102 protein-coding genes, 1 riboswitch and 1 other annotated feature (2 of these 104 only partly in view) are annotated in these 115,343 nt (G+C 37.5%); of the genes, 27 read left to right on the top strand and 75 right to left on the bottom strand.

The genetic code is table 11. From position 1 onward, the window contains the following. The 3 genes from NP781_RS01275 to thiW form a co-directional block, all read left to right on the top strand. Positions 1 to 597: the 3' portion of an ABC transporter substrate-binding protein gene (locus NP781_RS01275; RefSeq protein WP_221679615.1), read on the top strand. The gene continues 477 nt to the left of window position 1, outside the view; 597 of the gene's 1,074 nt are visible here — the last part of the coding sequence; its start codon lies beyond the left edge, outside the window; it ends in the stop codon at positions 595 to 597. Positions 598 to 1,166: 569 nt separating this feature from the next. Continuing rightward, entirely contained in the window at positions 1,167 to 2,363 is a 1,197-nt protein-coding gene (locus NP781_RS01270; RefSeq protein WP_221679608.1) for an MFS transporter, read from the top strand. A 66-nt stretch (positions 2,364 to 2,429) separates the two neighbouring features. Continuing rightward, a riboswitch (TPP riboswitch) is annotated at positions 2,430 to 2,537 on the top strand. Positions 2,538 to 2,630: 93 nt separating this feature from the next. Beyond that, positions 2,631 to 3,131 carry an energy coupling factor transporter S component ThiW gene (thiW, locus tag NP781_RS01265; protein ID WP_257521237.1) on the top strand — a complete coding sequence of 167 codons (501 nt, stop codon included), beginning with the start codon at positions 2,631 to 2,633 and terminating at the stop codon, positions 3,129 to 3,131. Between the two features lie 317 nt (positions 3,132 to 3,448). Here the strand turns inward: thiW and NP781_RS01260 are convergent, their stop codons facing one another. The 17 genes from NP781_RS01260 to NP781_RS01180 all read right to left on the bottom strand — a co-directional run bounded on the left by NP781_RS01260 (position 3,449) and on the right by NP781_RS01180 (position 24,056). Continuing rightward, positions 3,449 to 6,046, bottom strand: a complete 2,598-nt coding sequence (locus tag NP781_RS01260; RefSeq protein WP_257521236.1) for a VWA domain-containing protein — start codon at positions 6,044 to 6,046, stop codon at positions 3,449 to 3,451. Then, a complete protein-coding gene (locus NP781_RS01255) occupies positions 6,030 to 7,775 on the bottom strand; it encodes a vWA domain-containing protein (RefSeq protein ID WP_257521235.1) in 1,746 nt (581 codons plus the stop codon). Before NP781_RS01255 ends, NP781_RS01260 begins: the two co-directional genes overlap by 17 nt. An 11-nt stretch (positions 7,776 to 7,786) precedes the next feature. Beyond that, positions 7,787 to 8,662 carry a DUF58 domain-containing protein gene (locus tag NP781_RS01250; protein WP_221679601.1) on the bottom strand — a complete coding sequence of 292 codons (876 nt, stop codon included), beginning with the start codon at positions 8,660 to 8,662 and terminating at the stop codon, positions 7,787 to 7,789. After that, positions 8,659 to 9,654, bottom strand: coding sequence for an AAA family ATPase (locus NP781_RS01245; RefSeq protein WP_048391973.1), 996 nt, complete (start codon positions 9,652 to 9,654; stop codon positions 8,659 to 8,661). Before NP781_RS01245 ends, NP781_RS01250 begins: the two co-directional genes overlap by 4 nt. Positions 9,655 to 9,665: 11 nt before the next feature. Then, entirely contained in the window at positions 9,666 to 11,111 is a 1,446-nt protein-coding gene (locus NP781_RS01240; RefSeq protein ID WP_257521234.1) for a DUF8809 domain-containing protein, read from the bottom strand. A 12-nt stretch (positions 11,112 to 11,123) separates the two neighbouring features. Beyond that, positions 11,124 to 11,969 (bottom strand): ABC transporter permease, encoded by an 846-nt coding sequence (locus NP781_RS01235; RefSeq protein WP_221679598.1) that lies wholly within the window; start codon positions 11,967 to 11,969, stop codon positions 11,124 to 11,126. Then, on the bottom strand, positions 11,966 to 12,901 hold the full coding sequence (locus NP781_RS01230; protein WP_221679597.1) for an ABC transporter ATP-binding protein: 936 nt from the start codon (positions 12,899 to 12,901) through the stop codon (positions 11,966 to 11,968). Before NP781_RS01230 ends, NP781_RS01235 begins: the two co-directional genes overlap by 4 nt. Next, complete coding sequence (locus NP781_RS01225; protein WP_257521233.1) at positions 12,901 to 15,294, bottom strand: DUF8725 domain-containing protein; 2,394 nt, start codon at positions 15,292 to 15,294, stop codon at positions 12,901 to 12,903. Before NP781_RS01225 ends, NP781_RS01230 begins: the two co-directional genes overlap by 1 nt. Before the next feature lie 161 nt (positions 15,295 to 15,455). Continuing rightward, positions 15,456 to 16,343 (bottom strand): transcriptional regulator CcpC, encoded by an 888-nt coding sequence (locus NP781_RS01220; RefSeq protein WP_221679822.1) that lies wholly within the window; start codon positions 16,341 to 16,343, stop codon positions 15,456 to 15,458. Between the two features lie 68 nt (positions 16,344 to 16,411). Continuing rightward, positions 16,412 to 16,852 carry a cyclic-di-AMP-binding protein CbpB gene (cbpB, locus tag NP781_RS01215; RefSeq protein WP_004224640.1) on the bottom strand — a complete coding sequence of 147 codons (441 nt, stop codon included), beginning with the start codon at positions 16,850 to 16,852 and terminating at the stop codon, positions 16,412 to 16,414. Positions 16,853 to 17,049: 197 nt separating this feature from the next. Beyond that, positions 17,050 to 17,289 (bottom strand): short-chain dehydrogenase, encoded by a 240-nt coding sequence (locus tag NP781_RS01210; RefSeq protein ID WP_257521232.1) that lies wholly within the window; start codon positions 17,287 to 17,289, stop codon positions 17,050 to 17,052. A gap of 63 nt (positions 17,290 to 17,352) precedes the next feature. After that, positions 17,353 to 18,120: a 2,4-dienoyl-CoA reductase gene (gene fadH / locus NP781_RS01205; protein WP_257521231.1), complete on the bottom strand. Its 768-nt coding sequence runs from the start codon at positions 18,118 to 18,120 to the stop codon at positions 17,353 to 17,355. Between the two features lie 152 nt (positions 18,121 to 18,272). Then, on the bottom strand, positions 18,273 to 19,457 hold the full coding sequence (locus NP781_RS01200) for an iron-containing alcohol dehydrogenase (RefSeq protein ID WP_257521230.1): 1,185 nt from the start codon (positions 19,455 to 19,457) through the stop codon (positions 18,273 to 18,275). A 15-nt stretch (positions 19,458 to 19,472) separates the two neighbouring features. Beyond that, positions 19,473 to 20,234: a 3-hydroxybutyrate dehydrogenase gene (locus tag NP781_RS01195; protein ID WP_221679590.1), complete on the bottom strand. Its 762-nt coding sequence runs from the start codon at positions 20,232 to 20,234 to the stop codon at positions 19,473 to 19,475. 12 nt (positions 20,235 to 20,246) lie between these two features. Then, a complete protein-coding gene (locus tag NP781_RS01190; protein WP_257521229.1) occupies positions 20,247 to 21,563 on the bottom strand; it encodes a GntP family permease in 1,317 nt (438 codons plus the stop codon). 63 nt (positions 21,564 to 21,626) lie between these two features. Beyond that, a complete protein-coding gene (locus NP781_RS01185) occupies positions 21,627 to 23,147 on the bottom strand; it encodes a CoA-acylating methylmalonate-semialdehyde dehydrogenase (protein ID WP_257521228.1) in 1,521 nt (506 codons plus the stop codon). Between the two features lie 15 nt (positions 23,148 to 23,162). Next, positions 23,163 to 24,056 (bottom strand): NAD(P)-dependent oxidoreductase, encoded by an 894-nt coding sequence (locus NP781_RS01180; protein ID WP_257521227.1) that lies wholly within the window; start codon positions 24,054 to 24,056, stop codon positions 23,163 to 23,165. Between the two features lie 235 nt (positions 24,057 to 24,291). Between NP781_RS01180 and NP781_RS01175 the strand changes: the two genes are divergently transcribed. After that, entirely contained in the window at positions 24,292 to 24,903 is a 612-nt protein-coding gene (locus NP781_RS01175; protein WP_257521226.1) for a TetR/AcrR family transcriptional regulator, read from the top strand. 46 nt (positions 24,904 to 24,949) lie between these two features. Here NP781_RS01175 and NP781_RS01170 read toward each other — a convergent pair whose 3' ends face one another. The 6 genes from NP781_RS01170 to NP781_RS01145 form a co-directional block, all read right to left on the bottom strand. Beyond that, the gene (locus NP781_RS01170; RefSeq protein WP_257521225.1) at positions 24,950 to 26,956 is read right to left on the bottom strand and encodes a GGDEF and EAL domain-containing protein; all 2,007 of its coding nucleotides are present in this window, start codon (positions 26,954 to 26,956) and stop codon (positions 24,950 to 24,952) included. A 29-nt stretch (positions 26,957 to 26,985) separates the two neighbouring features. Then, complete coding sequence (locus NP781_RS01165) at positions 26,986 to 29,142, bottom strand: RNA degradosome polyphosphate kinase (protein ID WP_221679578.1); 2,157 nt, start codon at positions 29,140 to 29,142, stop codon at positions 26,986 to 26,988. Next, positions 29,139 to 30,686: a Ppx/GppA phosphatase family protein gene (locus NP781_RS01160; protein WP_257521224.1), complete on the bottom strand. Its 1,548-nt coding sequence runs from the start codon at positions 30,684 to 30,686 to the stop codon at positions 29,139 to 29,141. Before NP781_RS01160 ends, NP781_RS01165 begins: the two co-directional genes overlap by 4 nt. Before the next feature lie 165 nt (positions 30,687 to 30,851). Continuing rightward, positions 30,852 to 31,754, bottom strand: coding sequence for a chemotaxis protein (locus tag NP781_RS01155; protein ID WP_257521223.1), 903 nt, complete (start codon positions 31,752 to 31,754; stop codon positions 30,852 to 30,854). A 65-nt stretch (positions 31,755 to 31,819) separates the two neighbouring features. Then, complete coding sequence (locus NP781_RS01150) at positions 31,820 to 33,142, bottom strand: MFS transporter (RefSeq protein ID WP_221679574.1); 1,323 nt, start codon at positions 33,140 to 33,142, stop codon at positions 31,820 to 31,822. Positions 33,143 to 33,346: 204 nt separating this feature from the next. Continuing rightward, a complete protein-coding gene (locus tag NP781_RS01145) occupies positions 33,347 to 33,667 on the bottom strand; it encodes a winged helix-turn-helix transcriptional regulator (protein WP_257521222.1) in 321 nt (106 codons plus the stop codon). A gap of 155 nt (positions 33,668 to 33,822) precedes the next feature. Between NP781_RS01145 and NP781_RS01140 the strand changes: the two genes are divergently transcribed. Then, a complete protein-coding gene (locus tag NP781_RS01140) occupies positions 33,823 to 34,215 on the top strand; it encodes a DoxX family protein (protein ID WP_221679571.1) in 393 nt (130 codons plus the stop codon). A gap of 67 nt (positions 34,216 to 34,282) precedes the next feature. Here the strand turns inward: NP781_RS01140 and NP781_RS01135 are convergent, their stop codons facing one another. The 3 genes from NP781_RS01135 to NP781_RS01125 all read right to left on the bottom strand — a co-directional run bounded on the left by NP781_RS01135 (position 34,283) and on the right by NP781_RS01125 (position 35,912). Beyond that, positions 34,283 to 35,149 carry an NAD(P)-dependent oxidoreductase gene (locus tag NP781_RS01135; RefSeq protein ID WP_257521221.1) on the bottom strand — a complete coding sequence of 289 codons (867 nt, stop codon included), beginning with the start codon at positions 35,147 to 35,149 and terminating at the stop codon, positions 34,283 to 34,285. A gap of 305 nt (positions 35,150 to 35,454) precedes the next feature. Next, positions 35,455 to 35,631: an aspartyl-phosphate phosphatase Spo0E family protein gene (locus NP781_RS01130; RefSeq protein WP_004224595.1), complete on the bottom strand. Its 177-nt coding sequence runs from the start codon at positions 35,629 to 35,631 to the stop codon at positions 35,455 to 35,457. Positions 35,632 to 35,723: 92 nt separating this feature from the next. Continuing rightward, a complete protein-coding gene (locus NP781_RS01125; protein ID WP_257521220.1) occupies positions 35,724 to 35,912 on the bottom strand; it encodes a hypothetical protein in 189 nt (62 codons plus the stop codon). Between the two features lie 123 nt (positions 35,913 to 36,035). Here NP781_RS01125 and NP781_RS01120 point away from each other — a divergent pair, with 123 nt between their 5' ends. From NP781_RS01120 to NP781_RS01110, 3 genes are all read left to right on the top strand, one after another. After that, the gene (locus NP781_RS01120; RefSeq protein ID WP_004224583.1) at positions 36,036 to 36,224 is read left to right on the top strand and encodes a YkvS family protein; all 189 of its coding nucleotides are present in this window, start codon (positions 36,036 to 36,038) and stop codon (positions 36,222 to 36,224) included. Positions 36,225 to 36,303: 79 nt separating this feature from the next. Beyond that, positions 36,304 to 36,921 (top strand): CPBP family intramembrane glutamic endopeptidase, encoded by a 618-nt coding sequence (locus NP781_RS01115; RefSeq protein WP_221679565.1) that lies wholly within the window; start codon positions 36,304 to 36,306, stop codon positions 36,919 to 36,921. Positions 36,922 to 36,982: 61 nt separating this feature from the next. Further along, positions 36,983 to 37,675: a DUF8580 domain-containing lipoprotein gene (locus tag NP781_RS01110; protein ID WP_048391996.1), complete on the top strand. Its 693-nt coding sequence runs from the start codon at positions 36,983 to 36,985 to the stop codon at positions 37,673 to 37,675. A gap of 84 nt (positions 37,676 to 37,759) precedes the next feature. Here the strand turns inward: NP781_RS01110 and NP781_RS01105 are convergent, their stop codons facing one another. Next, positions 37,760 to 38,206, bottom strand: a complete 447-nt coding sequence (locus NP781_RS01105; RefSeq protein WP_004224579.1) for a MarR family winged helix-turn-helix transcriptional regulator — start codon at positions 38,204 to 38,206, stop codon at positions 37,760 to 37,762. Between the two features lie 122 nt (positions 38,207 to 38,328). Beyond that, a complete protein-coding gene (locus NP781_RS01100) occupies positions 38,329 to 39,696 on the bottom strand; it encodes an ATP-binding protein (protein ID WP_255600428.1) in 1,368 nt (455 codons plus the stop codon). A 311-nt stretch (positions 39,697 to 40,007) separates the two neighbouring features. On the opposite strand from NP781_RS01100, the gene NP781_RS01095 reads away from it, so the two are divergent. Further along, positions 40,008 to 41,747, top strand: a complete 1,740-nt coding sequence (locus tag NP781_RS01095) for a B12-binding domain-containing radical SAM protein (RefSeq protein WP_221679562.1) — start codon at positions 40,008 to 40,010, stop codon at positions 41,745 to 41,747. Between the two features lie 341 nt (positions 41,748 to 42,088). On the opposite strand, the gene NP781_RS01090 is transcribed toward NP781_RS01095, so the two are convergent. From NP781_RS01090 to NP781_RS01060, 7 genes are all read right to left on the bottom strand, one after another. Further along, the gene (locus NP781_RS01090) at positions 42,089 to 43,444 is read right to left on the bottom strand and encodes a TrkH family potassium uptake protein (RefSeq protein ID WP_257521219.1); all 1,356 of its coding nucleotides are present in this window, start codon (positions 43,442 to 43,444) and stop codon (positions 42,089 to 42,091) included. A 111-nt stretch (positions 43,445 to 43,555) separates the two neighbouring features. Then, positions 43,556 to 44,308: a TerC family protein gene (locus NP781_RS01085; RefSeq protein ID WP_004224572.1), complete on the bottom strand. Its 753-nt coding sequence runs from the start codon at positions 44,306 to 44,308 to the stop codon at positions 43,556 to 43,558. Positions 44,309 to 44,632: 324 nt separating this feature from the next. Next, positions 44,633 to 45,718, bottom strand: a complete 1,086-nt coding sequence (locus NP781_RS01080; protein WP_221679558.1) for an SDR family oxidoreductase — start codon at positions 45,716 to 45,718, stop codon at positions 44,633 to 44,635. 19 nt (positions 45,719 to 45,737) lie between these two features. After that, positions 45,738 to 48,791, bottom strand: coding sequence for an efflux RND transporter permease subunit (locus NP781_RS01075; protein WP_257521218.1), 3,054 nt, complete (start codon positions 48,789 to 48,791; stop codon positions 45,738 to 45,740). Between the two features lie 195 nt (positions 48,792 to 48,986). After that, complete coding sequence (locus tag NP781_RS01070) at positions 48,987 to 50,564, bottom strand: peptide chain release factor 3 (RefSeq protein WP_004224564.1); 1,578 nt, start codon at positions 50,562 to 50,564, stop codon at positions 48,987 to 48,989. A gap of 135 nt (positions 50,565 to 50,699) precedes the next feature. Further along, positions 50,700 to 52,166: a UDP-N-acetylmuramoyl-L-alanyl-D-glutamate--2,6-diaminopimelate ligase gene (locus tag NP781_RS01065; protein WP_257521217.1), complete on the bottom strand. Its 1,467-nt coding sequence runs from the start codon at positions 52,164 to 52,166 to the stop codon at positions 50,700 to 50,702. 317 nt (positions 52,167 to 52,483) lie between these two features. Continuing rightward, the gene (locus tag NP781_RS01060; protein WP_257521216.1) at positions 52,484 to 53,872 is read right to left on the bottom strand and encodes an aldehyde dehydrogenase; all 1,389 of its coding nucleotides are present in this window, start codon (positions 53,870 to 53,872) and stop codon (positions 52,484 to 52,486) included. Between the two features lie 210 nt (positions 53,873 to 54,082). Between NP781_RS01060 and NP781_RS01055 the strand changes: the two genes are divergently transcribed. Next, a complete protein-coding gene (locus NP781_RS01055; protein ID WP_004224556.1) occupies positions 54,083 to 54,238 on the top strand; it encodes a hypothetical protein in 156 nt (51 codons plus the stop codon). A 46-nt stretch (positions 54,239 to 54,284) separates the two neighbouring features. On the opposite strand, the gene ssuE is transcribed toward NP781_RS01055, so the two are convergent. The 8 genes from ssuE to NP781_RS01015 form a co-directional block, all read right to left on the bottom strand. Next, on the bottom strand, positions 54,285 to 54,818 hold the full coding sequence (gene ssuE, locus NP781_RS01050) for an NADPH-dependent FMN reductase (protein WP_257521215.1): 534 nt from the start codon (positions 54,816 to 54,818) through the stop codon (positions 54,285 to 54,287). 162 nt (positions 54,819 to 54,980) lie between these two features. Beyond that, positions 54,981 to 56,318, bottom strand: coding sequence for a dihydrolipoyl dehydrogenase (lpdA, locus tag NP781_RS01045; RefSeq protein WP_257521214.1), 1,338 nt, complete (start codon positions 56,316 to 56,318; stop codon positions 54,981 to 54,983). Positions 56,319 to 56,475: 157 nt separating this feature from the next. Then, complete coding sequence (locus tag NP781_RS01040; RefSeq protein ID WP_051145739.1) at positions 56,476 to 58,557, bottom strand: catalase; 2,082 nt, start codon at positions 58,555 to 58,557, stop codon at positions 56,476 to 56,478. A gap of 124 nt (positions 58,558 to 58,681) precedes the next feature. Beyond that, positions 58,682 to 59,257, bottom strand: a complete 576-nt coding sequence (locus tag NP781_RS01035) for an RloB family protein (RefSeq protein WP_016993453.1) — start codon at positions 59,255 to 59,257, stop codon at positions 58,682 to 58,684. Further along, on the bottom strand, positions 59,254 to 60,531 hold the full coding sequence (locus NP781_RS01030; RefSeq protein ID WP_255600426.1) for an AAA family ATPase: 1,278 nt from the start codon (positions 60,529 to 60,531) through the stop codon (positions 59,254 to 59,256). Before NP781_RS01030 ends, NP781_RS01035 begins: the two co-directional genes overlap by 4 nt. A 106-nt stretch (positions 60,532 to 60,637) precedes the next feature. Then, positions 60,638 to 61,579 carry an NAD-dependent epimerase/dehydratase family protein gene (locus NP781_RS01025; protein WP_048392010.1) on the bottom strand — a complete coding sequence of 314 codons (942 nt, stop codon included), beginning with the start codon at positions 61,577 to 61,579 and terminating at the stop codon, positions 60,638 to 60,640. 186 nt (positions 61,580 to 61,765) lie between these two features. Beyond that, positions 61,766 to 62,293: a YceI family protein gene (locus NP781_RS01020; RefSeq protein WP_221679550.1), complete on the bottom strand. Its 528-nt coding sequence runs from the start codon at positions 62,291 to 62,293 to the stop codon at positions 61,766 to 61,768. 315 nt (positions 62,294 to 62,608) lie between these two features. Continuing rightward, entirely contained in the window at positions 62,609 to 63,181 is a 573-nt protein-coding gene (locus tag NP781_RS01015; protein ID WP_221679548.1) for a manganese efflux pump, read from the bottom strand. 219 nt (positions 63,182 to 63,400) lie between these two features. Here NP781_RS01015 and NP781_RS01010 point away from each other — a divergent pair, with 219 nt between their 5' ends. Further along, positions 63,401 to 64,276, top strand: a complete 876-nt coding sequence (locus NP781_RS01010) for a glycine betaine ABC transporter substrate-binding protein (protein WP_221679545.1) — start codon at positions 63,401 to 63,403, stop codon at positions 64,274 to 64,276. A gap of 555 nt (positions 64,277 to 64,831) precedes the next feature. Here the strand turns inward: NP781_RS01010 and NP781_RS01005 are convergent. After that, positions 64,832 to 65,452 carry a thermonuclease family protein gene (locus NP781_RS01005; RefSeq protein ID WP_221679543.1) on the bottom strand — a complete coding sequence of 207 codons (621 nt, stop codon included), beginning with the start codon at positions 65,450 to 65,452 and terminating at the stop codon, positions 64,832 to 64,834. Between the two features lie 133 nt (positions 65,453 to 65,585). Then, the gene (locus tag NP781_RS25480) at positions 65,586 to 67,325 is read right to left on the bottom strand and encodes an ABC transporter ATP-binding protein (RefSeq protein WP_306829485.1); all 1,740 of its coding nucleotides are present in this window, start codon (positions 67,323 to 67,325) and stop codon (positions 65,586 to 65,588) included. Between the two features lie 121 nt (positions 67,326 to 67,446). Here NP781_RS25480 and NP781_RS00990 point away from each other — a divergent pair, with 121 nt between their 5' ends. The 3 genes from NP781_RS00990 to NP781_RS00980 are packed head-to-tail and all read left to right on the top strand — an operon-like array spanning position 67,447 to position 72,211. Then, positions 67,447 to 68,877 carry an ABC transporter permease gene (locus NP781_RS00990; RefSeq protein ID WP_257521213.1) on the top strand — a complete coding sequence of 477 codons (1,431 nt, stop codon included), beginning with the start codon at positions 67,447 to 67,449 and terminating at the stop codon, positions 68,875 to 68,877. Between the two features lie 13 nt (positions 68,878 to 68,890). Next, positions 68,891 to 70,387, top strand: coding sequence for an ABC transporter permease (locus tag NP781_RS00985; protein ID WP_221679539.1), 1,497 nt, complete (start codon positions 68,891 to 68,893; stop codon positions 70,385 to 70,387). A gap of 12 nt (positions 70,388 to 70,399) precedes the next feature. Continuing rightward, positions 70,400 to 72,211 (top strand): ABC transporter substrate-binding protein, encoded by a 1,812-nt coding sequence (locus tag NP781_RS00980; RefSeq protein WP_257521212.1) that lies wholly within the window; start codon positions 70,400 to 70,402, stop codon positions 72,209 to 72,211. A gap of 59 nt (positions 72,212 to 72,270) precedes the next feature. On the opposite strand, the gene NP781_RS00975 is transcribed toward NP781_RS00980, so the two are convergent. Beyond that, positions 72,271 to 72,852 carry a phosphatidylglycerophosphatase A family protein gene (locus NP781_RS00975; RefSeq protein ID WP_054549790.1) on the bottom strand — a complete coding sequence of 194 codons (582 nt, stop codon included), beginning with the start codon at positions 72,850 to 72,852 and terminating at the stop codon, positions 72,271 to 72,273. A gap of 113 nt (positions 72,853 to 72,965) precedes the next feature. Here NP781_RS00975 and NP781_RS00970 point away from each other — a divergent pair, with 113 nt between their 5' ends. The 3 genes from NP781_RS00970 (at position 72,966) to NP781_RS00960 (ending at position 74,716) form a co-directional block, all read left to right on the top strand. After that, the gene (locus NP781_RS00970; protein WP_054549789.1) at positions 72,966 to 73,685 is read left to right on the top strand and encodes an alpha/beta hydrolase; all 720 of its coding nucleotides are present in this window, start codon (positions 72,966 to 72,968) and stop codon (positions 73,683 to 73,685) included. Positions 73,686 to 73,768: 83 nt separating this feature from the next. Further along, complete coding sequence (locus tag NP781_RS00965) at positions 73,769 to 74,284, top strand: YjcG family protein (protein WP_216487062.1); 516 nt, start codon at positions 73,769 to 73,771, stop codon at positions 74,282 to 74,284. Between the two features lie 3 nt (positions 74,285 to 74,287). Then, positions 74,288 to 74,716, top strand: a complete 429-nt coding sequence (locus tag NP781_RS00960; RefSeq protein ID WP_221679535.1) for a GNAT family N-acetyltransferase — start codon at positions 74,288 to 74,290, stop codon at positions 74,714 to 74,716. Between the two features lie 120 nt (positions 74,717 to 74,836). Here the strand turns inward: NP781_RS00960 and NP781_RS00955 are convergent, their stop codons facing one another. The 6 genes from NP781_RS00955 to NP781_RS00930 form a co-directional block, all read right to left on the bottom strand. Further along, entirely contained in the window at positions 74,837 to 75,085 is a 249-nt protein-coding gene (locus tag NP781_RS00955) for a stage VI sporulation protein F (RefSeq protein WP_004230969.1), read from the bottom strand. Positions 75,086 to 75,215: 130 nt separating this feature from the next. Continuing rightward, entirely contained in the window at positions 75,216 to 75,389 is a 174-nt protein-coding gene (locus tag NP781_RS00950; protein WP_004230967.1) for a YjcZ family sporulation protein, read from the bottom strand. Positions 75,390 to 75,454: 65 nt separating this feature from the next. Then, positions 75,455 to 75,814 (bottom strand): stage V sporulation protein AE, encoded by a 360-nt coding sequence (gene spoVAE, locus NP781_RS00945; RefSeq protein WP_370635293.1) that lies wholly within the window; start codon positions 75,812 to 75,814, stop codon positions 75,455 to 75,457. A 16-nt stretch (positions 75,815 to 75,830) separates the two neighbouring features. Continuing rightward, positions 75,831 to 76,826 (bottom strand): stage V sporulation protein AD, encoded by a 996-nt coding sequence (locus NP781_RS00940; protein ID WP_257521211.1) that lies wholly within the window; start codon positions 76,824 to 76,826, stop codon positions 75,831 to 75,833. Continuing rightward, positions 76,820 to 77,275, bottom strand: a complete 456-nt coding sequence (gene spoVAC, locus NP781_RS00935) for a stage V sporulation protein AC (RefSeq protein WP_016994343.1) — start codon at positions 77,273 to 77,275, stop codon at positions 76,820 to 76,822. The genes NP781_RS00940 and spoVAC overlap by 7 nt, the downstream gene beginning before the upstream one ends. Then, the gene (locus tag NP781_RS00930; RefSeq protein ID WP_257521210.1) at positions 77,276 to 77,680 is read right to left on the bottom strand and encodes a YhcN/YlaJ family sporulation lipoprotein; all 405 of its coding nucleotides are present in this window, start codon (positions 77,678 to 77,680) and stop codon (positions 77,276 to 77,278) included. A 133-nt stretch (positions 77,681 to 77,813) separates the two neighbouring features. Here NP781_RS00930 and NP781_RS00925 point away from each other — a divergent pair, with 133 nt between their 5' ends. Then, positions 77,814 to 78,338 (top strand): CotY/CotZ family spore coat protein, encoded by a 525-nt coding sequence (locus NP781_RS00925; RefSeq protein WP_004230953.1) that lies wholly within the window; start codon positions 77,814 to 77,816, stop codon positions 78,336 to 78,338. A 64-nt stretch (positions 78,339 to 78,402) separates the two neighbouring features. Here NP781_RS00925 and NP781_RS00920 read toward each other — a convergent pair whose 3' ends face one another. The 6 genes from NP781_RS00920 to NP781_RS00895 form a co-directional block, all read right to left on the bottom strand. Further along, the gene (locus NP781_RS00920; protein WP_257521209.1) at positions 78,403 to 78,804 is read right to left on the bottom strand and encodes a hypothetical protein; all 402 of its coding nucleotides are present in this window, start codon (positions 78,802 to 78,804) and stop codon (positions 78,403 to 78,405) included. 53 nt (positions 78,805 to 78,857) lie between these two features. Continuing rightward, on the bottom strand, positions 78,858 to 80,234 hold the full coding sequence (gene mgtE / locus NP781_RS00915) for a magnesium transporter (RefSeq protein ID WP_004227432.1): 1,377 nt from the start codon (positions 80,232 to 80,234) through the stop codon (positions 78,858 to 78,860). A 310-nt stretch (positions 80,235 to 80,544) separates the two neighbouring features. Continuing rightward, positions 80,545 to 81,480 carry an RluA family pseudouridine synthase gene (locus NP781_RS00910; protein ID WP_257521208.1) on the bottom strand — a complete coding sequence of 312 codons (936 nt, stop codon included), beginning with the start codon at positions 81,478 to 81,480 and terminating at the stop codon, positions 80,545 to 80,547. Next, a complete protein-coding gene (locus NP781_RS00905) occupies positions 81,455 to 82,249 on the bottom strand; it encodes an NAD kinase (protein WP_004227435.1) in 795 nt (264 codons plus the stop codon). The genes NP781_RS00910 and NP781_RS00905 overlap by 26 nt, the downstream gene beginning before the upstream one ends. Continuing rightward, complete coding sequence (locus NP781_RS00900) at positions 82,246 to 82,917, bottom strand: GTP diphosphokinase (protein WP_004227437.1); 672 nt, start codon at positions 82,915 to 82,917, stop codon at positions 82,246 to 82,248. Before NP781_RS00900 ends, NP781_RS00905 begins: the two co-directional genes overlap by 4 nt. 56 nt (positions 82,918 to 82,973) lie before the next feature. Then, on the bottom strand, positions 82,974 to 83,357 hold the full coding sequence (locus tag NP781_RS00895) for a UPF0738 family protein (RefSeq protein ID WP_004227440.1): 384 nt from the start codon (positions 83,355 to 83,357) through the stop codon (positions 82,974 to 82,976). Between the two features lie 126 nt (positions 83,358 to 83,483). On the opposite strand from NP781_RS00895, the gene NP781_RS00890 reads away from it, so the two are divergent. The 4 genes from NP781_RS00890 to NP781_RS00875 all read left to right on the top strand — a co-directional run bounded on the left by NP781_RS00890 (position 83,484) and on the right by NP781_RS00875 (position 86,288). Continuing rightward, the gene (locus tag NP781_RS00890) at positions 83,484 to 84,071 is read left to right on the top strand and encodes a CYTH domain-containing protein (RefSeq protein WP_221679525.1); all 588 of its coding nucleotides are present in this window, start codon (positions 83,484 to 83,486) and stop codon (positions 84,069 to 84,071) included. A gap of 28 nt (positions 84,072 to 84,099) precedes the next feature. Beyond that, the gene (locus NP781_RS25475) at positions 84,100 to 84,858 is read left to right on the top strand and encodes a lytic transglycosylase domain-containing protein (protein ID WP_221679523.1); all 759 of its coding nucleotides are present in this window, start codon (positions 84,100 to 84,102) and stop codon (positions 84,856 to 84,858) included. A gap of 220 nt (positions 84,859 to 85,078) precedes the next feature. Continuing rightward, a complete protein-coding gene (locus NP781_RS00880) occupies positions 85,079 to 85,486 on the top strand; it encodes a globin domain-containing protein (RefSeq protein WP_004227447.1) in 408 nt (135 codons plus the stop codon). Next, positions 85,479 to 86,288, top strand: a complete 810-nt coding sequence (locus tag NP781_RS00875; RefSeq protein ID WP_221679521.1) for a DsbA family protein — start codon at positions 85,479 to 85,481, stop codon at positions 86,286 to 86,288. Before NP781_RS00880 ends, NP781_RS00875 begins: the two co-directional genes overlap by 8 nt. 387 nt (positions 86,289 to 86,675) lie before the next feature. Here NP781_RS00875 and pepF read toward each other — a convergent pair whose 3' ends face one another. From pepF to spxA, 4 genes are all read right to left on the bottom strand, one after another. Further along, positions 86,676 to 88,493, bottom strand: a complete 1,818-nt coding sequence (pepF, locus tag NP781_RS00870) for an oligoendopeptidase F (RefSeq protein WP_221679518.1) — start codon at positions 88,491 to 88,493, stop codon at positions 86,676 to 86,678. Positions 88,494 to 88,544: 51 nt separating this feature from the next. Further along, positions 88,545 to 89,663 (bottom strand): competence protein CoiA, encoded by a 1,119-nt coding sequence (locus tag NP781_RS00865; protein ID WP_257521207.1) that lies wholly within the window; start codon positions 89,661 to 89,663, stop codon positions 88,545 to 88,547. 194 nt (positions 89,664 to 89,857) lie between these two features. Further along, positions 89,858 to 90,526, bottom strand: coding sequence for an adaptor protein MecA (gene mecA, locus NP781_RS00860; protein ID WP_004227456.1), 669 nt, complete (start codon positions 90,524 to 90,526; stop codon positions 89,858 to 89,860). 433 nt (positions 90,527 to 90,959) lie between these two features. Continuing rightward, on the bottom strand, positions 90,960 to 91,355 hold the full coding sequence (gene spxA / locus NP781_RS00855) for a transcriptional regulator SpxA (protein ID WP_025116803.1): 396 nt from the start codon (positions 91,353 to 91,355) through the stop codon (positions 90,960 to 90,962). 490 nt (positions 91,356 to 91,845) lie between these two features. Beyond that, positions 91,846 to 92,067, top strand: a binding site (T-box leader). Positions 92,068 to 92,182: 115 nt separating this feature from the next. On the opposite strand from spxA, the gene trpS reads away from it, so the two are divergent. Next, positions 92,183 to 93,172: a tryptophan--tRNA ligase gene (gene trpS / locus NP781_RS00850; protein ID WP_221679514.1), complete on the top strand. Its 990-nt coding sequence runs from the start codon at positions 92,183 to 92,185 to the stop codon at positions 93,170 to 93,172. Positions 93,173 to 93,174: 2 nt separating this feature from the next. Here trpS and NP781_RS00845 read toward each other — a convergent pair whose 3' ends face one another. The 3 genes from NP781_RS00845 to NP781_RS00835 form a co-directional block, all read right to left on the bottom strand. Further along, positions 93,175 to 93,396, bottom strand: a complete 222-nt coding sequence (locus NP781_RS00845) for a YuzI family membrane protein (RefSeq protein ID WP_004227464.1) — start codon at positions 93,394 to 93,396, stop codon at positions 93,175 to 93,177. A 105-nt stretch (positions 93,397 to 93,501) separates the two neighbouring features. Continuing rightward, positions 93,502 to 94,743 (bottom strand): beta-ketoacyl-ACP synthase II, encoded by a 1,242-nt coding sequence (gene fabF / locus NP781_RS00840; RefSeq protein ID WP_048392031.1) that lies wholly within the window; start codon positions 94,741 to 94,743, stop codon positions 93,502 to 93,504. Positions 94,744 to 94,773: 30 nt separating this feature from the next. Next, entirely contained in the window at positions 94,774 to 95,712 is a 939-nt protein-coding gene (locus NP781_RS00835) for a beta-ketoacyl-ACP synthase III (RefSeq protein ID WP_221679511.1), read from the bottom strand. Between the two features lie 452 nt (positions 95,713 to 96,164). Between NP781_RS00835 and NP781_RS00830 the strand changes: the two genes are divergently transcribed. Continuing rightward, on the top strand, positions 96,165 to 96,359 hold the full coding sequence (locus tag NP781_RS00830; RefSeq protein ID WP_004227469.1) for a YjzD family protein: 195 nt from the start codon (positions 96,165 to 96,167) through the stop codon (positions 96,357 to 96,359). Between the two features lie 49 nt (positions 96,360 to 96,408). Here NP781_RS00830 and NP781_RS00825 read toward each other — a convergent pair whose 3' ends face one another. Then, positions 96,409 to 98,535 (bottom strand): ATP-dependent Clp protease ATP-binding subunit, encoded by a 2,127-nt coding sequence (locus NP781_RS00825; protein WP_257521206.1) that lies wholly within the window; start codon positions 98,533 to 98,535, stop codon positions 96,409 to 96,411. 269 nt (positions 98,536 to 98,804) lie between these two features. Here NP781_RS00825 and NP781_RS00820 point away from each other — a divergent pair, with 269 nt between their 5' ends. Continuing rightward, on the top strand, positions 98,805 to 99,491 hold the full coding sequence (locus NP781_RS00820; RefSeq protein WP_004227475.1) for a Crp/Fnr family transcriptional regulator: 687 nt from the start codon (positions 98,805 to 98,807) through the stop codon (positions 99,489 to 99,491). Between the two features lie 65 nt (positions 99,492 to 99,556). Here NP781_RS00820 and NP781_RS00815 read toward each other — a convergent pair whose 3' ends face one another. Next, positions 99,557 to 99,865, bottom strand: coding sequence for a metal-sulfur cluster assembly factor (locus NP781_RS00815; RefSeq protein WP_004227477.1), 309 nt, complete (start codon positions 99,863 to 99,865; stop codon positions 99,557 to 99,559). A gap of 53 nt (positions 99,866 to 99,918) precedes the next feature. After that, complete coding sequence (locus NP781_RS00810; protein WP_221679505.1) at positions 99,919 to 100,683, bottom strand: prolyl oligopeptidase family serine peptidase; 765 nt, start codon at positions 100,681 to 100,683, stop codon at positions 99,919 to 99,921. A 121-nt stretch (positions 100,684 to 100,804) separates the two neighbouring features. Between NP781_RS00810 and NP781_RS00805 the strand changes: the two genes are divergently transcribed. Then, positions 100,805 to 101,614, top strand: a complete 810-nt coding sequence (locus tag NP781_RS00805; protein WP_205441354.1) for a Cof-type HAD-IIB family hydrolase — start codon at positions 100,805 to 100,807, stop codon at positions 101,612 to 101,614. Positions 101,615 to 101,752: 138 nt separating this feature from the next. Next, a complete protein-coding gene (locus NP781_RS00800; RefSeq protein ID WP_221679501.1) occupies positions 101,753 to 102,610 on the top strand; it encodes a DegV family protein in 858 nt (285 codons plus the stop codon). 50 nt (positions 102,611 to 102,660) lie between these two features. Here the strand turns inward: NP781_RS00800 and NP781_RS00795 are convergent, their stop codons facing one another. The 7 genes from NP781_RS00795 to NP781_RS00765 all read right to left on the bottom strand — a co-directional run. After that, positions 102,661 to 104,124: an alpha-amylase family glycosyl hydrolase gene (locus NP781_RS00795; RefSeq protein WP_257521205.1), complete on the bottom strand. Its 1,464-nt coding sequence runs from the start codon at positions 104,122 to 104,124 to the stop codon at positions 102,661 to 102,663. Positions 104,125 to 104,308: 184 nt separating this feature from the next. Further along, positions 104,309 to 104,677, bottom strand: coding sequence for a YisL family protein (locus NP781_RS00790; protein ID WP_004227486.1), 369 nt, complete (start codon positions 104,675 to 104,677; stop codon positions 104,309 to 104,311). 198 nt (positions 104,678 to 104,875) lie between these two features. After that, on the bottom strand, positions 104,876 to 105,778 hold the full coding sequence (locus NP781_RS00785) for a fumarylacetoacetate hydrolase family protein (protein ID WP_257521204.1): 903 nt from the start codon (positions 105,776 to 105,778) through the stop codon (positions 104,876 to 104,878). 124 nt (positions 105,779 to 105,902) lie between these two features. Continuing rightward, on the bottom strand, positions 105,903 to 107,069 hold the full coding sequence (locus tag NP781_RS00780; RefSeq protein ID WP_257521203.1) for a DUF418 domain-containing protein: 1,167 nt from the start codon (positions 107,067 to 107,069) through the stop codon (positions 105,903 to 105,905). An 82-nt stretch (positions 107,070 to 107,151) separates the two neighbouring features. After that, complete coding sequence (addA, locus tag NP781_RS00775; RefSeq protein WP_257521202.1) at positions 107,152 to 110,868, bottom strand: helicase-exonuclease AddAB subunit AddA; 3,717 nt, start codon at positions 110,866 to 110,868, stop codon at positions 107,152 to 107,154. A 1-nt stretch (position 110,869) separates the two neighbouring features. Beyond that, positions 110,870 to 114,379 carry a helicase-exonuclease AddAB subunit AddB gene (gene addB, locus NP781_RS00770; RefSeq protein WP_257521201.1) on the bottom strand — a complete coding sequence of 1,170 codons (3,510 nt, stop codon included), beginning with the start codon at positions 114,377 to 114,379 and terminating at the stop codon, positions 110,870 to 110,872. 374 nt (positions 114,380 to 114,753) lie between these two features. Continuing rightward, a protein-coding gene (locus tag NP781_RS00765; RefSeq protein ID WP_004227497.1) for a TVP38/TMEM64 family protein crosses the window boundary here: on the bottom strand, positions 114,754 to 115,343 show its 3' portion. Its footprint extends 49 nt past the window's final position; 590 of the gene's 639 nt are visible here — the last part of the coding sequence; its start codon lies beyond the right edge, outside the window; its stop codon occupies positions 114,754 to 114,756.

Here is a 115,343-nt window from a genome sequence, read left to right as displayed (position 1 = left end):
GATTTATGGGACCCTTCTTTAAAGCGAAAAGTCTTTTTAGTAGATGGTGCGCGTGAAGTCATTGGCATGGGCTTAAACAGTCTTGGCTATTCTCTGAATTCACTAGATGATCAGGAACTTCGTGAAGCTACTGATAAATTAATCACACTCGCACCAAATGTAAAAGCGATCATTGGAGATGAAATTACACCGTTAATGATCAATAATGAGGCAACCGTTGCCCTTACATGGTCTGGCCAAGCAGCTGACATGATGTATGAAAATGAAGAGTTAGACTTTGCTGTACCTGAGGAAGGCTCAAACTTATGGTTTGATAATATGGTCATCCCAAAAACATCGAAAAATATTGATGGTGCCCACGCCTTTATTAACTTCATGCTAAGTGCTGAATCAGGTGCTCAAAATGCCGATTTTGTAGGCTACTCTACTCCTAATATTGCAGCGATGGACTTGATGGACGCAGAAGTTGTTTCTGACGAACGCTACTATCCTTCTGAAGAACAACGCGATACATTAGAGGTCTACAAAAATTTGGGACCTGATTATTTAGGGAAATACAACGAATTATTTTTAGAATTTAAAATGAGTATCCGGTAATTAAACTAGCGAATTGGTTTTCACACCAATTCGCTAGTTTTTTCTCTGCCTATCTAACTTTCTATTAAATATGAACATTTTCAATCGACTGTTTGTATTATTATATTTAGAAAATATTTTATCTAAATTTTAATAGATGCTCACATCATCTGTTATGGAAAAGCTTTACCTATATATTTTTTCATCGAACCTGCATAAATTTATATTTTCTTTATCCATTGTATTAACAATAAATAAGTCATAAGTGTATTTTTTGTATTCCATAATTTTGATGCCACTACTATAACAGTCGCTACAATTTATAGACCATTACAGACAGACTCACAAATTTTTTAATTCTCCTTTTATAAGAGAAATCCATCGATTGTTGTTGCTCGATTCTATAGTGCTTCTCCCTCAATTTTTATGACTAACATGTATTCTTTCATCATCCTTAGGTACGCAGATGAAAACTTTTGTGGAAAACCATTCTAAATATAGAACCAGTACGATAATCTTAACTATTAGCCAAGCAATAATTCTTTATGATAGACTGTACTATATTTGATTACAAAAAGGGGGTTCATTCGATGACCCAGCAAAAGTCCAATAAGGCGGCTTTGTATATTTTAATGTTTAATATGTTTATCGCAATGGGGAGTATTGGCATTATTATTCCTGTCATGCCAGAGTATTTAAAAATATTTGGTGCAGCAGGACAAGTTCTAGGTATGCTAATCGCAACGTTCGCCTTAGCTCAATTCGTATTTTCTCCTATTGCTGGGAATCTTTCAGATCAGTACGGTCGAAAAAATTTAATTATTTTCGGTCTTATCGTAACAGGTCTTGCACAAATCGGATTTGGCCTTGCTACAGATGTATGGATGCTCTTTTTAGCAAGATTTTTAGGTGGTCTAGGTTCCGCATTTGTTGCACCTCCTATTATGGCTTTTGTCGCTGACGTCACAACCTATGAAGAACGCGGGAAAGGTATGGGGATGTTGGGTGCCGCCATGTCTCTTGGCTTTATGATCGGACCTGGTATTGGAGGCTTTTTAGCAAAGGTAAGCTTACATTTCCCATTTTTCACAGCTGGAGCTGCAGCCATTGTAGCATCTATTTTATCTTACTTTTTATTACCTTCTACCAAACCAAACACTGCGCAACAGAAACAAAAGCAAGACAATCTGGCGAAGCAAATGGCTCGTTCCATACATATGCCTTATTTTGTTATGCTCATAATTATGCTGGTGTTCTCGTTTGGAATTGCAAATTTCCAAACGACATTGTCATTATTTGTGACAGAAAAGTTTAATTACACACCTGTAGATATAGCGATTATATTAGTTGTTGGTGGTGCTTTTGGAGTAGTAGTACAAATGTTTATTATTACACCACTGTTCAATCGTTATGGTGAAATGAAAGTAGTACTAGTTAATTTGTTTATTGCATCCGTTGCTATTTTCTTAATATTATTTGTTTCTGGCTTTGCCCTTATATTAGTTGTAGCAACAATTTTCTCTACAGCAACGACATTAATTCGTCCAGCTGTTAATACACTCATCTCAAAACTTGCAGAAAAAGAGCAGGGATTTGCTGCGGGCTTGAATAATGCCTATATGAGCCTTGGGAATATGATTGGACCCGCTTTGGCAGGTTTATTATTTGATTGGAATATGAATAGCCCCTATATTTTTGGTTCTATCATATTATTAGCTTGTTTCTTCCTTGCGCTCATCTGGACAGTGAAAAAAGCACCTCATTTAATGCATCCCGATCCAAAATAGTCTGAAAAATCATTGACTATTTTTAACAGTATGTTACATTATTGTTGATTCACTAAATTGAATAATCTTAACCACTAGGGGAGTCTTTAAAAGGCTGAGACGTATATGGTAATATACGGACCCTTTGAACCTGATCTAGTTCACACTAGCGGAGGGAAGTGGCGCTACTTGCTGTTGTCACTATATACATGCAAGGCCGCTTCCTATTGTTTAAAGGGGTGGCCTTTTTATTTTTCCTCACCAACTTTACCAAAAGGAGTGAACTTTATGTCAATTCGTAAATTAACAGTCATGGCTTTATTAGTAGCCATTGCTGTTGCAGGCTCTACTTTCGTATCCATCCCAACAGGAATCGCACGTGCTTACCCCGTTCAGCATGCTATTAATGTGATAGGAGCGATTATACTTGGACCCGTACCAACAGTTATAGTTGCCTTTGTCACTGCCATCATTCGTATTTTTACTGGAACAGGCTCTCTACTAGCTATCCCTGGTAGTATCATCGGTGCGTTCTGTGCTGCCCTTGCCTATAAATATAGCAATAAGATGTGGTTAGCTGGTATCGGAGAAGTTATCGGAACTGGCATTCTGGCTTCACTTATTGCCGTCCCTTACGCAAAATTATTCATGGGAACATCTGTAGCAGCATTCTTCTTCCTACCAGCCTTTTTAACATCAAGTACAATCGGCGCCATTTTAGGTGTAATGGTTGCGAGTAGCATGCGTAAAACAGAGCTAGTAAAGAGGTTTAATTCTTCTCTTTATTGAGAGGGATTGGAGGGTTTTATCTCTCTTTATGATCGGTGATGACTTTAGTTAGAGCGCTTTTCTTCCCTTTATGAGCGAGAATACCTCTACTTAGAGCGCCTTTTTCCACTTTATGAGCGGCAATGGCTCTACTTGGAGCGCTTTTCTACTCTTTATGAGCGGCAATGACTCAACTTAGAGCGCCTTTCTCTCCTTATGAGCAAAGAGCCCACTTTTTAGATCATCTTACCCGCTCTAACAAAGGGGACAACTCTCTATTCAAACAATATAAAAAAGCAGTGCAAAACTATTAAGTTTGCACTGCTGCTTCCTCTATTTTAAGATCGTTTTTTCATGCCTTTTAACAAATGTGCTACATTTGTGTCTTCTGCCTGTAGAGTTTTTTCCTCAACCAGCGGCTCTTTTTTCTTCGTATTCGTTAGGAAATTCCAACCAAAACGTCTTATGGTAATATCAATAAAGAAAAGAAGCATACTCGCTAAGAGTAGCCATGTGGCAATATTTTGCCGATCTGCTCCTTTTGTCGTAAAGTCACGGAAGACATCTTGTGGTTCCTTTAAAACAGTGCCTCCTGTTCGCTGAGTTAACTCTTCTATCAGTTGGTTATTTACAGGGAGTAGTTCGTATTCAGCACTATAAGGAACACTTAGCCCTGCCTGATAGATGGCCTGCTTTTCATCTGCTACACGGAAGAAAATTAATCCAGGTTCAGCTTGTACTACAGCTCGAACTTGGGATGCGGAAATGGTTTCAAGTTGTGTTTCTAGCTCCTCCCCTGCTTCATTTACTGCAACAATGTCTAAAAATGCAGCTTCATTTGTAGGGTCTGTAATCATAAAGGAACCATCTGCTTCCAATCTTACATCATAGGCTACATCATTGTAGCTTGGTAGCATTTGAGAAATAAGTGTTTGCCAAAATACTCCCCAATTTCGCCATCTTGCCCAATCTCCTGTCCATTTACCCGTTGAATCAGATGTAAAGGCAAATGTTTTACCAAGACCATATTGCCACTGCGCTAACACAGGATCTTCCTTTTCGCTTTCTGCTACGACAGTAGCCCCCTGTTTTGCCGTTGTCCCAATGTATGCATTCATTTGTGGGACACCATTAGCAAACAGTACGTTCCATCCTGCTGCATTATAAATTGCAGGGTAAAATGGATTGTCCTCAATATAGGTGCGGGAAATCATAGCAGTTTCACGAGATAAAATAGAAGGAATGGTTTGCTCATCTATGACATCATAGAAACGTCCACTGCCCATGTCACTAAGCGCTTCTAATAAGTTCGCATCGGCATCTTGTCCAATCGCTACTGTCGATAAGGTTATACCATCTTCTTTTCCTTCAGTAATTAAATCCTCATAGTTCCCTGCCTGTGACTGCCCATCTGTTAAGAGAATAATATGCTTACGTTGGAGCTTTAAATCAGCAAGGTTCTCGTAGGCTTTAGCTAATGAACTATAGATTTCTGTTCCCCCACCAGGTGTTACTGATAAAATAGTATCCACAGCCTCTTCTTTACTGCTAAGAGGCCCTGTCTCTATAATCTCCCATGGACGATCATCAAAGGCGATGAATCCTAATGTATCCTCGTCTCGCAACATCTCAACAGAACGTGCCGCTGCTTCCTTAGCAAGCTCAAGCTTCGAGCCTTGCATACTGCCAGATCGGTCAAGTACAATCACTAATCCTAAGGAAGGTAATTGCTCTTTGCCCTTAATTTCCATTTCCACTGGCAATAAGGTTTCGATCGGTGTTTTAAAGTAGCCGCCTAGACCAAAACTATTTTCTCCACCAACCATTGTAAAACCAACTCCAAAGTTTTTGACTGCTTGCTCAATAACACTCATTTTTGCTTCACCCACTAAATGACCTGGTACATTGTCGAAAATAATAGCATTATATTGCAAATAGCTGGATAGTTCATTTGGTAGACTGTTAGGCGCTACAACATCATAGGCAATGGATTGACTACCAAGTGCTGCTGCGATGGGTGAAGCTGTTTCATAACCATTAACGATTAATAAATGTGGTTCACTTTGAACCATTGTGACACTAGTTAACTTATTGTTTTCAAAAATAGCATCCTGACCAACTTGAACAACGGCTTCATATTTTACAAGTCCTTCAGCTGTTGCTGCATGTTTATAGGTAAACACATTCGTGCCTTCTGTCAGCTCAACTGCCTCTCGATGAATAAGCTCATCATTTTCATATAATAACAGCTCACCTTGGCCTGCTGAGGTTGCATGTATGTCTGTCACTAATTGTTGTTGCTCTCCAACATAAGCCACTTGAGGGGATACAAAGCTTTTTAGTGATACATCATTGACAACTGGTTGACTAAAAGGCTTAATATCAACACTAATATTGGAACCTTTCAACTTCGTAGCAAATTCTAAAGCATCTCCCTTTGTCTCATTACCATCTGTTAATAGCACAAGACGAGTTGCTTTTTTAGGATCTATAATCCCTGAAGCAAGCTGTAAACTTTGTTCTATATTCGTTTGATCGGTAGCTTTGATTTCAGTTAGTTTTGGTACTTCCTTTAATGTTTTAGACAAAATAGCTTCTGTTTGTAAAGTAGAGGAAAATGAATAAATGCCCGCAAGTTGTGGTTCTTTTTTTGATTGTAGGCTCTCCTGTATAAACTGAACCATCTCATCTTCCGTACCATTCATAGAAGCAGAACGATCTACTAAATAAACAATTTGTTCTTCTTTTATTGGTAATAATAGATAGGGACCTGCGAGTGCAAAAACTAAACAGCCTGCTGCCACTATGCGAATAGTAAGTACAACAATATGACTTCTTTTGAGTCGCTGCCGCTCATGAAAGTATGTCCATCCAAAATACAAAAATAAAGGAAGGAGTAACAACAATACTAACGGCATATCAATTCGTAAATCCACGACGTCGTTGCACCTCCCACTCTGAAACAAGCAATAGTAAAATAATCACAATTAGCCAAGGCACGAAAGAGGTCATCGAAACTTCTTCCTTTCCGTTGTCTGAGATATCACCTATTGTAAAGCTTGTTCCTTGTTCAATAACACGTTCTTGGGCTTGCAATTGCACAATCAATTGTTTTTCCTCATTATTTGAGCGTACCATATAAATGCCTGGCTGTTTGGGCGCAGTTAGCATACCCTTGGTAACAGACGAAAGAAATTCGTCTTCCTGCGAATAAACATTCCAGTCTCCTTGCGCTAAAGCAACTGCACGTTGTTCATTGGGTGAAAAAATCCCAAGTGACCCAACTGATTCTGTTAGCTGCTGTTCTGTACTCCATAAAAATAGTGGGAATGATGGATGTAAGGGCCAATCTGTATCAGCAATATCCGCTAAAACAACGATATCTCCTTTAGGGGAGCGTTGGATGAATGGCTCTTCTCCAACAGAAGCAATCGTTTCATAGTCCGCAAAGCCAGGATAAACAGCACTAACATAAACATCCTTTAGTTCACTAAATGCAAATAATGCATCACTTCTAGTGCTTACCGTCCCATTCGCATCTACTTTTTCTGCATCATCACGACCAAATAATACGAGGGGGTTGTCCATCTTTTCCAATAAGGCTGATTGGTTTGTGATTATTGTAGCATCTTGATTGTCAGCTACTTGCAAGGAAGGGACGATTTTTACGCCACTACTAACTGTTTGAAAACCTTTTTGTATCAGTTGATGCAAGCCTTGATCAACAATAATTTTTGACGTAGTCGTTTGTAGTAATACTGTTTGTTGATTGTCTATGTCATAATCATCTTTTGCATCAATAATAGCTGTCATGGATTTTGCTAAAGGCAAATCTTTAAATGTTTTCGTAATGGCTTCATTTGGAGGCACAACGACACTTTCTGCTACTAGCTCCTCACCCTCTGCATTATTCAATGCGAGTGTTACCTTTTGCTCGGTATTTGTATCATTATGGAGTTGTACAAGTGCCAGCGTAGCTTGTCCATCTGTCGTAGCAGCAAAGCGTGTAATAGCGATATTTGTTAAGTCTTTTGTAGCACCTCTTACTAGCCATTTCACAGAATCCTTGTCCATCGGTAATTGCTTTTTATCAAGTGTATCTGTAAAAACATAGATAGAAGTTGGTGTATCGCTCACAAATGCCTGTGCTACATCCAGCGCCTTATTCATTTCAGCAGTTTCATAGGTTACTTGTAAATCTTGAATAGCTTTTTTTATTTCACTCGTGTTGGTTTCTTGCTGTAAAACAGCTTTTGGTGTAGCGCCAGTTGTAATTAATGTGACAGGTCGACCATTCAATTCATCCATCAAGTTCAGCATTTCCTGTTTATGAGCGTCAAAGGTTGATTGCTCTTTGCCTGCCAGCATTGTGGCTGAAGTATCTACAATAAATATGGTTTGTGCACCTACAATGGTTGATTTTTTTATATAAGGATTCATTAATGCCAAAACAAGTAGCAGTAAAGCAAGCAGCTGTAAATATAGTAGGGCATTTTTTTGTAAATGCTTTAAATAAGGCGATACTCGAGTTTCCTGCATAATCTCCGACCAAAAAAGTGTCGAAGAAACAGTTTGTTCTGTATATTTTTTTCGAAAGAAATAATAAAGTAGGACAATGACCGGGATGATGGCCGTCCAGCTAAATATAATTTGACTAAAGCCCAATACGGCTCACCTCACCTAATCCAATGTGCTTTTAATAATTGCTGGAAAATCGCATGTTGCAATCCATCTTCGACTTTCAATTGTAATTTTTGAACACCAAAGCGACGGCAAATGGCTTCAAATTCTTCTTCATGTAGTATGCGTCTTGCATGGTAGGACTCCAGTACTTTAGAGGACATCGTCACATTCACATCATTACCTGTTTCACGATCAAGGAGACGTACATCACCCGAATAATTTGGTGACAGTTCTTCTTGCGTTACAATTTGCAAAATACGAACATCTCCAGCGTAGCGTGGTAGCCTTTTTAATAGCTGTTCCCATTCCTCAATTGGCTCTAATCCATCTGTAACAATGAATAATACGGTACTATCTTTAGGTAAAGCTTTAAGTGCATCCTTGGCAAAACGATTAGAGTAATTAGCTTCCTCTATATCTGTTACTAGCTGTAAAAAAGCTCGGCGATACATGGTACCCTTCCGTCGAAATGGTGGCTTCACTTCATCTTGGACAAAAGAAAAGGATAGACGATCATCTCGACCTAATACCATTAGACCGAGGGAGGCCACAATTTGACGAGCAAATAACCACTTAGCATGTTGCCCCATTGATTTGGTAGCATCAAGTAGAATATGTACACGCATCTCTTGCTCATCTAAAAACCTTTTAATAAAGTATTTATCTGTACGAGCAAAGACGTTCCAATCCACTTGGCGTACATCATCACCTAAATGGTATTCTCGAAAATCCGAGAAATCAAGGGATGCCCCGAAGCGTTGAGAACGGTGCGAGCCCTTATGTTGTCCGCGTAATTTGGAGGCCGTCGCTACTTGGAAGCGACTGATTTTCGCTAACCAGTCTTGGGGCAATAAGTATTTTGCTGTCACTTGCTAATACCTTGCTGAACTTTTTCTAAAATAACATCAATCACATCGTCTGCTGTTTTTCCTGAAGCCTCCCCTTCATAATTCAACAGCATGCGATGACGTAAAACAGGCTTAGCAACAGATTTAATATCCGCTACAGAAACATGAAAACGACCATTCATTAAAGCTCTTGCCTTTGCCAATTTGATTAAGCTCTGCAAACCACGTGGACCACTGCCATACATAGCATATTGTTTAACCTCATCAAGCGCATCGGTTCTTTCAGGATGCGTAGCCACCACTAGATCAGTTGCATACTCTAGCATTTCATCAGCAACCATCACTTCCTTTACCATTTGCTGAGCTTGAATGAGAGCATCCGTATCCATCTGCTTCTGTAAACCAATTTCCTGGGCACCTGTCGTTCGCTTCATAATTTCCATAAGTTCGCTTTTTTCAGGATAGGGTACAAGAATTTTACAAAGGAAACGGTCCATCTGTGCTTCTGGTAATGGGTATGTTCCTTCCATTTCAATAGGGTTTTGAGTTGCCAACACGAAAAATGGTCTCGCCATTTTTTTTGTATCCCCTAATATTGTTACCGTTTTTTCACCCATTGCTTCCAACAAGGCACTTTGGGTTTTAGGTGTTGCGCGATTTATCTCATCAGCCAATACCATTTGACTAAAGATTGGCCCAGGTTGAAAGGTAAATTGCTGCTTCCCATCGGGTGTACGTTCAATCATGCTCGTTCCTGTTATATCTGCTGGCATAAGATCTGGTGTAAATTGAATACGTGAAAACGACAGATCCAGTACCTCTGAAATGGTACGAATTAACATCGTTTTTCCTAAGCCAGGTAAACCTTCTAACAATGCATGACCATCCGCTAATACTGCATACAGGGTATAATCAATTGCTTCTTCCTGTCCAACAATGAAGCGATGAATTTCTTCTTTAACTTGTTGTAATTTCGTACTCATATCTACATACTGTTGCTCTGTAAAGGCCATTTCTTTTCCTCCTACTGCGACTCAATTGACGTGAAATAAGATTGCACGACATTTTGTAAATCCTTCGGTAATTGTAAACGCTCTGAACTCTCTAAATAGCTGTCTTTATATGAGCCAATTACTTCTTCATATGGTCGAATAGAACCTTTTGTTATCGGACCATTTCCTTGTTGCTCAGATACATGGGAACCATCTCCTAAATTGCCACCATCTACTGATGTCTCACTTGCCCCACCAATTCGATTCGGTGTCGTTAACAAATTCCGACCGCCTTGGCCACTTCCTGCTCCTTGACCACCTTGTCCTTGTCCTTGTCCTTGTCCCTGTCCCTGTCCCTGTCCTTGACCTTGACCCTGTCCCTGTCCTTGACCTTGACCCTGTCCTTGACCTTGGCCTTGACCCTGTCCTTGACCTTGGCCCTGTCCTTGGCCTTGACCATTGCTCTGGCTACTACCCTTTTGCTGTTGGGAACCACTTTGCGCATTATTTTGACTAGACTGGCCTTGTTGATTACTAGGTTGGGAATTACCAGATGACTGTTGACTGTTTTGATTGTGACTGCTTGCATTATTGGCACTCGCAATTGCATTTTGTAAGGAGTTACTTGCTGGTTTACCAAGTTTACTCATAGCAGTTTGTGTGGCATTTGCATTTTCTGTGAGCCCTTGCTGCATGTGGGCAAGCTCTTTTAGCTGCTCAACCTCTTCCTTCGTTAAACCTTTGCCTTCTGTTGTGCCATCTTGACTAGCCGTTTGTTTATCCTTTAATTGCTGCTCCTTTAATGCTAACTCCTTTTGCTTTTTGACAACTTCTCGTAAAGCTTCTTCTGCTGTTTCAGCCTCTTTTAAAGTATTTTGAAGTTCTTGCAATTGCTCCTTTACTTCTTTTGTTTCCGCCTTTTTCTCTAATTTAGCGATTTCCTTCTTCATATCTTCGATAACTGCCTGCTCCTTTTCAACCTCTATTGCTTCAATTTGCGTAGCTGCTGGGAACATATAAAGAATAGCTAGAACAACTGTTGTAATAAACAATCCGATAAACGCCTTTGGACGAAATAGATTTTTCTTTCGAGCCTTAAAGTCTGCGAAAGCTTTTTCAGCATTTTGCATCGCTTTCGATAATAATGATTGAACAAGAGGATCCTGATCATCTTTAAATGATAAAGCTGTCACTAATTCATTATGTGAGAAATAATGATCCAGTTTATGCAATGCCTCTTTCTCTTTGACCCGCTTCCACCAAATATAAGCTATAGTTGCAATAATAACGGTAATAAAGGCACCTAATGCTATTTGGCGATAATATGGCCAGATAAATAGTCGGGAAATAAGTACGAGAGAAGCACTCGAAAGCAATGCCAAAAACAAACCGTATTGTGCAATGGGAATGCTTCTTTCAAGAGTTAATCTCGATTTTGCACGCTGAATATATTTTCGTAATTGCTTACGACGCTCCATACCAATTCCTCCTCATCGGTTACTTTTCATGTTGGCACGTAATTTTTTAATCGCAATGGTTAAACAAAGTACAATGATGAATACATAGGCAATTAAATAAGTAATCCATACAGGTAGTTCTACACCCGAAAGCTCTGCTAACGTATCTCCCATCTCTGGAGAAATAAGGGTCAGCATCAAGGCACCTGGATTAATAGATGCCCAGAAATAGGTCATAAAGGAGGTACCTGTTCCAATGGCATTACCCATTTGATGAAAGGCCATTGTTAAAAAGAAGAAGAATGCTGTAATACCTCCTAAGAAAATGATTGAGCCATATGTGGCAATCATGGCAACAATAGTTCTCTTAGTAATCGTAGAAAACATCACACCTATACTACCTATTGCTACTACAGTGACTAAATAAAATAAAAATATAGAAATAAGCTGTGAAGGCGACACACCACCGAATAGAAACACTAGACTGTATAGTGGTAATCCCGCTACCAGCATCAATACTAGAAATGCTACGGAGGATAGTAATTTTCCAATAACAATTTGTGTAGAACTTTGTGTCGTTGTTAATAAAATATTTAATGTTTGCTTTTCACGCTCACTACTGATAGCACCTGCAGTCAAACTTGGTGTAATGAAAAGAACTAATGCCATTTGCAAGATGGTTAGCACAGCAAACATCATAAAGCTTGTCTCTGGTTTAAAGAAGCCTCTGCCAGTAAATTCAGTTGTAAGCAATAAAAACCCTGCAATGAAAATACACAGTACCGCTAAATAAAACATTAAACCTGAAAAGCTTTTAAAAGAACGGAAGCGTAACTTCAATTCTTTAACAAGTACTGGATTGTGAAATCTTTCCATCATTGATTGTCCGCTCCCTTCGTAATCGCCATAAAGACATCCTCTAAATCCTTCTCTTCTTCACTTAATGCGTAGATTGGTAAATCTGTAAGCATAGCTTTTTTTAGCAATGCCACCTGCTCAGCATTTGTTCCTCGATAGTTAAAGGCTATTTCTAAACGATTTTCAATGACATCAATTGATGAAATATGCGGATCTTCCTCTAAAAACGCTCGTACTACATCCAATTGATCTGTCACTTTCAACACAATACGCTTTTCTCCTTGTAGCTGGGCCTGAATCGCGGCTACATTTCCATGTGCAATTAATTTACCATTATCAATAACACCGATTTCATCACACATCTCAGCAAGCTCAGGCAAAATATGCGACGAAATTAAAATTGTTTTTCCCATAGACTTTAAGTTCCGTAAAATATCTCTCATTTCCACACGAGCACGTGGATCTAGTCCTGATGCAGGTTCATCTAGAATCAGTACCTTTGGATCATGGATAAGTGCACGAGCTAAACATAAGCGTTGCTTCATACCACGTGATAATAAATCAACATATTCATAGCGTTTACTTGTTAAATTCACTAGTTCTAATAGTTGTGGAATTAACACTTGACGCTCTGCTAATTGGAGACCGTAGCTCGCTCCATAAAAATCTAAATATTCGTCTACTTTTAACTGATCATATACACCAAAGAAATCGGGCATATAACCAATTTGCTTTCGAACTTCTTTTGGTTCCTTCACAACACTTTTGCCATTTATCAGAGCATCTCCTGAAGTCGGTGACAATAGTGTAGCTAAAATAGAGAATGTCGTTGATTTCCCTGCTCCATTTGCGCCAACAAATCCAAATACAACGCCTTCTTCTAAAGATAAGTTTAAATGATCTAATGCTGTAAAGGAGCCATATCGTTTCGTTAAATCACGAATTTCAATCATTATTTTGCCACTCCTTTCAGCTCTATGTCTGGTAACTTCGTTTGTTCTCCTGATGGGTCGGGACCATATTTGATTTCAATTCGAAGCTCTCCATCTTGATTAAAGTATGTTGAAACCTTGTCTGTAAACACTTGCTTTGTATCGACTAAAGGCTCATATATATTCGTTTCATTATTCCAAATGGATAGCTGCATACGTGAGACATCCTTATTAGAAATTGTCAGCTCATTGAGTGATTCAACGGCATCCATAAATTGATCTGGCATGGTCATCGTTACTTCGTACAATCCTTCAGATAGGTACCATTTATTCAATTCTTCCTCGATCTTTTCATAATATCCATTAGCTGATAGTGGCTCTACTGAATACGAGAAGTTATTACGCTTCATTGTAAATGGTCCTGTTAGTTCAACTTTTCCTTTAAATGGTTGAACAAGCATCGTAATTGGTGACATATTGGCACTTGTTTCTAATTCAACACCTACCACAGCTTGATCTGTCCAAGCTGTAAGTATTGGCTGGTTATCCTTTTCGATAAGCGGCAATGCTAAAGTTTTCATTCGCTCAATCCGCATTGGGTTTACCTCATCCTTTTTCGATGGGTAACTATAATTATAATTATTGAAAATAGATGGTTTTTGAAGAACTGTTGTTTTCAGTTCCTTATTTACCTGTAATGTTCCGTTTGCTTCAATATCACCTAGTTTTACTTCTTTCACACCAGAGATTAATGTGACATCTTTTAATGCGAACGGGAAATTATTTTTAACTGTTCCTGTTAGATGTTCATTTTTCAGTGTTATATCTATATCCATCTTTCCGATATTTTGTGCTGATGTTTTTCCACCAAAGGATTGCACAGACCAGTAGCTTAAATCACGTAATGTTAGTGTTGAACCGCTAGCATTTTCTTTTACATAAGAAGATTCATGTAATGGTCCCATCGTGCCTGTGAAGTTATTATAATTTCTTAATGCAACGGCAGTTGTATTTTGGTCAGCATTGACCACAAAATCCCCACTGCGATTCGTTAAAATGGATTCTACATAATAGCCATTTACACTATTGTCTTCATTTACTTTATAGAATGCAGATTGCTGAACTTGTGGCTGAACAATACGATCCTTCGCTCCGACAATAAAAAGAACAATGGAAAGAACAACAGAGATAGAAGGTATTATCCACCATGCATGCTCACGCTTGTCCGCTTTTTTCAAGACAAAATAAAGAATTGGCCCGATTATTAAAATATAAAGAATAATGACAATAAGCATATAGCTTACTGATACTTCGAAAGATGGAAATAGTTCATTAATGGTACGAAGTTCATAAGATATTTGATCAAGAGGAGATTGTCCCTGTCTCATCATTCCTTGCTGGGAAATACTTTGAATATTCATCACTTTGGCTAAAAGTGCTCCGTAGCCGTCCATAGAAGCAAGTGGTTGATCACCTAAAGAGAAAGTTGTTTGAATCACTTCCCCGCTACCCACTTTTTTCTTTGCTGCTAACACTGCATTATTTTCTGTTAGTACAGGTAAACTTCCTTCACTACTAGTAGCTGCGTAAACTGAAATCGGCTGTGTAAAAATGCCGCCTCCTGACAATTTAGTTAAAGCTTCTGCAGAAATCGCAGTCATTTCATGTGATAATGACAAAGGTAAATACTCTTTAAAAATCCCTGCTGTAGCATTGATTTGGTCAGCAGCCCCTAGAAGCAAGGTACCACCATCCTGTACCCATTTTAGTAATGCTTCTTGTTGTTTCTGTGTTAAATCAGCAATAGCCACTTCATCTACAACAATGACATTGGCCATCGCAAGTCCCTGCGAGTCTTCTGGAAGTGTATAATCTTTTAATTGATTGATATTAAATACTTCCACATTACTTTGAGCTACAAATGTTGATAAACGTAATAGTGCTGAAAGTCGATCACTTTTATCTGTTAATGTATAAATGAATGTTGATGAGGGGTCTAAAAAATTTGATTGCAGACGTTTAGTTCCCTTATAGGCAATCTTTTTTCCTTTTTCAATGTTTCCCTCATAAAAGGCAAATAAATCTGTGTCCGAATAACTATAGTCAGCTAAACCATCAAGATAGAAAGAAAATGTCTTTTCCTCTCCTGCTGCTATATCAATTGGAACGACAAGTGCTGAAGCTGCCTCATAAGAATTTGATGAATTAATCGCCATATCTCCTGAGAAGTCAGCTCCATTATTTTTCACTGTAACTTGGAGTGGTACTACTGATTGATATTTCGCTTTACCAGAAACACCAGCTGTTGCTTTCACCTCTAGCGTAGCAGCAGCACTCGCCTGAGTTGTAGGCAAGATAAAGCTCATTACAAGCATGACTAGTAAGGTCAGTGCCGTCCATTTTGTCTTTTTCAAAAGCTCAACCCCTTTTTATGTAAATAGATGGTTACATAATTATACGATTTATATTGCATTTTGTTCCATTTCTTATGTTATCTTCATTAATATTCATAAACTCTTAAGAATTCTACAATGCAAAAAGGCAACTCCAAAACACCCTAGAGCTGCCTGATATTCTATTTAGTATAATCAAACAAACACCGTGCATGATCCTGCACTACTTCAACAAACGCCTCTACTTGTCTTAATTCAAAAGAGGATTCATAACCAATTAGCCAAGTATCGCGTGTAAGACCAAACTCTTTTTCATCATTTGATAGAGGGATTTTATGAATGGCATCGTGGTCATTTAACGTAATAGAAGGTAAGATCGCATAACCGATACCATTTAAAGCCATTTGCTTACAAATTTCAATTTGATCCACTAAAATTTGTTTTCTTGGATTTGAAGCAAAATGCTGCTGCCACCATTGTTGAATTTCTTGATAATAGTTGGAATCACTCTTATATTGAATAAATGGACGGTCTGTCTTTAACACATCTTCAATTGTTTTAACCTCTTTGTCCACCAAATAAAGAGTATCTCTGAAAAGGTGGATCTTTTCTCCTTTCCAGTCAACTTGGCCTCGTACAATACCTACATGTGCCTCGCCCTCATAAAGAGCTTTCACAATTTCAGAACTCCAGCCCGTCATCAGTGATATTTTAGCCTCTGGATATTTTGACACAAAATCCTTCAAAATTTTTGGTAGCCAGTTCTGACCAACAATGGATGCACAGGCAATTTTCAATGTCCCATTTACCTTTGTCGTTAAGGATTGAATCGTTTCAAATATTTCTTCCTTTTTGGCTAGCATTTCCTTTGCATAAGCAATAACTTGTTCACCAGCAGGTGTTGCTGTTAAACCTTTTTGTGAACGAATAAATAATTGGGCACCCCAGTCTTTCTCAATTGTTTGTAATCGTTGTGAAAGAGCTGGTTGGGATAAAAATAGACGCTCTGCTGCTTTCCGCATATTGCGTTCTTCAGCTAAGATTTTTAAAATTTCTGCCTCTGTTGCCATCAATCTGTAAACCTCCAATACAAGCAAAGAGGGCCTCATGATTTTCATCTGAGTTCCCTCTTAAGCTACTACTCTTTTTGATAAATATATTTTTTCAATTGCTTTAAAATAACACGTCTTGTTAATATCCCTGCGAATGTACCATCTTCGTCCACTACACATAAAAAGGCGTGGTTAATAACTAAATCCAAAGCACGCTGGAAAGTATCCGTCAGCTTCAATACAGCGATCTCTTTTTCCATAATAGAGTCAACCTTAATATCAGGTAGCTTTTCATATTCAATATGCTCAAGTCCAAGAATCGATTCGGTAATCATTTTCATGCTAAGTAAACCTTGAAGTCGATATTTCAAATCTAATACAGGTATGGACGAGTACCCTGTACGTGTTAGTACAAGGAGTGCATGTTCCGCACTATTTCCACTTTGTACATGCGCAACTTTTTCAGAGGAAATGATAAAATCACTAATTGGCATTGCTAATAAGTCTTTGCTGTTAGTTGAAATCATGAACTTCTTCTCCTTTTCTGTCCTCACTGTGTAGAACAGTCCTTCCCTTTCATCATATCACAACTTTTCTATGTATGACCATGACCAGGCCGAGAAGAGTTTTTCATGAACAATGAATTATTTTAGCCTTTACAGCAAAAACTTAGAATATCTTCATCCAGTCAAGTTTTTCGTGACCGAATGAAGATGGTTCTTAACTAATAGCCAGCCTTACTCCAGTAGTAAAAAATCATGATCCCTAAAAAAAGCAAAAAAATTGCATAGACCCAAACAATTGGGTTCAAAATCGTTGCATACTCTTCAACCGTTTCTGAAATCGGAGTATCCTTTTCAGACTTCCGTTCAGAAGTCATCTTTGCAATTTTCAACGTGTATACAAAGGAAATTACACAAATAATTATCATAGCAATTAGAGCTGGTATTAACCACATACCCATCGGCAAAACTCCTTTCTTTACCCTTAGTATGCGTCAACCCAGCTATTCGTTATGCAAACTTTTTTAGAATGGATATTGATTGAGCCACTGCCCACCATCCAAAGTTACACATTCGCCATTCATATAACTTGCTTTGTTAGACATCATAAATGTAGCTAAATCAGCAATTTCTTCTGGTGTTCCTATTCGGCCTAGTGGAACAGAATCTAGTGTACGAGCTGCCGCTGCTTCTGATTCCCAAAGCTTATCGGCTCCACCAGTACGCTCGATTGGACCTGGTGCAATAGCATTAACCCGAATCCCATACTGTTTCCCCCACTCAACAGCTAGCGTTCTCGTCAATGATAGTACCCCTGCTTTTGCTGCAGCAGAATGGATCACACCTGCTCCTGCATTCCAAGCATACGTCGCTACCATATTTAATATAGACCCTTTGATCTTATGTTCAATCCAATACTTGCCTACTACTGAAGAACAGTAGAATGTACCATTTAATACAATATCTACGACAGCCTTCCAGCCATTCGGTGATAAATCCTCTGCACGTACAATAAAATTACCTGCTGCATTATTCACAAGCCCATCCACTTGACCAAATTTTTCAATAGCAAATGCGAGCATAGCCTCAGCATGCTCAGGTACACGTACATCCATTTGGAATGTCTCAATAGAGGGACCAGCCTCAGCTATAAATTTCTTTGCCTCTGCTAATCGTTCTTCATTACGACCTGTTATGACAACATTAGCTCCCTCAGTCACGAACTGCTTTGCCATATACAGCCCCATGCCACTTGATCCACCCGTAATAATAATCGTCTTCCTTTGCAACATTCCATTTCCCCCTTTGTTAAAAATGAATGATGATTCACTAAAAGTTTACTATATATTCTCGAATATGTCATATTAATTCTATAGAATGTGAGTTTATTTTCTAAAAAAATATAAAAGAGCCATTCATCCGAATGAATAGCTCTCCAATATAATTAAAACTCATACGTATAGGCAATTTTATATAGCTCCATTAACTCTTCTAAAGTTGGTATCTTCGGATTGTTGTCAGGGCTTCCACTTGCAAGTGCATCCTCAGCCATTTTAGGAATGGCCTGATAATAAGCTTGCTCATCTATTCCCCACTGTTTTAAATTGCAAATTTTCATATACTTACACATGTCTTTAATGGACGTAATAGCAAGCTGAGCAAGCTCCTCTTGTGATAGACATTCTTTTGTTTTATTAAAAAATTGTCCCAAATCTGCCAATCGATCTATACAAGCATCTTTTGAATAGTCTAGTACAGCTGGTAAAAGCATCGCATTGGAGATGCCATGTGGTACGTGAAAAAGTGCACCAATGGGACGCGACATTCCATGTACGAGGGCAACAGAAGCATTTGAAAATGACAGCCCTGCCTGCATCGAACCCAATGACATCGCTTCCCTAGCATCAACATCATCTCCATGTTCAAAAACCTTTATGATGTTATTCACAATTAATTCCATAGCAGATAAGGCGAGCACATTCGAATAAGGATGAGCTAAACGCGATAAATAGCTCTCAATGGCATGGCTCAATGCATCTATTCCTGTTGCTGCGGTAATTGCTGGAGGTGAAGTAATGGTTAAAATAGGATCAACAACCGCCATAGTTGGCATAAAAGCTGGTTGCTTAATCATCATTTTTACATCACTTTTTGTATTGGTAATAACAGTTGCATCTGTGGCTTCAGAGCCTGTACCTGCTGTTGTTGGTATTGCAATGTGTGGAATTGGTGCAACAGCTGCAACTTTTGCCATTTTCATATAATCTCCTATGTAGCCGCCATTTGTAGCCACTACTGCAATCGCCTTCGCCGTATCAATACAGCTACCCCCACCAACAGATATAATGACATCACAGTTTTCCTTCTGCAAAAGCTGTAATCCCTCTGCTACATACGTATCATCCGGCTCAGTTATCACCCCTATATATGAAACGACTTCTATCCCTTGGGTCTTTAACAGTGTATGGCATTTATTCACAAATCCTAAACTATCCATCATTGGATCACTAATAATTAATGCCTTAGAACCTAGTTTTTTCGCATACTCTCCTACTTCTTCAAATGAATCACGACCATATACAATCGTCCCTGGTGAATGAACAGTAAAAATGGTTTTTGTTTGAATCATATTTTCCCTCCTAAGCTACTGAGCTGTATAGCCACCATCTAATAGAATGGCCTGACCGGTTAACCCCTTTGCTATATCACTTGCTAAATATAATGCAAGTCCTGTAATTTCCGAGACATCAAGTAAACGTTTTTGCGGTACAAGTGGATATAACACTTGTTCAAGTACTTCCTCCACTTGAATACCCCGTGTCTGTGCTAAATCCATAAACTGATTACGTACTAATTCCGTGTCAACATACCCTGGACAAATAGCATTTACCGTAATTCCATCTGTCGCCACCTCTAGTGCCGTTACCTTAGTAAGCCCAATCACACCATGCTTTGCTGCATTATAGCCTGCCTTCCCAGCAAACCCAATGACGCCATTGATGGAGGCCATATTGATAATACGACCAAATTGATTTTTCTTCATATGTGGTAACGCATACTTCATCGCTACAAAGGGAGCAACGACCATCACTTTTTGCATTGACTCAAAAATTTCTGTCTTAAAATCCTCAATAAGCGACACATGTTGAAATCCTGCATTATTGATTAAAATATCTAATGTTGAGAATTTATTAATCGTAAAATCGATGGCTTCTCTTATGGCTTGTTCTTCTGTCACATCACATATATAGGAAGTTAAAGAGGGGTATTGTGCGACGGCTTCCTCTAGAAGCTGTTCATTTTTATCTGTTATCACAACATTAGCCCCTTGCTCAGCAAATGCTTGTGCTATGGCAAGACCAATACCACGAGCTGCCCCTGTAATAAAAACCGTTTTCCCTTGCATACTTCATCCCTCCTACATCCCTAATGAGAATAATATGATTGCAAGTATTGTACCTATGATAGGGATAATAACCGTCAAAGCTCCAAATGGCATATATGCATCCTTATGCTTTTCATTACATACTGAATTGATGGTTGTCACAACATATCCTCCGTGTGGCAATGAATCTAGGGAACCAGATGCTATAGCGATTGTCCGATGCAATGCCTCTGTATCTACACCCATCTCGATATAATGCGGTGCTAGTAAGGGCATTGCAATTGTTTGTCCCCCTGATGCTGAACCTGTTAAACCAGCAATAACCGCAATGGCTAAGGCTCCTCCAATCAGCGGACTGCCAGGGATATTGGTCATTACATCAACAGTTGCAACAAAGGATGGTGTTGCTTTTACTACCCCACCAAAGCCGACAACAGCCGCCGTATTTGCAATGGCAATAATAGCACCCATCGCACCTGCTGCTAATGTTGCGCCAACTGACTTTGCATATTTGTAACTCACTAAATAAGCCACGATACAGCCACTAGTTAAGGCTACAATTAAAGCAGAGGTTCCAAGTGAATTATGGAAAATATAAGAAATGACTAAAACAACTAATAATGGTACGAGACTCAAAAGGGGACTCGGTAGCTTACGTGTTTTATCAGTAACTGGATCAGTGGAGCGCTCAATGAAAATCTCCCCATTGTTTACAGCGCGTTTAATCATCCAATTCAGCCAAAGCGAGCCACCAACGGCCATAAAAATAGCCACGACAATACTAACTTGCCAACCAGCATATGGAGTTGTACCAAGATATGGAATCGGTATCCAATTTTGAATCTCAGGTGAGCCTGCTGATGTCATCGTAAATGTGACAGAACCTAGGCCCAGTGCAGCAGGAATAAAACGTCTTGGAAAGTTTGCTTGTTTAAATAAACTAATAGCCATTGGATAAACAGAAAAGGCTACGATAAAAACTGAAACACCACCATATGTGAGTACTGCTGCAGCTAAGACTACAGCATATGTGGCATATTTCACCCCTATTTTTTCTACAATCCATTTAGAGACACTATCTGCAGCGCCTGTGTCCTCCATGACTTTACCGAAAATGGCGCCCGCCATGAACATTAAGTACCAAGAACCAACAAATCCTGTGAACCCATCCATATAGCTCGTTAGAAAGTTGGGCTGATCTTTATCAGCTGTTTGAGGAAAAAATGCAAGACCGTTTGTTAAAGCTGCTAACAGCGCCGTTAACGGTGCTGAAATAAGTAGATTTACACCCTTCATTGTTAAATAAACTAATAATGCTAAACTACCAAAAAGACCAATATACTCTAACATTTACACCCCACCCATCCCCTTTTTTAGAAAAAGAGCTGTATAGCTCTACAGCTCTAGGTTTTATTAGTCGTTATTGCTTGGGAATGCAAATGTGGATGCTGGGGAGGCATTACCAGCCATCCAACGCTCTGAAATTGTCTTAGTTTTTGTAAAGAATCGTGCTTGATCTGGGCCAAACATATGCCCCTCACCAAAACGAGAGCCTTTAAAGCCTGCGAAGTTATGGTAGCCAACAGGAATTGGAATTGGTACATTGACACCAACCATGCCAACATCAATTTCTGTTGTAAATTTTCGAGCTGCTAATCCATCATTCGTAAAGATTGTGACACCATTGCCTAGCTCATGCTTATTTATAAGTGTAATAGCTTCCTCTAAGGAATCTACACGAACAACATTGCGAGCTGGACCAAATATTTCTTGCTCGTAAACTTCCATTCCTGGTTTTACATGATCTAATAATGTAGGTCCTACATAAAACCCTTTAGACTCTTTGACAATGTCAAGCTCTCGTCCGTCACAAATTACTGAAGCTCCTTCGGCTTCCCCTCGATCAATTGCAGTAAGAATTGCTTCTTTCGATTGTTGAGAAATAACAGGGCCAAAATCTGAATCAGGATTTGTATAAGGGCCAACCTTCAGATTGGCGATTTTATCCTTCAGAATCTCCACTAGACGATCTGCAGTATCCTTTCCTACAGGCATAATGGTAGATATCGCCATACAGCGTTGTGAGGCTGCCCCATACGCTGCTCCAATAAAGGCATTAGCTACCTGTTCAAGATCCGCATCAGGCATTACAACCATATTATTTTTACCCCCACCAAGTGCAGTAACACGCTTTCCATATTTTGACCCAGTTTCATAAATATACTTCGCAACTGGTGTTGATCCAACGAATGAAATCGCTTGCACAGCAGGGTTTTCTAAAAGTTCATTGACAGCATCTTTATCACCATTGATTACTGTCCAAATACCATCAGGCAATCCCGCCTTCTTCCAAAGCTCACTAACATACAATGCAGTCATTGGCACACGCTCGGATGCTTTTAAAATAACCGCATTTCCTACAGCAATGGCCATACTCGTTTGTGCTAGAGGCACCATGATGGGGAAGTTAAATGGAGAAATTGCTGCCACAACCCCTAATGGATACTTTGCAGAATAAGCATTTATTTGACCTCCAACATTTACAGAGTATTCTCCTTTCATTAAGTGTGGCGCACCAATGGCTAAGTCAACAGATTCAAGTCCTCGTGTAATTTCACCTTTGGCATCTTCAATCGTTTTACCGCTTTCAGTACAAATGATTTGTAATAGCTCTTCCATATTTTCAGTGATAAGGTTACGGAACTTTAGTACAATTTCTGCACGCTTAGCCACTGACGTATCACGCCAAGCTGGAAATGCTGCTTGAGCTTGCTCGATTGCATCTTGTGTTTCCTCTACTGTTGCAAGGGGTACCTTAGCAATGACTTCACCTGTTGTTGGGTTAAATACCGAACCGAATCGTCCACTTTTTCCTTCAACCAATTTGCCACCAATAAAATGTGTTAATGTTTTAACATCTTGTGCTGTTGTCATATCCATTTCCTCCTCTTAAAATTGTTCTAGTTTACATTTTTCTTTTAAGCTTAAATAAGCTGCAGACATATCTTTTTCTCCATAGCCCTGCTGAGCAATTTCACTATAAAGATCCACTAACTTTTCGCCGATTCGCAGCGATACGCCTGCTTCATCAGCCATTTCCTTAGCTAACTTCAAATCTTTTAATAGTAGATTTGTCGAAAAGCCCGGCTCATAATTATCATTTTTCATATATTCCAAATAATTACGTTCATAAATACGGCTTTGCCCATAACTATTACTTAATACTTCATAGAGCGTGTCTGCCTGAATACCCATTTTTTCACCAAGTACAATCGTTTCAGCGACTGCCTCTGTGTAAAAGCCAATCATTAAGTTATTAAGTAATTTAATCCGCGTCCCTATACTTGCAGATGTACCCAAATGATAAATATTTTTACCGATTATTCCGAATATTTCACTGGCACTTTTATAATCTTCTGTGTCACCACCAACCATAATAGTTAATGTCGCATTGATAGCCCCAATGACACCCCCACTGACAGGAGCTCCCAAATAACGTAATCCCAAAGCTATAGCTTCTGTATGTAACGTATCATTCAATTCGGGATTAACAGTACTAAAATCAATCAGTAGGCATCCTTTCTTTGCATGTTGTAAAATTCCTTGCTCTGACTGATAAACCAATTCTACAACCTGAGGGGTAGGCAAGCTTGTCATAATAACATCACATTGTTTCGCAATATCCATAGCTGTCTCAAGGCCGAAACCACCTGCTGCTGCGAATTGATCCATTGCTTTCACATTCGTATCGAAACCATACACCTGATAATCTGCCCTTAATAAGTTAATAGCCATCGGTAAACCCATATTCCCTAAGCCAATAAAACCTAATTTTCCCTTCATTGTGACCTCCCCATTCCTTGAAAATACAACGGAAAACTTGATGATATACTAGCCAACTTTCATTTTTTAAAGTAACATTAATAACGAGATAACCTCATTGACCACAGTCATTGACTTCGGTCATTTAAATCATAATCAATCAAAATCCATCTCGTCAATTAAAAATTTAATATTTTCAGAATATTTTTCACAAAAGATATTTTACAATATTTTAAACAGGAGGTATTAGCTACCGATGGAAACACTCACAAGCAGACAGAAAAAGGCATTAGAAACACGTGAAAAATTATTAAAAGCTTCTTTAGATTTATTTAACAAGCATGGTTATGAACATGTTTCTGTTGAACAAATTACGAAGGCATGTAATGTTTCAAAGGGTACATTTTATACACATTTCCCATCTAAATATGATGTTATTTTAGAAAAATTTAAGGAGCTTGATAATTTTTATAGTACAGTTGAAAAAAATATTGATCCCTCATTACCAGCAAGTGAAAAAATTCTTTTAGTATATCAAGAGCAAATGAAATATTTAACAAATATTGTGGGGAAGGATTTATTACGTACAGTGTATACGGCTGCTATGACAAACCAAGTAAAACAGGATCATTATTTAATCAATCCACAACGTAAGATTTTTCAGATAATGAATACATATATCGAGGAAGGAATTCAACATAGGGAATTTAGACAAGATGTTTCTGCTGCTACCATACAAACACTTATTCAGCGCTGTATGCGTGCCAATGTCTATGATTGGTTGATACATAGTGAAGACTTTGACCTAGCCTCTGAGATGGCGCAATTTACAGCAATTGTCTTAAACGGTCTTAAAAACGGCAAATAAAAAAGTAGCACTTCATCTATTTTATGATGAAAGTGCTACCCGTTTTCTAGCTTACAAAATATTGTTGTACAATCGTTTCTACTGGTAATGGTTTATTATACAAATAGCCTTGCCCTTTTTGACAACGATGGCGTTTGAGAAAATCGACTTGTATTGGTTCTTCAATTCCCTCAGCAATGACCTCTAATCCTAAATTATGAGACATCGAAATAATGGCTTTTATAATGGCTTCATTTTTGTCATCCTTTGCTATATCTGCAATAAATGACTGATCAATTTTAATAATATCAATCGGATAACGCTTGAGATAACTTAATGAGGAATAGCCTGTCCCAAAGTCATCCACAGACACATAAACACCTAATTGCTTCAGTTCTGTAAGAATCGAAAATGTTTCATGAACATTTGTCATAGAGCTTTCGGTAATTTCTACTTCTAATAATTCAGGTGGTACACCATATTTCTTTAAAGCTGTTTTAATTTTTCGGGCAAAATTTTCTTTTCGAAACTGTTTTGGAGATATATTGACTGCAATCCGTACAGGACGATATCCCTTCGATTGCCATTCTTTTTGGTAACGACATACCTCATCAATAATCCAATCACCAATTTCAATAATCAACCCTGAGGCTTCTGCAATAGGAATAAATTGTGCTGGTGATACAAAACCAAATTTACGGTTATTCCATCGTAATAATGCTTCAAAGCTATTGATGCTATTATTTGCTAAATCCATTTGCGGTTGTAAATGGAGACTTAGCTCATTAAATTCGATTGCACGACGTAAATGTGCCTCCATCAATGCTTCGTTTGGAAAAATAGCCGTCATATCTTCACGGTAGTAGCGGTAATGTGAACGACCATGTTCTTTAACAGAAAATAAAGCTTTATCTGCTTTCCGTACAAGTGTCTCGATATCTTTACCATCTGCTGGGCTAAGTGAAATCCCAATCGATACACTTATAAAATATTCCTGTCCATCTATCATAAATGGCTGTTTTAATACGTCCATAATCAAGTTTGCAGTTCGTTCAATTTTTTGGATGGTTGCATCTTTGAGCACAAAAATAAACTCGTCACTATTATATCGATATAGCGAACACTTTGAGTAGCAAAGCTCCCGTAACCTATGACTAAACATACGCATCAAATCATCTCCCTTGCTCTCGCCAAGGGATTCATTAAACTTTTTAAAACGGTCAATGTCAACTAAAATAAGAGCGGCTTGCTTATGCTCTTGCTTTTTATCATTTAAATGCTGTAGCCAATGCTCCTTAAAAGCTTTTCGATTCCAAATACCTGTTAATTCATCCATTAGTGCTAGGTAATAGAATGCTTCATGATCATTCATAAATGAATTCGCATCTTTAACAAATAGGTGAACACCCACAACTTCACCATTATAATAGGTTGGATGCGTTCTTAAATAAAAGGGCTCTTTACTTAGTAAATCACCTTTCAATAAGCATTTAGGCATGCCAAACGCTGAACCTTCGATTGTTTTGGTAAATAATAATTTAAATTCATTGAGGTATTTACTTTCTAGTAATGAAAAAATATCTAGTCCAATTAGACTGTGCTGCTCTCTCGATAGTGTAGCAGTAGCAGCAATATTTTGATGAATTATTCGACCTTGTAAATCTGTCGTTAACACTGGACTTATGTGTTGTTCAATGAACTGTAAATAGGGATTTTCTTCAAATGTTATCGCTCGAAGAATAATGGCAACGATTGATTCAGAAAAGTGCTGAACATGAAGCACAAATGTTTTCTCTTGAAGACCGTTACCTAATTTTAGAGTATGCTGTTTATTGATTTCCTCAATTAGAAATCCCGACAATTGCAGCCAGCATTGCTTAGTAAAAAAGTTCTCAGCGTTTTTGGCTGTTATATCCTCCAGCTCAATCATTGAAGATAGCTTTTCATTAAATTCAACGACCTCAAACACTGTGTTATCAACTTGTCTCAAACAAATAATTGCATCAAATGGATTTAGTTGCATGAGCTGTTGATATTCTGCAAATGGCGCTACATTTTCTCTACATTTTTTCATTCTATCCCTCACTAAGTAGCGTGTTTGCTCTATTCTTCGTCTAGCGTAGGCTTTAATGCATCCTTCAAGAAAATTTCCTGGCTATTTAATGGATCTTCGCTACGATCAAACTCTTTATAATGATACTTACCATTAGAGTCTTGAATACGGGCTTTCGCAGTATCCATTAATTGTGCATTCATTATGTCAATAATACGAGTTTTTGCTTCACTTGCATATACAGGGAATAAAATTTCTACACGTTTAATCATATTACGTGTCATCATATCTGCAGAGGATAAATAAACTTTATTTTCCCCATTATGATGGAACCAATAAATACGAGAGTGTTCAAGGAAACGACCAACAATACTTGTTACGGTAATGTTTTCACTAATACCTGGGATTCCTGGTCTAATACAGCATATACCACGAATAATAAGTTCGACCTTTACACCCGCAATGGATGCCTCATAAAGCTTCATCATTAAATCTTTGTCTGTCAATGAATTCATTTTTGCACGGATAAAACCATTTCCATATTTTTTATGACAGGCAATTTCCTCATCCATTAAACGAATAAACTCATCTCGTATATCAAATGGTGCAACGACTAAATGATTAAAGGTAGGTTTTTCTGTATAGCCACTTAAGTAGTTAAAGAAATTTGTCGCATCAATGCCAAACTCTTTATCTGTCGTTATTATGCCCATATCCGTATAAATTTTTGCAGTAGCATCATTATAATTTCCGGTACCCAAATGGACAAAACGTTCTATTTTGCCGTTACGACGACTAACGACTAGCGTAATTTTTGAGTGTGTTTTTAAATTATTCATCCCATAAATTACAAGACAACCTGCTTGTTCTAATTGTTTTGCCCAGTGTACATTATTTTCTTCATCGAAACGTGCCTTTAGTTCCACTAATACCGTTACTTGTTTACCGTTTTCAGCGGCAAGTTTTAACGCTTGAATAATAGGGGAATTCCCGCTTACTCGATATAATGTCTGTTTTATAGCCAACACATTCGGGTTGACAGCGGCCTCAGAAATAAAATCAACAATAGGGGCAAAAGATTCATATGGATGATGGAAAAATATATCCTGTTGAAGTGCTTTTTCGAAAATATTTTCGTCAGACTGTAAATCTAAAGGTGGCTGTGGGATAAAGCTTTCATATTCTAAATGCTCACGACCTACTGAAATACCTTTCACAAAAGAGAACATAAACGTTAAATCCAAAGGACCATCAATATGGAATACATCGGATTCTTCTATTTCGAATTCATCTAGTAAGTATTGCAGCACTTCCTCGTTCATTTCTCCCACTCGAACTTCTAAACGGCTTCCTACTCCCCACTTTCGCTTTTTCAGCTCTTTTTCGATCTCCACGAGAAGATCTCGAGCCCCTTCTTCATGGATAGTTAAATCTGCATTTCTTGTTAAGCGGAAGGCTTGTGCTGATTTTACGCTATAGCCATAAAACAGCTTTTCAATATGTGCTACTATCACATCCTCCAATAAAACTACAACTGTCTTTCCTTCTTCGGACGGTACTTTTATATAGCGATCTAGCACAGATGGAACCTGGACAATCGCCACTCTTTCACGACTTTCAAGATCTGACTCATCCTGTTCTAACAGCACTAGTAAATTCAAAGTTTTACCAAGCAAAGTTGGGAAAGGACGATACGCATCCACTGCAACAGGTGTTAAAACAGGGAAGATAGTTTCTGCAAACATTTCATTGATAAATGATTTTTGCTTGCTATTTAAATCTTTCATGTCCGCAATATGTACATTATGTTGAGGCAGTAAATCATAGATTAAATGTCTATATACCTCAGTTTGTCGACGCACTAATGCTTGTGTGCGTTCTGCTATTTTGGCCAACTGTTCCTTCGGCGTTAAGCCAGATTTGTTTTCGGGCTTATGAAAACCTGCACGAACCTGGTCCTGTAAGCCTGCAACACGTACCATAAAAAATTCATCTAAATTGGAACTAAATATAGCTAAAAATTTTAAACGTTCAAGCAGAGGATTATTAATATCCTCTGCTTCCTCTAGCACTCGCTCATTAAAGGCAAGCCAGCTTAATTCGCGATTATTATAATATTGAGGCTTTGCAATTTCCTCTAACAATAGATTGTAGTTTTCGGAAAATTCTTCCCCATGTAGCTCGTTTTTCGTTACTTCAGTTGTCATCCATTGTTCCACCCTTCTTCAATAAAATTGATCTTCATTGGGATTTTTAATGCACGTTCTAAATGCTTTCTATGTCGATTGGCTTGATATTTTTCAGCCGCAGCATTCTTTTTTACATAAATATTAAGCTGAACATGATCTTCTTCTGTGTGCATTTCAATAGCATGTACTATATTGCGTTTTGAAACATTTAATGCATAGACAAATTTTAATAACGCTCCGAAATCTCTTATTTTACGATGTTCCTCCCGACTCATCCATGTAGCAAATGGAGCAGCAAAACGTTCGAAATAATCTTTATTTTTATAGGAGGCAAGAAGTGCTAGTTTTACTCGTTCTAAATGATTTAAACCATCAATGGACTGATTCGCAATTAAATAAAAAGTATGTTGGCTTGAAGAGCTTAATTCGATATACTCTCCTATATTAAAAACCTTCGCCGCTTTTGCTAATAAATGCAAATCTTCTGGATGATATTGCAAGTAGCCTAAATGACAACATTCACGATACAATTGGTCTGCTAAATGCATTAAATAATCTACTTCCATTTCACTCCGACCATACTGACGTGCTAATCTTCTAGCATTTCCTTCAAATACATTATCTTTATCAAACGCCTGTGGATCTGTTTGCAAAATCCGTTGAATAATGAGTCCCTCACGTAAACCTCGCTTGGTCAGTTGGAAGGTCTCACTACCAACTACCTCCATCAATATTCTAAATACCTCTAATGCAGGAACAATGATATCTGCGCGGTCAGATGAGAGCCCATCCAATTGTTTCAACTCCTGAAAGCTTAATTGTCCTAAAAATAAGCTTAAATCATCCAAATTTTCCTTCGTCATTTCATAACCATGAACGCTGGCAATAGGGTAATCATGCTTTTGTTGATGTATTTGAGCAATATTCCGCGCACTACCACCAATTGCGATAATGGGTAGAGCAACATTTTTTATCCAAGGGAGTGTTTGGAACTGCTCTTTGACAAAGGCAAGAAGCTCTTTTTTCTCACTACTATTAATAATTTCACCTTTTACAAAACGTTGCTTTAAAGAAACTGTCCCAAAAGGGAAACTATGTGATTGCTGAATTTCTTTATTTTCAAACAGCGTAATTTCGGTACTACCACCACCGATATCTATCGTTACGGCCGATTTCGTACCCATGGAATAAGCAACAGCAACGTATCCAAAATAGGCTTCTTCTTCTTCTGATAAAAGCTGTATTTGGATACCAGTCCGTTCTTTCATTTCCTCAATAATTTTGTCTCGATTAGTGGCTTGTCGAATAGCAGCAGTCGCAGCAGCTATTACATCTGTTACTTCAAAATCCTCAAGCATGGCTTTAAATGTCAATAAAGTTTCTGATAACACTTGAATACCTTCGTCAGACATCTCTCCTGAGGGCTGTAAATATGTACGCAATCGTGCTACCGTCTTAATATTTCCAAGCTCACGAAGTCCCTCTTCATTATTATATTGATATAATACTAATCGGATAGTATTGGAGCCGATATCAATAATAGCTGTTTTTAATTCATTCAAATAATCACATCCTTCAAGCATCTACCATTTATTTTGTTCATAATATTAGGACATATACAAAAAAATCGGACCCTCTTAATTAAGGCATCCGACTTTACTTTCATTTATTTATACTTGCAGGATACCCATTATTAAAATTGAGAAGTATCATGTAAGCCATGGTGATTACAGAATAAGTTGGTCAACACGTAAAATGAGCTCTGCAATCTCTGGCTTACTTATTTGATCCTCAGCCCCTACTTGATCACCTTTATGACGAAGGTCGTCTGTAATTAGACTTGAAAAAATGATAACAGGAAGCTTTTGAAGATCGGGATGCTCTTTGATTTTTCGTGTCAAATGATGGCCGTCCATTTGTGGCATTTCAATATCCGTTACCACCAATTGAATATGCTCCGCTATGTCACTGCCACTCTTCGCAATTCCCTCTAAGTATTCATAAGCATCGCGGCCATTTTCAAAGAATTCAACATTGTCATAACCAGCTTCATTCATTGTATCGAACAGTAATTTACGTAATAACGGTGAATCTTCTGCAATTAAAATTCTCTTTCCAGATCGCTCACGTTTACCGAGTTTTTTCACAGATTCCACACTAATTCCTGACGCAGGATTGATATCCACCATAATTCTTTCGAAATCTAGTAATAGAATCATTTGCTCATTCTGTTTAATCACACCGATTACTTGTGATGTACCTCCCTGATACATATCTGAAGGCTTTTCGATTTGATTCCAAGAAATTCGATGAATTTGTGTTACATTATCTACATGGAAAACGACACGTTGTTTATTAAATTCTGCTACAATATATTTTTGTTGTGGATTACGCTCAACACCTTGAATCCCTAATACTCGTAGCATATCTACAACAGGTAATACCTCACCACGTAATTGAATGATTCCTTCTACATGCGGGTGCGCGTGTGGGATAAACGTTACTGGGATCGGTTGAATAATTTCTTTTACTTTAATAACATTGATGCCGAATTTATTGTTTGCTACTTCAAATTCAACAATCTCTAGCTCATTTGTTCCACTTTCTAATAATATTCCTTTATGTTCCAATGCAACCCCGCTCCTTTCTCTACATCTGTTTATAATTCAATTGTATCATAGGCAATACATTTCTCCTACTTGCTATTTCCATTTTTATCATTAACTTTTAGATGTACCAATAGACCAACGACCGTCATAACGATCAACGTTGATAATGCTACACGACTAGCAATAGTACCATAATCCTTCATCCACAATGTAACAGTTCCATATATGGCTGGACCAATAATGGAGGATACTTTACCTGAAAAAGCAAACAACCCAAAAAATTGTCCACGTTTTTCGTTCGGTGATAATTCAATAATATATGTCCGAGATGTCACCCACATTGAGCCAAGTGATATACCAAATAGACTACCAGCAAGCCAGAACATCCATTGTGCTGAAGCAAAAACAGCGAATATTAAAGCAACAATCATAATAAGTGCAACAATTGTAATGGCACGTTTAGCTCCTATTGATTTCGTAATATACCCAAACGCAAGTGACCCAATGATTGTTGAGACAGTAGAGACCAAATAAAGAACGATAAATTGTCCAGAACTAAAGCCAACAATTGTTGTCGCATAAACAGCCATCATAGCAATCGTTGTAGCAATGGCATCATTTAGAAAGAAATAAGCAACCATAAAGGTAAAGATTGCTTTATATTGCTTCATATCTTTAAATGTTTGAATGATTTCTTTATAACCATCTAAAAACTTTAAGGACTTTCGTTGTGACTTTGGGATCGGCGTATCTTTATTAATTAAGAATAATGGCAATGAAAAGAGTAGATACAGAATGGCTGTTGGAATAAACGCTCGATGAAAATCGCTGTTACCAACATACAAGTAAACAAGTAATCCAAAAAGTGTACCAAGATATCCGATTGCAACACCATACCCTGAAATGAGCGGCATCTCTTCTTTTGTTCCTAGATCACCCATCATAGAATCGTAAAATACTAAACTTGAATTAAAGAAAAATTTTGCTATGACAAAACTTGCAACTACCAAAAATAAACTAAGAGGCACACCAGAGTAATTGACAGTGGTTTGTACATTCGCAAATATTCCCATCATAAACGTAAACAGAATAGATATGGATGCAAACCATACAATAAATCTCTTTTTATAACCTGTGTTATCAATCCACACACCGAAAAGGGGTGAAAAGATAACGAGCAACAAGCTTGCAATGGCATTTGCATAAGATATAAAGGTGCTCGCAACTTGTTGCATGACTTCATTTGTTCCTAAAACCTCATCCATGTAAAAGGGAAAAAATATTGTATTTATATTTGAAGAAAAAATTGTATTCGCAAAATCATAAAATGCCCATGAAAGTATCGGTAATGATAAATAAATGGCTAATTGACTTCGATGTTGTACGTCTATAGCTGTACTCTTCTCCATAATACCCTCCTCTCCATTCTCTATAATAAACAATTAATTTCTCTCTGAAATAAAAAATACCTTTTTTTAAAGAAAATTAATATTATTTACAATATAACAGTAAATTCACTGAAAAATAACTGCCAAATGGTCGATAATTGAACGCTTATTTTCTGTGTGAATCCCAAAAAAGGTATTCAAGCCCCTCGCTTGAATACCTTTTTATCATTCTATATCTATGGTTACCCATTCAGAGGACCAATGCTCGATCGCTTTTAGCACAGGTGCAATAGCATAACCCTTTTCCGTCAATTCATACTCAATGACAACTGGCGTTGAGGGAATTACTGTACGTAGCACTATTTGCTCAGTCTCTAACTCCTTTAAACGTTCTGTTAATACACGGCTACTAATATTCAGCTGATTTTTAATGATCGAATACCTTTGCGGACCATCTAGTAGCTGATAAATAAGTAGCGTATTCCAACGATGATTTAATATCATGAGTGCTTTTTCAAATCGTGGACAAATATTTTTTTGATCCAAATGACTTCCCCCCTTTTAGATTAGTTCCTATTTAACAGTATATCACTTTTTAAAAAAACCTGTTCTAAAAATACACTAAGTTACTTGACAAAAGTTGTTTTTAAAAATAAACCAAGTTACGAATTGTAAGCAAAAAGAAAAGGAGTTACTTTATTATGCAAAATATTGGTTCAACAATTTTACGTATCGTTCTAGGCGTTATTTTTGCAGTGCATGGTTTTCAAAAATTTCAAGGCGGTATTAGCTATACAGCTGACTTCTTTGATAGTCTAGGTATACCAGGATTTATGGCGTATATTGTGGCAATTATTGAGTTAGTTGGTGGAATTGCCATTATTTTAGGTTTAGCAACAAGAATATTTGGTGCTTTATTAACGATTACAATGATTGTGGCGATCTTTACAGCAAAGCTTAGCATCGGCTTTATCGGGGCAGATGGATTGGCTGGTTATGAATTAGATTTAGCATTAGGTGCAATAGCTCTTTACTTTGCTCTCGCAGGGGCATCCAGCTTCTCACTGGATTCTCAACTTTTCGGGAAAGAGTAAAACAAAAAAACCTGAAGGTCTCCCATTCAGGAGCCTTCAGGTTTCCTATTCATAATCGCATCGCGAATTATTTATAATACTTCAAGAGTGCTTGTGTACCATTATCACCATAGCCTGCTGCGATTAATTTCTCATACATTTCATAGGCTAATGCAAGTCCTGGTAATGTGATGCCCATTTTGTTTGACTCATCTAAAGCTATTTTCATATCCTTTACAAAATGTTTAATATAAAAGCCTGGTGCAAAATCTTCTTTTATCATACGTGGGGCTAAATTGCTTAAAGACCATGAACCTGCTGCGCCTGAAGAGATCGATTGTAATACGGTAGGTAAATCTAATCCTGCCTTTAGTCCATAAGCTAATGATTCACACACGCCAATCATACCAGAGGCAATGACAATCTGATTGCACATTTTTGCATGCTGTCCAGCTCCTGCTTCACCTTGATAAATTATATTACCTCCAAACTGCTTCATAATTGGCAATACCTTGTCGTATGTGATTTGATCACCACCAATCATGATCGACAAAGTGCCATTTTGTGCACCAATATCCCCTCCTGAAACAGGGGCGTCTAAAGCCTCTACTCCGATGGATTGAGCATGCATATAAATTTTCTTTGCTAAAGATGGCTCTGATGTCGTCATATCAATAACAATGTTGCCTTGTTCTGCTGTTTGGAAGAGGCCATTTTCCCCAAAATATACTTCCTCTACATCTGAAGGATAACCAACCATTGTAAAAGCAATTTCATGGTTTCTAAATGCTTCAGCAGGCGAGCTTGCCCATGATGCCCCTAAAGCAACAAGAGGTTCTGCTTTTTCTTGCGTGCGAGTATAGACAGTAACTTCATGACCATTTTTTAATAAATGCTTAATAATACTAGCACCCATTACTCCAGTTCCAATAAATGCAATACGTTTCTTTGTCATATGTACAATGCTCCTTTGTTCTAGAATGTCTGCACTCTCCATGAGAGTTCAACTCTATATCTTTTCAGTTTAGGTGAATGAATGGGATATTTCAAACTCTTCCCACAACTTGTACTAAAATTTATAGGTAGGGCATATATACCGAATAAGCAAAAAAAAAAGAGAGCAAGTGATTGGGGGATCACTGCTCTAAAGGGGGAAATGAGAATGTTGCTGTGTTCATAGTAAGTTATTCCCCATTGAAATGCATTTTAAACATATATGTTAAAATGTTTTTTTACGCTGAATACTGGAACAATCTTTTGTTAGTCTTCTTGGTCTTTTTCTTCTTCAAATGCCATCTGTCTATAATAAGTATTCATTAACTGATCTAATCTGCGACTCAGTTGAATGGTTTTTGCATTTTGTAACCCGTTTTCTACACCTGAGCGAATCATCATCTCACGAGTTTGTTCCATTTGTTTCAAGAGTAGATTGACCATTCATACAACCCTCCACACACAAATAATCATACCATTATTATACATTTATATTTCATTTCTTACAGCATTAACTTACGACAATGTTCGACAAATTAACTTCTTGGTGTTTCAGTATAAGTATAGATAATTCGCCCATTTTGCTTGGCCTCACCTCTAAAATGTTTAAATAATGGGTTTTTTACAAGTATTTCTCTAAATTCGTAAAATTCTTCCTTTTGGATTTCAATACTTTCTCTTTCCCCATTTTGTAATTGTTTAAGCATATTTTCGTATTTTTCCATGAACTTTATTCCTCTCTTTTCCTCATTTGTGTAATAAATTATGAATTATTTAAAAAAAGCTTTACGTTTACCAATTTTTCATGCAAACTGTATATTATTAGTCGATGAAGGAGCTGACTGTCTGTGAAAATAGCTGAAGTTGGAAATATTATCGAGTTTAAAAATGGTCTCCAAGGTATTGTAGAAAAGGTAAATGAAAATTCGGTGATCGTTAATTTAACATATATGGAGAATTTTGATTCCCTTGAAATTGAAGAAAAAACGGTCGTCAATCATAAACGATATAAAATCTTATATACTAATGAAGCTTAATAGTCTGAATAGTCCCTATTTGTCTTAATAGATGATAAGGGACTATTTTTTTGATAAGATTAAGGTATGGAGGTCGAATATGCTAACAAATTCGAAACAAACAATACTATTTCTCCTTTCTTTATTATTCGTTTATGGCATGCTTGCTTTTACCTTTGCTAACCAAGCTGTATTTTGGTACATGTATGCATTCACTCTACTAGTATGTATTGCCATTGCCATCTTAGCTGGCTCCATTGAAGATCAATTACCTACATGGCAATTTTTACTCTTTGGTATTGGATACGGTACCATCACATATGGTATTATTCGCTTTGGTTACTGGCTCGCTCCATATATTAATAATAATCTAGTACAATCCGTTCAAAAATTTTTAGCAAGCTACGGACCACAAAATATCTGGCACTATGTTTTACTCGTATTTATCGTCGCTATAGGTGAAGAATTATTTTGGCGTGGTTATATCCAACAACAGTTAAAACGTTTTATGCGCCCACCGCTGGCTGTCTTAGTTACCGCAGTATTATGTGCTGTATCAATTGCCCTTAGCGGATTTATGCTTGGTGTCATTGCTGCATTGGTAACAAGCATTATTTGGGGCTTCTTATATGAATGGCGTAAAAGTATGCCACTTGTTATTGTAGCTCATGTCGTTTTTGTACTATTATTATTTTTAGTGTTACCTTTAACATCATAACATTAATATTTGGAAACATTTTATCTTTACTAACGTTTAATTTAGAAAAGGAGGGTTTTTTATGCAAAAAAAATTAGTTTCTATTCTTGCATTATTACTAACAGCCGTATTAGTTGTAGGTTGTAATACATCTGATAAAACAGGGGATTCAGATGCTCAGCAAAATGAGCCATCAAATACTGCTGCCGATCAAAAACCATCTGGAGATGATACAGCAGGTGAATCAAATGAGGAAGAAGAAGATACACCTGCATCAAATGATACAAATACAGAGGATGCTTCTAAACAGCCTCAACAAGATGTAAAATACGTCCAAAATGGTGTAGATAAAACAGAAAAGGCAACTGAATCTGCAAGTGTTGATCAAAGCTATAAACTACAACAACTTCCTGGGTTTACACTGACACAAGAAGAGCCTGGTAAAGACATGTTAGTGTCAAATGATGATGACGAAGTGTTTATGCGTATTGAAACAATTGAAGCTTCACAATCGAGCTTTGAAGAAGTAAAAACAACTATGCAAGATTATATGAACGCAGTGGGTGAAACAGTCGCTCTAACTGCTGAGGAATTAGCAGCATTCAAAGATGTTCAAAATATCGAGGGTTATGTTGTGGACTTCGACACTGAGAAAGTAATTGGGGTTGTCCTTGAGAAAGATGGTCTCATTACAAAATTAACTATTCATGATAATGATGAACAAGATTTAACAGATGCTATGCTTAATATGGCAGCAACTATATCTAAAAAATAATAAAATGCTAAGGACGATAGACATAGTCTATCGTCCTTCTATTTGATAACAAAAAAGTTGTCTCAAATCAATGAGACAACTTTTTTAATAAGATAGGTCCTTTATAGAAAGACCAATTTTCTTCAATAACGTAATAGCTTGTTCTTTTTCTTCTGGGGATAGTACACTCATTAATTCATGCAAATGCTGTTCGTGTTTTGGGAACAGCTCTCCCATAAAAGCTTCACCTTCAGGGGTGATTTCTGCATACGTAACACGACGATCAGCAGGACAAGATACTCGTAATAAGTAACCTCTCTTCTCCAGCTTATCAATGACATACGTAATAGACCCACTGGCTAACAAAATTTTATTGCCAATTTGCTGTAATGGCTGTCTTCCTTTATGATAGAGAAGTTCTAGAACAGCAAATTCAGTTGGGTTTAAACCATTATCCTGAAATAATTGATGTGTTGTTTCATTAATTGCTTTTAGTGCACGTGATAATACAATATATAATTTTAAAGATTGTTTTAGATCTTCTGACGGCATATTCTTTTCCTCTCACTTCGCTCTTTATACATGACATTATAGCGACATTAGAAAAGCATTGTCAAAAGCAATATATGATTTAGAAGTTTTTGTTGTTTATTATGCAACCATTTTTACTTTCTTTATGTTACTAAATAAGCAGAATCTTTTGTAGATACTTCCATTGTATCCATCTGATTAAACGTGTAAATTGGAAACTGCAGATGGAAGCATGTCCCCTTCTGTAGTTCACTACTAACGCCAATTACTCCTTCATGTTCTTCAATCACCTTTTTCACGAAAGCAAGGCCCAGTCCTGTCCCTGTTGATTTTGTCGTGTAAAAAGGCTGGAATAGGTTTTGAAGTGTCGTGCTGTCCATGCCAACACCTTCATCTTTTATCATAAGTTCGACAATCGCACAGTCATTTGTTGCCATTTCGACGGTAATCGTACCACCATTGTTCATGGATTCCATTGCATTTTTAATTAAATTCATCAGCACTTGCTTTAGTCGATTCTCGTTGCCGCCAATATAGACTTGATTAGAGGTTGAAATATACTGAATCATAATATTTTTCATGAGTGCATCTGGTAGCATAAACTCAATGACTTGCTTTACAATATGATCCAGTTCTAATAATTCCACTTTCATCGTTGTTGGCTTAGACAACACTAATAATTCGGATAAAATTTGTTCCATCCGTTGAAGCTCACTGTCAATAACAGAGAGATACATGCGTGATTCATCATCAGCATTTAATTTTAGTAATTCTGTAAAACCCTTTAAAGAAGTTAATGGGTTACGAATTTCATGAGCAATGCTCGCTGCCATCTGTCCCACAACGTTTAATGCCTGCTGATGCTCAACTTTATGCTGAAGTTGCTTTTTCTCTGTTTCATCATTAATAACAGTGACAATAATATTATTGTATTCATCAAAAATACTTGAAATTTCATAATAGCAAGTTCTGCTAACTTGTGTTTCATCGACTACATGAATGCTTGCATGTTTTTCACCCATTAACTTAGAAAGGTAGGTTGTAATTTGCCCTTTTTTCAATGTAAATGAATCAAATATATGCTGATGCGCTTTATGAAGAAGTTGTGAGTTTTCAACTTTCAGAAACATTTCGGCATATTTATTTAGCCCAAGAATAATACCACTAGCGTCACTAACAATAACAGCATAAGGTAAGTAATCGTAGGCATTAAATGATTGCGCTCTCTCATGTGCTTGGCTAACATATAACTTATGGGCAACATCATCATTTAATGTTGAAATTTGCGCAACAATTTCCTCTGTGTTGGGATCGTAAAAACATTTGAAAGATAACATTTCGTAGTCATTTCCAACTGTGCGAATATTGAAAATTTCCTCTGAACGTAAATCATTTTGTAACTGTTTGACGAACTTAGTCCATTTAAAATTAGATGGCTCGTCCATAGCTAAATAGCCAATATAGGTTAAATTAAGATTGAAAAGATTGATAGCAGCCTCATTGACGTTCAAAATTTTCCCTGCTTTATTGAGTATAAGTGTTGGTGACGAAGTACTTTTCATAAGATTTCCAAAACATTGATTAATATCATTTTGCTTCAACTTTCTCACCGAACCTTTCAAAAGAGTAAAAAACCTCTAAAATCGAATTTTGAGCCTTTACTATACTTTATGACAGCACGATTCTATTATTACAAAATTTAGTAAATTTAAGTATTTTAAATTATTTCACGAACCGTTCACAAAATAAATAGGTAAAAAGAATTATATTGTATGTCAGATACTTGACTGATACAATAGGATGTTGAAAGGAAGATTATTGCATGAATACTATTTTAACTACTTTGAATGCAAAGTATATTCACACAAATTTAGCATTGCGCTATTTAAAAGGCGCAGCTTTACCGGAGTTTAATCCAATTATAGCAGAGTATACTATTAAAGACCCTGCTTTTAATATTGTATCAGATTTATTCCAAAAAAAACCTGATATCGTTGGATTTAGTTGCTATATCTGGAATATCGAAGAAACCATTCACGTTATCAAAATGTTAAAAACTGTCTGTCCAAATGTTAAAATTCTGCTCGGAGGACCTGAGGTTTCTTATGATTGTCACCATTGGTTACGTCGAATACCTGAGGTAGACTTCATTGTGATGGGCGAAGGAGAAACTTCATTTAAGCAATTACTGCGCTACTTCCACGGTGAAATATTGTTAGAAGATGTTCCTGGTATTTGTTATTTAGAGGACGAAAAAGTCAAGATTCACGCTATGCCACCTAAAATTGATTTGCGCGAATTACCAAGTCCTTTTCGTTTTGAGGAGGATCTACCCTATCTAGGTAAGCGAATTCAATATATTGAAACAAGCCGAGGTTGCCCATTTAGCTGCCAATTTTGTTTATCTTCTATTGAAGTTGGCGTCCGATACTTTAACCGTGAAAAAATAAAAGAGGATATTCGTTTCTTAATGGATAACGGAGCTCGAACAATTAAATTTGTGGATCGCACCTTCAACATCAGTCGTAGCTATGCAATGGAAATGTTCCAATTTTTAATTGATGAACACAAACCAGGTGTTGTATTCCAATTTGAAATCACGGCTGATATAATGCGCCCTGAAGTTATTCAATTCTTAAATGATAATGCACCAAAAGGTTTGTTCCGATTCGAAATAGGTGTTCAATCTACGAACGATTTAACAAATACTCTTGTAAAACGTCGTCAAAACTTTGAAAAACTAAAGCGAACAGTAACTATGGTAAAAGATGGCGGAAAAATAGATCAACATTTAGATTTAATTGCTGGTTTACCAGAGGAAGATTACGCTAGTTTTCGTCAAACCTTTAATGACGTTTTTGCAATGCGGCCAGAGGAATTACAGCTTGGATTTTTGAAACTTTTACGCGGCACAGGACTTCGATTAGAAGCCGAAAAGTTTGGCTATACCTATGTGGATCAATCTCCTTACGAAATCTTTTCAAATAATGTTCTAACATTTGATGATATCGTTCGCATTAAACATGCAGAGGATGTTCTTGAAAAGTATTGGAATGATCACCGCATGGATCATACGATTGAATACTTGGTTACAGAGGTCTTTGATACACCATTTGATTTCTTCCAAAACTTCGGAACATATTGGGAAACAAAAGGTTGGTCTCGTATTGGCCATCAGCTAGAGGATTTATTCCGTCGTTTATTAATGTTTTTAGAAACGGTTGATGATGTGAATTTAAACATTGTCCAGAGTTTAATGCAGCTTGATTACTTAATGGCTCAGCAGTTCCAACCACGGAAGCTGTGGTGGAATGAGCGTCCTACAGAAGAGCAACAAAAAGCCCTTTATCACGCTTTACGAGAAGATCCAGCTATCGCAGGTGAGGAATTTGCTAACTTTAAGTTAACTGAAAAAGAGTTGTTTAAGCATACCTTGATTATCCCTCATGCTCTTGACTACCAAGAGTTTGCAAATGGCAAAATTGTACAAAAAAATGGCTATCTGTTAACCTATTTCCGACATGGTCAAGCACCTTACTTTGCAACAATCTACTCTAACTAATAAGAAACGCTAGTCCTGTGATAACTATCAGGACTAGCTTTTTTTATTACTTAAACGATTCTTAAATCCCCATAGTAACAATAAATACTGCTAAATTTATTCTTTCTTCGCTACATTGTTCGGTTAGTTAAGTACTCATAGCCTGCCTTACCAATATAGGTCAAATTCCTCAAACAAAGTTTGGTGAAACTTTGTAAAAAATACCCAAAAAACATTCTATCCAATCAGGAAATAAAAGTTTAAATTTTTTGAATATTTTATGACAAGATAATAATTTCTTACTTTTATATGAGGTATACGATGGAATATTCCTTACTTAATGCCCCACATACTTTAAAAATTTAACCAATAATTACTCGCTCCTTCGGATAATGGAAGCCTGATTTCTTTCCTCTTCCGCCACCCCCAAGAGTATAAAGGAATGAGATTAATCCAACTCGACCAATAAACATTAAAATAATGATAATGATTTTACCAACCACTGATAAATCAGAGGTTATGCCTAACGACATACCACATGTTCCGAACGCTGAGGTAATTTCAAAAATAATTTGAATAAGAGATGCATTTGGCTCTGTTATAAGCAAGATAAGGGTTGCAACTAATACCATGAAAAAGGCTAATAATATTACAACAAATGATCGGAAGACATCAATCAAATGAATTTCTCGTCCAAATACTTGAATATCCTCTCTTCCTCTAGCAAAGGTAATTAAGAATAAAATGGCCAAGGCAAAAGTTGTGGTACGAATACCTCCACCAACTGAGCTCGGGGAAGAGCCAATGAACATTAGGAAGCTCATGAAAATATCTGTAGCTTCACTAAAAGTCGTGACATCGTAAGTAGTCAGTCCAGCTGATCTCGTTGATACAGAATGGAACATTGCTGAAAATAATGCCTCATGCCAAGACATTTCCTTAAAAGAATGAAATGATTCAAGGAGTAAAATGACAAGCGCACCAACTATAAATAAAATGGCGTATGTTGAAGTAGTAATTTTAGTAAATAAACTAAAACGGAAATTCTCGCGTCGATTAAGCAAAAAAGTCTTCAATTCAATTAATACTGGAAATCCGATAGCACCTAATACAATCAGTACCATGGTAACCATCTGTACAAAATAATCATCATGGAATGGGAGTAAGCTCATTCCCGTTATATCGAATCCTCCATTTGTCGTAGCAGAAATAGAGGCAAAAATTCCATGTAAAAAGGCTTCTTCTAAGGTATCAAAATAATTGGTAAAATGTAGCGTTAAAATAATGGTACCCGTTAATTCAATGCCAAATAAAATTTTTAAAATTTCGCGGATTAACTTAACTACACCAGAGACACTGTACTGGTTATGATCAATCATGATTAACTGACGCTCACGCATGCCTATTTTTTTCCCAACAAGCAGCCACACAAAGGTACCAAGTGACATAATACCAATGGCACCTAACTGTAAAATAACAAGAATCATTACAAGCCCAAAGGTAGTATAGGTTTCCGAAATATTAATTGTTGTTAGCCCAGTAACACTTACTGCACTTACTGCTGTAAACAAGCTATCTAAAAAAGAGACTTTTACACCTTCTTGATGAACGCCTGGAAGCCGTAATAACAGGAAGGAAATCGCTATCGCTATAAAATAATAAGAAACAAGTACCTGAAATGGTGTGACTAGTTTATTTGATGATTTTTTCCAAGGCACTTTAACAACTCCTCCCACATATGATGTCCAACTAGATAGATTATAGTATAGAAAAAATATATAAAAAAAGAAAGAGGAATAGTGATAACTATTCCTCCAACGTTCATATACTTATTTTTTCTTTCTTACACCGACTAAATAGCCGACAAAAGCAATACCAACTAGGACAATCCAGAATGTTAACTCCCATGCCGTGGAATGTGGAAATTCTTTAGGCAATATCCCCACCTTCTCATGTGCCAATGTTAAGACAACTAGCTTCACACCTACCCAGCCAACGATTAGAAATGCCGCTGTTTCAAGTGAAGGGTAATCATTTAATATTTTTACAAACCATTGGGCAGCAAACCGCATCATAATGACACCAATAAATCCGCCAAGGAGCATTACAATGAACTGACCGCCATTGATACCACCAATATCAAATTCACCTAAGTGTGGCAAAGTTACAGCAATTGCAACGGCTGCTAGCATCGAATCAATAGCAAATGCTATATCGGCCGCCTCTACCTTTAGTACTGTTAACCAGAAACCAGAACCTTTTTTTCCAGCATTTTCAGTTGCTTCTTCTTCATCTTTATGTTTCCGTAAATCATATATATTTTTCGCAGACATAAACAATAGATAAGCTGCACCGACCGCTTGGATTTGCCAATAATTTACTAAAACTGTAATAACAAATAATGCGGAAAATCGGAATATCAATGCTCCAAATAGTCCATAAAATAACGCCTTTTTTTGCTGCTCTTGTGGTAAATGCTTCACCATAACAGCCATTACTACCGCGTTATCAGCTGCAAGTAATCCTTCTAATACAACAAGGACAATTAACACCCAGCCATATTGTAATAAAATCGCTTCCATTCTAGTGCCTCCTCTAAGCTCTCTATACCCTCAATGACCCTGTCATCCAAGTATAAAAGAAAAAAACCCCTGCCCTAATTCAGGCAAAGGTCTCGCTAAGTAAATTCGTACCCTTTCTATTTATGGTACTTCAATCTACACGTTATACGTATAGAGCCATTCACTATCACACCCGATGGTTGTACCATGTATTGACGAATGTGAAACCAGGTAAAGTTAATTGCCTGTTAGCTACTCCCCTTTGACAAATTGTCGAAGGTATCTTCTTTCAAATATTATAGCACTATCATTTACAGCTGACAAAAATATCTATATGTTTTTTCGTTACTTAATCTGAATTTGATAGCTCTTCTCTTCCTTATGTGCTAAATAAAACTCAATCATTTTTGGCATCGTCTGTATAAAATCAGGGCATGTAATACCCCCTTTTTGTAAGATATGATGTGCTTCAGTCGTATCAAATGAGGCATTCCATGTTAAATAATCTAATGTTTCTTGTTCAACACCTAATTTTTTTCGAATAAATGGAATTTGCAACGATAGCTTAGCCAATATAAATGGTAAACGTCCTTTTGGATAAGAATTTGTAACTAGTTTCACCATTGTACGGTATACCTCCTGTACAGGGTGAGGATTAGGATCAGTTAAATGAAGTGTCTTCCCTTCTGCACTCTGTTCATTAACCAGAAAAGTAGAAGCATTTATAATATAATCAACTGGCACTACATTAATCGTCGATGTAGTTTGACCAATATACGGAATAAAAGGTAAACCCTTTAAACGTTCAACTAAGTTTAAAAAGAAATAAGGACCATCAAATTTAATGGTTTCACCAGTTTGGGAATGACCTCGAACAATTCCAGGTCTAATTATTGTCAACGGTATTTCCGATTTTAAATCTTCTACTCGGTGCTCAGCCTCATATTTTGTTTCCTCATAGTGGTTTTTAAATGCCCTTGGTCGAATTAATTCATTTTCACGCAGTACGCCCTCACGTGTACCAGCCACATAGGCAGTGCTGAAATACATATAGCGCTGTAAATTAGGTAAGGTGCGAACAAAATCATTAACCATAGTTGTACCATGAACATTTACCTTCCAAGCAATGTCACGTGGTACAGCTAAATCATAGATAGCAGCTAGATGCCAAAGCATTTCAATTTGCGGTACGATTTCTTTGGTGGTTTGATTTTCTAATCCAAGGTTTGGTAGTGTAATATCGCCTTCCACAATTCGAATCGAACAGTCAGGAAAATCCTCTAATATTTTGTTTTTTTCTTTATGTGCCTTTATGGTTTCACCTGCCAATACGATTGCAATTACTTGTTGTGCTTGTTTCTTTTGAAATAATGCTCGGATTAGTTGACTTGAAATGAAACCAGGAAAACCTGTAAAAAAATGAACCTTCATCTCCCATTCCCCCTTGAACCTAATGCATCTTTCTTGTTTCTTTATCCATTAAACTGTAAATGATCGGTACAATATACAGCGTCAGTAAAGTTGAGGTCACAAGCCCTCCGATAACAGCAATCCCCATTGGCTGATTCATCTCGGTCCCTTCTCCAATGCCCAGTGCGAGTGGTAATAGCCCTAAAATAGTTGTTAAGGCTGTCATTAAAATTGGACGTAGCCGATCTTGGGTAGCAAGTAAAATTGCCTCATAAGCTGGCATGCCTATTGCTTTTTGCTGATTAATATAATCAACCAGCACAATACCGTTATTTACGACTATTCCTACTAGCACTAAGATACCGATAACTGAGGTTACACCAATTAAAGTATTTGTTAGGAACATAGCTATCGCAACACCAATAATCATTAATGGGACGGTAAACATGATCACAAATGGATATTTAAATGACTCAAATTGAGCTGCCATCACAATATATACAAGCACGATTGCTAGCATCACAGCTAGTAACATATCATCGATTGCACTATCATAGAGCTCTCTGTCCCCACTGAACACAACTTGAGTAGTAGATGGTAAATTAACTTGTTCTAAGGCTTTATCTACTTTTGCTGAGATTCCTCCCAGCGATTCCTTTGTTTCATAATCTACAAAAAAGGCAACTGCTGCTGCTTGATCAGAACGACGAATGGATACCGGCCCCTCTTGCATAGAAACAGTAGCCACTTCCTCTAATTTTACAAATAATCCTGCTGGCGAACGTAGCTGCATGGCTTTTAAAGCATCTATACTCGTATTAAATGACTGCCCAAAGCCTGTATAAACGGGTAATACTGCGCTGTCATCAGTAGTTAATTGGGACGTTAATTGACCTTTTGTCATTTGATTTACAGTTTGAGCGATTTGTGCTGGAGCAAGACCATAGTCTTTTGCTTTTTCACGATTAACCTCAATTTGAATCTCTTGAACAGTAATATCTAAATCCGTAGAGACATTTGTCACTTGCTGAATCGCTAGTAGTTCTTGCTTCACTTTCTTAACAGTTTGCTGTAGCCTCTTTTCATCAGAGTCTGTTAAACGGAATGTTAAGGTGTGTGGTGACGAACCTGTAGCTGTCGATACATTAAAAGTAATTTCAGCTTGCTCTCCAAGCTCTTCCTGTATATCTTGTTCTAGTTCTTCCACAAATTCGAAAATGGAGCGTTGCCTTTCTGCTAATGGGACAAGTTTTACATACATCTCAGCTTGATTGGCGTTAGTTTGTCCACGTGCTTGGGATTGTTGTGTACCGCCAATTAAACTAACATACACATCTACATCCTTTTCCTGTTTTAAACGTTCCTCAATTTGCTTAACAATCTTTTCCGTTTCTGATACAGCGACACCGTTTTCGAGATTGACACTTATAGAGGTGAACCCCTCATCTGTAGGCGGTAAAAATTCAGTACCTATTCTAGTCAGTCCAAACAAAGAAAGACTAAAGCAAACAACTGTAAAAAGTATTATAAGCATTCGATGCTTTAGTACCCATACAATAGACGCCTTGTAATGCCTATAAAATCGGGACTTACTGCGTTGTACATAAAAATTACTGTTTTTCATTTTTAAAAGTCGACTTGCTAGCATCGGAACGACTGTAAGCGCTACTACTAAAGAGGCAATTAAGCTGAACGAGATTGTTAAGGCAAACTCTTTAAAAATTTGACCAATCAATCCTTCGATGAACATAACAGGGATGAATACTGCTATTGTGGTTAAAGTGGAAGCTGTAATGGCAAGGGCTATTTCCTTTGTGCCTTCCTTTGCTGCAGTAATCGGGTCCTTTTCTAGTCCTAGATGTCTTTCTATATTCTCAATAACGACTATGGCATTATCCACAAGCATACCAATCCCAAGTGCCAGAGCACCTAATGTCATAATATTGAGGGAAAAATTCGCAAAAAACATCAAAACAAATGTGACAATAACGGAATAAGGAATCGCAATACCAATGATGATCGGACTCTTTACGCTACGTAAAAAAACAAATAGGATGAACATCGCAAATAATCCACCTAAGAGTAAGGAAGATCCAATATTACTAATTGCTAAATCCACATAATTTCCTTGATCAACTAAAATATCTGCTGTGATTCCTTTATACTGTTCTTTCTTTAGTAATGCCTCTAAGGATTTTTGGAAATTTTTAGAAACCTCCGCTGTATTTGCACCAGATTCCTGTAATACAGACATAAGAACTGCTGGATGCTCATTTGCACGTGTTGTGGTAATAGATTGTTGTTCTGTCCTCTCAACGGTTGCAAGATCACCAATGGTTAATGATTTGCCTGTTAAAGGGTCCACCGAAACAATTAAGTCGGCAATGCTTTCCGGAGAAGATAATGTGCTAACTATACGTGTTGTTAGCAATTTTCCATCATCTGTTGAAACAGGCTCACCAGGAAGAGACACATTATTCGCTTGAACTATTTGCATCACATCTGTCTGTGTCAAGCCTTTTTCAACTAGCTTTGCTTCATCCAATGTTATTTGGATTTCTTCAATCAATTTGCCAGAAACATTCACACTGGCTACACCCTCTGTCCGTAATAGCTCTTTCTCTAAGTGCTCTGCTAATACACGTACATCTACTTGATTATTTTCTGCACGCAAAGATAGCTGAATAATGGGAAATTGAGAAGGATCAAATTTTAGGAAACTCGGCTTGCCAGCATCATTAGGCAATGGGGTCATATCAATTCGCTGTAAAATATCAAGTTGTACAACATCCATATTTGCGGACCAGTTGAACTCAAGCACAATTAAATTGGAGCCTTCCTGTGAGGTTGACTGGATTTTTTTGATACCAGGTAAGGTAGCAAGTGTAGCCTCTAATGGCTTCGTTATCTTTTCATTTACCTCTGTCGGGCTTGCCCCAGGATAAGAGGTGACAACCACTCCAATAGGAGGATTTAACTCTGGAATTAACGTAATTGGTATTTTTAATAAAGATACACCGCCTAGTATGATGACTAAAAGCATAGTAACAATCGTAAAGACAGGTCTTTTAATGGAAAAATGACTAATATTCATCTAAACAAACTCCTTTTCTACCTCTTCCTTTCTATCATAGCCGAAAAGGAGATTATTTTATAATTAAGCTCCCGTTATTGAGATACTACCTCTAAGGAAATTTATATTTCCTAATAATGTATATATTCTACAAACAGTGTCATTTTTCCTTGCAAAAAAACACGAATCGCAAAATTGTCGATTCGTGTTTTATGATTATAGAAGGCTATAAAGTTGAATGTTTTCGTTTTTATCTGCAAACCAACGCATAGCGAACTCATTTTCAAATAGAAAAACAAGATTGTCAAAACGGTCTTTTACAAGCATTGATCGACCTGATGACATTGATTCTTTGACATCCTCTTCATTTTCAATCCAGCGCGCGATTTTCGAACCAATAGGCTCCATTTTTACTTCCACATTGTATTCATTTTTCATACGATGTTCAAATACTTCAAATTGTAGTTGACCAACTGCTCCAAGTATAACTTCCTCTGTATGCAGCGTTTTATAGTATTGAATAGCACCCTCTTGCACTAATTGTAAAATCCCTTTATGGAATTGCTTTGATTTCATAACGTTCTTCGCCGTTACGCGGACGAATAATTCTGGTGTAAACTGTGGTAATTTTTCAAATTGGAATGTTTTCTTGCCACCTACAACAGTGTCGCCAATTTGGTATGTTCCTGTATCGTACAAACCAATAATATCGCCAGCAACTGCTTCATCTACTGTCTCACGATCGTCTGCAAGGAACTGTGTAGATTGTGTGACTTTAAATGACTTTCCTGTACGAGATAACGTCATATTCATCCCACGTTCAAATTTACCAGAAACAATACGTACAAAGGCAATACGATCACGGTGTGCTGGATTCATATTGGCCTGAATTTTGAAAATAAAACCTGAAAACTCATCATGCTCCACAGGATCAATAAACTGTTCATCTTCAGTAATTCTTGGCTGCGGCGTCGGTGCGAATTGTAGATAAGTTTCAAGGAAAGTTTGAACACCAAAGTTCGTTAATGCTGAACCAAAGAATACAGGTGTTAATTCCCCACGACGTATTTTTTCCTCAGAATAGGCATTCCCCGCTTCATCTAAAAGTAAAATATCGTCCATTGCTTGTGAATAATAAGAAGTCACCTTCATTGGATGCTCTACAGCAAGCTCCCCATTGTCGTCTATTGGTAAGAAACGCTCCGCTTCATCTGTACGGAATTGCTCAATGCGTTTATTGTAACGATCATAAATACCAAGGAACTCTTTACCCATACCGATTGGCCAGTTCATAGGATATGCATTGATACCTAATACCTCTTCAAGCTCTTCAATCAATTCAAGCGGCTCTTTCCCTTGACGGTCTAACTTATTAATAAATGTAAAAATAGGAATACCACGCATCTTACAAACCTTAAATAGCTTTAAAGTCTGTGCCTCGATCCCTTTCGCAGCATCCACTACCATGACAGCACTATCTACAGCCATCAATGTACGATATGTGTCTTCTGAGAAATCTTGGTGACCAGGGGTATCCAAAATATTCACACGAGAACCATTATAATCGAATTGCATGACAGATGAAGTAACCGAAATCCCACGTTGTTTTTCGATCTCCATCCAGTCCGATGTTGCATATTTACCTGTTTTTTTCCCTTTTACTGTACCTGCATCACGAATGGCACCACCAAAAAGTAAAAGCTTTTCTGTAATCGTCGTTTTCCCAGCATCAGGGTGACTGATAATGGCAAAAGTACGACGCGATAGTATATCTTTTTCTAAATTTGAATTCATCTCGTCATTCTCCTTTTTTCATACTTAATAATAATAAAAGAAGACTTGCCTTTCGTACAACCTTTTTACATGAAATCTCAAAAAAGAAAACCCTTTAGTTACAACTAAAAGGGTTTCCTAAGAGTTTAGCTTTCATCACACGAATTTTAATCGGCCTGCTTCTATCGCAATTTCTGCATCACTATGTGGAAATTTGGTATTTTCGATAATTTGGTAATCCTCATGACCTTTACCAGCAAAAATAATCATGTCACCTGGCTCAGCAATTTCAATCGCATGGCGCACTGCCTCTGCACGATCTCCAATACAAGCATAATTATCATGAAGCATTCCTTTAGCAAGATCGCCTGTAATACTATCATAGTCTTCATAGCGAGGATCATCTGTCGTTAAAATGACATATTCCGCAGCAGACGCTTTCTCAGCCATGGCAGGACGCTTCGATTTATCACGATTGCCACCTGTTCCAACTAAGAAAATCAGCTTGCCTTTTTTATAAGGTTGCGCTGCTTCAATCGCCTTTTCAATTGCATCTGGAGTATGGGCATAATCAATAAAAATTTGCACAGGTAGATCTGAACATACTTTCTCCATACGACCCTTGACTGGCGGTAGTTGCTCAATTTGTTCAATAATGGACTCCATTGAATAGCCCCTACCATAAAATGCAATCATGGCTGCCAATACATTATAAATATTAAATTCCCCAAGCAAATTCATTTTTACACGATAAATTCCTTCAGGCATTTCCACGTCAAATGATGTCATATAGTCGTGATACTCACAGTTAATGGCGCGGAAATCAGCATTTTCATTTTTTAAACCATATGTCCACACTGGAAATGGTGTCATTGCAGCATATCTCTCTGACCAAGCATCGTCAGCATTCAACACAACAAATTTATTTTTTTCTAAATCTTGTCCAAGTTGGGAAAATAATAAGCCTTTTGCATGGCCATATTCCTCCATCGTACCATGGAAATCAAGATGATCGTGCGTTAGATTCGTAAAAATAGCGATATCATAATCAACACCTGCTAAACGTCCAAGTGCTAACCCATGTGATGAAACCTCCATTGTCATTAATCGACAGCCTTCCATTTTTGCACGGAAAATCATTTGTTGTGTCGATAACGCATCACTCGTTGTATTAGCTGATTCATATAAAATTCCATTTAAATTAAAGCCAATTGTACCGGATAAAGCCGATTTCTCGCCCATACCATGCATTATATTTTGAATAATTCCTGTTACAGATGTTTTACCATTCGTTCCTGTTACACCAATCATCGTTATGTCCTTAGAAGGATAATCAAAGAACTTTGCAGCTAGTAAACCTACTGCACGATCTGTATCTTTCACAATCACTTGTGCAATCTTCTCTCCTAGCGGTAATTCTCGTTCCGTCACAACAATTGTTGCGCCACCATCTACAGCCTTTTGCGCATAATCATGCCCATCTACTGTATAACCTTTGATACAAACAAACATGCTATTTGGTTGCACACTTCTTGAATCTATTACGATATCGCTAACCTGATCTGGCAGCACGCCAATTATTTTTTTCAAAGGTAATGCGCTTAACAATTCCTCTGCATACATTTCATAGTCCTCCAATCAATCTCTACACTCATGTCATCATTCTTAATAATTGACAAAAAACGACAATGTGAAATCCCCCACGTTCTATTGAACTTATTTTACTACTTATTTCATGATAAATAAAATGCCTCTCTTGTGTTTTTTCAACGAAAACGCTTTCATTTGAAGAAAAAATCATGTTTTCTTCAAATTTTCATTTATAATCACCAATCGACATTTTTCGACATAACGAGAAAGAGTTATCTAGAGAACAATTGTCTATGCACCTTAAGCTTATAGTGACAATGGAGGCATCAGAAGATACCTCCATTGTTAAGCTATTTCATAATTGAGCGCACAATTTTCACTTTCTGTTTATATGGCGGGAATAACACATTTGTCTCCAGCTTGGAAGATTTCCTCAAGATAGATTTCGGGTGAGTAAAGTTTTCAAAGCTCGCTTTGCCATGGTATGCTTTCACACCTGATGGACCTACACCACCAAATGGTAAATGTAAATTTCCAACATGTGTGATGGTGTCGTTAATACACCCCCCACCAAACGGTAATTCTTCCAAAAAGTATTGCATAGCTTTTTCATGTTCTGAGAAGAAGTATGCCGCTAAAGGCTTCGGTAATTGTCTGATTTGATGAATGGCAAGTGGCAAATCATTATACATCATAACAGGTAAGATAGGACCAAATAGTTCTTCCTGCATTGATGGACTTGTCCACTTTACATATTCAACGATTGTAGGTTCAATATATAAATCATCCCGATCTATTCGTCCACCATATGTAATGGCATCACGTTCTTCCACAATTATTTGCTGTAAACGATCAAATTGCTTTAAATTGACGATACGCCCATAATCAGGGCTTTTTAAAGGGTTTTTGCCATAAAACGAACGGATTGTTTCTTTTAATATTTTCATAAAACGATCATAAACGTCCTTGTGTACAAGCAGATAATCAGGGGCCACACATGTCTGTCCAGTATTAGTAAATTTACCCCATACAATCCGCTTTGCCGCTACCTCTAGATTTGCTGTTTGATCGACAATTGCTGGACTTTTGCCACCAAGCTCTAAAGCAACTGGTGTCAAACGTTCTGCAGCAGCTTTTGCTACTACTTTACCAACGGCCACACTACCTGTAAAAAAGATATAATCGAAGGAAGCATGAATAAGAGCCGTAACCTCTTCCTTTTCACCTTCCACAACACGTACATATGAAGACGGGAACGTTTCCTCAATGATCTTTTTCACAATGGCTGCTGTGTGTACAGAGGTTTCTGATGGTTTGACAATTGCAGTGTTTCCTCCAACTATGGCACCAATTAGTGGCTCCATTACAAGTTGGAATGGATAATTAAATGGCCCGATAATTAATGTTACGCCATAGGGCTCACGAACAATAAAGCTCTTGCCCATTTGATATTGTATCGGTGTTTTGACTGCTTCCGGTTCCATCCATTCCTCTACATGTTTTACCATATATGAAATACTATCTAATACAATGCCAATTTCTGTTGCATACGCCTCAAATTCACTTTTACGAAGGTCTAAGTAAAGTGCATTCAATATTTCCTTCTCATATTTCAAAATTGAAGTTTTTAAGTTCTTTAATTGCTCTTTTCTAAATTTCACACTTTTTGTAGCACGGGAAAAATAAAATTGACGTTGCTCTGTAATCATATTTTCCACATCTTGTGACGTAAAATTCATCAATAAAGCACCCCTTTTTTAAAATGGCATACATAGTTTTTTCATTTTGAAACAAACTATCTTTGTCTATACGATACAACATCGAGAGGCAAAAATCCTCTTTCTACATCGAGGGGGTGAAATAGCAATATGTGAAAATGAAATGTTTTAGTTTTTTCATCTCGGGAAATATACAACTACATATTAAAACCGAAACGGGGGCGTAGATGAATGACAACAACAACAGGAACATGGTGGGAGTCCATTTTTTCTGGACCATTATCGCATGGAATTTGTGAAGAAAAAATATTGCTATTGCAAGATGAGGCTTTCTTATATCTCTCTACAATACCTGTGGAGAATGAAGAAAATCCAGAAGGAAATTAAAAAATAACGCATTATAGGATGCCCCTATAATGCGTTTTTATTTATTTTAATTAACAATGAATACTTGCTGTAACTGATCTAATTGTGCTTCAAGTCTACGGATGGCCTCTTCTTCTATCGCAAAGCCACCCTCTTCCAAACGAATAACTTGTTTATCCACAATGTAAACAGAATTGGTAATGGATGTGGCTCCTAGTACAGCTAACACTGGCTTTAATGCATATTCTAACGCTAACAAATGACTGATCGAACCGCCTACAGCAATGGGGAGTATAGCCTTTTTGAACAAGGCTTTTTGCGGTAGTAGATCCAAGTAAGTCTTCAAAATACCTGTATAGGAAGCTTTATAAATTGGTGTAAGGATGACAATAAAATCTGCTTCCTTAACATGCTCATTTTCAGACTGTATTTCCTTACTAGAAAAATTTGCTGTTAATAAATCTGTAGCTGGGAGCCCATGTATATAATTTGAGTGAACCTCTACTCCTTGTGCAATGAAATGATTCTCCACCTTTTCATGAATGGCGGTAACTCGAGAGTTTTTCGAATTACTTCCGTTAATAATGACTGCTTTTGTCATCATGCCCACTCCTTTTATCAATGTTATAAAAAAGGCCCCTATTCTACAAATCGATGAACAATCGTTTTGTAAAATAGAAGCCTCTAGATGTCTAGTTAACTTAAATACCTAGTATTCTTATAAAATTAATTTAACATAAATTTCTAGAATGTCAACAGCTTTTTATTGGTGTATTGCTTTCCCAAACACAGCTTTAGCTACATCTCCAATATGCTCCGATACAGTAGGATGTGGAAAAATCATATGTGCAAGTGATCGAGCTGTACCACCAGCATTTTTTGTTGCTAATAGCGAATTAAGTATTTCTGTTGCGCCATCAGCTACTACACAAGCCCCTAAAATTTGCCCATTATCCTTAGATGAAATTAGCTTCACAAAGCCTTCGGTATTCCCCTCCATTAATGACTTTGGATTTGTTTGTAGAGGCATTTTCGTTACAATGTACGGCGCTTTGACTTGCTCTTCTAGTAAACCAAATGTAGCTATTTCAGGGCTTGTATAAACACAACGTGGAATGCTTGTTTGATCAATTGGTATTGGTTGATTTCCTACAATATAATCCACAACGTAAATACCCTCAGCACTGGCAGAATGTGCAAGTTGATAACCACCCACTAAGTCACCAATCGCATAAATATTCGGCAGGCTTGTTTCAAAATGCTCATTGACAGCGATTAATCGACCATCTAAAGTTAATCCTAATTGCTCGGCAATTTCTATATTGGGACGACGTCCAGTTGCAAATAATAGGTTTTCATATGTATAAGATCCTATAGATGTATGAATGATATTACCTTCAAATTTTTCAAATTGAAAATCTGTCACAAGTTCAATACCAAGTTTCTTCAACTTTTCTCGAATCAGCGGTCTTGCTTCCGCCTCTTCCGTTTGTAAAATATCCTCGCTATGATTAAGCACTGTTACCTTTGTACCGAGGGGTGCTAAACTAAACGCCATTTCAATGGCAATTACGCCCCCGCCAATGATCGTTAGCTGGGCTGGAAGCTTGTCTATATTAAAAAATGTGTCCGTCGTATAGTAGGTAGTTGTCTCTAATCCTTCGAATCGTGGAACAAAGGGTTTACTACCTGTCGCTAAAATTATATCGGATGCCATTATCGTCTCATTCCCGATAGTTATCGTTAAGTCGTTTACGACTGAAGCTTCACCACGATATAAAGTTATATGATTGTTGATAATATAATGCTCAATGTTTGTTAGTAGTTCATGAATTATTGTATCTTTCCGTTGCATTAGTCGAGGAAAATTAATTTCCACTTTAGGTACTTCTATTCCCCAGCTATTCCCTCTTTTTATTGCCTGCACAAGTTTACTATGTTCCAATAAAATCTTTGATGGAATGCAGCCAACGTTATAGCAGGCTCCTCCCAATTTATCTCGTTCGATTAGCGCTACTTTTTTACCATTCTTGGCTGCATGTATGGCAGCCACATAGCCACCAGGTCCCGCCCCAATAATAGCAATATCAAAATTTTCCATAATTTTCACCTCATGTATCACCATATCATTTGCAAATTTTGAATGCAATGACAGACATAGTAAAAGCCTTTCATTACAATGAAAGGCCTTTGACTTATTTGTTTAGTTTATGAGCATTCGTTTCTCTTTCGTGAGTATTCGACGCTCTTTGAACTATTTAATAAATATTTCGTTGCCAAAATCGTTGCTGGGCAATGGCAGCTACAAATTTTTTCGGAAAATCTTTATTACCTGTAGCTAAAATGATTCCTGGCCCTACATTGGCATTCGACATATTGAAAAAGGTTGTGCCAGTTGCAGCAAATCCTATAGGCTTAAAGTGACGATATGCTTCATTTATATAATTGACGATATAAGTATTGAACTTCGCCTGATTACTTGCCTTTACTCCAACAACATATAACGAGTCAAATAATACGGCATCGGTTGTGATAAATGTGTCAGTAGCCGTTAATTGCACACCATTATTCCCTATTACCACACCTAGTCGATCAGAGATTATGCTATAGCGCACACCTTGTCTTGTTAAATATTTCAATACTTCCCCGACCTCATTTGCATCAAAACCATCACCAATTAAGACGCCTACTTTCAGCGTATAGGGCAATTTAACGGTATTTGCTTGGCTCAGTGCAGGTGAAGAGGCCGTTACCTTAGACTGCTCGCCATTAGGTCGATTAACACCAACGTTGTCTGCCACTGTGGTAGCCATTACTTTATCCACATGAACAAACATATCCACTACTTGCTGACGAACAGATTTACTTTTCACTTTTCCTACTTCGAAGCTAAAGGCATCAATAATGTGTTGTTTTTCAGGTGGAGACATGCTGTTCCAAAATAGCCTTGCTTGTGAAAAGTGATCGTCAAAGGATTTACTACGCGCTCTCGTGATTCTTCCCTCAACCTTTTCTTCATAATGAACATATCCTCCTTCTCTTGCAGTAGAGGTGGCTGGTGTATTATTTGCTAATGAATTTTTATGATAGCTTACCCTGCCTAAATTAATGGTCTGTCGACTAAAGCCATTACGTTGATTGTTATGCACTGGGCAAATCGGACGATTAATAGGGATTTCTGCAAAATTTGGTCCACCTAATCGAATCAATTGTGTATCTAAATAGGAAAACAATCGACCTTGTAGCAAAGGATCATTGGTAAAATCTATGCCAGGCACAACATTACCTGGATGAAAGGCTACTTGCTCTGTTTCAGCAAAGACATTATCCACATTGCGATTTAAGGTCATCTTTCCAATTTTCTTCACAGGTACTAGTTCCTCTGGCCAAAGCTTTGTCGCATCTAAAATATCAAAATCAAATTTAAATTCATCCTCAGGTTCTAGTATCTGTATGCCTAACTCAAACTCTGGATAATCTCCAATTTCGATGGCTTCCCATAAATCTCTTCGTTGAAAATCTGGATCCTTCCCTGCAATTATCTGGGCTTCATCCCAAACAAGAGAATGCACTCCTAGCACAGGCTTCCAATGGAATTTCACAAATCTCGATCTTCCCTTGTCATTGACGAAACGGAATGTATGCACACCGAAACCTTCCATCATACGAAAGCTTCGCGGAATGGCACGGTCAGACATTACCCACATTACCATATGTGCAATTTCCTGATTACTGGCTACAAAATCCCAAAAAGTATCGTGTGCGGAGGCTGCTTGTGGCATTTCATTATGAGGCTCAGGCTTTACGGCATGAATTAAATCGGGAAACTTAATGGCATCCTGAATAAAAAAGACAGGGATATTATTACCAACTAAATCATAATTCCCCTCATCCGTATAAAATTTTGTTGCGAACCCACGTACATCACGAGCTGTGTCCATTGAACCTAAACTTCCTACCACTGTCGAAAATCTGACAAACACAGGTGTCTTCTTTTTCGGATCCTGCAAAAAATTTGCCTTCGTATATTCGGACATGGATTCATATAATTCAAACTCGCCATGTGCTGCAAAACCTCTGGCATGTACAACACGCTCTGGAATACGCTCATGATCAAAATGGGTAATTTTTTCTCTAAGATGAAAATCTTCCATAATTGTCGGACCACGAACACCTGCCTTTAACGAATCCTCATCATTGGACACCCTTAGTCCCTGATTCGTTGTCATTTTCGTACCCTCATTCTCGACACGAAACGGCTCTAATTGATGATCCTTTGGATTTCCTTCTACATTTTTGGATTGATTCGACTTTGAGTTATCCACGCAATCCCCTTTCATACATGTACTAATTTCGCTCCATATACACTATATGTTTTAAAAAAAGAAACATGCCTTCATTTCGACAAAGCTTATGTAAAGATAAAAACAGGTTTCTATTTGTTAATAGAAAACCTGCTCAATCTTAAAATATGTATCGTATCATTTCATGTATGTTACAGTATGGGTTGTCACGGCTCTCTGTCTCTCGGAGTGCCATCATATCTGTGCAATTTTTAATGGCTACCTCATGCCGTAATGCAATGGGGGCTATGATGGATTCATCAGCCTTATGCCGGAAATACCGACTGACACCAAGGTGCTGTTCCATTTTGTCATTGAGGACAGCACGAGGGTATTTTTCTGTACTATCAACTTCCTCAAAATGCAAGAGTAACCACAATTCAAATGCTTCATTTGTATAGGCAATATGAATATTTTTTTCCTCACAAAATTGATTTACTTCCTCTAGTTGCTTTTCGGTTAGATCATCCTTATCAAAAACAATCCAAACTTCATCAAAGTATTGGTAGCTGGAATCTCGATAAGCATGTTGGGCAAGCTTGATCGCTGAACGTTTAACGTTTTTTATTTTGACACTAACCATCTTAGAGCGCTTTAAAATACGCATTTGTTCAAAATAGATGCGTTCTGTTTCACCTTCACAATAAATTAAAATAGTTTTACGCAGTGTTCGGCTCCCTTGTTGACGTACTCTCACTGCTCAGATACCTCCGTTTCTTCTAAGTATTGTTCAGATAAATACTCATTAATGACAGGCGTTGCACCGAATTCCCCTTTCATATAGCGTTTCGCATAAGAAAGATCTCCACGTTTCTTTTGTAAATCTGCAAAATCAAATAAGGAGTATAGTTCTGATTCATTTTTAAAGCTTTTATTCACAAACCAAATTTGATCGGAGCGTAGTGGCTGATCAAGTAATTCAATTTCATGACTTGTCACGACAAATTGATTACTGCTATTGCGTTTGCTATTCATAATAGCCATTAAAAACTCACAAATTGATACATGGAAGGCTGTGTCGAATTCGTCAATAAAAATGGTTTTCCCTTTATTATAAGCATCCACCATCACACAGGCTAAATGTAGCATTCGCACTGTGCCCTTAGAATCCATTGTCCAATTAATTGTTTCTGTCCCTATTGGTGCACCTGCTTCATCAAATGATAAATAATGTAGATCAATATCTACTTCTTGAATCACCTCAGGCGAATCAAACTCATAGCCAATTGTATTTTTCTCTCTGCGTTCCACACGTCTAGCCGTGACATCTTGAATGGAGAGGTCTGCAATTTTTAGGAGTTTGATCACTTCCTTTTTAAACGGCTCCTCTTCAAGTTTACGAATAAGAGGATGACTTGATAACCGATTTGCTTCATCTAGGAAAAGAATTTTATGTAAAAACCAATCGAATATCTTTAAAGCATCTAGATCATTAAAAACATGTAATACTGATAGAAAGGCTGTATTATTACGTGTATATTTTGTCAATTCCTGTGAAGCTGTTTGAAATGTCTCATAAGAATATTCTGTACCATCCCATTGTCTGACAAATAGTTCTTCCTTCAGTGACTTGTTCGTTTTCACAAGACGTTCATAGAGAACTTGAGAAGCATTATACTGAATTTCATAATCATATAAAGCTCCGTCCAAAAAAAGCGATATCATAAACTCTGTTGGTTTGTCTTGCTGACTTCCTAACTTAAACGGTTGATAGGGTAGACGTAACTGCTTTACATTATTTAAGTTTTCAAAATTAAAAAGCAAGGAACGTAATACTTTAATAGCCGTAAAAAGATTAGATTTGCCGCTTCCATTTGGACCAAAAATAAATGCGCTTTTTACAAGACGAAGTGTATCCAACTGAATTGTATGGGTATCCTTCCATTTTCGTAGGCGACTTCCAGCTACCATTGAAAACAACGTATCATCTTTATAACTTAAACAATTCTTTACTCTAAAATCTACAAGCATATGTAAGCCTCCGTCCACAACCATTTCTTTAATGAATTATTATACTATAGACATAGAAAAAGACATATTACGCAATGTAATATGTCTTTTTTACTTTATTGTCCCTTTATCCACTTTTTTGTTGAATTTCTGCTAATGATTCATTTTGTAGCGCGTGCAATGTACGTTCAATGCCTTCTGCAAAAGAAATTTTAGGCTTCCAACCAATTGCATTGGCTAATTTATCATTATTTAAAAATGAATGCTCAATATCTCCTTCTCGTGCTGGGGCATATTGAATTTCAAGTGGATGGTTTAAGTGTTGGAGCAGTAGGATGACCTGGTGAATTGACCAAGCCTCATTAGTGGACACATTATACGTGCCTTGTAAACGTGCAGATACACCTGCGTAAATAGCATCAGCAATATCGTCTACATAAATAAAATCACGTGTTTGTTCACCATCACCATAAATTGTAAATGGTTTACCTGCCATACTGCTTTTTAACATACTTGGAATCACAGCTGCTTCACCTTGCATTTGCTGTCTTGGCCCGAAAACATTGGCAAATCTATAGATAAGAACAGGCAAACGATAATCTTTTTGCCATTTCTCACAGTAGGTTTCGCCAATGCTCTTGTTTAATCCGTACATAGATATTGGTTCACAGACATCTGATTCCTCTAATGGAGGATAGTGACTATCTCCATAAACAGCTGCTGAGGAGGCAAAGACAAAGTGCTGTACCTTATACTTGGATGATAAAAAAAGCATTTGGCTAAGTCCAACTATATTTGTCAAAATATCCTTTACTGGCTCCTGGATAGATTGCTGAACGCTCGTTTGCGCTGCACAATGGACAACCACATCAAAGTTTATTTCCTTAAAGAGATGCTCGCAAACCTCATCCTCAACATTTAAAAGATAGGATTTATGCTCAAAGTCAACATTCCGTAAATGACCCGTACTTAAATTATCAATAATATAAACCGTTGCACCTTCTTCAAAAAAACGCCTACCTACTGCACTGCCAATAAAACCATAGCCACCTGTCACTAATACATTCATCCTATCGCCCCCAAAAACAATATGATGATTTATATGCAGTAATTACTAAAAATATGCAAGAAACTTATTTACTGGTAATTTTTCTCAAATTCTTTTTACTAGATTGCATCATTAACAAGTATCTATTTTGAGCTATATAAAAAGCATGTTTGAAGATTACTTCAAACATGCCCTAGCTATCTATTTTTAAGCTGGATTAATTTCTAATTCAACCGTTACTTTAATATCTTTCCCAACAAGGACTCCACCAGTTTCTAATGCCGCATTCCAAGTTAGACCAAAGTCTTCACGATTAATTGTTGTTTCAGCTTCAAAGCCGTATACTTCTTGACCCCATGGATTTGTGCCTTTTCCATTAAATTCTGTATCAAAAGTTACTGATTTTGTAACGTCTTTGATTGTTAAATCACCAGTTACTGCATATTCATCGCCAGCTTTTTTAGCAATATTTGTAGATTTAAATGTAATCGTTGGATATTTTTCGGCATCAAAGAAATCTGCTGCCTTTAAATGATTATCACGATCTTCGCTACGTGTATTAATGCTCGCTGGATCGATTGTAAAACTAATAGTAGCAGTTGTTAAATCTGCAAGGTCTGCTGCTTCGATATCTGCTGAGTAACTGTCAAATACACCCTTAACTTTTGATACCATCATGTGTTTTACTTGAAAGTTAATTGCTGAGTGTCCTGAATCAATGTTCCATTTTGCCATTTTAAATTCCTCCAATTGGTTGATTTTATCTCGATTTCGAGATATATTTTAAAATATGAAGCAACTACATCTTTTATGTTACCCAAAATTGGATAGGATAAACATTTGTAGTTACTTATTTGTTTACAGCTTGGCTTATGAAAAGTTTTTAATTACTTTCTGTAACCTACTATATATTAATAATTTAGTTACGTCAAGTAATTAAAAATAGATTTTTAAAATATAAAAAAAGATGTCCGAGTCATCGGTACACCCCTCTCTATGTAATAAAAAGAATATCACCAATATTTGGTGATATTTAGCCGCAGCAAAATATTATTTTGCAAAAACCTCAAAAATACCAATCATGATAAGTAGCCATCCTGATATGGCTGTAGAATGCTTGCCAATAAACGTTTTTGCTAGTAAAGAGCCACATCTACTTCCTACTCCAACTGTGATAAAGGAAAATACGCCGATGGAAATGACTGTCCAAAGAGCTGAGATGCCATTTGCGCCTATTGCAATACCCCCTGCTAAACAGTTCGCTGACAAGACAAAGCCAAGTGCCATTGCTTCTCTTGTTGAGATCACTAGATTTTTATCTTCATCAAATAATTCGGGATTTCCTGCTATCCGCTGATTAGAAAAATTATTAGACATCAAAGTCCATAGACCAATCACACACAGTAGTAAACTCCCTAGCAAATTGGCAGTATGCGGTGAAATATACTCAACAACTGTGCTACCAGCTGTTACTGCGACATATGTGACAATCATCGACATAACAGCAATCACAGCATTTGATAAAATTGGAATTTTAACTTGTTTGACACCATAGGCTAGACCAATCCCCAAGTTATCTAAATTCGCAGCGATTCCTATTAGAATAATTGTAATCCAATGCATACTAAGCCTCCTCAAATCTCCGTCTCCATTTTCACCTATCGTATGTCAACAATAAAAAAATTAATGGGCACAACGAAGCTTAATTGTTTATGTTCCATCTTTTAGCACGGTTTGACTAAACCATCAATTTGACAAAAGTAACAACTTGTTTATAAAATTAAGTTGTTACTTGTTAATATTTATACTTTAATGTAAGAAATAATAGAAAGGAGATGTAATATGAAACTCATCAAGTTATTGAAAATAGGCATAGCATTTATATGCCTTATAGTGTTAACTGCATGTGGTTCAGAAAAGGAGGACACAAAGAATACTGAGAAAGGTGAAATCAATTTAGCATATGTTGAATGGGATACTGAGGTTGCATCTACACATGTAGTAGGACAAGTACTAGAAGATTTAGGATATAAGGTAACACTGACACCTTTAGACAATGGGATCATGTGGGAAGCACTTGCAAACGGAGAGGTCGATGGTATGGTATCTGCTTGGTTGCCACAAACACATGCCCCACAAGTAGAAAAATACAACAATAAGATAGAGAACTTAGGAGAAAACCTAACTGGTGCTAAGATTGGTTTGGTTGTACCAAGTTATATGGATGTCGATTCTATTGAAGATTTAACAAACCAAGCTAATCAAACCATTACAGGCATTGAACCAGGAGCTAATATGATGGCTACGACAGAAAATGCCTATAAGGAATATAAAAATCTGGAAGGTTGGAATGTTTTGACCTCATCTGCTGGTGCAATGACCGCAGCCCTCAGTCAGGCTATCTCTAATAATGAAGAAATCATCATCACAGGCTGGTCACCACACTGGATCTTTAATGCCTATGATTTAAAGTACTTAGATGACCCCAAAGGTTTATATGGAACAGAAGAATATATTGGCACTTTTGCGCGGAATGGTTTAAAAGAGGATGCTCCAGAAGCCTATAGTGTCCTTGACCGTTTCAACTGGAGTGCTAAAGATATAGAAAGTGTAATGTTTGATATAATGGAAGGCATGAGTGCCACAGATGCTGCGAAAAAATGGATTGCTAACAATCAAGAAAAAGTAGCCGAATGGACGAAAGATGTACAAGCATAAAAAGAGAACCCATTTACTACTCATTAGTAAATAGTTTCAGACTGTAGACGGCTCATTCTATAATAGAATGAGCCGTCTACAATTTTTAACGTTCCTAAAAATGAGGGGGGTTTCAGGAGCGTAATAATGAACTAGCAAACTTCTGGAGAAAAGTAGCTAAAGTTCATCCTCTCTACACTGTATTGTAGAACAAGGAATATTCTTTATATGATAATGATAATCATTATCATATAAATTGTCAACATTAATAATAATGATTTTTCATTTATCAGTAGCTGTCTTCCACTGTTTGGAAAACAAAACGTTGTTGGTTGCTTGCTTTCCTTTGTGCGATCGCTTTCTCCACTACCCTGTACTGAACACATTAGATTTTTACGACCAATTTCATGAGTGCATTACATACATAGAGACGACCCTATAAAAGTGAATCGCCCTCTCACCATGCTAAAAACTTTGCAAATGAAATTTAAAATAAAAAGCTGCTACCTATAAGATAATGGCAGCAGCTTCCTAGCTAAAATTAAACTTAAAAGCGTATAGTAATGGATTTATAGATTATTGAACTACATCAGGGTGGAAACCATCTTTTTGGAAGTAATCCTCATGTGACCAAATATTTAATTTTGCATCCTGAGCTTTTTGTTGAATAGCTCTAAATGCTTCTTCAAATGTATTATTTGGCTTATGAATATAACGTACAACTGCAAGCCCTTCGTTTAATAAAGATTCCTGCAATAAGACATTATCTACAAACACGTAGGCTAGATGGCGATCATAATTGTCTGTTTCTGGTCCAACATCGTAGACCGCTTCAATTTTCTTAGCCTGTTCCAATAAATTGATCGTATACTCTTTTGCTTCTTCCGCATATGGCTGAGCGCCACCTTTGTTGTAATTCATTTCAGGAGTATCCACCATTAATAGACGAATTTTTTGTTTCTCACCATTAATTGTCGCCTGAATCGTATCCCCATCATATGCTTTAATATAGTCTATCTCAAAGCGTTTATTACCTGTTTTTCCTTCCACTTGTTCAATGGTAATAGTACCTTGCTGTTCTGTAACTGATTTAGTACTTTGATCTTCCGCAGGTGATCTGCCAAATATCATGTACAATGCTACAGCCAAAATAATCGTGCCACTTGTTATTAATGTTTTTATATCTTGCATTTTCATGTAGTAGGTCCCTCACAACTAATCATCATTGCTTATACTTATGATTCGTATAAGTTGTGCACCTCATCATCAGGAAGACAACAAGTTTCACGATGTCTCTATTGTAAAATATCAAGCTACTACATTCAAGCTATCATATTGTCACTGCTACCCAGTGATTTGGTAAAACCTCTACTAACTGACTATTTTTAACCTCATAACGCATTTTCACATCTTCTGCATGTTCAGCTTCATTATATTTCTGCTTCTCTATTGCAGGATCTGGAACAGGAATAGAACGTAATAATGCACGTGTATATGGATGTTGTGGGTTAGCATATAGCTCTTCACTTTCTGCCAGTTCTACAATCTTCCCACCATACATGACGGCAACACGGTCACTGATATGTTTCACCATGGATAAATCATGGGCAATAAATAAATACGTCAACCCAAGCTTTTGTTGTAATTCTTTTAATAAATCAACAATCTGCTTTTGAATGGAAACATCCAGTGCCGATAAGGGTTCATCACAAACAATAAAGTTTGGCTCAACCGCTAATGCTCTCGCAATACCAATTCGTTGACGCTGACCTCCCGAAAACTCATGAGGATAACGCATGGCATGTTCTTTTTTCAAACCGACAAGTTCAAGCAATTCCTCTACTCGTTGTCGTCTCTCCTCATGCGTCTTCACCAGACCATGAATATCAAGAGCCTCGCCAATAATGTCTAAGATTTTTCTACGAGGATTTAACGATGAATAGGGGTCTTGGAAAATAATTTGCATATGACGACGCATTGCCTTTAGCTGTTTTTTCGATAGCCTTGTTACAGGTATTCCTTGATATAGAACCTCGCCATTTGTAGGCTGATGAAGCTGGAGAATCGTCCGACCTGTAGTCGATTTACCCGAACCGGATTCACCAACCAAGCCCAATGTTTCACCAGGATATATATAGAATGATAAATCATTCACTGCTTTCAACGTTTGGCCACGGCCTAACGGAAATTCTTTAGACAGATGGGTCACTTCGATTAACGGCTTATGTCGATCGATACCTGGCTGAATAGTAGCAATCTCTTTTGGTTGCTTTTTCTCATGCAGTTTTGGTAAGGCATTCAATAATTTCTGGGTATACGGATGCTGGGCATTTGCAAAAATTTCTTCTGTTGTGCCCTGTTCAACAATTTCTCCTTCTTTCATCACTAGGATGCGATCACACATACCTGCAACAACGCCTAAATCGTGTGTAATTAAAATAATAGACGTTCCCATTTTCTTTTGCATATTGCGCATTAATTTTAGGATTTGAGCTTGAATAGTAACGTCCAGTGCTGTTGTTGGTTCATCTGCAATAAGCAGTGAGGGATTACAAGCAAGCGCCATAGCAATCATTACGCGTTGACGCATACCACCTGAAAATTCATGAGGGTATTGTCGATACCGTTCTTCTGCGTCTCTAATACCAACCAGTTTTAATAATTCTATTGTTTGTTGATAGGCCTCGTTTTTTGACATTGACTGATGCTTAATTAAACTTTCAGCCACTTGATCGCCTATTCGAATAGTAGGGTTTGTGGATGTCATCGGATCTTGGAAAATCATACTAATATCTTGTCCACGTATCCCTTCCATTTGTTTTTCACTAAATTCAGTGAGTTCTTGCCCTTTAAACACAATTGAGCCAGATTTCAAAAATGAAGGTGGCGATGGTAATAAACGCATAATGGAGCGAGCCGTAACACTTTTCCCGCTCCCAGACTCTCCCACAATTCCGAGTGTTTCACCTTTGTTTAGATGGAAGCTAACGTCCTTAACGGCTTCAAATTCTGTCTCCCCTGTGATAAAGGATACCCGAAGATTCTTGATTTCTAAAAGCTTTTCACTCATTCGACCCATCCTTTTTAAAATTTGTGATTGACTTACTTTCAAGTATAATCCATACTTTACAATACTGATAGGAATTATACAATATAATGCTGAATATTTTATTTACGTTTGGAGGAAATGCATGGTTACTTCAAAAATTCATTTAAAACCCGAGAAATTTATTTTCTTTTCTACGGTTTATCAAAAACTAATGCATCAAAAGCCTTATCAACTACTTCTTTTTCTTTTTAGTATTTTAGTGCATCCTTTTACATACTTTATCTATCGGAAAAGGAAACATTCAAACACATATGATCAGGCTTTTGCATTGCGTAGTCAGTACTATATAGAGCATGGATTGGTTGCCCAGTGGCAAAAGGAATTTGAGCAACAAGAAATAGCAAAAGCTACATTTTTTAAAGAGGCTGTATTGGCGTCACAAATTCAGCTCACAGCCAAACACTTAGCTCAAAGGAAGCTTCAACAGCAAGTGGATCAGGATTTACAAAAAGAGGACATTCAACAACTATCCTATGCCCAATTTTTTAATCAGCAACTAACTAACAAACGTTTTGTGGCTCTTACCTTTCTACCAGCTGTTTTATTTTATGTAGTACTTATCTTATTTGCGAATCCATTTCTGCAATTTATCATTGAACGTATTTTACAAAGCTTCATTGTGATTGTTGGTGTGGCTACATTGGTGTTTACCATTTTATATTTATCACCTTTTGATCCAGCAAGAAACCTACTCGGAGTTGAAGCAACACCTGTGCAAATAGAAAACTTTAATCGCATTCATGGTTTGGATCAACCTTATTTATCACAGCTATGGAACGCATTATCCGGTCTATTTACATTTGATTTAGGTACATCCTTTGCAGGTAAAGAAGATATCACACATAGCATTGCTACAAAATTCCCTGTTACTCTTGAAATTGCCGTATTGTCGTTGCTAATGGCAATTGCTATTGCCATACCAGTTGGGATTATTTCAGCTGTTCGTCCAAACTCATATTTGGATTACACATTTATGTTCATTGCTTTAATTGGTTTATCCATCCCAAGCTTTTGGCAAGGTTTAATTTTTATTTTGACATTTGCTCTAAAGTTACAATGGTTTCCAGCTACCTATAACCCTCATAATTGGCTATCGCTTATCATGCCAATTGTCGTCTTAGGAACATCCATTACGGCTTCTATTGCTAGGATGACAAGGTCAAGTATGCTTGAGGTAATTCATGAGGATTACATTATTACAGCAAAGGCTAAGGGCTTAAATGAATTCAAAGTGATTTCAAAACATGCCATTCGCAATGCTATGATTCCGATTATTACGGTGATTGGACTTCTTTTTGGAGGTATGTTGGGAGGCGCATCTGTAACAGAAAAGGTATTCAACATTAGTGGGATAGGTAGCTATATCGTCGATAAACAATTTATCCCTGATATTCCGGCCATTCTTGGGGGCGTTGTATATATCGCCATCACCATTTCGATTGTCAATTTATTCATTGATATCATGTATGCCTTTTTTGATCCACGCATTCGCTCGAAAATGAAGAAGTCTTAAAGGAGGATCACCTGTGAAAAACATCTTACATGTCAAACTACTCTTGAAGATTACACAGGAATATGTCAATTCTCATTTTACTTTTGTCTTTTCCTTACTGTTTTCTTTACTATTTCTAGCCTATAGCTATAATTTTTCCAGCAATAGCTGGCGACCGGTGGTTCTGCTTCTTTTTGTTATTTATGCCATTACTACGGCATATGTTGCCTTCGTCAATCTACGAATTAAAAAGGATTTAGCAACGTATGGTGACATTCAAAAAAATACTCGAATGTTTGGCTATCCCCTTTTAATAACGATACTGTCAGGTAATATTTTTTCGACATCCTTTGCATTTATGCTTGTGTCAAAAAGAAAGACTGCAGAATATACTTTTGCTGCCTATGCCTTTATAACACAGCTATTCATCTTAGGTATTGCAGCATTGAATTTATTTAAGCCATATGTAACAGATACCTTTTTACTAGCAATGGGCGTTTTCTTAGTACTCTCGCTTCTCTATATCGTGATGGCCATATTATGTACGAAATATGTCACAGCAACTGAGGCACCAAAATGGATGCTCATTCCAGGTATTGTCCTACTATTGGCGACTTTCACTGGTAATCTATTTGCGACTTTACTAGGATATAGCCTTATCCAAAAGGCTCGAAGGGCAAATCCATCCTCTATTGAGAAATGGCAAAAAATATGGGAAAAGATTTTACGCAATACAATGGCTGTATTCGGCTTATTCTTCATTATTTTCATGTTCTCGTTATCCGTTACAAGCTCTTGGACTTTCGACTATGATTTTGCTACTGAAAATAATTATGGAGCATTGCTACAAACGCCGACATTAGAATACCCACTAGGAACAGATAATTATGGTCGAGATTTATTTTCTCGTATTGTGTTTGGGGCACAAATATCATTAATCGTCGGATTTTTCTCCACAATTATTCCCGCAGTTATTGGTGGCGCATTAGGAGCATTTTCAGGCTATTATGGTAAATCCACTGATAATATCATCATGCGAAGTCTCGATATTTTATATGCCATTCCAGGGATATTGTTAGCCATTGCTATTATCGCCGCATTTGGTGCTAATACTGTGAATCTTATTATTGCACTTAGTGTTGGAGCAATTCCAACCTATGCCCGTACAATGCGGGCAAATGTTATGCAGCTTGCTAATTATGAGTTTGTAGAATCGGCTAGAGCTTTAGGTGCATCTGATGCAGCTATTATTTTCAAGCACATTGTCCCCAATTCTTTAGCACCAATGATTGTGAAAGCAACATTAACGATTGGCGGAGCTGTTATTTCAACAAGTAGTTTAAGTTTTTTAGGGCTTGGTATTGAGCCACACATTCCCGAATGGGGCAATATTTTAAAGGTTGGTAGTACGTACCTGGAAACACATTCATATGTCGCGATTTTCCCAGGTCTTTGTATTATGCTTCTTGTCCTCTCCTTTAACTTTTTAGGAGATGGTTTACGAGATGCTTTAGATCCAAAAACAAATTAATCGGAGGTAGCTATGAAGAAATTACTTGTATTTTTATTCGTTGCAGTACTAGCTTTGGCTGGCTGTGTACAAACAAAAACTGACGTAGAAGGCAGTAAAGATTCAAAAGATAGTGACAAGAGCAATGGTAAGATTGCCATTGAAGTATTAGGAATGGCAGCTTCTGAAGAAGACATGAACATTGTACGTGACCAATTAGTGAAAAATGGTTTTGATGTAAAGCTAAATATTCAACCAGATTACGGTTCTTTCTCTGCTCAAAAAGAAGCAGGTAACTATGATCTTGCTCTTTCAAGCTGGACGACAGTTACAGGGAACCCCGACTATGCTGTTCGTGGTTTATTTAAAACTGGTGGTGACTACAGTGTGGTGGCAGATTCAAAACTGGATGCGTTGATTGATGAAGCGAGTACATTGACTGGTGAAGAAGCAGCAGCGAAATATAAAGATTTAGAACAATTATTAGTATTCGATCAAGCTTATATTGCGCCTTTATATATTTCCAATAAGTATCAAGGTATCTACTCTAAACTTGTAAACCCTAAAACAGTACTTTTACCAAAATCTCGTGCACAAGTTTGGGAAAAAATAGAATTTAATGATACATCTAAAAATGCAACAGAACCTTTAATTTTACACCAAACAATCAATTCTCTTACTTCACTAGACCCGATCAAAGGGAATGATGGTTCAATCAACACATTAAACACGAATATGTATGTTCGTCTTGTTAACTTAACAGACACAGATGACGTTGTGTCAGATGGTTCATTATCTTACAACCATGTAATGGCTGAAGGTAATCAAGAATATTACTTCATTTTACGCGATGATATCAATTTTGCAGCAGTGAAAGATGGTGCAGCTGTTGATACAGGTGAATTAGTGTCAGCTGAAGATGTAGTCTTCTCATTAAACCGTGCGAAAGACGCTAATTCAGTACCAGATCATCGTACTTACAGCATTCATGAAAACATTGAAACAGTCGAAATCGTTTCTGATTTAACTGAATTACAAAATAAAAAAGTAGCAGGCTCTGAGCAATCCGTTTTAGAAGCATTATCACAAAACCTACCTGCTTCTGTAGCGCAATTAGCAAAAGATAAAGGTGCTGTTAATAATGCAGCAGGTGCATACCAAGTTGTAAAAATTACAACACCTACCCCTTTCCCACAAGTATTAAACTATTTAGCACACCAATCTGGTGGTATCGTATCTGAAAAACAAGTTACAAGTATTAATACGTATGATGTGGCTAACTACAACCCTGACAAGGACATTGCCTATGGTGATCAAGCTACTGTAACGGAAGGTTCAGCTACATTCAATAACCAGCTATATGCAAGTGGTCCTTACATTTTAGTGAAGAAAAATGATTATGAAGCACAGTTTGTGAAAAATCCTGCTTATCGAGCTGGCAGCGAATATGAGCCAAAAATTGCTAAAATCAATGTCCGTTTTATCTCTGATGTTGATAGTGCCCTTTCTGCATTACGTAATGGTGAAATTCATGTTCTACAAACAGTACCAGAAACGAAACTGGATATTGTCAAATCAGATGCTAAATTAACATTAAATACGGCAGATAGTAATGCTGTGTCGTACCTACAAATGAATACATCTGGCCGTGCGGTTTCTGATTCAGCAGATTTACGTAAAGCAATTCTTTACTCTATTAACCAAGACGAATTCATTAGCTATTATCAAGGCAATAAAAAACCAGCTGTATCCACAGTCTCTCCATTAATTGATACTGGTTTAAAACTTGAAGCAGATAGCGAAAAAGTAAAAGAATTTGTAAAAGCATATAACGATAAAAAATAATACAAATTAGAGCCTTCTCAAAATTTGAGAAGGCTCATTTTTAATAGAAGAAACTCATTTTAAATTTCATTATGTGATTTTGGTTTTGGTCCTAGCTCTTCAGGTTCGATATCAGCGAATGTTTCGCCTTCTTCTTCTAGGTCACGCATACGATGTGCAATACGGGAAGCCGCTGAAGCAGCTATACTTCCAACCAAATCATCTAAGAATGTGTTGACATGATGTCCGGGTTCTGTATCCAGTTTTTTAATAATCCCTATTTTCTGCTTGTCTAAGTGACCAAAAGTAGTAACGGCAATGCTGCCATATGTAAATACAGATCCTAGTGCGATTGTTTCGTCTACACCAAATAAACCTTCATCTGATTCGATAATTTGTTGTAGTGGTGAAGATAATAACTTCTTTTCTGCTAATTCATCTAATTCAATTCCTACTAATAAAGCATGTTGTACTTCTCGCTTACGTAATACACGTTCAACAGAATGAACACAATGCTCTAGTGTTAAACCTTCATTATAGGTTTTTTGCATTTCGTAAACAATTTGCGCGATATCCTCTATCGCTACACCTCTACGAATTAACGCGGCTTGAGCTGCCTTTGCTACTTCGTCAGAGTGCACACGAATACTTTTATTATGCATAATTAACCCTCATTTCGATTTTTATTGCTAGTATAATGCTAGCCCAACCTATTATACCTTTACTTACGTAATATGGTACAATTTTGTTACAAACACAAGAAGGAGTGTCATCATTGGATAAGGGAACAGTACAGGATTTAACATTTTACAGTGAGTCATTACAGGAAGAATTACAGCTCTATATTTATGTTCCTGCAAATTATTCTCCACTATATAAATACAACATTTTAATCGCATCAGACGGTAAAGATTATTTCCAACTTGGTGGTATTACAAAGCTAGCTGATGAACTGATTGATGACTATGAAATCGAAAATTTAATTATTGCATTTGTTCCTTACAAAGACATAAAAGATCGACGTCATAAATATATCCCGAGCGGAGAGCAACATGAAGCCTATCTTCGCTTTTTAGCACATGAGCTAGTGCCATATTTAGATCAGGAGTATGCCACTTACCAAATGGGTATGAGTCGTGGAGTGATTGGTGACTCTATGGCTGCCACTGCTTCCTTAATGGCTGCTTTAAAGTATCCAAGCATCTTTGGCAAAGTCATCCTACAATCACCTTATGTAGATGCTGATGTATTAAAGGCTGTGGAAAATTTTAAAGATCCAGGATCTATTTCTATCTACCATATCGTCGGCAAAGGCGAAGATCAGGTTGTGACAATGGATAAAACCATCAAAGATTTTTTAACACCTAATCGTCAATTGCATGATCTCATGATAAATAAAGGGTTTACTACATTTTATGACGAGTTTGATGGCAATCATACATGGAAATATTGGAAACCAGACCTTCGACGTGCATTAATTGAAAATTTCAATTAATATGAAGCGATTCAAATTACGAAAACTGAAATTTCTGTTATACTTAATTAGAAAAATTGTTTATTTTCGGGAGGTAATGGACTATGAAGTACGGTATTGTGGCATTTCCATCAAAAAAATTGCAAGATTTAGCGAATACTTATCGCAAACGATACGATCCTCATTATGCAAAGATTACACCGCATATGACATTAAAGGACAGCTTCGATGCGTCTGAAGAAGAGATTCAAACCATCGTCAAGCAATTAGATGAACTTGCTGCTAAATATGCACCTTTAAACATTCATGCATCTCGCATTAGTTCGTTTTTCCCTACAACAAATGCGATTTACTTCCGCATTGAACCAACAGAACAATTAGCAGCATTCCAACACGATCTTCAAGAAAAAATCCCTTATGGGGAAATGAAGCATGTATTTGTTCCACACATTACAATCGCTCAAAAAATGTCAGATTCAGAGCATGATGACATTTTTGGTCAATTACGCATGACAGGCGTTGATGAAAAAGATACAATTGATCGCATTCATCTTTTATATCAATTAGAAGATGGTTCATGGACAACTTACGAAACATTCCGTTTGTCTGGAGCTGAGTAATTGTTGCATAACGTTAAAATTGTTGAAACAAAGCAAGAACACGATGATGCCTTTGCTATTCGCAAAAAAGTATTTGTTGAAGAGCAAGGTGTTCCGCTTCATCTAGAATGTGATGCTGAGGATGCAACTGCAACACATTTCATTATGTATGATAACGATGAGCCTGTAGGAGCAGCACGTTTACGTAGTATTGACAACAATACAGCTAAAATTGAGCGTGTTTGTATTTTACAATCCCAACGCGGGAAAAAATTAGGCGCTTTAATTATGAAGGAAATGGAGAAGCATGCCATTTCTATCAATAAAAAAACCTTAAAACTTCATGCACAAAGCTATGCAATTCCCTTTTACGAAAAGCTAGGCTTTACAGCTACCTCGCCTGAGTTTATGGATGCAGGTATTCCACACCGTGCTATGGAGAAGAATATTTAATGAAAGGGTGTTACGATATTTATAATGTCGTAACACCCCTTTTTTATGAGACGAATTCGCTTGCCACCATTTATCTACTCTATCGTAACAAGCTGCATTGCCAAGTAGATATGCCATGCGCTACTTCATCATTCTAGTGATTTTATCGAAATCTAGTGATGCTCCATCTTGAATAATAGATTGTACTAATTTATCTTCTAACTCTTGCGTAATCGATCTGTTAGATATTTTAGCAACACGTCGTACAATTTTTCTTACTTGTTTTTCACTTGTAAAATCCGCATGTTGAATGGCATTGGCTAATGCGAAGATTTCATCCATCGATACACCTGTTTTTTGCTCAATCGAATTAAAAAACGAGCGATGCATGTTTTCCCTCCTATCATTAAAACTCAAAATGACCTTGCGTCTTGCACGAAACATTTCGCAAATGGTGGAGGCCTTAACTTTATTTAGAATATCCTAAATAAAAGCTAAAGCCTTTATTATGTTCATCAAATTAGATGTAAGTAGCGCCAACAATAATTAATAGAATGAATAGTACAACAATTAGAACAAATGTAGAACCATAACCATAGTTGTTGTTGCCTCCAGAGTATCCTCCGCAGTAGCTATTGTTCCACCCACCAACGTTATTTCCGTACGGTTGTGAGCCCCAGCCTTGGTATCCCATAAAAGCACCCCTCCCTTCTACAACCTATAATATGTTTCGGTCGTAAAAATGGGAGGGGTATTCGTCTAGTCAATATTCCCTTTTGGTCTAAATATTAAGGCACCAATAAAGCCAAACACAATAGCAGCACTAATTCCTGAGCTTGTTACTTCGAACATGCCTGTTAATACGCCAACAAGTCCATGTTTTTCTGCCTCCGCCAGGGCACCATGTGTTAATGAATTCCCGAAGGATGTAATGGGCACTGTCGCCCCTGCTCCAGCAAAATTTATTAATGGCTCATATAAGCCCATACCATCCAAAATCGAACCTACAACCACTAATGTACTTAGTGTATGGCCCGGTGTTAAATTGCCAACATCCATTAATAATTGGCCTATGACGCAAATAATACCTCCAACAATAAATGCAAATACAAAAGTCATAACCATGTTTTTTGCCTCATTTCATCGTAATTTCTATCGCATGTGCTGTACATGGAATCGTCTCGCCTTGCTGATAGGATAGCGGAGATAATAACGCTCCCGTTGCTACTAGTAATACTCGCTTATAGCTCCCTGCACGCATTTGTTGAATAACATAACTAAAAAAAACAGCTGCCGAACAGCCTGCTCCACTTGCACCAGATTGGAATGCTTGATCCTGTCCATAAAATTCAGCACCTGCATCACGTAATAACGTGAGCTCTTCATTTTTCACGCCATTTTCCACAAGCATTCCTTTCAATAGCTTTAAGCCAAGCTGTCCCAAATCGCCTGTTAAAATTAAATCGTAATGATAAATTTTTTGATTTCTCTGTTGTAAATGAGATTGAATCGTCTGAAAAGCAGCAGGTGCCATTGCAGCACCCATGTGGAAAGGATCATCCATACCATAGTCAACGGACTTACCAATTGTTGCCGCTTCTATAGAAGGATACTCCTCGCGATGCTTCCCAATTAGCGCATAACCAGCAGCAGTTACTGTCCATTGAGCTGTTTGTGGTTTTTGTGCGCCATAATTGATGGGGTAACGAAACTGGCGTTCAATTGCATTATGTTGACTAGAGGCACCTGCTAATGAAAAATTAGCAGCACCTAACTCCGTTAACAGGCATGCAATAATGACTGAAGATACGGATGTGGCACAAGCCGAAAATAGTCCAATAAAAGGAATTTCTAAATCTCTAGCGGCAAAATTTGTTGGTGTCATTTGATTGACTAAATCTCCACCCATCAAATAATGGATATCACCTTTTTGCACGCCCATTTTTTTCATAGCATATTCACAGGCTTCTTCAATCATTTTACGATGACCCTGCTCATTTGTTTTCATTTGCCAACGTTCATCATCATAAACGGAGTCAAAATACTGACTAAAAACACTCCGATTCTCTAAAGGACCCGCTACCACTCCACCAGCTAAAAGAGAGGGCTTCGTTTGAAATACAATTACCATGAAACCACTCCTATCGTTACGAGGATATATTTAATGAGCGCTACAAAAAACGCAGACACTACACCAAATAATACAACCGATCCTGCTAATTTAAATAAATTTCCGCCGACTCCCAATACTAACCCTTCAGAACGATGCTCAATAGCTGCCGAAACAACAGCATTACCAAAGCCTGTTACTGGTACTGCCGATCCAGCCCCAGCAAATTGACCAATTCTTTTATAAAGGCCAAGACCCGTTAAAATCATGGAAAAAAATACCACTGTTGCAACAGTTGGATTTCCTGCTGTAGCCTCTGTAAAATTGAAGAAAATAATATAAAAAAGAGACACAGCTTGACCAATTGCACAAATAAAACCGCCAACGAAAAAGGCTTTTGCTACATTTTTTAAATAAGGGGGCTTTGGTGTAACATTTTGCTCTAACTGTTGATATTGCTCTTTTTCCATTTATGTCTCCTCCTTTGCAAGCTCTTTTAGTTCTGTAATTTTATCGCTCAATTTAGTATCTTCCATCTGATCCTTTTTTATTTTATTGGCTTCATAAAAAATTTTGTAATCAGCGGAAACAAACACATCTTTATTTGGATATTTCTCTTCAAATTTCTTTTGCAACTTTTTCTCTAACTTAGTTTTTTTCCACTTTTCCCATGGTTTAATTTGTACTGCAACAAGCATACTATCGTCATATTGGATAACCGTTGAGCGATCAACATAGTCTTCTTCTTTTATAAGGGCTTCGACTTCATTTTCGTTTTGTGGAGACCCATAGACGATAAATTTTTCCTTTTCAGCACAACCATTTAACAGCGATAAAACAACTAAGAGTGGTAACGTCATTCCTAGTAGCCTCAAGTTTTACCCTCCTTTTCTTTACAGTTTCTCCACACATAAAAAAACTATTCATTCAAAGAAATACACAAAAGCCCGAGTCCAGTTTTCAAAAGTACATATTGTAGAAGTAGTAACAAGGAAAGGGGGTGACAATATGGGTTGTGGTAAGCCAACAAATCCTATTGGACCAATCCATTCAGCAGGCTGCGTTTGTGACGTAGTTCGCGCTATTTTAGATATTCAAAATCAAGCGGTGCGAGATGAGTGTTCTCCATGTACAGCAAACTGTTTCTTAGAGCCACTAGGTGGGATTGTTAGTCCTGCACGCTCACAAGCAGATACACGTGTTTTCATGTTAATTACAAAAGATGGTACTCCTTTCAAAGCATTCTTTAACTCTCCAACAGCAGATCCTTGTATTTGTACATCCGTATTCTTCCGCGTAGAAGATATGTTTGATGAATGTTGTGCTACTTTACGTGTTTTAGAGCCATTATGTACATTTGACTCTAGTGAAAGTACAGTAGACTTACTAAGCAAAGACGGTTGTTGTATCAACATGAAGAAAATCTGTAAAGTAGATGACTGGAGCTCAACAGATAGCTGTATTACTGTGGATTTATCTTGCTTCTGCGCTGTACAATGTATCGCTGATGTTGACTTAGGGATTTGTGACTAATTCTTTCACCTTTGACACACACACATAAAAAAAAGTGTACAGCATCCTCTGCTGTACACTTTTTTTATAAAGTTGGCAATTTTCTTCCGCGCCAAAGTATTTGCTGTATATCTTCAAAATGAATGATTTCCTGTATTTTTAATTCTAATGATGTGAGCATTAAAGAATCATTCTGTACATCTGAAGCTGTCCCAGTTAATTTTCTACCATCTTTTAAACAAACTAATAATGGCTGATAGGCTCTCTGACGAAATGGTTTTTCTAAAAATTGGAGCTGTTTCAGTAAATAAGGATCTATTTGTACATCATCTACTGTCTCATTTTTTTCTTCAACTATTTGCTCATCGAACATATTGTCCTTCACATAGACAGATGTACTTTCATCCAAATCAAGTTCATGTAACACCTTAGAAATATTTAAAAAATATGATGGTGATTTTATAAACAAGCGTGGTTCTTGATCCACTTTACTCACTTCCCTTTTTTCCATACAATATGCGAAAGTAAGCAAATTGGTTCTTAGCCTATTTGGCTTAAGAAAACTGTCGCTAAGCCCAAATAAATTAAAATACTTGTAATATCATTTAAAGTAGTAATAAAGGGTCCTGATGCAACAGCAGGGTCTATTTTTAGTCGATGCATTAACAATGGAATAAATGAACCAGCTAAAGTCGCCACTAAAATAGAGCCACAAAGTGCTGCCCCTACTAACATACCTAGGACAAGTTCATGTTTCCAAAAATAAACGATCCCAATAACAATTAATCCACAAACAATGCCTGACATTAAGCCAGTACCTGCTTCACGTAATAGTAACTTAAATTTACTATGTTCTTCTACATCACCTGTTGCAATCCCTCGAATCGCCACGGCCAATGCCTGTGTTCCACTATTACCTGAAGTTCCTGAAATTAATGGAATAAAGACGGCTAGTAAGGCAACCTTATCTAAAGTATCCTCAAATTGCCCCATTAGGTTAGCTGTTAACATACCTAGAAACAGTAGAACTACTAGCCAAGGCAAACGTTTTTTAGCCGCTTGGAATGGTGTTACATCAAATTTATCCATATCCGAAATACCGGCTAATTTAGAGTAATCCTCAGAAGCCTCTTCATCAATAACATCAATAATATCGTCAACCGTGATAATGCCAAGTAATTCTCCTTTATCATCAATAACAGGTGTCGCTAAGAAATTATAATCCTTCATAATTTGCGCGACTTCTTCTTGGTCATCGCCTACATGTACCATCACGACACGCTCATTCATAATAGAACGAATAAGTGTATCCTCGTCAGCAATGATTAAGTCTCGTAACGATATAACACCCGTTAGACGATGTTCTTCATCCACTACAAAAATATAATAAACAGTTTCTGCATCTGGTGCCTCTTTACGCAATATGGCCATAGCTGAACGAACTGTTGAATTTTCTGGTATAGCGACATATTCAGTGGTCATGATAGAACCAGCAGTATATTCATCGTAGCTTAGTAGTTCATTAATATCTTCTGCCGCTTCTTCATCCATCATTTCTAAATAGCTTTCGCGCTGTGCTGTATCCAGTTCATTTAAGACATCTGCCGCATCATCTGCGTACATATGAGATAGCATTTCTGCACCGTATGATTGATCCATTTCAGCCAGATATGCTTTATACTCATCATCTTCAATATCGATTGCCTCAAAAATATCAGCCATTTCTGTCGGAGACAAGAACGAATAGATGATTTTCCTTATATCAGGTTCCACCTTTTCATAAAACGTTGCCTGATCATATGGATGAAGTTCTAAAAACTCATCACGAAATGCTTCAATATTATGTGCTTCTAGCATTTCTCGTAGATGTGCCTCATCAAATTGCACATCATCCTTTTCATTTCTTTCCTCTATCATGCTTGTCCCCTCCTTCCGAGCTTTCAATCATTTTACGGGCAATGCCTGCCGTAAATCTACCTTCTATATAATAGAGTGTAATGTACCTTTTCTGCAAACTCTTTTTTAAGTAATATTTATGAGCAATTGGGCAGATTTTTATAATATTACGCCTAAAATCATGACGATTCTATTTTACTATACCTTACCTTTGTCACTTTGTTATGAATAAGGTGTAAAAATAATCTACTTCTCTAATACGCAGCTTAACCTAAATCAAAAAATGATAAGGAGATGCTCGTTTGCGCGAACACCTCCTTTTATCAAAAATTTATGCAGAAGATTCCTTCAGTAATCTTTGCATGTCTTCATTTAGCATACTTGTAAAGTGTAATGGCACACTTGTTAAAGGATGTTCCATACTTAAAGATACACAATGTAATGCTTGTCGATCAATTTGAAGACGACTACCACCATAAAGGTCATCCCCTACAAGTGGATGTCCAAGATGCGACATATGCACGCGAATTTGATGTGTACGACCTGTATGCAGTTGAAGTCGTACATGTGTCATTGGTTCAGCACCCAGTGAAAAACGCTTCAGAACCTTTACATCCGTATGTGCATATTGCCCATCTTCCCGTACATCTCTTTCAATAATACTACCTTCTTTACGACCAATCGGAGCTATAATCGATTGAAAGTTTTGTTCGATATGTCCATGTACAATGGCTTCATATTGTCTTGAAATCTCTCTCTTACGCTGAGCAAGCCCTGTTAAATGATGAATATGAGCATGCTTAGCTATGCACAGTAAACCTGATGTATCTCGGTCTAGCCTTGTAACAATATGAGCCGTAGAGGCCAATCCTTGTTTCTGAAAATAGCCACAAACTAAATTTGCAATGCTTTTGGTTGGATGCTCTCGTGAGGGTATCGTACTTTGATGAGCTGGTTTGTTGAGCACTAAGATGGCATCGTCTTCATATACAATGGTCAAATCCCCATGCTCAATAGCAAGCCCTTCACTTTTTTCTTCGGGAGGAAACGTTACTTTCACACAATCTCCAACTTGCAGGATATGTCTCACATTACGTTCGACATCATTCACAGTCAACATGCCACCATCAAACTTAATAGCTGTTAGAGCTCGCTTAGAAATACGCCACTCTTGAAGTGCCTCTCGTAATAATTGGCCATTTTTCTTCGCCTCAAATTGTAATGTAAATCTTGTATCCACGTTATTCATTTGCAACAAATGATTCATGCACTCGCTCCCAAAATGGGAATGGTCGGAAACGGGCAAAACGTACTCTTTCATTTGCTACATTAAACGCTATGGCTTTCACATCACCTTGAGTAATTTGCAAGTGATCAACAGTCATATTAAAATTTTGTTCATTTACAGGACGCAATACACAATGATGGTGTGCTGGCAAGATTAATGGCGATCCTACTGTCCTGAAAACGCGGTTATTAATTGAGGCAATTTCAGTGACTTGGAGTGCCGCTAGTGTAGGATGTATGATGGCTCCACCTAGTGCTTTATTATAAGCCGTACTACCCGAAGGAGTGGATACACAAAGACCATCGCCACGGAAACGCTCAAATTGATTGCCATTTAACTCAACATCCATCACAAGTGTAACATCTGGCGATTTGACGGTTGCTTCGTTTAAAGCAAGATACGTATTGGATTCGGCATTATGATGCTCTACCCTTACTTCCAGCAGTGGATATTCCACAACATTAAAATCCTTTTTAGCAATGGACAAAACTAATTTTTCTAATTCAGATGGTTTCCAATCCGCATAAAATCCTAAATGCCCTGTATGGATACCAACGAAGGCTACCTGGTCTAATAAATGAGAGTATCGATGAAAGGCATGCAATAGTGTGCCATCTCCTCCAATCGAAACAACAATTTCTGGCGTCTCTTCATCATAGGTCAAGCCAAAATCCTGTAAATAGGTTTTAGCAAGTTCCATCAGCTCGTTGGATTGTGCATCTCTACGTGATTGAATCGAAAATTTCATTGTGCGTCACGCTCCTTCTCCGTTAGTAAATTAGGATTCGATGCTTCTTTATATTCGCTAAAGTAGGCCTGTGCCTCTTGAATTTCACTACGAATGGATGACATTTCCTCATCCAGCCGAAATGCGGCCTCCGCAGCACTTTGCAAGCGATTCTTAATTTCTTCAGGGAACATCCCCTTATATTTATAATTTAAAGAATGCTCTATTGAAGCCCAGAAATTCATAGCTAGTGTTCGGATTTGTATTTCCGCTAATACTACTTTTTTTCCTTGAATTGTTTCGACAGGATACTCCACTATCATATGGTAGGAGCGATAACCGCTAGGCTTATTATGTGTAATATAATCGCGTTCTTCCACTACACGCATATCTTTTCGCTGACGAATTAGCTCAGTTACCGTTGAAATATCATCAACAAATTGACACATAATCCGAAGGCCAGCAATATCGCCAAGTTCATCACCAAGTTGTTTAGAAGGCTCAAAAGCTAGTCCTTTTTCTAACGTTTTGTCATATATACTTGCTAAAGGCTTGACACGTCCTGTGACAAATTCAATTGGCGAATTGGCATTAACAATACCAAATTGCGAACGCATGCCCTTTAATTTTACTTTTAATTCGTCTACTGCTTGTTTATAAGGACTTAAAAAAATTTCCCATTGTCCCATTGTAAAAACCTCCCGACAATCGGTATCGAACACCACCGTCTGTTCGTTTTGTCTTTCTATTCAGCGAGAATAGCCTTGAAGTGTTGTTCCACTGCTTGGACAAATTCTGCCCCATAATTGTAATTTCCTTCAATATTATACACGAGCATTTCTAATTCCTCGTAGAAATTTGTCAGTTCGATCACTTCTTCACCTATTCGTAGCAGTGGATTTTTCCCTTTTTGTAAAATATGTACAAGATTCTCCCAACTACTCGGTGGAAAACGCAAGTAATGATAGTCTTCACCTGCATCAAGTAAATAAATGAATGCAAAATCATCTGAATCTGCAATGAGTTGTCCAGCAGGTTTTAACTGTAAATTTACTTCATTGTCGTTTAAACTAAAATGAAGTTGATCCTGTTCAAAATTCGATGTATCTATTGTATAAATTTTACGCACATGCGGTTCCCCTTTTCGTTGTACTCTTCCTCTTATTTTAGCACACAGGGTAAATAGTTGCAGTGTGTAAATATTAATTCGAGCGAAACAACGGATGAAAAATAAAAAATAAATAGGTGACTATAAATGACACAAGAAATTGAGATTGAATTTAAAAATCTATTAACAAAACAGCAATACGAGGAATTATTACAAGAGTTCCACATTAGCCAAAATGCTATTCATCGTCAAGCAAATCATTATTTTGACACACCTAATCAAGCTATTCGCAAACTACAAAGTGGGCTTCGTATTAGACAAATTGGTGATTATTACGAATGTACGCTCAAAGAAAAAAACACTGAGCATGCTCACCTTGAAACGACGGATGAAATAACAGCAATAGAGGCGCAACAAATGTTAGATGGCAAGGGATTTTATGCTCAAGAGGTAAGTAAAAGATTAGCTCTTCATAACATTCCTTTAGAACAATTGCATGTATTTGGTACTCTCACTACAGATCGTGTCGAAATTCCCTACAAAGAGGGACTTCTTGTTTTTGATCATTCTTTCTATTTGCAGTGCGACGATTATGAGGTAGAATATGAAGCAAAAGATGCAATAAAAGGAAATATAATTTTCGACGAATTTTTACAACAATATGGTATTGATAAGCAACCAACTGATAAAAAAATTGCTCGTTTTATGAAGGCACTAAAAGCACAAAATTTATAAAAGTAGAAAAAGGAAGGTGTCTGACTCCTTGGATATTCAATCATTCAAATCTTTACTAGAAATTCGAGCTTTGCAAACACTTGGATCTAGCGAAAGTTCACCCACAGACAATGAGTCTATTTTTTCTGACATGATTAACGAATTATTAGGAGAAACTTCGACAGCAAGTAATGCTAAATTATCAAGCTTGCTTGCTACAGGAACAGCAAATAATTCAAATTTCATCAATGAATTGGCTACTTTGGAGCAAAGTCCATTAGAATCATTACTTTACAAAGGCTCTAATGCTGTGTTTATACCTGAATCAGTCAAACAAGCTTTAGCAAACACATATGCTACTAACAAACTTGATTCCTATGTTTCAGACGATGTAATAGGCTCTACAGCATATGCCAATTCACTAGCAGGATCAAATGAGTATACTGCCATTATTGAAAAAGCGGCCGCTACTTATCAGATACCCGCGAAGCTTATCGCAGCAGTTATTAAACAAGAATCTAATTTTAATCCAACTGTAGTAAGCCATGCGGGGGCGCAAGGTTTAATGCAACTCATGCCCAAAACAGCACAATATTTGGGTGTGACTAACGCTTTTGATCCAGAGCAGAATATTATGGCTGGTGCAAAATATTTGCGTCAAATGCTCGATAAGTTTAATAATGACCCTACACTAGCATTAGCAGCTTATAATGCTGGCGCATCTCGTGTTACAAAATATGGAGGGATCCCTCCTTTCAAAGAAACACAGAATTATGTCAAAAAAGTGATGAATTACTTTACAGTGTAATCGCATCTTTCTTGTTATCTATGTCACTTCCAACAAATTTCACCCATAGTGGTGAAATTTGTGCTTTTGTAGCGAACAGCAATTCGAAAGAGCTCTTTGTTTGTGTTAACGAAAAGACGTTGATAGAATGAAGGTAGTCACAAGAATTTCACAATTTGATGAGGATGAAGTATACAATATGGTACTTTACGATATAAAGAATTAAAGGAGCATATAACTTATGAGTCGAAAATACACTGTTCCTTATGAGGAGCTGGGAGCTGAAAAACTGTCAGAACTCATTCATGCGTTCTATAAAAGAGTTGCTCAGCATCCTGATCTTATTCCAATCTTTCCAAAGGATTTAACAGAAACAGCCCGTAAACAAATTCAATTTCAAACACAGTATTTAGGGGGACCAAATCTTTTTACTGAGGAGCATGGTCATCCGATGATGCGTGCACGTCACATGAATTTTCCTATTACACCTGACCGCGCTCAAGCTTGGCTAGAGTGTATGTCAGAAGCAATGGATGAGGTAGGTTTGGAAGGGAAGTTCCGTGAAACTTATTATCAACGTTTAGTATTAACAGCTCATCACATGGTTAATACGCCAAATGACGATGAGGGGGAATTGTTACGTGAATAATATTCAAATGTTGCAAGAGCCAACGCCAACGATTTCTACTGCAAACAAGCCAATTGAATTGTATATTTTCGTAGATCCACTTTGCCCTGAAGCTTTCAGTATGCAAGCAACTCTTCGTAAATTACAGCTTGAATACAACCATTACTTCACATGGCGCTTTGTTTTAAGTACAGAACTTACTTCTTTAAATTGCTTAAGTAAACGTGTCAAAGGCTGTATTTCAGGAATCGAACTTGATATAAATCATCCTGTTTTACCTTCTATCGCTATTAAAGCAGCTGAATTACAGGGGAAACGTGCAGGTGCACGTTATTTATCGAAACTACAAGAATACGTATTATTAAGTCATCAAGATGTAAACTCCTATGCAACGCTTTTAAAAATAGCTGAGGATGTTCAACTCGATATGAATGAGTTTACTGTTGACTTTGGTTCAAAGGAGGCAGCACGTGCTTTCCAATGCGATTTATATATTAAACGCGAAATGGAAGTAGAAGAAGTACCAAGTATCGTATTTTTCAATGAATGTATTGAAGATGAGGGACTAAAAGTTAGTGGTAGCTATTCCTATGAAGTTTATGAACATATTTTACAAGAAATGCTGAGCGAACAGCTTGTCCGTCAGCCTTTACCATCAATAGAGGACTTATTTTCTAAATTCCATACTCTTTCTACAAATGAAATAGCTTTTATCTATTCATTAACAGAGCAAGCAGCAGAGCGTGAACTAAAGAAACGTATGCTGCAACAAAAGATCGAACGAATCCAGACTACTCACGCTACGTTATGGCGTCTTAAATAATAAAATAAAAGGGACTCCAATCATCATGATGGAGTCCCTTTTTCAAGATAACGCAAAATACAAAGAAGCGCCTCTATCCTCGACCGATAGAGACGCTTCTTTTTCACAAAGGGGATGGGAGAAATGTTCACGTTCAAACAAAGGGGTGTATGTTTGTTTTGTGATTTATTTCACAAGAATTACTCTATCATGGAATAATATATTTAGCAATGAAACCAATACTAGATTCACAAATTTGTCAAATAGAAAGCGATTACAAACAGTATTTTTCCAAGATGCACACTTTTAAACTATTTAGAAATCAAAAAAAAACATTATTCTTCCCTTTCAATTTATGGTGTTTATAAAAAGAATTGGGCTATAGGAACATTCCTATAGCCCAATTAATTAGTTATTTAACAATAATTTTTCTAATTCATTTAAACGTTCTTCAAATACTTTACAAGCATCTTCAATTGGCTTAGCTACGTTCATATCAACGCCTGCTGCCTTTAATACCTCAATAGGGAAATCAGAGCATCCCGCTTTTAAGAAGTTATTAATATAACGTTCTACAGCTGGTGCACCCTCCTCTAATATTTGTTTACTTAATGCTGTAGCGGCTGATTTACCAGTCGCATACTGATAAACATAGTAATTATAGTAGAAGTGTGGAATACGAGCCCATTCTAAGCCGATTTCCTCATCTACCACCATATCATCACCGAAGTACTTTTTGTTTAATTCATAGTAAACTTCTGTTAAACGATCTGCTGTCAAGGATTCACCATTCTTATCCATTTGATGAATAAGATGTTCGAACTCCGCAAACATTGTTTGTCTAAATACAGTACTTCTGAAGCCATCTAGCCAATGGTTTAATAAGTATATTTTTTGTTGTGGATCATCAATTGTTTTCAGTAAATAGTCATTTAATAACTCTTCATTGCAAGTAGAAGCGACCTCTGCCACAAAAATAGAATAGTCTCCATAAACAAATGGCTGGTTGTTGCGTGAATAATAACTATGAACACTATGGCCAAATTCATGTGCTAATGTAAATAGATTGTTCACATTGTCCTGCCAATTCATTAAAATATAAGGATTTGTACCATAGGCGCCTGAAGAATAGGCTCCACTACGCTTCCCTTTATTTTCTAAAACATCGACCCAACGGTTATCCAGTCCATTTTGAACGATGCTTTGATATTCCTCCCCTAATGGAGCTAAAGCTTTTACTAAAATATCTTTCGCTTCATCATAAGAGACCTTCATTTCCACCTCTTTAACTAGTGGCGCAAATAAGTCCCACATATGCAATTCATCTACACCCAATAATTTCTTACGCAACGAAATATAACGTTGCATAGCTGGTAAGTGCTTATGAATTGTTTCCACCAGCTGATCATAAACATTTTCAGGAATGAAGTTATTAGACATGGCAGCGTGGCGTGCAGAATCATAATGACGAATTCGAGCACTTACATTATGCTTCTTCACATTACCAGTTAGCGTAGCCGAGAACGTATTTTTAAACTTGCCATACGTTTCGTACATCGCTTTAAATGCGCCTTCACGTACAGAGCGATCCTTGCTCTCTAAAAACTTTATATAATTACCATGCGTAAGTTGTACCTCTTCTCCCTCTTCATTTTTCACATGAGGGAATACCATATCGGCATTGTTTAACATGCTGAATGTATTCGAAGCTGTACCTGTCACCTCAGACATTTGCGCTAGCAATGCCTCCTGTTCGGCTGGTAATACATGTGGACGTGCCATTGTAATTTCTTTTAAAGATTGTTTATATAGTTGTAGGTCTTGATTTTCTGTTAAGTAGCGTTCAATCGTTTCTTCACTTAATGTCAGAATTTCTGGCGTTAAATAGGAAAGGCCAGCTGAGATACTCGTTGCCAATGTTTGAATACGGCTGTTCATATCTTGATAAAAGCTATTTGTCGTATCTTGATCATAGCGCATATGAGCATATGTGTAGAGCTTCATTGCACGTTCATATATATGATCATGATACTGCAAAGCTGCTAATAATGCCTCTGCCCCATTATTTAAAGTACCTGCATAGCTAGGTGCTTGTTTAGCAAGCTCTGCAACCTCCTTCAATTCCTCTTCCCAAGCTGCATCTGTTGCAAAGATGTCTTCTAAGCGCCATGTTAATTCTTCTGGTACTTCTTTTCTAACCAAAACCTGATTACTGTTACTAGCCATATATGCCAGCCCCCTTTATATGTGCTTTTTTCCTTTTACTCTCATATTTTCTCAGTATATTGTGGCAATTGCAAATAAATGTACATAGACTTGCTCACAATTATCTAGTAAACCATCCTCATGTTGCATACGCTTAAGAAGATACCCATAATTTTGAATAGCTCTTAGTGCTTGTTCGGTTACTTCTAGCTGATACTTGCATAAAAAGTTTTCCATCTGCCCCTTTGTTAATTCAAATGGAAGACGTCCTAATTGTTTACTAAAATAAAACAGCAGTATTTGCCATTCGCTCGTAAACAAAGGGATAGCTGCTCCTTCTTTCACTGGAATTCCAATGTATGGTGGCAGAGCAGTAAGAGAAAGATTTAATTCATAGCAATTACGTAAAAATGGATCTTGTACTCCCTTCTTGCTATGTAAAAGACGATTAAACGCAAATTGCCTACAAGTCTGTTTATAGAGCTGCCAATAGCGTTGAAATTCTTCTTGAGTAATACGTTGAGGTCTATAAAAAGGAAAATGTTGTTGATCGATCGGAATTTTCTGTACTTTACCTATGAAAGTATGCCCGTGAACATGAAGAAGATTCGTCCAATAAATAAATTGGGCTGTCACCGCGTTGTACGTCAGTAAATATGGTAAATCCGTTGTTGTTATAAACGCTTTTTGCAGCAGTGGAGAGATTCTAATTTTTCTGATGCCATTGACGGCGTCTTTGCTTTGGGGAGTTTGAAAAAGCCAAATTGCTTGTATATCGTTTCTTTCATAGCCCATTGTTCGTTGGTGCCATTTTTCATGAGAGATTGTACTACATTGAAATTCAACTGCAAACTGCTCCTTATCGCGTGTAACAAGCAAATCTGGGCGCTGAGAAAGCTCCTTTAAATATGGTTCTAGTTCCACCTGATGTCCATGCTTTTGGAGCCACTCATATAATTGCACTTTACCTTGTAAATGTAATTTAGATTCACCTTCTGCGAATAGCTGTGAACATTGATTTTTTGTGAAGTGAGCAAAGTGGGGAATATTATAGTTACCTATTTTCAATTGAACTTGTTCTAAACATTGAGGACAATAAAATTTCATGTGCCGCCTATATTGCTGTAAAGCTTTCCTCGTATATTGATAGGGGAGAAATAATTGCTGTTGATTGTTATAGGCAATCAGCATAGTATCAGCTCCTTTTTAGTCAACTATAGTAGAATGGATTTTCACAAACAAAAATAAAGCAGTTTTTTCTTGAAATTTTAAAAATGCGCTCTTATTTAAAACTCTGCGATGTTGAAAACATAAAAAAGGACTGTAGCGAAACTCGATTCATTTACGAGTTTCACTACAGTCTAAAATAATTAGTGTTTCATTGCCTATGCAAAGTATTTTCGAACTGTTTCAAAGCAATTGAATTCCATAATTTTTTCACCGTACTCCTCTAGACGATGAATTGTAAAATTGGATGGTGTTAAAAATTCCTTGATAACTGCATTTCTATCATGACGATTTAAATCCTCATCTGCGTTTCCAAAATCAACAACTAGATAGTACCAATTTTCATATTTGAATAATGAGGAATCCACTAATTCGTCTGTCATTCGTTTTGCAACAGGGATTAACTCATCAATATCTTTAAATTTATAAACATAAATGTCTGTATCCATAAATAATTCTGACTCATCCATGTCACCAAATTGAGTTAGTTGGCTAAGAAGATCCTCTCCAACTTCATCGAATGGTGCAAACATATCTTTGTGTTCATCAAAATTCGAATGACCATCTAATGTTTCACCGTCTTTTAAAATATGTGCACGTGTGACAATGATTTCTAAGCCTACTTCAGATGCATTGATATGAATCCAAATCGGACCCTCTACATCAAAATAATCCTCCGTGTTTACTTCATCAATCATATCCCAAAAAAGTTGTTCACCCTTTGCTCGATTGTACCAAATTTCTTCACGACTATAGCCGCGATCCTCTATATCATTGTACGTAATAAAGAGCTTGAGTGTATTTTCATTTACACGTTCGATGTCCACTAGACCTCATCTCCCTTCACTGTCATATGTCGAAAAACAGTTTGTTTCATTAGTATGCTTTTATTCTTTGTTTTTAACCTTCATACTGCATTTGTTTTTCAACCTTTGACCACACTACAGTAAAACCATCGAGTAACCGTAAACATGAATTTTTGTGTTCACAGTTGTCTCTAACTCTATTGTATGCTGTTCTGTCATAAAATGAAAAGGATATACACCGTTTCACAGAAGATATTTGAATTATTGAAATTGTAGTAAACTATTTAACTTAAATCAAGTTTAACATACTTTTACGGAAATATATGACTTTTCCCTATTAATTATTATACTTCATATAGAAGGTTTTACAGAAGTAAAACATAAAAAAAAGATGTCACAACATGTATTCCACATCTGTAACATCTATTACATATATTATTCAGAATAGAAAGGTTTAATTCACCATTCGTTGTGCTTCTTGTAACTGATATGCTCGAACTTTTCGAGGTAAGAAACGACGAATTTCATCTTCATTGTAGCCAACCTGTAGACGTTTTTCATCTAAAATGATTGGTCTACGTAGTAAGCCAGGATATTCCTGAATTAATTCATATAAACGTTGTAATGGTAAGCTTTCAACGTCAACATTTAATTTTTGGAATATTTTAGAACGAGTGGAAATAATTTCATCAGTTCCGTCTTCTGTCATACGTAAAATTTTTTTTATTTCACTTATACTAAGTGGTTCAGAAAATATATTACGTTCTGTATATGGAATTTCGTGCTCCTCTAACCACGCTTTCGCTTTACGACAAGAGGTACAACTTGGTGATGTAAATAGGGTTACGATCATTCTGACACATCCTTTCATTTCAAAATCATTATCTATAAACCAGAACCAATGTGTTAAATTAGAATTAATGTAATGTAAAATACACAGTACCATTATACAGTACTCCGCTGTATTTGAATATAGTTCCAATAAAAAAAATCTGAACCTATCGCTAAATATTCTGTCTATTTATACGCTTTCAAATATAGTGTATTTTCTTCAAACTTATGTGCTACTACTACCTTTCCCATTTTTAAAGCATTTTAAACATCTAAACAGATATCTCGGTTGTTCTCATTTAAGAAAAACAATCGAGAAAATTGTCAATCTCCCGTGTACATCTAGCCAATTTTTTAATAAAAAATTATAAATTTATAACAAAATTACATAACAAAAAAAGCATATAATTTTTTCTAGGAAAAAAACACCGTCAAAAGTCTGACTTTACACAAAGGAATCTTTATAATATAATTCTTTGCAATCAAATCAATTTGAACAATTTAAATTGAGAAAAACGCTGACGAAGAGTAGTACATATGCTAATTCACGTATAGAGAGTCTGTGGTTGCTGTAAACAGATCGTGGATGCATGTGGAATGGACTTCCGAGTTAGCTTTGTGAACGCTACTTGAAGCTATTAGCAAAGCTCGTCCCTTCACGTTACGAAGCTGAGTGGCCTTTTTAGGCAAGCTGGGTGGTACCGCGGATTCAAACATCATTCGTCCCTTCATTAGAAAAAATCTAATGAGGACGCATGATGTTTTTTTGTCTTCATCACCAAGTTGAAAGGTGAAGACAACGCTGTGACAAATGTTACAGAAATTGAATTCGAGGAGGAATTTTTAATGACAACTATTTTTTCTGGCGTACAGCCTACAGGTATCGTAACATTAGGGAACTATTTAGGAGCATTCAAGCAGTTCCCAGCACTACAGGATGAAGGGAACGCCATTTATTGTATCGTTGATCAACATGCAATCACTGTTGCACAAGATCCTAAAGAATTACGAGAAAGTATTCGAAAGCTTGCTGCTACCTATATTGCTACTGGCATTGACCCTAAAAAATCGACCTTATTTATTCAATCAGAGGTGCCAGCGCATGCTCAGGCAGGATGGATGTTACAATGTGTTGCGTCTATCGGTGAGCTAGAACGTATGACACAATTCAAAGATAAATCACATGGTAAGGAAAGCGTATCTGCTGCTCTTTTAACATATCCACCGCTAATGGCCGCGGACATTCTACTTTATAACACAAATATAGTCCCTGTAGGCGATGATCAGAAGCAGCATATTGAGCTAACTCGTGACCTTGCAGAACGCTTTAACAAACGCTTTGGCGATGTTTTAACAATTCCAGAAATTCAATTACCTAAAGCAGGCGCACGCATTAAATCCTTACAAGAGCCAACAAAGAAAATGAGTAAATCAGATCCAAATACGAAAGCGACAATCCGCTTATTAGATACTGCGAAAGACATTGAGAAAAAAATTAAATCAGCTGTAACTGACTCTGACGGCATCGTTGCATTTGATGTGGAAAATAAACCAGGTGTTTCAAATTTATTGACAATCGAATCAGCTATTTCAGGGGTAGCCGTTGAAGATTTAGTCAAAAAATATGAGGGAATTGGTTATGGTGGATTCAAGCAGGGTGTAGCAACAGCAGTAATTGAACACTTAACACCTATTCAAGAAAAATTCTATCATCTTGTAGAATCATCAGAGTTAGATGTCATTCTTGATGAAGGTGCTGAAAAGGCGAATGCGATTGCTAGTGCTACATTAAAACGTATGGAAAATGCTATGGGTCTTGGTCGCGCACGTCGCTAAACTTACGGCTTGTCTGAGGATCGATCAAAGCCCAAATCAAGCACAACTGCGCAGATGATGATACAGGCTCCTACCGCCATATAAAATTCTGTTGTTTGAAAAATAAATTTGAAAACAACCTTCCATGAATAACCTAGTGTGCGGTAATTTAAATACAATATGAGATTCCCTAAAGAGAGGATCATTAAGCCATAACTTACTAAAAATAAAAAGAGACGAAACATAGTAATGGCATCCTTTCTATTTCTTCTTACTTATCATTTATTCACAAAACTATAAAAAAAGACGTCAGCCATTTAAATTTGGCTGACGTTTTTTATGTTTATCTATTATGCTTCATATTTTTTAAATAGAAGACTTGCATTATGACCACCAAAACCAAGAGAATTACTCATTGCATATTGAATATTTGCTTCTCTTGCTTCGTTTGGAACATAATCTAAATCACATTCAGGATCAGGATCTTTTAAATTGATTGTAGGTGGTAAAATCCCTTCTTTAAGGGCTAATGCTGTGAAAATAGCTTCCACACCACCAGCTGCTCCTAATAAGTGACCTGTCATAGATTTTGTTGAGCTCATCGCAAGATTATACGCATGATCACCAAAAGCAGTCTTCACAGCTTGTGTTTCGAATAAATCGTTATATGGCGTACTTGTACCATGGGCATTAATATAATCAACTTGTGATGGCTCTACACCACCATCTGTTAACGCTTGCGTCATCGCACGGGCTGCACCTTCACCCTCTGGAGCTGGAGCCGTAATGTGATGCGCATCCCCTGTTGCACCATAACCTAAAACTTCAGCATAGATTTTGGCACCACGAGCTTTTGCATGTTCATATTCTTCTAAAATGACAATACCCGCTCCTTCTCCGATAATAAAGCCATCTCGGTTTTTATCGAATGGGCGACATGCTGCTTGTGGATCTTGATTTAATGATAGTGCTGTATTGGCACAAAAACCTGCAACTGCCATTGTTACAATTGGTGATTCAGCCCCACCAGAAATCATTACATCAGCATCTCCACGCTCAATTACTTTAAAGGCATCACCAATAGAGTTTGTGCCTGAAGCACATGCCGTTACAGAACAAGAATTAATCCCCTTTGCACCAAAGTGAATAGAGACTTGGCCTGATGCCATGTCAGGAATCATCATTGGAATAAAGAAAGGACTAACACGTCTTGCGCCACGCTCTTGGAATGTTAAAAATTGTTGTTCATATGTTTCCATTCCACCGATACCAGAACCAATCCATACACCTGCACGTGGAGCTAGCTCTTCATCAATTGTTAACTGTGCATCTTCCATTGCCATAATAGAAGCCGCTAATGCGTATTGTGTGAAACGATCCATTTTACGTGCTTCTTTACGATCAATATATTTTTCAATATCAAAGTCCTTAACTTCTGCGGCGATTTTTGCTGCAAAAAGATCTTTATTTAAGCGTGTCAACTCACCAATACCAGATTTACCAGCTTTAATGTTTGCCCATGTTTCTTCGATGCTATTTCCTAGTGGTGTAACTGCGCCAATTCCTGTAATTACTACTCGTCTTTTACTCATTGTCTTACTCCCCTCAAGCATTTTTCCTACTTATTTTCCCCATCTCATGGCTACGGCACCCCATGTTAAGCCGCCACCAAAACCTACAAGGACTAATAAATCATCCTCTTTAATCTTACCTGCTTCAAGCTCATCTACCAAGGAAATACCAATAGATGCTGCTGAAGTATTTCCGTATTTATGAATCGTTTTTGACATTTTTTCTGGTGGTAGCTCTAAACGCTCACGTGCAGATTCCATAATACGTATATTTGCCTGATGAGGCACTAAGAAGTCAACGTCTTCTTTTGTTAATCCTGCTTTCTCTAATACATTAACAGCTGATTCACCCATTTGTCGAACAGCAAATTTAAACACTTCACGACCATTCATCGCAATTGTATCTTGCTTCGTTAAATAAAGATTCTTTCCGCCTGTACCGTCTGCACCAAGTTCAAAGGATAGAATACCTCTACCTTCAGAGACTTGCCCAATGATAGCTGCACTGGCACCATCGCCAAATAATACAGCTGTATTGCGATCTTCCCAATCAACGACTTTCGACAGTTTTTCAACACCTACTACTAAGACATATTTATAAGCATTTGCCTCAACAAAGTGCTTAGCTGTCACTAAGCTATATATAAATCCTGCACATGCTGCTGCTTGATCCATTGCTGCAGCATTCACTGCTCCGAGTTGTTCCTGAACCATACAAGCTACACTTGGAAAAGTTTGATCCTGTGTGACAGTTGCTACAAGAATTAAACCAATTTCCTCAGGCGTAATACCCGCATTTGCAATAGCTTCTTTTGCCGCAGCTACTGCCAAATCTGAAGTTTCCTGATCATCTGCCGCAAAATGACGTTCTTCAATGCCTGTTCGAGTACGAATCCATTCATCAGAAGTATCCATGATTTTTTCCAAATCAAAATTTGTAACGACCTTCTCAGGAACATATTTGCCTATTCCTATAATACCAGCGTTCATATAGCAACCCCTCAGCTTTCTTACTATCAATTATTAGTAACTGGTCATAATTATAACGCATATAAAAGGAATGACGCAAGATGATTTAAAATTTATGCAGCTAAGGGTATTGTTCTTTGATTATAGAAGTGAAGAAATTTATGAAATGAGGTTATTCTTATTTAGGAGCTTTATCATACTTTGTGGAGCATTTCAGAGCGCTTTGCATCATGTATGAGCGGTGTCCTTCCTTTTTGGAGCACTTTTCACTCGCTTAGGAGCGCATTCCCCTATTTCAGAGCTGTTCCTAAATACTTTACATTACCAAACATAAAATACTAAATCTCATATTTGTTGTGACAAAATCGCCATGTTTCACATAAATGGTTCATTTTTTTTTGATTTATGTTATGATATGATAATGAATATGAGTAAAACCTTATGATGAAAAAAGTTCGGTTGAGGTGAAATTAATGCAATATATCGTAACGTTCATATGGTCATTCCTACTAGTTTCTATGTTAAACTACGTAGTCAGCTCTGTACTTGGTGTACCATTTGATTTCAAAACTGGAGCAATCGTTTCTGTTGTATTCTCCATCCTTATCTTTATTATTGGAGCAATCATTCCAAACGACCCTACACCAGAAGCTGCAGACCATCATTAATTCAGCTAGAAAAAACCTGTTCAGCTTCATGCCGAACAGGTTTTTTCTGTTATTTTTCCACAACACATTGTCCCTTATGCATTTTCACATGCAACGTCTCCCCTGGTAAAACTTCTCCGCGTAAGAGTTCTCTAGCAACGGCTGTTTCGATATGTCGCTGTACAAAGCGTTTTAATGGTCTTGCTCCAAATTGGGCATCTGCCCCTTGCTCTACTACCCAATCAATGACTTCTTGCTCGACAGATAAAGTAATTTCTTGCTCTGCGACACGTTTAATCAATTGCTCCACATACTTCCAGGCAATCGCAGTAAAATGTTTAGTAGATAATGCATGGAAGAAGATGATATCATCCATTCTGTTTAAAAGCTCAGGTTTAAAATGTTGTCGTAGGGCTGTCATGACTAAGTCCTCCACAGCAGCATTATTTTCCTTTGCCTCCATTAAATAACTAGAGCCGATATTCGAAGTTAAAATGACTACTGTATTTGTAAAATTCACCATTCGTCCCTGACTATCTGTAATGCGCCCATCATCTAAAATTTGCAATAAAATGTTCGCCACATCAGGATGAGCTTTTTCAATCTCATCTAGTAGCACCACAGAATAAGGATTTCGGCGAACTGCTTCCGTTAGTTGTCCACCTTCCTCATAGCCCACATAGCCTGGGGGAGCCCCAACAAGTCGAGACACACTATGTTTCTCCATGTATTCACTCATATCAATACGAATAAAGTGATCCTCTGAATCAAATAATTGTGCAGCAAGTGCCTTGGCAAGTTCTGTTTTACCTACACCAGTTGGACCTAAAAATAAAAAGCTACCAATAGGTCGGTGTGGATCTTTGATACCTGCTCGTGCACGCCATACCGCTTCTGTCACTAATTGAACTGCTTTATCTTGTCCAACCACACGTTCATGTAATGTATCCTTTAAACGTAATAGTTTTTCACGCTCACCCTCTACTAATTTTGTTACAGGGATTCCTGTCCAACGTGAAACAATTGCAGCAATTTCATCTGCTGTTACCTCTTCACGTAAAATACGAGATTCTGCACCGTTCTCTAATTCCTTTTCAAGGACCTGAATGTCTTTTTCAAGTGTCGGAATTTTACCATGACGTAATTCAGCAGCTTTATTTAAATCATATTTACTTTCTGCCTCATCTAGATCACGACGATATTTATCCAATGTTTCACGTTTTTTCTGAATATCGTGTAGCTTTTCTTTTTCGGCTTCCCATTGTTGACGCATGCCCTCAGAGGATTCTTTTAACTTTGTTAATTCTTCACGTAATTGCTCCAAACGTTTTTTACTTGCCTCGTCCTTTTCCTTACGCAATGCCTGTTCCTCAATTTCAAGCTGCATAATACGACGTGTGACTGCGTCTAACTCCTGTGGCATTGAATCAATTTCTGTACGAATCATTGCACAAGCCTCATCAATTAAATCAATGGCCTTATCAGGTAAAAATCGTTCTGTAATATAGCGGTTGGATAGTTCTGCTGCCGCAACAATTGCTCTGTCATGAATACGTACGGCATGATGTAATTCAAAGCGTTCTTTTAAACCACGTAAAATGGATACTGTATCCTCTATAGATGGCTCACGCACTAGTACTTGCTGGAATCGACGTTCTAAGGCAGGATCCTTTTCAATGTACATACGATATTCGTCTAATGTAGTAGCACCAATACAGTGTAATTCACCACGTGCTAGCATAGGTTTTAGCATATTTCCTGCATCCATAGCGCCATCTGTTTTCCCTGCACCTACGATCGTATGAATTTCATCAATAAATAGAATGATTTGTCCTTCTGATTCTTTTACTTCTTTTAGCACACCTTTTAAGCGTTCTTCAAATTGTCCACGATAACTTGCACCAGCGATTAACGCACTCATATCTAATTCATATAATACGCATTCTTTCAAGCCTTCTGGTACATCACCTTTTACAATACGCTGCGCTAAACCTTCCACAATCGCCGTTTTACCAACTCCTGGTTCACCGATTAATACAGGATTATTTTTCGTTTTACGTGTTAAAATACGAATTACATTTCGAATTTCTTCATCACGCCCAATCACAGGGTCCATCTTGCCATTTTTTACTTCTTCAATTAAATTGCGGCCAAATTGTTCTAATGGTTTTTTATTGTCTGTTTGTTGAAATTGCATAGCTAGCACTCCTTTATTTTCATATTTCTCATTATTTATATACCCACTCTTGTTTATATGAAAAAAGTTTGACCTTTTTTGACTAACTTTATTTTACATCACTCGACAAAGCTTAGCAAAGAAATCGCCCTAAAAATTTTTCACTTATTATGGAAGTTTACGTTATAATAATGATATGTTTCTGTGTTTTAGTATCGAAATCCACTATCCTTTTGTAATAATCGCCATTTATTACAAAAAGAAAGCGATGTGTTGGAGATATGGTTTTAATGGATAATATGTTTGAAAAAATTAAAGATCTTTTTCAAAACCACGGTGTTTTTATCAAAGTGAATAAAGGAAATAAAATTTTTCTAGAGGGTGAGCGGGCAAAAGAAATTTATTACATCCAATCAGGTGTTATTTCGATTAGCCAAGAATCCGAGACGGGCAAGGAATTAACCATTCGCATTTGTGGCCCTGACAACATAATAGGAGAAGGTTCGTTATTTTGTAATCTTGTCTATAATTCGATGACTGCCAAAGTTTTAGAACCCTCTACGTTATATGTTTTGAGTCGTAAATCTTTGGAGCATTTACTAGAAGAGCAGCCGACTGTTATGGTGGAATACATGAAGTGGCTACAAACAGAAAACTTAAAGCATCAGAGTCGTTTGCGCGATTTAGTGTTAAACGGTAAAAAAGGTGCTCTATTTTCAACGCTCATTCGACTGTCCAATACGTATGGTAAACCTGTAGAAAATGACGCGATTTTTATTGATTTTCAGCTAACAAATACAGAAATTGCAAATTTGTGTGCGACAAGTCGGGAAATGATTAATCGTATGCTGAATGATTTAAAAAAACATGAGATTATCACTTTTGATAAAGGATTTATTACCATTCATGATTTACAATTTTTAAAAAATGAAATTGCCTGTGAAAATTGTCCATTACAAATATGCCGTATCGATTAGTTTCGTTACAAGCAAAAACCCTGCTTATTTTTCAATAAGCAGGGTTTTAAATAATCCATTTTAACTTAACGTACGCCCAATGCCATTTTTGCATAGCGTGACATTTTATCTTTCGACCAAGGTGGATTCCATACAATATTAACATTTGTACTTTTCACTTCTGGAAGTTCACCTAACGCCGTATTCACTTGATCCACAATGACTGGACCAAGTGGACAACCCATAGATGTTAGTGTCATCGTAACAGTTGCAACACCTTCATCATCTAATTCCACATCATATACTAAACCTAAGTTGACGATATCAATGCCAAGCTCAGGGTCAATTACGTTTTCTAAAGCACCTAACATGCTATCTTTCATATCCTGATCCATTCGTATTTCTCCTTTCATCATAGTGTTAACCTTATCATAGCAGATGCACCCTGTTATGCCAAATGCTGTGCAAGCCATGCTGTAGCTGCTAGCATACCGTCACGTGGTACAGCATGTCCAGCCCTTTTGTTCACCATGAACTTTAAATATTCAGGGTTTGCTTCATAGTATTCCCGTAATGATTCATAAAATTTATATGTTTCGTGAAAAGGAACTGTTTTATCTAATTCTCCATGCCAAAAGAATACAGGGCGACCCGCGAATTTTTCTGGCGTGAAACTGACATCATATTTAGCAAGGGCTTCATTAACTTTTTCAACGTCTTCCTCTGACATCGGCCAGTTAACTCCGCTTCTAGCAAATTGTTGCAATTGGTATTCACCCAATTTTATAAAACCAGGTGCACCCATACATATTGCAGCTGTTTGTATCCAATCATAAAGTTTCAGACAGCCTGATGTCACGATGCCACCCATTGAAGTGCCTCCTATGCCAATTTTATGACTAGCTAATAAATTTTTATTCTTTAATTCATCATATAATTGTTGTACTTCATGAATAGAATTTAAAACAATGTCCCAAAAATTTAAATTCATTTGCATTTCCGTTAGGCCTTCGCTACGCTCACCATGAAATTTTGCATCTGGCAATAGGACACGCACCCCTTTATGCACCAATTGGTATGCATAGTGTAAGTTATGTTCTTTTGCACTCATAAAGCCATGCAAAAAAATGACTACTGGGGTTTCTTCATTCATCTTGTCTGTATGTATATGTAATAAAGGAATATTTCCCCACACTTCTTTTTCTACAAACATTATTGTCACTCCCAACTATTATCTCATCTTTATGTTAGCAAACTTTTTTCACTGTGACAAAATTTTGACGAATGTAAGACAAAGAGATACTATTCAAACTATAGGAAAGGGGCAACGAGCTATGAAACCGCATTTAATCGTATTAGACTTAGATGGAACTTTATTAACAGATCAACAACAAATTTCTGCAAAAACAAAAAAAACATTATTGCAGGCTAAGGAACAAGGGCATCAAGTGATGATTGCGACGGGACGTCCATACCGTGCAAGCGATCTTTATTATCATGAACTTGGGCTCACTACACCCATTGTTAATTTTAATGGCGCATATGTACATCATCCTAAAAATGTCTCTTGGCAACATATGCACACACCAATTGATTTAAGTGTCGTACATGATGTTGTTGATTCTATTAACAGTTATGAATACGAAAATATTATCGCTGAGGTAAAAGATGATATTTATGTCCACACAGAAGACGATCGTATTTTAAATATTTTTAATATGGGGAATCCAAGAATTACACTTGGTGATTTATACACACATCTCTTGGAAAATCCCACAAGTTTGCTGATTCAGGCAAATGAAGCCAATTCGGTTATTATACGTGATCATTTACAGGCAGTGCATGCTGAAGTCATCGAGCATCGTCGCTGGGGCGCACCTCTTCATATTATTGAAATTGTGCGTCGAGGCTTAAATAAAGCTGTTGGCATAGCGCATGTGGCAAAAGATTTAGGTATCCCACGTGAGCGCATTATCGCGTTTGGCGATGAAGACAATGATTTAGAAATGATTGAATATGCTGGACTTGGTGTAGCGATGGGGAACGGTATCTCAAGTCTTAAAAACATTGCAAATGAAATAACTGCAACGAATAATGATGATGGAATTGCAAAAATACTCATCGATCGCTTGAAATTATCATAGTTAAGTAGTAAGTTCAAGTTAACATTCCATTTTTACCAGTTTAACTTTATTCAGTGGTACCCCTTCCATTTATAGCGAGTATCTACTGAAGAAAGTTAAAAAGCTTTAAAAGTAAGTTGAAATTAGGGGGACAAGAGAATGAAGATTTTTACGGATAGTGGATGTGATCTACCAAAATCTTACTATGAAGAAAATGATGTCGTGCTACTCCCTTTACGAGTGCAATTGAACAACAAAGAATATGAAGATGTGATTTCAATTGATTCCAAAGAGATCTATGATGCAATACGCCAAGGTGCTCAGCCAAAAACATCACAAGTGTCACCTGAGCTCTTTTTGAAGCATTTTGAGGAACTAGCCAAAAATGATGAAGAAGGTATTTATATCGCGTTTTCATCAGAATTATCAGGCACATATAGTACTGCTCAAATGATTCGCAATCAGGTACTTGAGCAATATCCTTCCTTAAAACTAGCCATTATCGACTCAAAATGCGCATCACTAGGACATGGCCTTGTCGTGGAAGAAGCTGTACGACTGCGAAATATAGGAGTATCCTTAGAAGATATGACCTCTAAAATAAATACCCTTGCACCTCAGGTCGAGCATTTATTTACAGTAGAAGACTTAGATTACCTTGCAAAAGGTGGTCGTGTATCAAAAGCTAGTGCATTTTTAGGCGGCCTTCTTAGTATTAAGCCTATTTTAAATGTAGAAGATGGCAAACTTGTACCGATTGAAAAGTCGCGCGGTCGAAAAAAAGCACTTAATCGGATGTTAGATTTAATGCAGGAGCGTGGTGGCAGCTTTTCAAATAAAATCGTAGGTATTAGCCATAGTGACGACGCTGCCTTTGCGAATGAAGCAAAAGCCTCTATCCAGGAGCGTTTTTCACCTCAAGCTGTGCAAATTACCATGATAGGCTCCGCGATCGGCTCACATGTCGGACCTGGGACTATTGCGATTTTCTTCACAAATAAAAGCTTTGAAGGCTAATAAAAAGCATGCTAGGATGGCTCCTGGCATGCTTTTTTGTCGTGTTATTATTATTGGACGTCTTGCTCCTGACGGCGAACTTTTCCTCGTTTAATGATGATGACAACAAAGCCAATAAAGATCACCCATACTAAGCCAAGAGCTACCATATAAGGAGTGTTTAAGCCTTCATCATTGCGAACTTGATAAATTTCAACCATTTCTCGGTCTAAAATAACAGGATAAACTTCTTTTTCATTTATGCGAACTTTTTCCTCATGTAAAATACCGTTCAGCATTTTCCCTTCACCAAGTTGTTCAGGTGTTAAGTCGACGCGTTGTGTTTTACCAGTATTATTAACCATGATTACCCACTTTTCTTCGTCAGAAGAACGTGTAAAGACAAGAAGGCCATTTTCATTTGTAATGACTTCAAAATCACCATTACGTAAAGTAGCTGATTGATTACGTAAAGATTGAACATTTTTAATATAATCAATCAGTTCTTCGTCTGTTTTAAAGTTATAAAGCTGGTGTGTATCTGGTTTTGCTTCCCCATTCATAGCAATTTCTGTCCCGTATTGTACGACAGGAATTCCTGGTAGCATAAATAAAGCACCCATCGCCATTTTTAAGCGTGTAGGTGGGAACATATTTTCATTAGCAGAGTCAAATGTAAAACGATGGGTTTCAAGTGAATCCACCATAATTTGTGTCGGTTTTTCTCCTGTAAAGGGTTCCATTAATTTTGAAGAATCCATATCCACGTTTTTAAATATATTACGATAGATATCTGCTGTTACAGGTGAGAAAGTCGCATCAAAGTCAGCATCACTTTCTTCATTTGCTATCACATAAAGTGACGTTTTTGTCTCTTTTAATGCAGCTATTACTGCATTGATAAACGCTGTATCAGCCCCTGCGATATTTGTTAAACGAATACCACCGATGTCATATGTAGAAACAAATTCAGTTACTGCTTGAATAAGTGCCTCTTGCACATCCTTATTCGACAAATCCCATTGTACTTGTCCATTATTGGTAGATGCAATCCAATCCGCTTTCGATGCATCCTTTGCCCACTCATGATTTGGACTCACATTTGCAAGTGGAAAATCCACCATAATGGACATATTTTTAGCTTTGTATGCCTCTACAATACTTTGAAATTCTTCCGTTGTTCCAAAATGACGTTCAATTGTAGTATAGCTTGTGGGCATTGATCCATCATATTTCTCTGTAGAAAAGATAGGTCCAATAGAAACAATTGTATAGCCCATCTCACCGATAAATTTCAGTTTATCCTGTAAACCTGTAAAATCGCCCCCCGCAAATTTCGAAGGATCCTGCGTATTTGTATCAAAATCGTTTGTGCCCGAGCCATTAAAGAAACGGTCAACGAGTAAATCATAGATGCTTTCCTCTGCTATTGTTCTAGTCGCTGATTCATCCGCATGTGCTACTGGTGTACTTACGAATGAAGTTGCTAATAAAAGTGATGCAGCCGTCGCACTTATCCACTTCTTAAATTTCACTGTTATTCCCTCTCTTTCAAACCAATCAACGTCATTTTACCAAATAACTCTGTCACGTCGCTATCTTTTCCAAAGATTTTGCGCAAATGCGAAATGAATTACGACAAAAAGGTGTCAATTCCGTCTTCCGTTTTCGTTTACAAAATAAAAGCCGTGAAGCAGCTACTTCACGACTTTTAAATCATTATGCTAAGAAATCTTGACCCATTGGCAGTTTAAATCCTAGGAACAAAGTGATTAATAAGAATACTGCAAATAAAATCCAAAACATAGCTGTTGGTTTATTTTTCTTTTGGCGCACTAATACCATTTCCATCATACCAATTACAAGTATGCCACCTAAGAATTTAAATCCGTAAAGCATACCTTTACCATAGTCCATTGCCTCGATAAATAATGCTCCACCTGTGATGATTATTAGTACATAAAACAGACGTAATGTCATATGTAAGCCTTTTGATTGCTTGCCCATTAGTGCCGCAATTAAAAAGATGACAATACCTACTACCCACGTAGTAATATGCAAATGCGTTTGGCTAGTTAAAAAACTCATGTTTGTCCCCCTCATTCTTTTTCTATCAAACTCTATCCTACCATGCGATGGAAAGGGTTTCAAATATTACAATAGTGTTCACACAATTTACATCATTTAAAACTTGGAATCATTGCATCTCATAGTTTTTACTTCTGTTACTATGCCTTAAAGTAGTAAAAAAATCCGCGGAGTATAGACTCTCGCGGATTGATATTATTATTCAAAATGGTTGACTAAAGTACCAATTCCTTGAATAGACACTTTTACTGTATCTCCAGCTTTTAAGAATTGTGGCGGGTTCATCCCTTTGCCAACACCTGATGGCGTACCTGTTAAAATCACATCACCTGGCTCTAATGTTACATGCTGAGATAGGATGGATACTAACGTTTCAACAGAGAACATCATATCTTTCGTAGAGCCATTTTGACGTACTTCATCATTGACCTTTGTGACTACTGTTAAGTCTTGTGGATTTGGGATCTCATCCTTTGTCACAAGGTATGGTCCAAGAGGGCAAGTACCGTCCAAGCTTTTACCCAAGAAGAATTGTTTATGTTTCTCTTGTAAATCACGAGCTGTTACATCATTGGCAATTGTATAACCAAATACGTAATCAAACGCTAAATTTTTAGGAATGTTTTTGCCACGTTTACCAATAACGATAGCTAGCTCACCTTCATAATCCATTTTTGAAGAAAGGTCTGCATGAATGGAAATTGTTTGTCCATCTGCAGCAATTGCAGTTGGTGATTTTGTGAATACCATTAAATCCGTTGGTGCTGCTTCTGCACCCATTTCCTTTGCATGTTCATCATAGTTTTTACCAATACACATAATATTTTTAGGTGTACGTGGAATTGGTGAAAGCCATTCGATCTCTGTAAATTCACGTTTAAAACTATTAGCATTATCTGATTTTTCTGCTGCTTCTACTAATTTACGAATCTGTTCCACAAAATCAAAGCCTAAAGCAATGCCATCCACGATTGAGCTTGAAAAAGAAGGGAGAACTTGAAGTTCACTTTGAATAGCGAGTACATCCCATACCGCTTCTTCTTTTTTTACTTTTGGTCCAAAGCTTACATGTCCACCTAATTTGAATGATAAAATTTTCATGATTGAAAGAGCTCCTTCTTTTTTCTACATAATACAACAATATGATAGAAATTACCTCATTTTTGCGACAACATTTTTATAAGTTGTTATATCTTCATAAAATATGCATGTGAAGAGGAATATATTAACGCACTTCTACTTTTTGCTTATATGTTAATTTACGCCATATTGTCTCTAACGGCCCTTGTTTCCACTTAGATAGCCAAATTTCTGCTATGATCATTTGCACAACAATAATGCCGACAGCAATTAATACCCCTGTTTCTACACTTACTTTACCATACCAGCCAAAGCCAAATTGGTAGAATAAACAAGTACCTATAATAGATTGAAGAATATACATCGTTAATGACATGCGACCAATTTTAGCAAAAGGACTAAGTACCTTTGGCATTATTGGCACTAAGCAAAGTAACACAATGACCCCAATATAGCCCACCGATAGAACAGGCCCCCCTATGTATACCTTTAAATAATCTAGTAAATATGTTCTTGTAAACATAATAGATAAGCTTTTTATACCAATACCTATGACCAATCCAGCGATTGCAAACGACAGCCAGAGCCACTTCAGTTCTTTAGCCCGTTCTACTAAACGCCATTTAGAGGCAGCGGCACCTATTAACATATACGGTAAAATCGTGAACAGTGCGACAAACCACATCTCGATGCCTGCCTGCGTCGATAAATCTGTTAAGCGTTGCATAAAGGCATCTACCCAGTTTCCTGTCCCATAAGCCGTGATGGCCTTCTCTACTGATACGATATCTAAGTAATCATCTACTTTTGTATTAAAATTTACAATCCCTACTACAAAGAGCATAAAAGCTTGCATCAAGCCATTAATAATCAAAGCACTCGCTAATAGCCAGATGGGACTCAAACGTAGTAAAAGCACTAAGAAAACGCCACAAAATGCATACATCATTAAGATGTCGCCCCACCAAATTAGCACAGCATGGATAAAACCAAAGGCAAACAGGATGGACAGTCTACGAAGCCCCAGCGTATAAAAGTTTTGTTCACGACTTTGAGCCTTTTGCCACTGCATGGCTAGCCCATAACCAAATAGCATGGCAAAAAGCGGGTAAAAGCTGCCTTGCACATATATATCTATGTTTTTCTGCCAAACAATATCCGATGGGGTTGTAAACCATGATGCCAAATCAATATGCGGCATTGGCAAATAAAAGGTATACATATTTACAAGTAAGATACCTACTAAACTAATACCTCGTAAAATATCTAATGTTGCTATTCGTTCCTGCAACATTGTTGGTTTTAACTCCACAAAATAGCCTCCTCTTGACTAGCAGCTATGGTGAAAGCAGGGCAAGAAAAAACTTTGCCCCCCTTTGACCGTAACAAGTTTTTTATGCGTGTATGGTCTGTTCATTATCGAATAAAAATAATACTTTATCACTCACCTTGATGTGTAAAATTGATTCAATGGCTTCGCTATAAACACGAAGCTGTACGGCATAACGACCTAGTATTTCCTTTGACAGGGCTGGCTCCTGCGCAAAATGAGATTGTATACGGTCCGTTTTATAATCCAACAAGACCCAATTACCGTATTCATCCTCAAATAGGCAGTCAATGATCCCTTGCACAATTTGAGCATCACCATCTTCATCGATTCTACTAATTGTAAACGGCATTTCTCTACGTATCTGCCTTGCGCGTTGAAAGCGTTGCCCTATTTCTGTCTCAAAAAAACGATAAATTTTCGCTTGCGGAACTACTTTGCCCTCCGCCTCTGTTAAAAGCTGTCTTGTCACTAAATCCTCCACAAAGTCCCTTACAGCATCGATATGACTAAAGCCATATTGAGGAACATGCTGCATCACTGTGTGCACAGCTGTACCAATTTCAGCACCAGTTAGCTGTTGCTCCTGTAAAAAAGCGGGGCGAGGTGCAATGGACGAAGCCTTTTGCTTGATAGGAGAGGCAAAATAAAATTCAGGTTCCTCCTGGCGCTGTAAATTTTCTAATCGCTTTATTTCACTAACAGATGTTTTGGAGCGCTTTCTTGTAGATTTTTGATAGACATACTGCGCTTGAAAGCGGGTAGTGATTTCAGCCAGCAAGTCCTCATCCTCTTGTATCGCAAGCACTTGCTGTACTTCATCACTCATCGCCTCTATCTCATATGAATAATGCTTTGTATCGATGGCTTGAACCAACCAATGTGATTGATCCTCCACTTCTTTATAAGATGTGCTTGCTACAGCTGCAAAATCTGCATGTCTTGCTACTGCTGGGCCAACCCAGTCCAAATAACTATTAGCTCTTGCACGTAAATATTCTTGAAGCGGTGCATCCATTGGTAAACTTTGTGCGTCCTGCCAGTTGTCGCGTGTTTTCTCCCAGTTCTTCACTGAGCCGACTAAAATCAAACGCTCCTTCGCTCGCGTCATTGCAACATATAAGACACGCATTTCTTCTGCACGCATCTCCAGTTCTTTTTTCTCCTTCAATGCTAAAAACGGTAACGATGTATATGTGATACGATTTTCGGGATCAATGGCCTTAACAGCTAGTCCAAAATCTTGATCAAACATATAGGGCTGATGAAAATCCATTTTATTAAACGGACGTCCCATTCCTGCAACAAAGACGACTGGATATTCTAAACCCTTGGATGAGTGTATTGTCACCAGACGTACTACATCATCCTTTTCGCCAATTGATTTGGCAGTACCTAAATCATCGCCACGCGTACGCATACGATCAATAAAGCGTAAAAAACGGAATAGTCCACGAAATGCCGTTTTTTCATACATTAATGCACGATCATGTAATACGCGTAGATTTGCCTGACGCTGTTTGCCATTCGGCATTGCCCCAACCATTTCATAATAGTGTGTATCTAAATAAATTTTCCAAATTAAATCTGATAATGATCCACGACGTGCTAAATCACGCCAATTTTCAAAGGCCAGCATAAAGCGTTGCAACTTCTCAAATGTAGTGGTTTGCACACCATGTCCTTCACTACGAATAAATTGTCGTAAAGCATCATAAAAAGGTACCTTTTGATCGGCTAAACGAATTTTCGCCAGCTCATTTTCCGTTAAACCAACAAACGGTGCGCGCAGTACAGAGGCTAAGGGAATATCCTGATAGGGATTATCGACTACCTTCAGGACATTTAACATAATCATTACTTCGAGTGCGTCAAAATAGCCTTTAGATGATTCTGCATAGAGTGGGATCCCTGCCAGCTTAAATTCCTCCACTAAGTCTGTTGACCATGTCATCGAGCGCATTAAAATCACAATATCACTATACTTTAATGGTCGCTCTGTTTTTGTTTTCGTATCGTATACAGTTGTTCCATCTTCCATCATCTGACGTATACGATCGATAATAAATCGTGCCTCATATTGTGATTTTTTTAATTCCTCAAGCTCCGTTGCCTCATTGCTTAGTTCTTCCAGTTCTTCTGTTGTTTCCTCTTCCTGCGATGGATGCAATACGACCAGCTCAACAGGTATTTCTTTCTCATCATAGGGTGCAGCAGGCTTTAGTGACGCATTGTCATCATAAGAAATTTCACCAACACGCTCACCCATAATTTGTGCAAAAACATAGTTTGTAGCATTTAATACTTCTTTTCGACTTCGGAAGTTAGCGTTTAAATCTATTCGCATCCCCGTTACATCAGGTGACTCCAAGTATTCACTATATTTTCTCATAAAAAGCTTTGGCTCAGCTAATCGGAAACGGTAAATACTTTGTTTCACATCCCCAACCATAAAAAGGTTTCCATCTTGTTCTTCGCCCGTTTTGACAAGCTGTAAGATGGTTTCCTGTAGCATATTGGTATCCTGATATTCATCTACAAGTACTTCTTTAAAACGCTTTTTCATATCTAGTGCAACCGGTGATGGATGAAGTGCACCATCTATCTCTACCGTTAAAATTTGAAGTGCATAATGCTCTAAATCTGAAAAGTCAATGATTCCCCGTTCTAACTTGGCTAGTCGAAATTGTTCACTAAATGTAGTGGTCAATTCAACTAGCGTAGTAATGGTCGGTGCCATTAACCTTATTTCCTCAAGTAGCCTTGCAGGCGTACGAACAAAAAATGTCTCCTTGATTTTATTCATCATTTTTTTGGCTGCTTCTCGTTTTTTCTTTGCAAGCTCCTGCAGCTCTACATTAACTAGTGCATCCTTCGATACCCGCTTTAAGGTAGACCATTTAACCGTTGCAAAATAATCAAATAGCTCTTGCCATGTCCCACTTTGACTAATGCGAATCCCTTCCTGAATCATAGCAAAATCTACCTCTGCCGTTTCAGCATAGGGTGCAGGTCCATCTGGTTGTAATGTAATTGCGCGCATTTCAGAAATTAACATAAACGCCTCTTCCAGGCTATGACGTACGGTTAATTTGACGTATTGAGATAGCTCTAAATCATCTATTGTCACTTCCTCAGCTAATTCATATGCTTTCGGCAGGCTCCAAAGCCATTTTTGAGGCTCGGCATGGACACGAGACGTATCATAAAGTTTACTAATCAGCGTTTCGATGGCTTGATCATCACGATCTGAGGTAAAGCTATCGACAAGACGATAGATGGCTTGGACGGAAGCCTCATCCTCAGCATCATAGGCATCTTCTAAAACTTCTGCTAAAACATCATCTCGTAATAATGCTATTTCTGCTTCATTGGCAATACGGAAGCCTGGGTCTATTTCAAGTAAGTACGCATATTGCTTCACAATTGCTAAACAGAAGGAATGCAGTGTAGAAATTTGTGCTTTATTAACAAGACTAAGCTGCCGTCTTAAATGATTAGATGTTGGATTTTCTGCTATCGCCTTTTCTAATGCCTCAGACATACGATGACGCATTTCAGCGGCTGAGGCATTTGTAAAGGTCACTACCAATAGTTCATCTACATTGATCGGATTTTCAGTAGCAATGACTTTTTCAATCATACGATTGATCAGAACCGCTGTTTTCCCAGACCCTGCTGCAGCCGATACAAGCGTATCTTGACCGCTAGCATAAATGGCCTTCCACTGATCGTCTGTCCATGTGACATCTACTGGCTTAACAGGAATTGTTTGTACCATTCTATTCTATCTCCTTCCGAATTTTATCGACAATATCATTCGGCTTTGCTTGCATTAATTGACGATAGTTTTGTTTACCATCTGATGGATCAAATTGGCAAACCGCAGCAAATTGACAATAATCACATGCCGTTTTGGCTTTTAATTTATAGGGACTAATGGCTGTATCACCAGATAAGATACCATTCCCTGCCTCCTGATGTTTACGACGAACGAAATGTTGCAACTTTTTCATATCATTGACAGGAACTATACGCGATTGTGATTCAGACGGTGTTCCATCTTTTTTCATATAGACAGGAATGATTTTTGAATGTCCACTACTTTCTTCCAATTGCTCGTCCATCGATAAAATCGCTTCAGCATTTTCAGATAGCAAACCTTTCATTTTATACTGCTTTAAACGATCCTCTTCTATTTCACTGTCCGTCAAATCTTTATCCAGCTTCAGCATCGGATTATGGACATGGACATACAGTACCCCTGCTGGCTCTGCTTCACCTGATAGCCAGTAAGAACTATTTTCCATTGCCACATCTAAATACGTTAGGACCTGTAAGGATAATCCGTAATAAACCTCATTTAAATCAAGGTCACGAGCTGAGGATTTATAGTCAACAATCCGCAAATAAGAGCGGTCATCTATCGTTGCACTATCCACTCTGTCAATACGTCCACGCATAAACATTTTCTTACCACCAGTCAAATCAATCTCTAATGGTGGTAGCTGTTCATGTTGTCCAGGACCAAAAGACGCCTCAATTGCAATTGGTTTGAAGTGTGATACATTTGCATGCTGTGTCAGTGCTGTCATTGTACGCTCAACAATTAGAATTAGCTTACGCTGAATATAGCGATAGCGGGCACTGGATAATAGGATTTGATGGGAAAAGACTGGAACAATTTGTTCTACTGCTTGACGTGCTAATTGTTTAATTTGCTTTGTTGTTAAACGAATCCAAGATAATTGCTGACGATGTGTTTCCTCTGTAATCCACTTTAATGCCTCATGGAATAAGTCACCCATTGCAAACGTTTCTAGCCGATACTCAGCTCGTTCTTCAAGACGTAGACCATACGTAGTGAAATGAGAAAAAGGACATCTGAAGTATTTCTCAATTCGCGACACACTGGATGTTAGCTTCTGACCATATAATTCCTGTGTAATATAGGTTTCAAGTGGCTCAGCCTCATTTTTATGGGTAATTGGATAAAGTACGCGGTCGAAAATGAGTGCCCAATAAGGATCTTGTTTATAAAATCTTTGTAAAGCTAGCCATTCTGGAGCTAGTTCACGGCTATGTTCAGCTTGACGTAGCTGTACCATTAGATGTGCCAATGCAGTCCTTGGATGGCGTAAATATGGTAAAACATCTCCATCTAGTAATTCAATCGGGTCGATTACCACTCGTTCTATCGATACACCACTTAATAACCCAGCCTTTTTGTCATTTCCTATTACTTTCTTAATATAAAGTGAGGCTAGGAGTGCCTTGCCTTCCTCATCCGCCGTAGGATAGGTCATATACAATTTGTTAGATGGCGTTGTAATAGCACGATAGAACAAGAAATTTTCCTGTAATAAACGATTAGTAGAGGTAGGGGCAAGTTCATAGCCAATTTGACTAAACCATTCACGTTCGATATCTGACAACAAGCCCTCATACTCCATCCGAGTTGGATAAACACCATCATTCATTCCTATTACAAAAGCGACTTTGATATTGGATAAACGAGCTAAATCGACAGTAGCCACCATTACTTCATCAAGGGTTGGCGGAATTCTTGAAAATTCTAATGTATCAAAGCCTTCATCAAGAATTTTGGCTGCTTGCTCTACAGACATCTCCTGCTCACCAAACATATAAACGAATTGGTCAAGAACAGCAATCCATTCATTCCAAGCTTGTTCATGTTCACTTGCAGCTAATGCGTCACCTCGCTCTAGCTCACGATCTTTCATGACTTGCAGTTTGTCATATACCTGTAATGACTCTATAAGTTCAAATAAAGCAGTCGCAATATCTCTGCCATTCTTGGCGCTATCAAGCTTGTCTTGTAATAGTTTTAGAGGTTGGCGAATTTCATCTCGAATGGCCTCGATTTCTGCCTGCATTGCACGCTCTTCATCTGTTTGTACACGCGAATGGAATTCTAGACCGCGATACTTTTTATAAAACCAACGTGCCTCCTCAAACCATCGTTCTCCATAGATGCCTTGCGCCAAGCAATAATTTTCTAATCGGTCTGCTCGCTCACGCCAAATTGTTAACTCCGCTTGTAATGGAAAAAACAAATCTGTTTTGACACCACGAAAAACTGGCTCATATTTCCAATTCGAGGTCATAACCTCCAAGGCTGAACGACTTAGCTCTATTAATGGATGATGTAGCATTGTCTTTTTTGTATTTGTAAAAATAGGAATTTCATATTGTTGGAAAATACTTGTAATAAGTGGATCATAGAGATCTGCTTGTCTATACAAAAGTACGATATCCTGATAGCGAAAATCGTCTTCTCTTGTCAGTTTTGTTATTTCCCGGGCAATCGCATGTACCTCCGCTCGACGATTTGATGCTTCAAGCACGGTTACATCTCCTGAAGTTTTTTTCGTTTTGGGCTCCAAATCAGCAAACTTTGCCTCCACATGCTGTAAATCTTTAGAATGAAATCTTTGAGTCTTATAAAAATGTATTGGTAATTCAACATCAATGCCCTCTTCTTTTGCTATATCATGAAGACGTTGATTCGTTAAGGCTGCTTCATGGAATAAAGCTTGTTCATCATAGGCTTCATCAATATGATCAAAGGGAAGGACGACCGTTACTTGCTTCGTTACCTTTAACAATTCACGAACCAGTTCTAACTCCCGCACAGTGAAAGCGGTGAAGCCATCAATATAGATGGTCGCTTGCTTCATCGTTTCGGCATACTTCAGTTGCTCCGTTAAAATCGGATAATAGCCCTCGCTGTCAACATATGTCGTACCAAGGCGTTCCTCTAATGCCTGCAAAACAACATGTAAATCATTCGCTTTCGCCTGCAATGTATTGGGTGCATCTATTGCCTTTAACGATTCCATTACCTCTGCCAAGACTGAGCTATTGACGCTATAACGACTAAATTCTCTTAAAAGGGTTTCAATTTCCTCCGTAAAACCACGTTTTCCTGCTGCTTGTCGAAATAAGGAAAACTCGCTTTTTTGTTCCTCCAAAAGTTTACGAATAAGCATTCGATAGCCATAGCCATTCACTTCTTTACGAGCAATACCTCCTGTTTCCTGTAAAACCAACCATGCTAAACGTTTAAACGTCATCACCTGTGCTCGAATCAAGCCTTGTAAACCATGCTTATTTGTCAGCTCATATTCCGTAGAATAAGACATTTGGTCAGGCACTATAATGAAAATCGGATGCCCCAATGGATCTGTCTTTAATTGCTCAACAATTTCCTGATGAATAAATGCCGATTTCCCTGTTCCCGAACGTCCTGAAACAATACGCAATGTCATTTGCTTTCCCCCTCCTCATTAACTTGCTGTTGCGGGTGTCTCTTTTGTTGAAATAAAGATTTGTACTTTTATTTGAGCGATTCTTTCACTGGATTGATTACTTCTCATCTCTCATCTATTTTGGAGCGGATTCCCCACACTATTGATCATTTCTCACCGATTTTTGAGCAGTTTCCCCATTCAATTGATCACTTCTCATCTATGGTGGAGCAGTTTTCCCAGCCTACTCAAAACAACATAAATCATCTATCTTAAATTCTATCGAAAAAACCTAGTAAATACTATCTATCAACCTTCACCTACCTATAATTAGGTTTATTTATTACACAAAAAAGCAGCCTCTTCACATAATGAAAGAGGCTACAGATTATTTACTAACTGGCATGGTGGTCCTGCTTTTTCGTCAAATTTCGCGCTTGCTTTAAATCTCTTTCGACACGGGCATTCAAACGCTTCTCTATCAACTTCCCAACCCACCATAAAATAACAATGGCCACAGCTGCAATTATCAATCTCACTGGGCTTGTCAAGAGCGATTTTAAATCATAGCCTAATACACTCATACCTAAAATCATGACAAACTTTCCTGCAAGTAAAACGATTAAGTAAAATTTTTTATGGATATGTGACAATCCCGCTACAATATTGACAATCACAGATGGTGTAAAAGGGAAGCAGAGGAGGACAAAAAGAGGGCTGATGCCATTCATATCCACCCATTTAATAAGCTTCTGTACTTTTTTACTACCTGTTAAAAATTGCAGTCTTGGATGTTTGCCAAAATGACGCACAAGTAAGAAAACTGCATAGGAGCCAGCTACAGAGCCTAGCCAAGATAATAGAAATCCTAGCCATAAGCCGAATGCACTGGCATTCGCCACAACGAATACGACTAATGGTAGGAATGGTAAAAATGCCTCTAAAAATGGGAGCAGTAAACCAATGATTGGGCCAAACGTTCGAT

The sequence above is a fragment of the Lysinibacillus sp. FN11 genome (assembly GCF_024628845.1).
GTDB lineage: Bacteria > Bacillota > Bacilli > Bacillales_A > Planococcaceae > Lysinibacillus > Lysinibacillus capsici.
This window is presented reverse-complemented; position numbering and strand designations above follow the sequence as displayed.

Coding starts and splice junctions, on each gene's coding strand:
- NP781_RS01270 (WP_221679608.1), top strand. CDS start 1,167: ATGACCCAGCAAAAGTCCAATAAGGCGGCTTTGTATATTTTAATGTTT.
- thiW (WP_257521237.1), top strand. CDS start 2,631: ATGTCAATTCGTAAATTAACAGTCATGGCTTTATTAGTAGCCATTGCT.
- NP781_RS01245 (WP_048391973.1), bottom strand. CDS start 9,654: ATGGCCTTTACAGAGCAACAGTATGTAGATATGAGTACGAAATTACAA.
- NP781_RS01240 (WP_257521234.1), bottom strand. CDS start 11,111: ATGGAGCGTCGTAAGCAATTACGAAAATATATTCAGCGTGCAAAATCG.
- NP781_RS01235 (WP_221679598.1), bottom strand. CDS start 11,969: ATGATGGAAAGATTTCACAATCCAGTACTTGTTAAAGAATTGAAGTTA.
- NP781_RS01230 (WP_221679597.1), bottom strand. CDS start 12,901: ATGATTGAAATTCGTGATTTAACGAAACGATATGGCTCCTTTACAGCA.
- NP781_RS01220 (WP_221679822.1), bottom strand. CDS start 16,343: ATGGCAACAGAGGCAGAAATTTTAAAAATCTTAGCTGAAGAACGCAAT.
- cbpB (WP_004224640.1), bottom strand. CDS start 16,852: ATGATTTCAACTAACAGCAAAGACTTATTAGCAATGCCAATTAGTGAT.
- NP781_RS01210 (WP_257521232.1), bottom strand. CDS start 17,289: ATGGGTATGTGGTTAATACCAGCTCTAATTGCTATGATAATTATTTGT.
- fadH (WP_257521231.1), bottom strand. CDS start 18,120: ATGTTGCAAAGGAAGACGATTATTATTACGGGTGGATCAAGTGGCATG.
- NP781_RS01200 (WP_257521230.1), bottom strand. CDS start 19,457: ATGATTCAAACAAAAACCATTTTTACTGTTCATTCACCAGGGACGATT.
- NP781_RS01195 (WP_221679590.1), bottom strand. CDS start 20,234: ATGCAAGGGAAAACGGTTTTTATTACAGGGGCAGCTCGTGGTATTGGT.
- NP781_RS01190 (WP_257521229.1), bottom strand. CDS start 21,563: ATGTTAGAGTATATTGGTCTTTTTGGTAGTTTAGCATTATTAGTTTAT.
- NP781_RS01185 (WP_257521228.1), bottom strand. CDS start 23,147: ATGACAACAGCACAAGATGTTAAAACATTAACACATTTTATTGGTGGC.
- NP781_RS01180 (WP_257521227.1), bottom strand. CDS start 24,056: ATGAAGGGAAAATTAGGTTTTATTGGCTTAGGGAATATGGGTTTACCG.
- NP781_RS01175 (WP_257521226.1), top strand. CDS start 24,292: ATGGAAACACTCACAAGCAGACAGAAAAAGGCATTAGAAACACGTGAA.
- NP781_RS01170 (WP_257521225.1), bottom strand. CDS start 26,956: ATGAAAAAATGTAGAGAAAATGTAGCGCCATTTGCAGAATATCAACAG.
- NP781_RS01165 (WP_221679578.1), bottom strand. CDS start 29,142: ATGACAACTGAAGTAACGAAAAACGAGCTACATGGGGAAGAATTTTCC.
- NP781_RS01150 (WP_221679574.1), bottom strand. CDS start 33,142: ATGGAGAAGAGTACAGCTATAGACGTACAACATCGAAGTCAATTAGCC.
- NP781_RS01140 (WP_221679571.1), top strand. CDS start 33,823: ATGCAAAATATTGGTTCAACAATTTTACGTATCGTTCTAGGCGTTATT.
- NP781_RS01135 (WP_257521221.1), bottom strand. CDS start 35,149: ATGACAAAGAAACGTATTGCATTTATTGGAACTGGAGTAATGGGTGCT.
- NP781_RS01130 (WP_004224595.1), bottom strand. CDS start 35,631: ATGGTCAATCTACTCTTGAAACAAATGGAACAAACTCGTGAGATGATG.
- NP781_RS01125 (WP_257521220.1), bottom strand. CDS start 35,912: ATGGAAAAATACGAAAATATGCTTAAACAATTACAAAATGGGGAAAGA.
- NP781_RS01115 (WP_221679565.1), top strand. CDS start 36,304: ATGCTAACAAATTCGAAACAAACAATACTATTTCTCCTTTCTTTATTA.
- NP781_RS01110 (WP_048391996.1), top strand. CDS start 36,983: ATGCAAAAAAAATTAGTTTCTATTCTTGCATTATTACTAACAGCCGTA.
- NP781_RS01105 (WP_004224579.1), bottom strand. CDS start 38,206: ATGCCGTCAGAAGATCTAAAACAATCTTTAAAATTATATATTGTATTA.
- NP781_RS01095 (WP_221679562.1), top strand. CDS start 40,008: ATGAATACTATTTTAACTACTTTGAATGCAAAGTATATTCACACAAAT.
- NP781_RS01085 (WP_004224572.1), bottom strand. CDS start 44,308: ATGGAAGCGATTTTATTACAATATGGCTGGGTGTTAATTGTCCTTGTT.
- NP781_RS01080 (WP_221679558.1), bottom strand. CDS start 45,718: ATGAAGGTTCATTTTTTTACAGGTTTTCCTGGTTTCATTTCAAGTCAA.
- NP781_RS01075 (WP_257521218.1), bottom strand. CDS start 48,791: ATGAATATTAGTCATTTTTCCATTAAAAGACCTGTCTTTACGATTGTT.
- NP781_RS01070 (WP_004224564.1), bottom strand. CDS start 50,564: ATGAATTCAAATTTAGAAAAAGATATACTATCGCGTCGTACTTTTGCC.
- NP781_RS01065 (WP_257521217.1), bottom strand. CDS start 52,166: ATGTATGCAGAGGAATTGTTAAGCGCATTACCTTTGAAAAAAATAATT.
- NP781_RS01060 (WP_257521216.1), bottom strand. CDS start 53,872: ATGAATTTTACGTCACAAGATGTGGAAAATATGATTACAGAGCAACGT.
- NP781_RS01055 (WP_004224556.1), top strand. CDS start 54,083: ATGACAACAACAACAGGAACATGGTGGGAGTCCATTTTTTCTGGACCA.
- ssuE (WP_257521215.1), bottom strand. CDS start 54,818: ATGACAAAAGCAGTCATTATTAACGGAAGTAATTCGAAAAACTCTCGA.
- lpdA (WP_257521214.1), bottom strand. CDS start 56,318: ATGGAAAATTTTGATATTGCTATTATTGGGGCGGGACCTGGTGGCTAT.
- NP781_RS01040 (WP_051145739.1), bottom strand. CDS start 58,557: ATGAAAGGGGATTGCGTGGATAACTCAAAGTCGAATCAATCCAAAAAT.
- NP781_RS01030 (WP_255600426.1), bottom strand. CDS start 60,531: ATGCTTGTAGATTTTAGAGTAAAGAATTGTTTAAGTTATAAAGATGAT.
- NP781_RS01025 (WP_048392010.1), bottom strand. CDS start 61,579: ATGAATGTATTAGTGACAGGTGGCTATGGTTTTATTGGCAGTGCAGTA.
- NP781_RS01020 (WP_221679550.1), bottom strand. CDS start 62,293: ATGGCAAAATGGAACATTGATTCAGGACACTCAGCAATTAACTTTCAA.
- NP781_RS01015 (WP_221679548.1), bottom strand. CDS start 63,181: ATGCATTGGATTACAATTATTCTAATAGGAATCGCTGCGAATTTAGAT.
- NP781_RS01010 (WP_221679545.1), top strand. CDS start 63,401: ATGAAACTCATCAAGTTATTGAAAATAGGCATAGCATTTATATGCCTT.
- NP781_RS01005 (WP_221679543.1), bottom strand. CDS start 65,452: ATGAAAATGCAAGATATAAAAACATTAATAACAAGTGGCACGATTATT.
- NP781_RS25480 (WP_306829485.1), bottom strand. CDS start 67,325: ATGAGTGAAAAGCTTTTAGAAATCAAGAATCTTCGGGTATCCTTTATC.
- NP781_RS00990 (WP_257521213.1), top strand. CDS start 67,447: ATGGTTACTTCAAAAATTCATTTAAAACCCGAGAAATTTATTTTCTTT.
- NP781_RS00980 (WP_257521212.1), top strand. CDS start 70,400: ATGAAGAAATTACTTGTATTTTTATTCGTTGCAGTACTAGCTTTGGCT.
- NP781_RS00975 (WP_054549790.1), bottom strand. CDS start 72,852: ATGCATAATAAAAGTATTCGTGTGCACTCTGACGAAGTAGCAAAGGCA.
- NP781_RS00965 (WP_216487062.1), top strand. CDS start 73,769: ATGAAGTACGGTATTGTGGCATTTCCATCAAAAAAATTGCAAGATTTA.
- NP781_RS00955 (WP_004230969.1), bottom strand. CDS start 75,085: ATGCATCGCTCGTTTTTTAATTCGATTGAGCAAAAAACAGGTGTATCG.
- NP781_RS00950 (WP_004230967.1), bottom strand. CDS start 75,389: ATGGGATACCAAGGCTGGGGCTCACAACCGTACGGAAATAACGTTGGT.
- spoVAE (WP_370635293.1), bottom strand. CDS start 75,814: ATGACTTTTGTATTTGCATTTATTGTTGGAGGTATTATTTGCGTCATA.
- NP781_RS00940 (WP_257521211.1), bottom strand. CDS start 76,826: ATGGTAATTGTATTTCAAACGAAGCCCTCTCTTTTAGCTGGTGGAGTG.
- spoVAC (WP_016994343.1), bottom strand. CDS start 77,275: ATGGAAAAAGAGCAATATCAACAGTTAGAGCAAAATGTTACACCAAAG.
- NP781_RS00925 (WP_004230953.1), top strand. CDS start 77,814: ATGGGTTGTGGTAAGCCAACAAATCCTATTGGACCAATCCATTCAGCA.
- mgtE (WP_004227432.1), bottom strand. CDS start 80,234: ATGATAGAGGAAAGAAATGAAAAGGATGATGTGCAATTTGATGAGGCA.
- NP781_RS00910 (WP_257521208.1), bottom strand. CDS start 81,480: ATGAATCATTTGTTGCAAATGAATAACGTGGATACAAGATTTACATTA.
- NP781_RS00905 (WP_004227435.1), bottom strand. CDS start 82,249: ATGAAATTTTCGATTCAATCACGTAGAGATGCACAATCCAACGAGCTG.
- NP781_RS00900 (WP_004227437.1), bottom strand. CDS start 82,917: ATGGGACAATGGGAAATTTTTTTAAGTCCTTATAAACAAGCAGTAGAC.
- NP781_RS00890 (WP_221679525.1), top strand. CDS start 83,484: ATGACACAAGAAATTGAGATTGAATTTAAAAATCTATTAACAAAACAG.
- NP781_RS00880 (WP_004227447.1), top strand. CDS start 85,079: ATGAGTCGAAAATACACTGTTCCTTATGAGGAGCTGGGAGCTGAAAAA.
- pepF (WP_221679518.1), bottom strand. CDS start 88,493: ATGGCTAGTAACAGTAATCAGGTTTTGGTTAGAAAAGAAGTACCAGAA.
- NP781_RS00865 (WP_257521207.1), bottom strand. CDS start 89,663: ATGCTGATTGCCTATAACAATCAACAGCAATTATTTCTCCCCTATCAA.
- trpS (WP_221679514.1), top strand. CDS start 92,183: ATGACAACTATTTTTTCTGGCGTACAGCCTACAGGTATCGTAACATTA.
- NP781_RS00845 (WP_004227464.1), bottom strand. CDS start 93,396: ATGTTTCGTCTCTTTTTATTTTTAGTAAGTTATGGCTTAATGATCCTC.
- fabF (WP_048392031.1), bottom strand. CDS start 94,743: ATGAGTAAAAGACGAGTAGTAATTACAGGAATTGGCGCAGTTACACCA.
- NP781_RS00835 (WP_221679511.1), bottom strand. CDS start 95,712: ATGAACGCTGGTATTATAGGAATAGGCAAATATGTTCCTGAGAAGGTC.
- NP781_RS00830 (WP_004227469.1), top strand. CDS start 96,165: ATGCAATATATCGTAACGTTCATATGGTCATTCCTACTAGTTTCTATG.
- NP781_RS00825 (WP_257521206.1), bottom strand. CDS start 98,535: ATGCAATTTCAACAAACAGACAATAAAAAACCATTAGAACAATTTGGC.
- NP781_RS00820 (WP_004227475.1), top strand. CDS start 98,805: ATGGATAATATGTTTGAAAAAATTAAAGATCTTTTTCAAAACCACGGT.
- NP781_RS00815 (WP_004227477.1), bottom strand. CDS start 99,865: ATGGATCAGGATATGAAAGATAGCATGTTAGGTGCTTTAGAAAACGTA.
- NP781_RS00810 (WP_221679505.1), bottom strand. CDS start 100,683: ATGTTTGTAGAAAAAGAAGTGTGGGGAAATATTCCTTTATTACATATA.
- NP781_RS00805 (WP_205441354.1), top strand. CDS start 100,805: ATGAAACCGCATTTAATCGTATTAGACTTAGATGGAACTTTATTAACA.
- NP781_RS00800 (WP_221679501.1), top strand. CDS start 101,753: ATGAAGATTTTTACGGATAGTGGATGTGATCTACCAAAATCTTACTAT.
- NP781_RS00790 (WP_004227486.1), bottom strand. CDS start 104,677: ATGAGTTTTTTAACTAGCCAAACGCATTTGCATATTACTACGTGGGTA.
- NP781_RS00785 (WP_257521204.1), bottom strand. CDS start 105,778: ATGAAAATTTTATCATTCAAATTAGGTGGACATGTAAGCTTTGGACCA.
- addA (WP_257521202.1), bottom strand. CDS start 110,868: ATGGTACAAACAATTCCTGTTAAGCCAGTAGATGTCACATGGACAGAC.
- addB (WP_257521201.1), bottom strand. CDS start 114,379: ATGACATTGCGTATTGTTTCAGGACGTTCGGGAACAGGGAAATCGGCA.